Consider the following 90,648-nt stretch of genomic DNA (forward strand, 5'->3'; position numbering starts at 1 on the left):
GTTTAACCGGCAGTAAGGCCCGGACCATTGGTGAATGGCAGGGCGAAAAAGTCTGGCTGATTTGTGAGCCGCGTTCTTCCGATATGTTCTCCGTGCGACAGCTGATCGATCAGGATGTGGAGCTGTTTCAGCTGGTGGGTCGCGGTGTACAGCTGGCGGAATTCTACCGTTCTCATCGCTGGTGCGGCTATTGCGGCCATGAGATGCACCACAGCAAACATGAATTTGCCTGTCTCTGCAGCCATTGCCGTGAGCGTTACTATCCGCAGATCGCGCCCTGCATCATTGTGGCTATCCGTCGTGGCGATGAAATCCTGCTGGCGAATCATGCCCGCCATCGCAACAAGGTCTACACCGTGCTGGCCGGTTTTGTGGAGGTCGGCGAGACGCTGGAGCAGGCCGTTGCCCGGGAAGTGATGGAAGAGAGCAATATCCGCGTCAAAAACGTCCGTTACGTGACCTCCCAGCCGTGGCCCTTCCCGCAATCGCTAATGACCGCTTTTATGGCGGAGTATGACAGTGGCGATTTGCAACACGACGGTAAAGAGCTGCTGGATGCCGCCTGGTTCCGTTTTGATGCGCTGCCTTTGCTGCCACCGCCAGGCACCGTGGCACGCCGCCTGATTGAAGATACCGTCGCCCTGTGCCGCGCCGAAGCGTGAAAGTGCTACACTACACGCCTGTTATTGAGAGAGTGTTGAGATGAGTGAACTGAAGAACGATCGTTATTTGCGTGCCCTGTTACGTCAGCCGGTCGATGTCACGCCGGTATGGATGATGCGACAAGCCGGGCGCTATTTGCCGGAGTACAAAGCGACACGCGCCCAGGCGGGTGATTTTATGTCGCTGTGTAAAAACGCCGAGCTGGCCTGTGAAGTGACCCTGCAGCCGCTGCGCCGTTATCCGCTGGATGCCGCCATCCTCTTCAGTGACATCCTGACCATTCCGGATGCGATGGGACTGGGTCTCTACTTTGAAACCGGCGAAGGCCCGCGTTTCTCTAACCCTGTCACCTGTCGCGCCGACGTTGAGCGTTTGCCGGTGCCCGATCCTGAAATGGAGCTGGGCTATGTGATGAATGCGGTCCGCACCATCCGTAAAAACCTGAATGGCGATCTGCCGCTGATTGGCTTCTCCGGCAGTCCGTGGACGCTGGCCACCTACATGGTGGAAGGCGGCAGCAGCAAGGCGTTTACCAAAATTAAGAAGATGATGTATGCCGATCCGGCGACGCTGCACGCGATGCTGGATAAGCTGGCCGACAGCGTCATCCTCTATCTCAACGCTCAGATCCGCGCCGGTGCGCAGTCCGTCATGGTCTTTGATACCTGGGGCGGCGTGCTGACCGGTCGTGACTATCGCGAATTCTCCCTGCACTACATGCACAAGATTGTCGATGGCCTGCTGCGTGAAAACGACGGCCGCCGCGTGCCGGTGACGCTCTTTACCAAAGGCGGCGGACAGTGGCTGGAAGCGATGGCAGCCACCGGTTGTGATGCGCTGGGTCTCGACTGGACCACCGATATTGATGATGCGCGCCGTCGCGTAGGCGACAAAGTTGCGCTGCAGGGCAACATGGATCCCTCTATGCTCTATGCGGCACCTGAACGTATCGAACAGGAGGTGGCCGGTATTCTGGAGCGTTTTGGCTCAGGCACTGGTCACGTCTTTAATCTGGGGCATGGCATTCATCAGGATGTTCCGCCCGAAAATGCCGGTGTTTTTGTTGACGCTGTGCATCGTTTATCACGTCCCTGGCATCAGGAGTAATCATGGACATTGCCGCACTTCGCGCTGAGCAGTTACAACGCGCCGCTGACGTGGTGCGTGAAGATGACTTTGACGTGCTGCCTCCCCGCTTTATTGGCGGGGCAGACGTTGGATTTGAGCAGGACGGCACCATCACGCGGGCGGCGATGGTGATACTGGAATATCCTTCGTTAACGCTGGTGGAGCATCGCATCGCGCGCGTTGAGACCACCATGCCCTATATTCCGGGCTTTCTCTCCTTCCGTGAATATCCGGCTCTGATGGCTGCCTGGCAGATGCTGGAGCAAAAGCCTGATCTGCTGTTTGTGGATGGGCACGGTATTTCGCATCCAAGACGACTGGGCGTCGCATCGCATTTTGGCCTGCTGGTCGATGTCCCCACGATTGGCGTTGCGAAAAGTCGTCTCTGCGGACGTTTTGACGATCTGGATGCGCAGCCTGGCAGCCGTCAGCCGCTGATCGACAAAGGTGAGCAGATAGGTTGGGTATGGCGCAGCAAGCTGCGTTGTAATCCGCTGTTTGTCGCCACCGGTCATCGTGTCAGCCTGGATACGGCGCTGCAGTGGGTCGAAAACTGTACGCGCGGTTACCGGTTGCCGGAACCCACCCGCTGGGCCGATGCGGTTGCCTCTAACCGAACCGCTTTCCAGCGCTGGCAAAACGCGCTTTAACACTGTTTGTGCTGCGGTTTTGCAGTTACACTGCGGCCAGAGAAACGAATAAGAGCCACCTTTATGTTACAGAACCCCGTTCATCTGCGTCTGGCGAAGCTGGAAAGCTGGCAGCACCTGACTTTTATGGCCTGCCTGTGCGAACGCATGTATCCCAACTATCGCGCATTCTGCGAGCAGACTGAATTTGCCGATCCGGCACTCTATCGCCGGATTCTTGATCTGATCTGGGAAAACCTGACGGTTAAAGATGCGAAGATTAACTTCGACAGCCAGCTGGAAAAACTCGAAGCCGCCATTCCTGATGGCGATGCATTTGAGGTTTACGGCGTTTATCCGGCTATCGATGCCTGTGTGGCATTAAGCGAAGTCGTCCATGCGCAGCTGAGCGGCGAAACGCTTGAGCATGCTATTGAAGTCAGCGAGACCTCAATTACCACTGTCGCTATGCTGGAGATGACCCAGGCTGGACGCGAAATGACCGATGAAGAGCTGCGTGAAAATCCGGCTATCATCGATGAGTGGGACCTCCAGTGGGAGATTTTCCGTCTGCTGGCGGAGTGTGAAGAGCGCGACCTTGAATTGATTAAAGGTCTGCGATCTGACCTGCGTGAAGCGGGAATTAGCAACATCGGTATAAATTTCCAGCAGTAAGGCGATAAAACGTGACTTCAGGCCCGAATTAGCGCGCCTGAAGGCTTCACATTGGCCCCCTGTCTGGTCTACATTTGGGGGGCTGAAAATTGTGGCTATCGGTGCGTGCAGGCAGAAGAGTGCCAGAATATGGCTTTTCCCTCGCACTCGTTGCTTAGCAAGCGATAAATACACTTTAAGGATAACTTATGAACAAGACTCAACTGATTGATGTGATCGCAGAAAAAGCTGACCTGTCTAAAACCCAGGCAAAGGCAGCGCTGGAATCTACTCTGGCTGCGATCACTGAGTCTCTGAAAGATGGTGATGCTGTACAACTGGTTGGTTTTGGTACTTTTAAAGTGAACCACCGCGCTGAGCGTACCGGTCGTAACCCGCAGACTGGCAAAGAGATCAAAATCGCTGCAGCAAACGTACCGGCATTCGTGTCTGGTAAAGCGCTGAAAGACGCCGTTAAGTAAGACGTCGCACTGCGGTTAAGCTTTAAAACAGGGGGCGTTTCGCCCCTTTTGTTTTTAAGAGGCCAGCCATCATGACTTCGCTGTTACCGCGTTTATCTGTTCTGTTTCTCTCTCTGTTTCTTTTCGGCTGTAGCTCGACGCCGGATATTCCTCCCTTTTCTGCCAGTGGCTATCTTGCCGATCGTGGTGTTGTGCGAATCTGGCGCAAAAATAGCGATCATCAGTCGGTTCATATTCGCACCCTCTATACGCCGTTCAGTGGCGGGGAAGGTGAAGTGACCGACTATGTCTGGCTGGAAGAGTCATTGATCAGCATTCAGCGACAGGTGAAGGGCAAGCAACCTGACGATGTGACCCTGCGCTTCGACCAGGCCGGTGGTCTCAACTTTATGCAGCGCCAGCTTGCAGGCCGGCGTGAAGCGGTCAGCCCGGATTCGATTGAACTCTATAAGTTTGATGCTCAGCGCATGCGTAACCTCAGCGATGCGCTGTTAAGCGGTCAGGTGTTTCTGAAACAGGGGCACTGGCTGGGAAATAATGTGCTGGAGAGTTGTGAAGGCCAGCAGGTCAGACCCGCTTTTGATGCTGACGATCTGCAGATGCTGATACAGCAGCAGCGTAGCGCATCGGCACCGCTGATGGTGTCATGGCTTGAAGCGCCTGAAGGGATACAGTTGTTGCGGGTCAGCCAGCAGGATGACTGCTCACAGCAGCCGACAGAAGACGATATGTGAATTGAAGAGGGGGCACCCTGTGCCCCCTTTGCTTATTTGCGATTAATAGCGCGATAGCCGATATCGCGGCGACAGAAGCTGCCCTGCCAGGAGATCGGCTTTGTCAGCTCGTAAGCCCGCTTTTGTGCCGCAGCCACATCGTCACCCAGTGCGGTGACGCACAGCACGCGGCCACCGTTCGTCAACACCCGATCCTCTTCCAGACGTGTTCCGGCGTGGAAAACCTTGCCGTCAGCCACTTCTTCCAGTGGCAGCCCATGAATCTGATCGCCCTGAGCATAATCACCCGGATAACCGCCGGCCGCCAGTACCACACCCAGCGCAGGGCGGGGATCCCAGTGTGACGTTTTCTGATCCAGCTTGCCGTCGCAGGCAGCCAGGCAAAGATCGACCAGATCCGACTGCAGGCGCAGCATGATCGGCTGCGTTTCCGGATCGCCGAAGCGGCAGTTAAATTCGATCACTTTCGGCTGCCCGGTGTGATCGATCATCAGGCCGGCATAGAGAAAACCGGTGTAGATGTTGCCTTCAGCCGCCATGCCACGTACGGTCGGCCAGATGACCTGATCCATCACGCGCTGGTGGATCTCATCGGTGACCACCGGTGCCGGCGAGTAAGCGCCCATGCCACCGGTGTTCGGACCGGTATCGCCATCGCCGACACGTTTATGATCCTGGCTGGTGGCCATAGGCAGCACATTCTCGCCGTCCACCATCACGATGAAGCTGGCTTCTTCGCCATCCAGAAACTCTTCAATCACAATACGGTGTCCGGCATCGCCAAAGGCGTTACCGGCCAGCATATCCTGAACCGCATCTTCAGCTTCCTGCAGCGTCATCGCGACAATGACGCCTTTTCCTGCGGCCAGGCCGTCGGCTTTGATAACGATGGGCGCGCCTTTCTCACGCAGATACGCAAGAGCAGGCTCAACGTCGGTAAAGTTCTGGTACGCTGCGCTGGGGATCTGGTGACGCGCCAGGAAATCTTTGGTAAAGGCTTTAGAGCCTTCCAGCTGTGCCGCGGCCTGCGTCGGACCAAAGATAGCCAGCCCCGCTTCACGGAAGGCATCTACGACGCCGATCACCAGCGGCGCTTCCGGTCCGACAATCGTCAGATCGATCTTTTCACGCTGAGCAAACTCAAGCAGAGCAGGGATGTCGGTGGCTCCGATTGCGACATTCTGCAACGCAGGCTCTAATGCCGTGCCCGCATTACCCGGCGCGACAAATACGGTTTCCGCCAGTGGCGACTGGGCCGCTTTCCAGGCCAGAGCATGTTCACGTCCGCCGTTGCCGATTACTAAAATTTTCATCTGTTACTCTCCGAATCGATTAATGGCGGAAGTGACGCATGTCGGTGAAGATCATCGCAATGTCATGCTCATCTGCTGCCGCAATCACTTCTTCATCGCGGATGGAGCCGCCTGGCTGGATAACGCAGCTCACGCCTGCCGCGGCGGCAGCATCAATACCATCGCGGAACGGGAAGAAGGCATCTGACGCCATGGCTGAGCCTTTCACTTCCAGACCTTCATCGGCTGCTTTAATACCTGCAATTTTTGCGGAGTAGACGCGGCTCATCTGACCCGCACCAATGCCGATAGTCATGTTGTCGCGTGCATACACAATGGCATTGGACTTAACGAACTTCGCGACTTTCCAGCAGAACAGTGCATCGCGCAGTTCCTGCCCGGTTGGCTGGCGCTTGCTGACGACACGCAGCTGGCTGGCTTCCACCATGCCAAGATCGCGATCCTGGACCAGCAGGCCGCCGTTGACGCGTTTGAAATCCAGCGCGGCGGTACGGTTCTGCCACTGGCCGCAGATCAGGACACGGACATTCTGCTTCGCAGCGGTAATTTTCAGCGCGGCTTCGGAAACGGCGGGCGCGATGATCACCTCAACAAACTGGCGGCTGATAATGGCCTGCGCCGTTGCTTCATCCAGCTCGCGGTTAAAGGCAATGATGCCGCCAAACGCGGAAGTGGGGTCGGTCTGGTAAGCACGCTCATAGGCTGCCAGCAGATCGTCACCGGTTGCGACACCACAAGGGTTGGCATGCTTAACGATGACGCACGCGGGTTCACTGAACTCTTTAACACACTCCAGTGCCGCATCTGTGTCAGCAATATTGTTATAGGAGAGCGCTTTGCCCTGAACCTGCTGCGCGGTCGCTACTGAGGCTTCAGTGATATTCTCTTCTATATAGAAGGCAGCATCCTGATGGCTGTTCTCGCCGTAACGCATATCCTGCTTCTTGATGAAGTTCAGATTCAGGGTACGCGGGAAACGGCCGGCGGGCTGGTTGCGTTCACCGTGATAGGCAGGCACCAGGGTACCGAAGTAGTTAGCGACCATGCTGTCATAGGCGGCGGTGTGTTCGAACGCTTTGATTGCCAGATCGAAACGGGTCTCAAGCGTCAGCGCGTTCTCGTGAGTGTCCATTTCAGCAATGATGGCGTCGTAGTCGCCGCTGCTGACCACAATGGCGACATCTTTATGGTTCTTGGCAGCAGAGCGCACCATGGTCGGGCCACCGATATCGATGTTTTCCACCGCATCTTCCAGTGAACATCCTTCACGGGCGACCGTCTGTGCAAAGGGATAGAGGTTAACGACCACCATGTCGATTGGGCTGATGTCGTGCTGTGCCATGATGGCATCATCCTGGCCGCGACGACCTAAAATGCCGCCATGCACTTTCGGATGCAGGGTTTTGACGCGTCCATCCATCATTTCCGGAAAACCGGTGTAGTCAGAGACTTCAGTGACAGCCAGGCCCGCATCCGCCAGCAGGCGAGCGGTTCCACCTGTGGAGAGCAGTTCGACACCGCGATGGGAGAGCGCCTGAGCAAATTCGAGGATACCGGCTTTGTCAGAGACACTGAGCAATGCGCGGCGTACAGGACGAGGTTGTTGCATGGTGGTTTATCCCTTGGCTTTGTTTCGCGTATATAAGAGCGTTACATCAGGTTTTATCGCGGTTTTCTCTTCTATATAAGAAGAAAAGATCAAAAACCTCAGGTAACGCCCCGATAAGGGGGTCCGGAATATTGCCCGGCATTGTAGCGAAAACGTTTGCGTGATGCTCGCCTAAATTTGATTAGCCCGCTCTGTGTGGATAACATTGTGCGTAACTGCGTATAACAGCGGCTTTTGCTGTGGAATGCAGCGAACGCGCTTTTTTATGCATTTTATGGGTTGCGCCTCTGCGCGAACTCCCTATAATGCGCATCCATCAACACGGAACACCGGCAACGGGAAACGGGCTGAGAGGCACAGGAGACTGCGCCGCCGGAGAAAAACTTCTGAAAAAGAGGTTGACTCTGCAGGAGGAAAGCGTAATATACGCCACCTCGCGACAGGACGCTAACGCACTGTTCGCACTGCTCTTTAACAATTTATCAGACAATCTGTGTGGGCACTCGCAGGATTGATATCAGCGTCTCCGGACGCAACAAAATATCAAAGCCTCACGAGTGAACACATAATGAAATTCATTATGACGTTTTACAGATGAGCACCGCTTAACTTGTTTAAGCAAATCAAACTTAAATTGAAGAGTTTGATCATGGCTCAGATTGAACGCTGGCGGCAGGCCTAACACATGCAAGTCGGACGGTAGCACAGAGGAGCTTGCTCCTTGGGTGACGAGTGGCGGACGGGTGAGTAATGTCTGGGGATCTGCCCGATAGAGGGGGATAACCACTGGAAACGGTGGCTAATACCGCATAACGTCGCAAGACCAAAGAGGGGGACCTTTGGGCCTCTCACTATCGGATGAACCCAGATGGGATTAGCTAGTAGGCGGGGTAATGGCCCACCTAGGCGACGATCCCTAGCTGGTCTGAGAGGATGACCAGCCACACTGGAACTGAGACACGGTCCAGACTCCTACGGGAGGCAGCAGTGGGGAATATTGCACAATGGGCGCAAGCCTGATGCAGCCATGCCGCGTGTATGAAGAAGGCCTTCGGGTTGTAAAGTACTTTCAGCGGGGAGGAAGGCGATGCGGTTAATAACCGCGTCGATTGACGTTACCCGCAGAAGAAGCACCGGCTAACTCCGTGCCAGCAGCCGCGGTAATACGGAGGGTGCAAGCGTTAATCGGAATTACTGGGCGTAAAGCGCACGCAGGCGGTCTGTTAAGTCAGATGTGAAATCCCCGGGCTTAACCTGGGAACTGCATTTGAAACTGGCAGGCTTGAGTCTTGTAGAGGGGGGTAGAATTCCAGGTGTAGCGGTGAAATGCGTAGAGATCTGGAGGAATACCGGTGGCGAAGGCGGCCCCCTGGACAAAGACTGACGCTCAGGTGCGAAAGCGTGGGGAGCAAACAGGATTAGATACCCTGGTAGTCCACGCCGTAAACGATGTCGACTTGGAGGTTGTTCCCTTGAGGAGTGGCTTCCGGAGCTAACGCGTTAAGTCGACCGCCTGGGGAGTACGGCCGCAAGGTTAAAACTCAAATGAATTGACGGGGGCCCGCACAAGCGGTGGAGCATGTGGTTTAATTCGATGCAACGCGAAGAACCTTACCTACTCTTGACATCCACGGAATTCGGCAGAGATGCCTTAGTGCCTTCGGGAACCGTGAGACAGGTGCTGCATGGCTGTCGTCAGCTCGTGTTGTGAAATGTTGGGTTAAGTCCCGCAACGAGCGCAACCCTTATCCTTTGTTGCCAGCGATTCGGTCGGGAACTCAAAGGAGACTGCCGGTGATAAACCGGAGGAAGGTGGGGATGACGTCAAGTCATCATGGCCCTTACGAGTAGGGCTACACACGTGCTACAATGGCGCATACAAAGAGAAGCGACCTCGCGAGAGCAAGCGGACCTCACAAAGTGCGTCGTAGTCCGGATCGGAGTCTGCAACTCGACTCCGTGAAGTCGGAATCGCTAGTAATCGTGGATCAGAATGCCACGGTGAATACGTTCCCGGGCCTTGTACACACCGCCCGTCACACCATGGGAGTGGGTTGCAAAAGAAGTAGGTAGCTTAACCTTCGGGAGGGCGCTTACCACTTTGTGATTCATGACTGGGGTGAAGTCGTAACAAGGTAACCGTAGGGGAACCTGCGGTTGGATCACCTCCTTACCTGAAGATACCTTCCCGCGCAGTGCTCACACAGATTGTCTGATAGAAAATAACGAGCAAAGTGTCTTTCGAAGACAGACTTAATTGTCCCCTTCGTCTAGAGGCCCAGGACACCGCCCTTTCACGGCGGTAACAGGGGTTCGAATCCCCTAGGGGACGCCAAAGCTTGGTGACAGGTGAAAGATGTTACCCACATATCTTAAACATGACTTACGAGTCATGTTTAAGATATTGCTCTTTAACAATCCGGAACAAGCTGAAAATTGAAACGACGTGTCGTTTTCATTCTCCGTAATAAGAATGAAAAATACGATGCGTTCGAGTCTCTCAAATGCTTGCAGTCTGCAGCGTTGAAAAACGCCTGTGGGTTGTGAGGTTAAGCGACTAAGCGTACACGGTGGATGCCCAGGCAGTCAGAGGCGATGAAGGACGTGCTAATCTGCGTAAAGCGACGGTAAGGTGATATGAACCGCTACAGCCGTCGATGTCCGAATGGGGAAACCCGGTGCACTCTGTGCATCATTGCAGCATGAATACATAGTGCTGCAAGGCGAACCGGGGGAACTGAAACATCTAAGTACCCCGAGGAAAAGAAATCAACCGAGATTCCCCCAGTAGCGGCGAGCGAACGGGGAGCAGCCCAGAGCCTGAATCAGCATGTGTGTTAGTGGAAGCGTCTGGAAAGTCGCAGGGTACAGGGTGATACTCCCGTACACAAAAGCACACGTGCTGTGAGCTCGATGAGTAAGGCGGGACACGTGGTATCCTGTCTGAATATGGGGGGACCATCCTCCAAGGCTAAATACTCCTGACTGACCGATAGTGAACCAGTACCGTGAGGGAAAGGCGAAAAGAACCCCGGCGAGGGGAGTGAAACAGAACCTGAAACCGTGTACGTACAAGCAGTGGGAGCCTTCTTTATGGGGGTGACTGCGTACCTTTTGTATAATGGGTCAGCGACTTATATTCTGTAGCAAGGTTAACCGTATAGGGGAGCCGCAGGGAAACCGAGTCTTAACTGGGCGTTAAGTTGCAGGGTATAGACCCGAAACCCGGTGATCTAGCCATGGGCAGGTTGAAGGTTGGGTAACACTAACTGGAGGACCGAACCGACTAATGTTGAAAAATTAGCGGATGACCTGTGGCTGGGGGTGAAAGGCCAATCAAACCGGGAGATAGCTGGTTCTCCCCGAAAGCTATTTAGGTAGCGCCTCGTGAACTCATCCTCGGGGGTAGAGCACTGTTTCGGCTAGGGGGCCATCCCGGCTTACCAACCCGATGCAAACTGCGAATACCGAGGAATGTTATCACGGGAGACACACGGCGGGTGCTAACGTCCGTCGTGAAGAGGGAAACAACCCAGACCGCCAGCTAAGGTCCCAAAGTCATGGTTAAGTGGGAAACGATGTGGGAAGGCACAGACAGCCAGGATGTTGGCTTAGAAGCAGCCATCATTTAAAGAAAGCGTAATAGCTCACTGGTCGAGTCGGCCTGCGCGGAAGATGTAACGGGGCTAAACCATGCACCGAAGCTGCGGCAGCGACGCTTAGGCGTTGTTGGGTAGGGGAGCGTTCTGTAAGCCGTCGAAGGTGTGCTGTGAGGCATGCTGGAGGTATCAGAAGTGCGAATGCTGACATAAGTAACGATAAAGCGGGTGAAAAGCCCGCTCGCCGGAAGACCAAGGGTTCCTGTTCAACGTTAATCGGAGCAGGGTGAGTCGACCCCTAAGGCGAGGCCGAAAGGCGTAGTCGATGGGAAACAGGTTAATATTCCTGTACTCGGTGTTACTGCGAAGGGGGGACGGAGAAGGCTATATCAGCCGGGCGACGGTTGTCCCGGTTTAAGCGTGTAGGCGGAGGGTCCAGGTAAATCCGGTCCCTTATTAACGCTGAGGCGTGACGACGAGGCACTACGGTGCTGAAGTGATAAATGCCCTGCTTCCAGGAAAAGCCTCTAAGCATCAGGTAACACAGAATCGTACCCCAAACCGACACAGGTGGTCAGGTAGAGAATACCAAGGCGCTTGAGAGAACTCGGGTGAAGGAACTAGGCAAAATGGTGCCGTAACTTCGGGAGAAGGCACGCTGGCGCGTAGGTGGAGGGACTTGCTCCCCGAGCCGAAGCCAGTCGAAGATACCAGCTGGCTGCAACTGTTTATTAAAAACACAGCACTGTGCAAACACGAAAGTGGACGTATACGGTGTGACGCCTGCCCGGTGCCGGAAGGTTAATTGATGGGGTTATCCGCAAGGAGAAGCTCTTGATCGAAGCCCCGGTAAACGGCGGCCGTAACTATAACGGTCCTAAGGTAGCGAAATTCCTTGTCGGGTAAGTTCCGACCTGCACGAATGGCGTAATGATGGCCAGGCTGTCTCCACCCGAGACTCAGTGAAATTGAACTCGCTGTGAAGATGCAGTGTACCCGCGGCAAGACGGAAAGACCCCGTGAACCTTTACTACAGCTTGACACTGAACATTGAGCCTTGATGTGTAGGATAGGTGGGAGGCTTTGAAGCGCGGACGCCAGTCTGCGTGGAGCCAACCTTGAAATACCACCCTTTAATGTTTGATGTTCTAACGTAGGCCCGTTACCCGGGCTGCGGACAGTGTCTGGTGGGTAGTTTGACTGGGGCGGTCTCCTCCTAAAGAGTAACGGAGGAGCACGAAGGTCAGCTAATCACGGTCGGACATCGTGAGGTTAGTGCAATGGCATAAGCTGGCTTGACTGCGAGAGTGACGGCTCGAGCAGGTGCGAAAGCAGGTCATAGTGATCCGGTGGTTCTGAATGGAAGGGCCATCGCTCAACGGATAAAAGGTACTCCGGGGATAACAGGCTGATACCGCCCAAGAGTTCATATCGACGGCGGTGTTTGGCACCTCGATGTCGGCTCATCACATCCTGGGGCTGAAGTAGGTCCCAAGGGTACGGCTGTTCGCCGTTTAAAGTGGTACGCGAGCTGGGTTTAGAACGTCGTGAGACAGTTCGGTCCCTATCTGCCGTGGGCGCTGGAGAATTGAGGGGGGTTGCTCCTAGTACGAGAGGACCGGAGTGAACGCACCACTGGTGTTCGGGTTGTCATGCCAATGGCATTGCCCGGTAGCTAAGTGCGGAAAAGATAAGTGCTGAAAGCATCTAAGCACGAAACTTGCCCCGAGATGAGTTCTCCCTGACCCCTTGAGGGTCCTGAAGGGACGTTGAAGACTACGACGTTGATAGGCCGGGTGTGTAAGCGCAGCGATGCGTTGAGCTAACCGGTACTAATGACCCGTGAGGCTTAACCTTACAACGCCAGAGGCGTTTTTGAGAGACACGATTTTCAGCCTTGTACCGGATATTCTGCGCGGCCCCTGTGGCGGCGCGGAGACAGAATTTGCCTGGCGGCTTTAGCGCGGTGGTCCCACCTGACCCCATGCCGAACTCAGAAGTGAAACGCCGTAGCGCCGATGGTAGTGTGGGGCCTCCCCATGCGAGAGTAGGGAACTGCCAGGCATTAAATAAGTGAAGAAGCCCCGCACGCGAGTGCGGGGCTTTTTTACGTCTGTTGTTTGCCACTTTAAGCTGAAACATTTTCATTTTCTGCATGAAGCCTCGACATCTTACAACGATCACGCTAATGTTGGGCATCCAGATGTCTAAACGTTTATATGGTTGCGAGAGGTGAGCAGGCTATGCCAATCAGGGTTCCCGACGAATTACCGGCAGTGAATTTTTTGCGTGACGAAAATGTCTTTGTCATGACATCGTCGCGCGCCAGTGTTCAGGAGATCCGACCGCTTAAAGTGCTCATACTGAATCTGATGCCGAAAAAGATCGAAACGGAGAACCAGTTTCTGCGTCTGCTTTCCAACTCGCCCTTGCAGATCGATATTCAGCTGCTGCGCATCGACAGCCGTGAGTCACGCAATACGCCCACTGAGCACCTCAACAACTTCTACTGCAATTTTGAAGATATCCAGCATGACAACTACGATGGCTTAATCGTGACAGGTGCACCACTGGGACTGGTCGATTTTAATGATGTCGCCTACTGGCCCCAGATTCAGCGCGTACTGCACTGGGCAAATGAGCACGTCACCTCCACCCTGTTTGTCTGCTGGGCCGTGCAGGCTGCGCTTAATATTCTGTATGGCATTCCCAAGCAAACCCGGCATAACAAGCTGTCTGGCGTCTATGAGCACCAGATTCTGCATCCCCATGCGTTACTGACCCGAGGTTTTGATGATAATTTCCTTGCGCCACACTCACGCTATGCTGATTTTCCTACTCAGCTGATCACGGATTACACCGATCTTGAGCTGTTTGCTGAATCGGAACAAACCGGCGCCTATCTGATGGCGAGTAAAGATAAACGTCTGGTGTTTGTTACCGGTCACCCGGAGTATGATGCGCTGACGCTGTCGGGTGAGTATCATCGCGATTATGAAGCGGGAGTCAGCCCGGAAGTTCCGTATAACTACTTCCCGCACGATAATCCGGCTCTGCCACCGCGCGCCACCTGGCGAAGTCACGGCAATCTGCTGTTCTCGAACTGGCTCAACTACTATGTTTACCAGATCACTCCGTTCGATCTGCGCCGCATGAATCCAACGCTGGAATAGTCCCACCTGACGATCAACTGAACCGTGTTAGCCAAAGGCAACACGGTTTTTTTTCGTCTGTAAAACGCTAATGAAATCCGTTCCTTTAATAAAAATAACTTTAATTGCATGTAAAACATTGGGATAGAATAATTTATATACAAAAATGGAAATAGTTTTTGATTTAGAAAAATAAATGCTTATGCTCTGATCCTGTCGCTCACAAAACGAACACCGTGTGGATCCGCTGCATTCGATCCTTTGAATACAGGAGAAAACCAGCATGACAGACTCAGTGATCAGCCATACCCTCTGTTTCAGCCAGCCCTTTAACCATGCCGAACAGCAGTTATTAACCCTCGAGGCCGTCTCTTTTCTGGAGGCGCTGGTTGCGCGCTTTGCACCGCAACGCGACGTGCTGTTATCAGATCGCCAACAGCGTCAGCAGCAATATGACCAGGGCTATCTGCCAGACTTCGATATGGAAACCGCTTCCATAAGAGCCAGCGAATGGCGTATTCAATCCATTCCGGCAGACTTAGAAGATCGTCGGGTCGAGATCACGGGGCCACCCGAGCGAAAAATGGTGATTAATGCCCTGAACGCAAACGTAAAAGTTTTTATGGCCGACTTTGAGGATTCGCTGTCACCGGAGTGGTCAAAACTGATTGACGGGCAGCTGACACTGCGCGAAGCGGTGCAGGGCACCCTGAGTTACACCAGCGACACGGGCAAAATTTATCAGCTCGGCGCTAATCCAGCGGTGCTGATGTGCCGGGTTCGCGGCCTGCATCTGTCAGAAAAACATGTCAGCTGGCAGGGTGAGGCGATTCCGGGCGGGCTGTTTGATTTCGCACTCTATTTCTTCCACAACGTCCGGCCTTTGCTGGCTAAGGGCAGCGGACCTTACTTCTATCTGCCTAAGACCGAGAGCTGGCAGGAGATCGCATGGTGGCGTGAGATCTTCAGCTTCAGCGAGGATCAGTTCGATCTGCCGCGCGGCACGATCAAAGCAACAGTGCTGATTGAAACCTTACCCGCCGTGTTTCAGATGGATGAGATCCTGTGGAATCTGCGCGATCACATCGTTGGACTCAACTGTGGCCGCTGGGATTACATCTTCAGCTACATCAAAACCCTGAAACAGCATCCGGATCGCGTACTACCGGATCGCCAGTCCGTCACCATGTCTCAGCCGTTTCTGGATGCTTACTCGCGTCTGCTGATTAAAACCTGTCATCGCCGGGGAGCATTCGCGATGGGCGGTATGTCAGCGCTGATCCCCGCTAAAGATCCGACGCGCAATGCCTGGGTGCTGCAGCGCGTGACGGAAGATAAACAACGGGAGGCGGGCAACGGGCATGACGGCACATGGATTGCGCATCCGGGCCTGGCAGATACCGCTATGGCGGTCTTCGATGCTGCGCTGGACGACCGGCCGAATCAGCTGCATGTCATGCGTGAAGAAGATGCCCCGATCACGGCGGAGCAATTACTCGCACCCTGTCAGGGTGAGCGCACCGAAGCGGGGATGCGCGCCAACATCCGCGTCGCCCTGCAATACCTTGAAGCCTGGATCAGCGGTAACGGCTGTGTGCCGATTGACGGGCTGATGGAGGATGCCGCTACCGCTGAGATTGCACGCACCTCAATCTGGCAATGGATTCGTCACCAGCAAATGCTGAACAGTGGCCAGCGGGTCACGGCCGAACTGTTTCTGCGCTGGCTGAACGAAGAGCTGCATCTGCTGCAAAACGCGCTGGGTGAAGCCCGCTTTAGTGCCGGTCGCTATGATGACGCGGCGCAGCTGATGGCGCAGATCACCACCGAGCGCGAGCTGGTTTCCTTTCTTACCCTGCCAGGCTACCGCCTGATCCCCTGAACAGAGGAGCTATTGCCATGACACGTACTCAACAGATCGATCAACTGGAACAACTCTGGCAGACCGCACGCTGGGAGGGCATTACCCGTCCTTATAGCGCCGCAGAGGTCGTCAATCTGCGCGGCTCGGTCCTGCCCGCCTGTACGCTGGCAGAGCGCGGTGCGGAGAAGTTATGGGCGCTGCTGAACGGCGAAGCGAAGAAAGGGTATATCAACAGTCTGGGGGCGCTCAGCGGCGGGCAGGCACTGCAGCAGGCCAAAGCGGGCATTGAAGCAATTTACCTTTCTGGCTGGCAGGTGGCTGCGGATGCCAACGTAGCGGGGCAGATGTATCCCGATCAGTCGCTTTACCCGGTGAACTCGGTGCCGGAAGTGGTGACGCGCATCAATCAGACCTTTCAGCGCGCCGATCAGATTCAGTGGTCCAGCGGTATCGAAAAGGGTGATAGCCGGTATACCGATTTCTTTCTGCCGATTGTCGCTGATGCGGAAGCCGGTTTTGGCGGCGTACTCAATGCGTATGAGCTGATGAAGGCGATGATTCAGGCGGGCGCGGCTGCGGTTCACTTCGAAGATCAGCTGGCGGCGGTAAAAAAATGCGGTCACATGGGCGGCAAAGTGCTGGTACCGACTCAGGAAGCGATTCAGAAACTGGTGGCGGCGCGGCTGGCTGCGGATGTCATGGGCGTGCCAACGGTACTGCTGGCCCGCACCGATGCCGACGCCGCGGACCTGATTACCTCAGACTGCGATGAATACGATCGTCCCTTTGTCCGTGGCGACCGGACGGCAGAAGGCTTCTTCCGCACACACGCTGGCATTGAACAGGCGATCAGTCGCGGGCTGGCTTATGCCCCTTATGCTGACATCCTGTGGTGTGAAACCTCAACGCCGGATCTGGCGATGGCGCAGCGCTTTGCCGATGCCATCCATGCGCGCTTCCCCGGCAAACTGTTGGCCTACAACTGCTCGCCATCGTTCAACTGGAAGAAGAACCTCGATGACCGCACCATCGCGAAGTTCCAGCAGGCGCTCAGCGACATGGGCTATCGCTTCCAGTTCATCACGCTGGCGGGCATCCACAGCATGTGGTTCAACATGTTCGATCTGGCGCATGCCTATGCCCAGGGCGAAGGCATGCGTCACTACGTGGAAAAGGTGCAGCAGCCTGAGTTCGCCGCCCGCGATCGCGGTTACAGCTTCTCGTCACATCAGCAGGAAGTGGGCACCGGCTATTTCGATCAGGTGACCAACATCATTCAGGGCGGTAAGTCTTCGGTCACCGCGCTCACCGGTTCGACCGAAGAGCATCAGTTCTGACGCTTCTCCTATGACGGATTCCCCGCCCGCACCACGCGGGCGGGCATTGACCGGAGCTGACTATGCCGCCACGTGAATCCCTGATCGCCCACACTATCCTGCAGGGTTTTGATGCGCAGTATGGCCGTTTTCTGGATATTACCGCCGGGGCGCAGCAGCGGTTCGAGCAGGCAGAATGGCAGGCAGTACAGCATGCGATGAAGGCCCGCATTCATCTCTATGATCATCACGTCAGTCTTGTCGCCGATCAACTGCGGGTGCTGAATGGCGCGGCCAGCTGGGATGAGATTTTCTGGCTGCGGGTCAAGGAACACTATCAAAGCCTGCTGCCCGGCTATCCCCGGCATGAAATTGCTGAAAGCTTCTTTAACTCGGTTTACTGCCGGTTGCATGGACATACCGACCTGCAGCCGGACCGGCTGTTTATTTTCAGCTCTCAGGCCCAGACTGCGCCGGTGACACCTTTGCGACCGTGGTCGCGCCATTATCAGCCGGAGCGGGGCTGGCAGGCATTGGTGGATCAGGTGCTCGGAGATTTACCGCTGACGCTGCCCTGGCAGCACCGCGCGCGTGATGTCGGGTGGATTGTCCGCCATCTGGCGTCGCATTTCCCCCGGCTTGATCAGGGCTGGCTGGAGGTCAACAGTGAACTCTTCTATCGCAACAAAACCGCCTGGCTGGTGGCGCGCCTGCAGCTGCCGGAAGGCATTTTTCCCTGTCTGCTGCCGATCCAGCGCACGGAAGCTGGCGAACTGTGGATCGACACCTGCCTGACTGATGTGAATGACGCCAGCATTGTGTTTGGTTTTGCCCGTGCCTATTTCATGGTGTATGCCCCGGTGCCTGCAGCGCTGGTCGCCTGGCTGCAACCGATTCTGCCCGGTAAAACCCTGGCGGAGCGCTATATGGCGATTGGCTGTCAGAAGCACGGTAAAACTGAAAGCTATCGTGAATATCTTCAGGCGCTGGCAGAGAGTGACACCGCTTTTGAGATCGCGCCTGGCGTGCGCGGCATGGTGATGCTGGTCTTCACGCTGCCGGGCTTTGACTGGGTGTTCAAGGTAATAAAGGATCGCTTCGCACCGCAAAAAGAGGTGACGGAAGCGCAGGTCCGCGCCTGTTATCAGCAGGTCAAAGAGCACGATCGCGTGGGACGGATGGCGGATACGCAGGCGTTCGAGCAGTTTGCGCTGCCACTGTCGCGTATCTCACCGGCGCTGCTGGCGGAACTTCACGCCTGCGTGGCAGAGAAGCTGCATATCGAAGGCGATCGCCTGATCATCCATCATCTGTGGCTTGAGCGTCGTATGCAGCCGCTTAATCTCTATCTGGCTCAGGCCAGCGACGCTGAGCGACGACACGCCATTGAGGAGTATGGTAATGCCATTAAACAGCTGGCAGCCGCCAACATCTTTCCTGGCGACATGCTGTTTAAAAACTTCGGCATAACCCGCCATGGGCGCGTGATTTTCTACGACTACGATGAGATCCGCCCGATGCAGGAGCTGAATTTTCGCGAGGTGCCCGCGGCGCGCTATGAGGAGGATGAACTCAGCGCCGAACCGTGGTACAGCGTCGGGCCGGACGATGTCTTCCCGGAAACCTTCCGCTATGCGTTATGCAGTGAAGCCGCGACCGGTGCCTTGCTGCTGCAACTGCATCCCGAGATATTCGACGCCCGCTGGTGGCGCGCGCAGCAGCAACGCCTCGCCCTGGGTCATGTGGAGGAGGTGATCGCCTGGCGGCAGACCCAGCGTTTCAGCGTCTGCTATGCGGCGGAGACGGTCAACGGCCGCTATACGCCAGCGTAACCTGACGCGCTTCGCGGATGACCAGCGCACCTAATTCCGTAATCCGATCGTCTGTCATGCGCGCGATGGGGCCGGAAATCGAAAGAGCGGCAAACGCCTCGCCATGTTCATCATAAATGGGCGCGGCGACACAGCGCAGTCCGAGCGCATGCTCTTCATCATCCAGTGAAAAGCCGGCTTTGCGCACCTGGGCCAGATTCTCTTTCAGGCTCTGCGGCGACATCAGGGTCTTCGGCGTGTAGTAGTGCAATCCTTTCTGATGCAGCAGGGCGGTGACCTGCTCATCACCCAGATGGGCCAGAAAGGCTTTGCCTGCGCCTGACGCGTGCATCGGCAGTTTGCCGCCAATCGGCGCAGACATCCTCATCAGCTGGGTGCACTGTACCTGATCAATGATCACCGCCTGGTGGTCGCTGAGATCCAGCACCGCCAGATTCACCGTCTCACCGGACTGCTCCATCAGGCTGCGCAGCACCGGGTGGACCAGCGCCAGCAGATTCCGGCTTTGCAGGAAACTACTGCCGACCACAAAGGCGTGTGCGCCAATTGTCCACAGCCCGAGATCGCCCACCTGACGGACAAAGCCCTGCTGTTGCATGGTGCTGAGCAGGCGATGCGTGGTGGAGTTAGGCAGGCCCGCCTGCTGTGCCAGCTCGGTCAGCGCCACGCTGCCATGTGAATCCGCAATCAGCTCCAGCAGCGTCAGGCCGCGCGTCAGCGATTGAACCTGACCGCCCGCCGGTGCGGCGACAGGGGTGCCGCGGGGTTTCTTACCGCGCTTAACAGGAACGGGCGTTGCCATCGTTGTCTCTCCTTTTGCATTGTGGAAATCATTTTCGTTTTAATCACACCGTTTGCAAACGCTGGTTTTCTGGTCAGACCTGTATGGCCATGGATGGAACCTGTCGCAGAAGAGGTTACTTTGTCGCCAGACAGGCTTGTGCCAGAATGAAAAACAGGGTTTTCCGCCAGCAGACTGACGTGAATGGGGCAACAGTGAGCACTAAAATCGACGCGCTACATCAGCAGCTCGCACAACGCATTATGGTGTTGGATGGCGGCATGGGCACCATGATCCAGAGCTACCGACTGGAGGAAGAGGATTATCGCGGCAGCCGTTTTGCTGGCTGGCCCTGCGATCTCAAAGGCAACAACGATCTGCTGGTGTTGAGTAAACCGTCGGTGATCCGCGAGATCCACGACGCTTATCTGGCTGCCGGTGCAGATATCCTCGAAACCAACACCTTCAACGCCACGTCGATTGCGATGGCAGATTACCAGATGGAAAGCTTGTCGGCGGAGATCAATTTCGAAGCAGCCCGGCTGGCGCGCGCCTGCGCCGATGCGTGGACGGCGAAAACGCCGGATCGTCCGCGTTACGTTGCGGGTGTGCTCGGCCCGACTAACCGCACCTGCTCGATCTCACCCGACGTCAACGATCCTGCTTATCGCAACGTCACCTTTACACAGCTGGTGGAAGCCTACCGTGAATCGACCCGTGCGCTGGTGGAGGGCGGTGCTGACCTCATCATGATCGAAACGGTGTTCGATACGCTGAATGCCAAAGCGGCTGTCTATGCGGTGCAGACCGAGATGGACGCGCTGGGTGTGAAACTGCCGCTGATGATCTCCGGCACCATCACCGACGCCTCCGGCCGGACGCTCTCCGGCCAGACCACCGAAGCGTTTTACAACTCGTTGCGTCATGCCGAACCGCTCTCTTTTGGCCTGAACTGCGCGCTGGGGCCGGATGAGCTGCGTCAGTATGTGGCGGAGCTGTCGCGCATCGCCGAGGGCTACGTCACTGCCCATCCCAACGCCGGACTGCCGAACGCCTTTGGCGAATACGATCTCGATGCAGAACTGATGGCGGAGCAGATTGGTGAATGGGCCACCTCGGGCTTCCTGAACATTATTGGCGGCTGCTGTGGCACTACGCCGCAACATATTGCGGCCATGGTCGCGGCGGTTGACGGCATCGCGCCGCGCAGGTTGCCGGTGATTCCGGTGGCCTGTCGCCTCTCCGGTCTGGAGCCGCTGAACGTCACCGCAGAGTCGCTGTTTGTTAACGTCGGTGAGCGCACCAACGTCACCGGCTCAGCAAAATTTAAGCGGCTGATCAAAGAAGAGAAGTACAACGACGCGCTGGAAGTGGCACTGCAGCAGGTGCAGAGCGGCGCGCAGATCATCGACATCAACATGGATGAAGGAATGCTCGATGCCGAAGCGGCGATGGTGCGGTTTCTGAATCTGATTGCGGGCGAACCGGATATTGCCCGCGTGCCGATCATGATCGACTCCTCAAAATGGGAGGTGATTGAGAAGGGGCTGCAGTGCATTCAGGGCAAAGGGATTGTGAACTCGATTTCGATGAAAGAGGGTGAAGCGGCCTTTATCCACCATGCGCGCCAGGTGCGGCGTTACGGCGCGGCAATGGTGGTCATGGCGTTTGACGAAGTGGGCCAGGCGGATACCCGCGCCCGTAAAATAGAAATCTGTCGCCGCGCTTACCGGATTCTGACCAAACAGGTCGGCTTCCCGCCGGAAGATATCATTTTCGATCCCAACATCTTTGCGGTCGCTACGGGCATCGACGAGCACAACAACTACGCCATGGATTTCATCGGTGCCTGTGAAGACATCAAGCGTGAACTGCCCCATGCGCTGATCTCCGGCGGCGTCTCCAACGTGTCGTTTTCCTTCCGTGGCAACGACCCGGTGCGTGAAGCGATACATGCGGTGTTTCTCTACTACGCTATCCGTAACGGCATGGATATGGGCATCGTCAACGCAGGCCAGCTGGCCATCTATGACGATCTACCGGCAGAACTGCGCGAGGCGGTGGAGGATGTGATCCTCAACCGACGGGATGATGGCACTGAGCGGCTGCTGGCGCTGGCGGAAAAATACCGTGGCGGCAAAAGTGATGGTGCGCAGGACAAGCAACTCGCCGAGTGGCGCAGCTGGGACGTGGTGAAGCGGCTGGAATATTCGCTGGTCAAAGGCATCACGGAGTTCATCGAGCAGGATACCGAAGAGGCGCGTCAGCAGGTGCCACGCCCGATAGAGGTGATTGAAGGGCCGCTGATGTCCGGGATGAACGTGGTCGGCGACCTGTTCGGCGAAGGCAAAATGTTCCTGCCACAGGTGGTGAAATCGGCGCGCGTGATGAAGCAGGCGGTAGCGTATCTGGAGCCGTTTATCGAAGCCAGCAAAGAGGCGGGGCGCAGCAACGGTAAAATCGTGCTGGCCACGGTTAAAGGCGACGTGCATGACATCGGCAAGAATATCGTCGGCGTGGTGCTGCAGTGTAATAACTACGAAGTTATCGACCTTGGCGTGATGGTGCCGGGCGAGAAAATCCTCAAAACGGCGCGTGAAGTGAAGGCGGACATCATCGGCTTGTCTGGCCTGATTACGCCGTCGCTGGATGAGATGGTCAATATGGCGAAAGAGATGGAGCGGCAGGGCTTTACCTTACCGCTGCTGATTGGCGGCGCGACCACCTCGAAGGCGCATACTGCCGTCAAAATTGAACAGCACTACAGCGGCCCGACGGTCTATGTGCAGAACGCCTCTCGCACCGTTGGCGTGGTGTCGTCGCTGCTTTCCGCCACGCTGAAAGACGACTTCGTTGCCCGAACCCGCAAAGAGTATGAGACCGTGCGCATCCAGCATGCACGTAAAAAGCCACGCACGCCGCCGGTCTCGTTGCAGGCGGCGCGCGACAACGCCACGTCGATTGACTGGGAAAGCTACACGCCGCCGGTGCCGCATCGCGCTGGTGTCAGTCAGGTGGAGGCCAGCATTGCGACGCTACGGCACTACATCGACTGGACGCCGTTCTTTATGACCTGGTCGCTGGCGGGTAAATATCCCCGCATTCTTGAGGATGAGGTGGTGGGTGAAGAGGCGCAGCGTCTGTTTGCCGATGCCAGTGCGATGCTCGACAAATTGAGTGAGGAGTCGCTGCTGAAGCCGCGTGGCGTGGTCGGTATTTTCCCAGCTAACCGGGTTGGCGATGATATCCATGTTTACCGCGACGAGCGACGCGATGAAATTTTGTGTGTGAGTCATCACTTACGTCAGCAGACCGAGAAAACCGACTTCGCCAACTACTGTCTGGCGGATTTTGTTGCCCCGAAGTCAGCGGGAAAAGCGGATTACCTTGGCGCGTTCGCGGTGACCGGCGGACTGGAAGAGGATGCGCTGGCGGAGGCCTATGATCGTCAGCACGATGACTACAACAAGATCATGGTGAAAGCGCTGGCTGACCGTCTGGCGGAAGCCTTTGCTGAATACCTGCATGAGCGGGTGCGTAAGGTGATCTGGGGCTTTGCGCCCAACGAAAACCTCAGCAATGAAGAGCTGATTCGGGAGAATTATCAGGGGATACGTCCGGCGCCAGGCTATCCGGCCTGCCCGGATCACACTGAAAAAGCTGCCATCTGGCGTCTGCTGGCGGTTGAAGAGCAGACCGGCATGAAACTGACCGAATCCTTTGCCATGTGGCCGGGTGCGGCGGTGTCCGGCTGGTACTTCAGCCATCCTGACAGCCGCTATTTCGCCGTGGCGCAGATTCAGCGTGATCAGGTGGAGGATTATGCGGCACGCAAAGGAATGTCGGTCACAGAGGTGGAGCGCTGGCTGGCACCGAATCTCGGCTACGATGCAGACTAAATAAAAAAAGCGGCCTGAGGGCCGCCTGAAGGGAGATCAGCCGCACCGTACTGGTCAGCTGTAATATCGAGCTAGCACAGGAAACACGGTCAGATCGGAAAGGCGCTAAAGCCAGTCCCTGGCCGCTCGGCCCGCGCCGTCCCTGGCGCGGGACGCTTTCCTCTTCTGCCCGTGTTCCCTGCGCATCAGGCTTCTTCATTGCTGAGAGTCACCCTGACCGGGCCTGTCAGCCAACTCATGCATACAGGTGACTTCCTGAAACGCGTGCCAAAGTCAAAGCGATGGGAGCATACGCCAGGAGTAAAGCATCGCGGGCCACAGATGGCCCGCGCTGAGCATGCCACGGATGGCGTTTTTGCGTCTTTACGCAGGGCGTTTGCTCCCTGAGCCTGCTTCTGTAAACAGCGTTGAGCGGCCCGGAGGCCGCCTCTGCTTAGTTGAAGCGAGCGTCGCGATCCGACGTCAGATCATACAGCTGGTACTTACGTCCCAGCATCTGACCGCCATCACGCGTCAGCGGCACCCAGTTCACCTGCGCGCGACCGCGTGTTGGCGTCACGGTGAACAGATCCATCGGGATAGAGATATAGAAGCCTTTGGTGAAGTCGCCTTCGCCATACTCTTCAGACGACACGTTGGTTTTGGTGGCATAAACACCGACCATCACGCCGCTGTCGAAGCGCTTCGACACATCGACCGTCACGCCTTTATCTTTTGCCAGATACTGACCGACGCTGGTTTTCACCAGCACATCCTGCATGAACCACGGACGCCAGTAACCGGTCAGGTTGCCCGTTGACGCTTTGTAGCGGTTAAACTGCATCATATTGTCCCAGTCACGCTGACGGACGTAGTTGGCATCGACGCCCACCGCCCAGTTCGCATCGACCGGACGATAAAGCAACTCGCCGCCCACGCCGCCGTACATCGTCTCCAGATAGCCGCCGTAGACCTGACCATAGAAGCCGTTACCGAGGTGGCCCATATAGTTCGCCTGCAGATCGTTGACGTAGACGTTGTTCTCAACGTAGTCGCGGATATGGGTACGCACGCGCGGCAGCGAAGAGTCCGCCGGTGCGCCGTTGTAGTTGAACTTATCGTAGTTGTTGGCGAGGTTACCAAACAGACTGCCGCCCACCAGCAGGTGATCCGTCAGCCAGTAATCCGCGCTGGCCATCACGCCAACCTGATACATGTAGAAGCTTTCGGGGCCGCCCACCGACTGATTCAGCACCGGTGAGAGGCTATAGTTCAGGCGATCCTGGCGGATAAACATCCCCTGCTCGGTGTTACCCGGATCGACCGGTTCTTTGCGGGTTTGTTGCAGCGGCTGCTCATGGCCCAGTGGGTAGCCTTCCAGATCGTTACGCAGACTGGCAACTTTCGTCTCAGTAGTCACCTGCGGCATGTTAAAGCGCGACTCGGTCACATTGATGGTGTCGATGCCGTCCGGCAGGTGGTTCATGATGATGCGGTTAGCGCGATCCACCCCTTCACGGGTATCACGATACTTCGTCTGCTCGCCTGACACATACAACGTGTGGCCCTGAGTCTGAATCCGCGGACCATCAAGACCAGCGTTGTATTTCAGATCGGTCAGCTGAGTCCCGACTACCGTCGGTTCCAGCAACTGAGGCTGCGGCTGCGGATTGTAGGCCGGCTTCTCGCTGTCGATGTGCGCCTGACGCAGATCGTTGAAGTTGGTACGGATGGTGACACCAAACATAAAGGTGTTGCCGCGCTCGTAGCTGGCGTTGATGTCAGCCCAGTCGGTCACACGATAAATCGCGCCGACGTTGAGCTTGCTGCGCTGATCAAGGCGGCCAGCAAAGTCATTCTGGTAGTCGTTGCCCTCATACTCCATCTTGAGACGCAGCGGCTGCCAGGGCGTCTGATACTCCACGCCGCCGAAAAATGCTGTCGGACCGTGGAACATCTGCGAGCCATTGATGGAACCCGCTTCGCCCACCCGTGGACGCTGGCAATAGCTGTCGCTATAGGAGCAGAACGGGTTCTTCACGGTGCCGCTGTTGCCGAGATAGCCCCAGCCGAGGCCCAGGGTGAAGTCGAACGGTCCCCAGGCTTTGGTTCCCACCACATATTCACTGTCAAACAGGCCGGTACCGCCGAGATCGCGGGTTCCCACCGCCACTTCCGGCAGCCAGAAGCCTTCCTGCCACAGACGCAGTTTCAGGTCGAAGGCTTTATCTTTATAGCTCTGCGTGCCGCTGAATTCTGACACTGCACTGTACTGCCGGGTGCGCACGTCGGTATAACGCACGGTCGTCTCCAGCCAGGGAAAGAGCTGCAGTGACGCAGAGTAATAGCGGTACTGATCGTTGTCGCGCGCATTGAGGCTGAACTCGCCTTCTTTGGCCATGCGCGCCGTCGGCACCTGCATCAGGCCCACACCACCGAAATCAGATTGTGACGGGCCCACCGGCGCGGGGAAGGTGTCGGCCTGCGCCTGACAGGCTGCCGCCACGGAAACAGCCAACAGGCTGAAGAGATAACGTTTTTTCATCAGTCTGGTATCCGGTGAGTCAGTACGGAAAGAATGCGATCGTTCAGATCTTCATAGCTGCCTGGCAGGCTCCATGAGGAAAAGCCGAGCCAGATAACGCTGCCTGGCTCCACTTCCGCGTGGCGATGATTCCAGTAAGCAACCGGCACCTGCTGTGTGGCGCCGGAAGGCGAAATCACCGTGACAAAATTGCGTTCTGCGCCGGAGAGTGACGGGTGACCCTCCAGATAGTCGCGTACTGATTTACCCGGCTGCCAGCTCACTTTGCCTGCGCCGCTTAATGCGCCGAGCAGCAGCACTGAATCGGATGGCGTCTGCAGCCAGAGGTCATAGCTGCCTTCCAGCCGACGGTTGTCCGCCGGATGGAGACGGATCCAGTCCGGGTCAAGCGGGGTGAACTGACGACCTGTCACGTTGATGGCGCTCAGCTGGCGGATGACCTCATCAATAGCCGCCGCCCGATCGCCGCTGCTGTCAGCACGCCAGGCACGTAAAGCACCCAGCGTCTGTTGATATTGCTGCTGTGCGACGGCGCTGGCACCGCGCTCGGCAATAACGGTACGGCGCCAGTCCGTGTTGGCCTGCAGCGGAGGCAGTGTCACCAGCTGTGAGAGATCCGCGATCTGGCTCAGCTCAGCCTGACCGCCGTTGTGCGGTGCATGAACGATAACCTGCGCAGTCGCCTGCGCTTCTGCGGCGCTGAGCAGGCTCAGCCCGGCCAGCAAAATAGTGATTTTTTTCATGATTTCGCCGGCTTCAGAATAGTGATATCGACAGGGAAGGCATCGGCCGCCAGCATCTGATGGGCCTGCACCACATCACCGCTGCTGTTGTCGATCCAGAAGGTGTTTTCCCACTCGCGGTTACTGCTGTCGATGCTTACCTGCTCATGCCAGACACGGCACGGGATACGGTTGCCCGCCACGGTCAGCACTTCGTCGGTGCCGCGCTGGAAGGTGGAACGCACGGTCGCGCCGCGAACCTTGCCCTGCTCGGTCCACTGCACGATGCGGGTCCAGCCTGCGCCATTGCTGATATGCAGGCTGTCAGCAAGCGGATCCTGTTGCAGATTGCTGACGCTCAGCAGGTTATCCGGTAAGCCCAGGGTTTTAACCAGGCGGCCGTGCTGTGTCACCAGCATCGCCTGATCCTGCGTCACCCATTTCTGCTGCCCCTTCTCGCTGTAGCCCAGCACCACAAAAATGCGCGGACCGTCATTCAGACGAGCATAGAGACTGGCATAGGGAAGATTGTTGACCTGTTGATCGGTGACGGTCACGTCATCCGGACCGTTAACCGCGAGCAGCAGGGTCTGTTCAAGACCTTTTTGCGTTTGTGTACAGGCCTGCAGCAGCAGGCAAGCGAGCAGCAGAGGAAGTCGGCGCACTGTGTGTCCCTGATAAGTCATGCCAAAGTAAAAAATAACCACACAGGCGTGTGGTTATGTTTAAAGGTGCTCTGCCCGTCACGGCTGGCTGCAGAGATACAGGTTACAAGGCTCAGCGTCATCACTTAACGAAGTCAGTGATTCAGCCTCGGCCCGTTTGCTGCACATCAGCAATCAGACGGGAGTCGGGCATCCATCAACGAGTGGTGCTCGTCGTGGTCGTGGTTGTTGTACCGGTATTTGCACCGTCACCACCGCCAGAAGCAGCAATGCCGAGCCCGACCAGCGCGCCAAGTGCGCCGATACCCACAGCTGTGGACGTGCCAGCAGAGATTGCTCCCGCCTGCGCGCCAGCTGCAGTACCTGCTTCACCTGCTTCCTGCGGCGCAGCAAATGCGCTGGAAGAAGCGGCAACGAGGATCAGGGCTGCACCGGCAACCATAGTTTTTTTCATAACAACGTTTCCTGCATTGAGTGAATGAAGGATCTCTGACCGGCGACAATGGCAATACAGACAGGCTGCAACCAGAGCGACGGACAGTCCCATTGCGGGCGCGTTCATTATAGGGCAACAAAATATCAGAGTTCAGTGCCATAAAAACCAGGGCAAATAGCGGGGTGATTGCGTGATTTAATCAGCTGTATTGGGGATAACTACTTTTTATATCGGAGTTTTTCCGGTTGATACCCTATATTTCGCTACGGGTGAGGTAATTGCAAAGCGGAATGTTCTTTTTTAGTTATATCTGGTACGGAATAAGAATAATCAGAATTTACTCAGAAGGGCTTAAATTAAATATGACTATAAATCAACAGCTAACCCTGCGTACCGCCTGTTTTCAGATCCATTTTATACTGGACGCCACTCTGTTTTATCACCAGATGTTCAGAATTATCTTAGGGTATTTTAAGACTTTTCCCGCGCTGGCGTGAATGACAGAATCGATAATCAGGTCATCCGGATGGAAAAAGAGACAAAAAAAGGCGGCAACGTTGCCGCCCGATGAAATTAACGCCGATTAACGCCAGGATTTATAGCGGTTAATTAAGGCATTAGTGGAACTGTCATGAGAGGTAATTTCGTCCTCATTTTCCAGTTCCGGCAGAATACGGTTCGCCAGCTGCTTACCTAATTCCACACCCCACTGATCAAAGGTGAAGATATTCAGGATGGCACCCTGCGTGAAGATTTTGTGCTCGTACAGCGCAATCAGCGCGCCCAGGCTGTACGGCGTAATCTCACGCAGCAGGATGGAGTTAGTCGGGCGATTACCTTCAAACACCTTGAACGGCACAATGTGGGCCACAGATTCTGCAGATTTGCCGGCATCGGTAAACTCTTTCTCCACGACGTCGCGTGACTTACCAAACGCCAGCGCTTCGGTCTGGGCAAAGAAGTTAGAGAGCAGTTTTGGATGGTGGTCCGCCAGCGCGTTATGAGTAATAGCCGGCGCAATAAAGTCACACGGAACCAGTTTAGTACCCTGATGGATCAGCTGATAAAACGCATGCTGACCGTTAGTGCCGGGTTCGCCCCAGATAATAGGGCCCGTCTGGTAGTCCACCGGGTGACCGTCGCGATCCACATACTTGCCGTTTGACTCCATATTTCCCTGCTGGAAATAGGCGGCAAAGCGGTGCATGTACTGGTCGTAAGGCAGAATCGCTTCGGTTTCGGCACCAAAGAAATTGTTGTACCAGATACCAATCAGCGCCAGCAGCACCGGCAGGTTCTGTTCAGCCGGGGTGGAGGCGAAGTGCTGGTCCATGGCATGTGCGCCGCTCAGCAGCTGCTCGAAGTTATCGAAACCAATCGAGAGAATGATCGACAGGCCGATCGCTGACCACAGTGAATAGCGGCCGCCAACCCAGTCCCAGAATTCAAACATGTTATTGGTGTCGATACCGAATTCACCCACTGCTTTGGCATTGGTCGACAGTGCAGCAAAGTGTTTCGCTACATGCTGCTGATCGTCTGCGGTTTTCAGGAACCAGTCACGCGCGCTGTGGGCGTTGGTCATGGTTTCCTGAGTCGTGAAGGTCTTCGATGCAACCAGGAACAGGGTGGTTTCCGGGCTGAGATCTTTCAGCGTTTCGGCGATGTGGGTGCCGTCAACGTTGGAGACAAAATGCATATTCAGATGGTTTTTGTACGGGCGCAGCGCTTCCGTCACCATAAACGGGCCAAGGTCGGAGCCGCCGATACCGATGTTCACTACGTCGGTGATCGCTTTACCGGTATAGCCTTTCCATTCGCCGCTGATGATGCGCTCTGAGAAGCCTTTCATCTTGTCCAGCACGGCATTGACCTCTGGCATCACATCTTTGCCATCCACCAGAATCGGCGTGTTACTCCGGTTACGCAGTGCGACGTGCAGCACCGCACGATCTTCGGTGCGGTTAATCTTCTCACCCGAGAACATAGACTTAATGGCACCGCTGAGATCGGTCTCTTTGGCCAGCGCCTGTAACTTATCGAGGGTTTCCTGGGTGATGCGGTTTTTGGAGAAATCCACCAGCATCTGATCATCAAAGGTGGCAGAGAATTTGGCAAAACGATCGGCATCCTGAGCGAACAGATCGGCAATTTCTACCGATTTCATCTGCTCAAAATGCTGTTGCAGCGCTTTCCAGGCTGCGGTTTGTGTCGGATTGATATTTTTCATGGCAACACTCTTGTTGATATTAAGAACCGTCATTCCATCGGAGGCACATCATGCCCGTTTAGCGTTTCAGTATGACCACACTTGTAACTGAAAGGAAAAATTTTGTCAGCGCACGCCGCGCAGGCGAGGTGAACGCTGCGATCTGACGTCAGCATTCACTGGCGCGAACAGCCTGCGGATGGCAGCAGTATCACGCGCTAAAGTGTGACGCGAAAGTCTGCGCAAAACGTTGTGCCGTGTCAGGGATTGTTGCAGGGGCTGAACCCATTAAGCACTGTAGCCGCTGCGGCGCAGGGTCATTTGTTTTCTGATGCGGCTCTCCGGCCATCGCTGACATTGACAGCAGGTCCAGAAAAGGCTAGATCTATGCGCCTACTTGCGCACCTGTGTGCAAGCCAGAAGAGGCGCGTCGCCCAGGCAGTGTGTTGGAGGAACCGTATCCGGTGAAAACACATCATGGGGAGCGACGCCGAGGTGGGTCAGCACGCGGTGTGTTGCCTGTCGGCTACAGGGGCTGAATCCTCTGGGTTGTCACCAGAAACGTCTGCAGTCGACGTTTTGCAAGGTGGGGCGCTTCTGGGTGACTCGTCTATCCGATCTTGTCCGCCCGTTTCTGCTCTTTCCTTGTGCCTGGCTGAAAGCATGTTTCTCGACCCTTTCATCGGCGAGAACAAGATAACCTGACACGAGGTCCTACATGTTTCAAACTCTGATAGTGGCAAAATTTGGCGGCACCAGCGTAGCCGATTTTGAAGCGATGAACCGCAGCGCCGATGTGGTGTTGCAGGACGCCAGCACGCGTCTGGTGGTGCTCTCTGCCTCGGCAGGCATTACCAATCTTCTGGTTGCGCTGGCTGAAGGCCAGCAGGCACCCCAGCGCGCTGCTCTGCTTGATGATATCCGCCGTATCCAGTACGCCATCGTCGATCGCCTGCAGCGTCCGGACGTGATCCGCGATGAAATCGATCGGATGCTCGACAATATCAGCATGCTCTCAGAAGCGGCGTCACTCGCCACCTCAAATGCCCTGACCGATGAACTGGTCAGCCACGGCGAGCTGATGTCTTCACTGCTGTTTGTTGAAATTCTGCGTGAACGTCAGGTGAATGCAGAGTGGTTTGATGTTCGCAAAGTGATGCGCACCGACGATCATTTTGGCCGCGCAGTCCCGGATGTCCAGGTGCTGGCGGAGCAGGCGACGGCGCAGTTGCAGCCGCGCATTGAGCAGGCGCTGGTGATTACCCAGGGCTTCATCGGCAGTGAAAGCGAAGGGCGTACCACCACTTTAGGGCGTGGCGGCAGTGACTACACCGCCGCGCTGCTGGGCGAAGCGCTGAATGCGGCGCGAGTCGATATCTGGACGGATGTGCCGGGTATCTATACCACCGATCCACGCGTGGTGCCGACGGCGAAGCGTATTGATGAAATCACCTTCGAAGAAGCCGCTGAGATGGCGACGTTTGGTGCCAAGGTATTGCATCCGGCGACGTTGCTGCCCGCCGTGCGCCGGGGTATTCCGGTCTTCGTCGGTTCCAGCAAGGATCCGGCCGCAGGCGGTACCCGCGTCTGCAACGAAACCCGCAATCCGCCGCTGTTCCGGGCGCTGGCGTTACGTCGTAAGCAGACGCTGTTAACGCTGCACAGCCTAAACATGCTGCATACGTTTGGTTTCCTCGCCGAACTGTTTAACATTCTGGCGCGTCATAACGTCTCCGTTGACCTGATCACCACCTCCGAAGTGAGCGTGGCGCTGACGCTGGACACCACCGGATCGACCTCAACCAGCGCCAGTCTGCTGACGCAGGCGCTGCTGACTGAACTCTCGTCGCTGTGCCGGGTAGAAGTGGAGGAAGACCTGGCGCTGGTGGCGATTATCGGCAATGAGCTGTCAAAAGCCTGCGGTGTCGGCAAAGAGGTGTTTGGTGTGCTCGACCCGTTCAACCTGCGGATGATTTGCTATGGGGCCAGCAGCTACAATCTCTGCTTCCTGGTGCCGGGCAACGACGCGGAAAGCGTAGTCCGTACGCTGCACCGCAATCTGTTCGAGTAAATTTATCTGCTGTTCAGGCCGCGTCTGCGCGGCCTGAACAGCGGCAAAAAAACTTCACTTCGTTCTGATCCTCCGCTGGTTTCTTTTTCCCAGATAATTTAATTAATCCAAAGGCTTATTGCCCACTATTGCCAAATGGCAACCCCTTTCTTTGCGCATTTCGTGTACCGGCGTTGCGCTCTCTTTCCTCAGATTTATAATCCCGCCGCTGAATCAATTCACCCAAATTTAGGAAATATCATGAAAAGGTTAGTCGCAGAGGCGCTGGGGACTTTTGTACTGGTCGCAGGCGGTTGTGGTAGTGCCGTACTGTCAGCGGCGTTCCCGGAACTCGGCATTGGCTTCATGGGCGTCGCGCTGGCTTTCGGTCTGAGCGTACTGGTCATGGCGTATGCGGTCGGTCATATCTCGGGCGGTCATTTTAATCCGGCGGTCACTCTGGGATTAGTGGCAGGCGGACGTTTCTCCGCCTCGCAGGCCATTCCTTACATCATCGCGCAACTGGTAGGCGGCATTGCTGCTGGCGCGGTGCTTTATCTGATCGCCAGCGGTAAAGGCGACTTCAGCGCAGCGGCCAGCGGCTTTGCGGCGAACGGCTACGGCGAACACTCGCCGGGCGGCTTCAGTTTGCAGGCAGGCATGATCACTGAGGTCGTGATGACGGCTATCTTCCTGATTGTGATCATGGGCGCGACCAGCGAACGCGCGCCAAAAGGCTTTGCGCCGATCGCGATTGGGCTGGCGTTAACCCTAATCCACCTGATCAGCATTCCGGTGACTAACACTTCTGTTAACCCGGCACGCAGCACCGCAGCAGCCCTCTTCCAGGGCGACTGGGCGATCGCTCAGCTGTGGATGTTCTGGTTGATGCCGATTATCGGCGCTGTGATTGGTGGTTTGATCTACCGCGGTTTAGAGGATAAAGCAGCGTAATTTCGTCGATATTCAGCGGATCGGCAGCAGTCGATCCGCATTTTCCTGCCTCGCCCCATCTTCGCCTTACGCCATGATAATGAAGTGTTATGATCCCGGCCTCGTCACGGCAGTCGTTCCTGCATGATGACGCTCTATGGCAAATCTGCACTAAACATAACATTCTTATAAGGAAGTCTGGCTATGCTCGCCACGTTAACCCGCCTGTTCCCGCTCTGGGCCGTGCTGCTGTCTGTCGCCGCTTATTACTCTCCAGGTACCTTTCTCGGCATCGGACCCTGGGTCACTTATCTGCTGATGCTGATTATGTTCGGCATGGGCGTGACCCTGAATATCGACGATTTCAAACGGGTGCTGACCCGGCCTGCGCCGGTGATTGCCGGCACCTTTCTGCACTATCTGGTGATGCCGTTAGCCGCCTGGGGGCTGGCAAAACTGTTTCATATGCCGCCCGATCTGGCCGCCGGTATGATTCTGGTCGGCTCAGTTGCCAGCGGCACCGCCAGCAACGTGATGATCTATCTGGCGAAAGGCGATGTGGCGCTGTCGGTAACCATTTCTTCCGTCTCTGCGCTGGTGGGCGTGTTCGCTACGCCGCTGTTAACCCGCTTTTATGTGGATACCCACATTCAGGTTGATGTGGTGGGCATGCTGCTGAGCATCGTGAAGATCGTCGTGATCCCGATTAGTCTTGGACTGATCATTCATCACAGCATGAACAGCGTGGTTCGCCGGGTGGAGCCGTGGCTGCCTGCGTTTTCGATGGTCTGCATTCTGCTGATCATCAGCGCGGTAGTGGCGGGCAGTCAGGGCTTTATCGGGTCGGTGGGTCTGATGGTGATCGCGGCGGTGATCCTGCATAACGCGATTGGTCTGCTTGGCGGCTACTGGGGCGGCAAACTGTTTGGCTTTGATGAGTCAACCTGCCGTACGCTGGCGCTGGAGGTCGGCATGCAGAACTCCGGTCTGGCGGCGACGCTGGGCAAACTCTACTTCTCGCCGCTGGCGGCATTGCCGGGCGCACTCTTCTCGGTGTGGCACAACCTGTCAGGTTCGTTGCTGGCGGGTTACTGGTCCGGAAAGCCGATTAAGAAGAAGTAACCGTGGCGGCGCATTATTGCGATGCGCCGCTTCTCACTGCTGTTGCGCCGGACGAGTGCTCTGGCGTAACTGTCTGTTCACACCCCTTATTCATAATCCCGTTCATCGTCGGGCTGGTCCAGCACAGTATAGGCCACGCTGCAGAACAGGGAATTCAGGCGCTTCATGTCGCCGAGTAAACCGAGGTGCAGCGAGCTGGTTTCAATGCTCTGCACGTTCTGCTGATGCAGGCGATCAACGTGGGCGTGAGAGTAGCGACGAATCATCAGGCGGAAGCGATGTTTTGCGCGGCGCAGACGTCTGGCGCTGGTGACATCGTGCGAAAGAAAGACTGACAGGCTCATTCTGAGGTTGGCGATCAACAGTTCCTGCAGCTCCTGCAGCTCCTTTAATCCCTCGGCAGAAAACGCGCGGCCCGCTGCCAGCGACTTGTCAGCGACATCGCCGCTCATCCGCTCAATAATGTCACCGGCCTGCTCCAGATTCAGCGACATCTCAATAATTTCGCCCCAGCGGCGCGAATCCTCTTCGGGCAGATCCTCTTTGGGCATCCGCGCCAGATAGAGTTTGATGGCGGTATAAAGCACATCGACATCATCATCCAGCCGACGCACCGTGCGCTCCTCGCGGGACTCACCATGCACCACTTTATTAAACGCTTCCAGCATCTGCTCCAGCACGTCACCCATGCGCAGCGCTTCGCGGGCGGCATTCACCAGCGCCAGCGCCGGGGTGTCCAGCGCGCTGCGATCGAGATGCTTTGGCTTAAGCTGCAGCGCGTTGTCGACGTCGTCAGCAATGAGTCGACGGCAAAGGCGCGCCATCAGGTCCGCAAACGGCACCATCGCCACGCAGCGGATCAGGTTGTAAAACACATGGAAGAAAATCACTAACTCTTCATCGTTGACCGGCAGCTTATCGAGCCAGGTCGCCACAATATCGACAAACGGCAGGATCAGGACGCAGCCAATGAACTTGAACAGCAGGCTGCCGAGCGCAACGCGCTTACCGGCGGCATTCGAGCCGCTGGCGTTGATCATCGCCAGCAGACCGCTACCGAGATTGGCACCAATCACCAGACAGAGCGCGACCTTGAACGAAATCACGCCGGTGGCAGTCAGTGTCGCGGTGATCAGCACCGCGGCCAGACTGGAGTAACTGATAATGGCAAACACTGCGCCCAGCAGCGCATCAAGCATCACGTCGCCGGTCAGGCTGGAGAAGAGTACCTGCACGCCCGCGGCCTGAGTAATCGGACGCGCCGCTTCGACAATCAGCTGCAGCGCCAGCAATATCAGGCCCAGGCCGATACTGGCACGGCCTAACTGACCGGCGCGGGTCTGCTTGCGGCTGAGGAAGAACACCACACCAAAGAAGATAAACAGCGGTGAGAGCCAGGAGAGGTCAAAGGTCAGGATGCGCGCCATGATGGCGGTACCAACATCCGCGCCCAGGATCACCACCAGCGCAGGCGTCAGGCTGACCAGATTCTGTGCCACAAACGAGGTGACCAGCAACGTCGTGGCATTGCTGCTCTGTACCAGCGTAGTCACGCCGAGACCCGCCAGAAACGCCATCGGTTTTTTTTCTATACTGCGGCTCAGCACGCGGCGCAGATCGGCACCGTAAACCCGCATGATGCCGGTTCGCACGATATGTGTGCCCCAGACCAGCAGGGCCACTGCAGAAAGCAGATTAAGCAGAGTTAACACGGGGTATCGCTCCTCGTTTGTCAGGCTTCAAACAGCACAGACTGCCAGCCTGACAGCAAGAGCAATCTGTGAAGGGGATTGCCGTGCTATGCGTGATTTTTTCCTGTGTTTTAAGCCACCTGGCGCAAAGTCGACAGCTCTAATTGTAGACCAATCTGCCTGCCAGCGGGGTGCAAATCCGCCGCTGATCGGTTCAGCACATCGACCGAAAGCTCCACGTCATGCGCCCGGATACGGTAGCGGATGACGTTACCCAGCAGGCTGTGGCTGAGGATTTCTGCAGGAATCCCCTGGCCCGGCGCGATAAACAGCATCGACTCCGGGCGAATGGCGACCTGGCTGTGGAAAGGCTGGCCGGTCAGCCGCGTCGCCTGCTCGGCACTCAGCAGGTTGTAGTTGCCGATAAATCCGGCAGCAAAGAGATCGACCGGCTGGGTATAGAGCGCTTCGGCATCGCCGTTCTGCACAATTTTGCCCCGGTTCATCAGCACAATGCGGTCGGAGAGCGTCAGCGCCTCCTCCTGATCGTGGGTGACGAAGAGGGTGGTGAGATTCAGCTCGCGCTGAATGCGCCGGATTTGATCGCGCAGATGGCGACGGATGCGCGCATCCAGCGCCGACAGCGGCTCATCCAGCAGCAGCAGACGCGGACGCGTCACCAGTGAACGCGCCAGCGCCACGCGCTGACACTGGCCGCCTGACAGCTGATGCGGATAACGACGCGCATAGTCACTGAGTTCCACCAGTTCCAGCACCTCCAGCACCCGCTGGCGGATCTGTGCCTCGGGCAGCTTCTGCATCTTCAGGCCAAACGCGACGTTCTTCTCCACCGTCATGTTGGGAAACAGCGCATAGCTCTGGAACACCATGCCAATGGCGCGTTTCTGCGGGGCCAGCGGCACGATATCCTTGCCCTCCAGCCTGATTTCACCGCTGTCGACGCCGGTTAATCCCGCCAGACAGCGCAGCAGCGTCGATTTGCCGCAGCCGCTGGGGCCGAGCAGGGTGACAAACTCTCCTTCGACGGCGCTGAAATCGATCTGCTCAAAAATCGGCGTCGGTCCATAAGACTTGTTCAGCTCTCTGACCTCAAGGTAACTCATATTCAGCCTCGTTCAGGATTCAGGGCGTTGGCCAGCCAGGTGACCAGCAACACCACAAAGAAGTAGGAGATCACCAGCGCGCTGGTGAAGTGACCGCTGCCGTTGCGCATGTTGAAGAGGTAAACCTGCAGGGTTTCATAGCGGTTGCCGACCAGCAGGTTAGCGAAGACAAACTCACCAATCAGAAAGGAGAACGAGAGCAGCACGGCAATCAGCATCCCCTTGCGCAGGTTAGGCAGCACCACCCACAGCGCCGCCTGCCAGGTGCTGGCACCCAGCAGCTGTGCAGCATCAATCAGCTCTTTAAGGTTGATCGCCTGCATATTGTTCGCCAGCGCCCGGTAGATAAAGGGCAGTGCGATAGTGAAATAGCAACCGATTAAGATCCATGGCGTGCCGGTCAGCATCAGCGGTGACGAAGAGTAGAGCTGGAGTAATCCCACAGATGACACCACCGGCGGCACGGCAAAAGGCATCAGGATCAGGATGTTCATCACCGCATCCAGTCGGGGAAAGTAGTAAGCGATTACAAACATGGCAGGCAGCACCAGCACCAGCGAGAACAACAGCGCACCAAAGCAAATCAGCAGCGAATGGCCCAGCGCCGTCAGAAAACGTGAGTCGCTCCAGAGCTGAATGAACCACTTCAGGCTGTATCCCTGCGGCAGAATGGTATTGCTCCAGTCGGACGAAATCGCATAGAGCAGCGTCGCCAGCAACGGCAGCGCCAGCAGAGTAAAGAGTAACCCGACCATGATCCGGTGATAGAGATGCTCAGCACGTGACATGACGGCTCCTTTCATGGCTGTTTCGCATTGAGATAGCTGCGGCGCACCAGATACTGCTGTACCAGGGTGATCAGCGCCATGATTGCCACCAGCAGCATCGCCAGCGCGCTGCCGGTGTTGGGATCGAGCGAAATATCACCGGAGACCAGCGCGGCGATGCGCACCGGCACCACGTTGAAATTACCGGTGGTCAGCGCGTAAATCGTGGCATAAGCGCCCAGCGCATTCGCCAGCAGGATCACAAAGGTTCCGAGCAGCGCCGGGAACAGAATCGGCAGAGCGATGTGCCAGACGTAGCGCCAGCGGCTGGCACCCAGCAGCGCAGCAGACTCCTGCCACTCTTTTTTCAGCCCGTCGAACGCCGGGTAGAGCAGCAGCACACCCAGCGGGATCTGAAACCAGGTGTAAACCAGCACCATGCCGTTGCGCGAGAAGAGTCGGAAGCTCTCAATCACACCATAATGGCGCAGCAGCAGCGTCAGGCAGCCGTTCAGCCCCAGCAGAATCACAAAGGCAAACGCCAGCGGGACACCGGCAAAGTTGCTGGTCATGTTGGTAAAAGAGATAAGGAAGCGCTGCAGTCGTCCGCCGCCGAGCTGATGCAATGAATAGCCGGTGATCAGCGCAATCAGCAGTCCCCAGACGCTGGACCAGAGCGAGATATCCAGTGAGAAGCGAAATGCCTGCTGGTAGAACGGTGAGGTGATGATGTCGTGATAGTTATCCCAGCCCCACTGGCTGTTCATGTCACTCCAGAAGCTGTTGATGGCGATCCACAGCAGTGGGGCCAGCTGAAAGGCGACCCAGAATAGGGTGAAAGGCAACAGCATCAGCAACGCGAATCCTTTTCCCTTCATCTTTGCGGCTCCGCCAGCAGCCCGCGACAGACCGGTTTGTCATGCGCCACTTCCAGCAGTTCACACAGCGTGCCGCACAGATCCGTCTGCTGCGGCGCAAGGTCAGGCTGCAGCGAGAAAGCGTGGCCAAAGACAAACAGCGGCACCGTTGTCTCCTCCGGCAGAATTCCGCCGTGGGAGCGATCGTCATTCATGCCGTGATCGGCCGTCACCATCACCTGGTAGCCTTCGGCCAGCCACAGCGGCATCCACTGCGACAGCAGGCCGTCAGCGATGCGCGCCCGGTTGCGGTACTGCGGCGAGGAGAGCCCCGACTTATGACCGGCATCGTCGATATTCATCGGGTGGATCAGCAGGAAATCGGGATCGTGACGCAGCCGCAGGCTCTCTGCATCCTCAAACAGATGTGAGTCAGGATAGCTATCGTCAGAATAAAAATGACCATACTGAATCGGCAGGTCCGGCGCGTCGGTATGACGATCGCGCGCCGGAACGAACGGTGTGCGGTTATAAAGCTCACTTACCCAGTGGTAGGCCGCCGCCGCTGTCGTCAGCCCTGCCGCGCGCGCAAAGTGAAACACGCTGCGTTCGCGACTTAACCGGCTGACGCCATTATGAATAATGCCGCTTCTGACCGGCGGAACGCCGGTCAGAATGCACTCATAAAGTGGGCGCGACAGCGACGGTAATTCACAGGTCATACGGTAATAGAACCCGTTGCCCTGTGAACACTCGGCATGCAGGTAACCCATTGCATGTTGTGCGACCTGATTGCTCAGCCCGTCCAGTACCACCAGGATGGTCTTCATTCCGTTCTCCCTGCCGCGAATTACTGCTGCATGTTGATGATGACGTTTTCCTGCCACAGGCGCGGCAGCATTTTCGACGATTTATCCCAGGCAGCCTGATCCTTAACCGGACGGGCATTTTTATATTCGGACTGCGGCAGCAGGCGAGCCTGAACGTCCGCTGGCAGGGTCAGATGCTCGGCACGAATCGGGCGGGCATAGCCCTTCGCCAGATTGATCTGTCCCTGGTCTGAGAAGATATATTCGCGCGTCAGTTTTGCGGCGGCAGGGTGTTTCGCATATTTGTTGATGATAGTGGTGTAGCCGGAAGTGACGGAGCCGTCAGACGGGATCACTACTTCGTAGCGATTTTTGTCGATCTGGTCACGGTAGTTCAGGGCGTTAAAGTCCCATACCACTGCCATCTGCACTTCGCCTTTTTCGATGTTAGCAATGACCGGATCGGTCACGCCAAGACGACCCTGTTTGGCCAGATCGGCAAAGAACGCCAGCGCCGGTTTCAGGTTCTTTTCATCGCCGCCTAAGGCGTAGTTTGCAGCCAGTACGCCATTAGCCGCCTGAGCTGCCACACCGACGTCGCCGATAGTAACCACATACTTACCTTTCTTCAGATCGGCCCAGCTGTAGGGAATATCTTTCACCTGCTGCTTGTCGATCAGAAAGGCAATGGTGCCAGTGTAGGCCAGCGCCCAGTGACCGTCTTTATCTTTGGCCCAGGCAGGAATCTGATCCCAGTGCGTCGGTTTGTAAGGCTGGGTTACCCCTTTGGCGACGGCGATCGGGCCAAAGGCGGCGCCCACGTCACCGATATCAGCGCTGGCGTTCTCTTTCTCTGCATCGAATTTCGCCAACTCCTGCGCCGATGACATATCGGTATCGCTGTGCTTAAGGCCATATTTGCTGCTGATGTCGTTCCAGGTCTCTTTCCAGTTGGCCCAGCTATCCGGCATCCCGACGCTGTTAACCTGACCTTCACTGCGCGCGGCTTTTTCGAGTGCGGCGAGGTCGTTATCGGCGGCCTGCGCAACGGGCAGGGTGAGGACTACAGCACTGGCTACTACAGAGGCGATAAACGCTTTCATCTCAGTTGCTCCGGGTGTAAGTTGATGGGCCTGGCTGGTCTAGTCCAGCAAGAACCGAGCCAATGTAGCCCCTCTATATGAACGATTTATGACAAGGCGGCGCGGTGCGGGGAAGGGGCGACAAAAGACGCGGCCCGTTCGCCCACCTCAGGCGCGTTTACCTGAACAGTAAGAGTGCGAAGTCGCACCAAAATGAGGCTACTGTTGTGGAGTCGATAGCACTCAAAACGGCGGATGCGATTGCCAGCGCACTGCTGACGCGCATCCAGGCGGGAGAGTTCAGCGGCGGGCGACTGCCGGCAGAACGTGCCTTAAGCGAGGCGTTCAGCACCACGCGGATTACCCTGCGGGAAGCGCTGGGTAAGCTGGAGGCCCAGGGGATGATCTACCGGGAACTGCGTCGCGGCTGGTTTATCGCGCCACCACGTCTGATTTACAACCCGCTGCATCACAGCCACTTTCATGCCATGGCGAGGGAGCAGGGAAGGCAGGCGACCACGGAAGTGATCGCTGCTGAGCAGGTCGCAGCGCACGACAGCGTAGCGATCGCGCTGCGTCTGGCTCCAGGTTCGTCGGTTTACTGTATTCGCCGCCTGCGCCGCATTGATGGGCGCGCGGTGCTCTATGTAGAACACTACCTCAATCCGCGTTTTTTCCCTGGCCTGCTCGATGAAGATCTGACCCGCTCCCTGACCGATCTCTATGACCAGCGCTACGGTATTCGCTACGGCGGCGCGCGCTTCACGATTCTGCCCGGCCCGTTGCCGGAGATTGCTGCACCTACGCTGAATGTCGCGCCGGGCAGCCCCGGTTTGCTGATCACCCGTATCAACCGCAATCAGCAAAAAGAGGTGATTGATTGCGACTGTGAATACTGGCGGTACGACGCGCTCTGTGTGGATGTGGAAGCTTAGGGTTATTGTGATTTGTATCACACTCACGCATGATGTTGCGCGCTAATAACTCCTTTTTAAAGGCGCAACATGAGTGACAAAAATCCTTTGGCCCGCCACCTTGCAACGGTTCTGCAATGGGTGCTGAATCTGGGTCTGCTGAGTCTGGCGATCATCCTGATCGTCTTTTTAGGCAAAGAGACTATTCATCTGGCAAATGTCCTGTTTAACACCGGCGAGCAGGCCTCTTCTTACCTGCTGATTGAGGGAATTGTTATCTATTTCCTCTACTTCGAATTTATTGCCCTGATTGTTAAGTACTTTCAGTCGGGCTATCACTTTCCCCTGCGCTACTTTGTCTATATCGGTATCACGGCTATTATCCGCCTGATTATCGTCGACCATAAAAATCCCTTCGATACCCTCTGCTACTCAGCGGCGATTCTGATTCTGGTGGTCACGCTGTGGCTGGCCAACAGTAATCGACTGAAACGCGAGTAATCCCCCTGCCGTCTGACACGACGGTAGGTGTTCGCATTGGCGCTCTGCGCTAAACTAGCGTCCTGAAAATTATCGGGAGTGGTGCCATGTCGCAAGACGCACTCAGCTTATTACGTTCGCTCAACTGGCTTTCTCCGTCGCAGGCCACCCTTGCGCCGCCCTTGCTTGACTGGCTGATGGAGGAGGATTCGATGACGCGCCGCTTTGAGCAGCACTGTCAGCGGGTCACGGTTCAGCCGCTGCGTGAAGGTTTTATCGACGCCAGCGAGTTGGGTGAGGAAAGGGCGTTATTGCCAGACGATGAACGCTTCTGGCTACGCGAAGTGCTGCTGTCCGGCGACGATCAGCCCTGGCTGGCTGGCCGCACGCTGGTGCCGGAAAGCACCCTTAACGGGCCAGAGGCGATGCTGCAACAGCTCGGCACTCGTCCTCTGGGGCGCTATCTTTTTTCGTCGTCGACGCTGACCCGCGATTTTATTGAGCCGGGGCAGGTGGAGGGATTGTGGGGACGGCGTTCCCGTCTGCGTCTCTCCGGCAAACCGCTGCTGCTGACTGAACTGTTTTTACCGGCATCGCCGCTCTATCGCGATCTGGTCTGAGGATTTTGTGGTGCAAACGAGCTTAAGTATGAATAAATGGCGGGCCTACGCTCGCCTGATGCGTATCGACAAACCGATCGGGACGCTGCTGCTGATGTGGCCCACGCTCTGGGCATTATGGCTGGCTGACATGGCGATCCCGCCACTGCCGGTGCTGGTGGTATTCGTTGCCGGGGTGTTTGTGATGCGCGCGGCGGGTTGTGTGATCAATGACTACGCCGACCGCAAAGTTGATGGTCATGTGGAGCGTACGAAGCACCGGCCACTGGCCAGCGGCGCGGTGAGTGCAAAAGAGGCGAAGCTGCTGTTCGTGATCCTGGCGCTGGTGGCGTTTGCGCTGGTGCTGACCATGAACCTGATGACGATCATGCTCTCCGTCGTGGGGCTGGCGCTGGCCTGGGTTTATCCCTTTATGAAGCGCTACACCCACCTGCCGCAGGTGGTGCTGGGGGCCGCGTTTGGCTGGGCGATTCCGATGGCCTGGTCCGCAGTTAGTGAGTCCTTACCTCTAGTCTGCTGGCTGGTGTTTATTGCCAACATCTGCTGGACGGTCGCTTATGATACGCAGTATGCGATGGTCGATCGGGACGATGACCTGAAGATTGGCGTGAAGTCGACGGCGATTTTATTTGGCCGTTTCGACAAGCTGATTATTGGTCTGCTGCAACTGGCAACCCTGCTGCTGATGGCGCTGGTGGGCATGATGCTGCATCTGAACGGCGCCTTCTACTGGACGCTGCTGCTGGCGGCTGCGCTGTTTGTTTATCAGCAGAAGCTGATCGCCGGGCGCGAACGCCAGCCCTGTTTCCAGGCTTTCCTGAATAACAACTATGTCGGGATGGTGCTGTTCCTGGGCGTACTGATGAATACGCCGCCGTTCAGTCAGCTGTTCTGATAGAGAGTTTTGGGCGAAAAAAGGCTTATTGAGCGGCGAAATCGAGCGTGCGCAGGAAACACGGTCAGATCGGAAAGACGCAAAAGCCGCCATCCCTGGCGCGGGACGCTTTCCTCTTCTGACCGTGTTCCCAGCGTGTTGAGCTTATTCATTGCTTCCAGAATTCTTCTAATCCGAAGTTTTGGGCATAAAAAAGGCGACCTCATGAGGTCGCCTTTTTACTGTGCGCGGGGTCAGTCGTGCGCCACCGCGGTTTCAATCGTCATGCGGACATCGCTGGTGACCAGGTCAGCCAGGATATGCCAGGTCGCCAGGGTCTGCGCGACATCGGCATCACCGCTGTCGCTGATATACCCTTCGTCACGCAGCGTCAGTACCAGCGAGGTAAAGACCGCTTTGTCGAAGAACTCCGGCGCATTGATACCGTGCAGCACCGACAGACGCTGTGCCAGCGTCCGGCTCTCTTTCTCCAGCGTGCCACGGTTAATCGTCGGCTTGGCGCTGAGAATCGAGAAGGTAATGGCATAACGCTGCAGCGTTTCGCGCACACCGGCAGCCAGCAGTTGCAGCGTGCGGTAGCGCGCCGCAGTAAAGCGCAATTCACCGGCTTCGTAAGTAATCAGGCCCTGACGCGCCAGCTCCTGACTGATATCGTTCAGCAGTTGCGGCAGCTCATCGGTCTGCCAGCGCAGGAACAGTTCGCTCTTCAGCATCGGATAGATCAGGCTCACCTGACGCAGCAGTTCGGCTTCAGTCAGCGTCTGATGCTGCTGAACTATGGCGGCAATCAGCGACGGCATCACCAGCATGTGATGAATATTGTTGCGATAGTAGGTCATCAGCACCGCCTGCTCACGCGGCAGAATGATGATGTCGCCGATACTGTCCTTTTCATTCTCAAACTTATTCATACCCATGGCGTGATCCAGCAGCGCTTCCGCTGAAAGATCGGGTACGGTCGCGTTAGGTGAATAAGGCACATTGCGCAGCAGCTGGGTATAGCATTCCAGCTGTTCAATCAGCTGTTCACGGGTGAGTGAGCGCTGACGTGACGCCAGCAAAGCGGTAACACAGAGGTTCATGGCATTGGCCGCGCCCGCTTCATTGATACGTACCATCAGGCTGGCCGCGATATCATTGACCGTCGGTGTTAACCAGCTCGGACGCTGCGGCTCAATCGGATCGATGGCATCGCGCCATTCCGGTACCTGCTTGTTGAGATAGTTGACCAGCGGCAGCGGTTCGCCAAAGTTAACGTAACCCTGACCGAGATTGCGCAGCTTGCGCAAGCCACGCACCATCTGCATGAAGCCCTCTTTCTCTTTCGCCGCGCCGCGCAGTTCTTTGGCGTAAGTACCCACTTCCATCACGTGCTCATAGCCGATGTAGATCGGCACCAGCGTGATCGGGCGGTTACCGCCGCGCAGCATCGCCTGCAATGTCATGGCTAAGGTGCCGGTTTTCGGGTCCAGCAGGCGGCCGGTACGAGAACGTCCACCCTCGACAAAGTACTCAACCGAATAGCCGCGGGTAAACAGCTCGCCGAGATATTCACGGAACACCGTGGCGTAGAGCTTGTTGCCTTTAAAAGTACGACGAATAAAGAATGCGCCCAGACGACGGAAAATCGGGCCGGCTGGCCAGAAGTTGAGGTTGATACCGGCAGCAATGTGCGGCGGGACCAGGCCCTGATGATAGAGCACGTAGGAGAGCAGCAGATAATCCATGTGGCTGCGATGGCACGGCACATAGACAATCTCGTGGCCATCCTGCGCCAGCTGGCGCACTTTTTCGCCGCCATTAACGTTGATGCCCTGATAGAGACGACTCCATAGCCAGCCCATCACGCGGTCAGTAACGCGAATCGCTTCATAAGAGAAGTTGGCGGCAATTTCTTCCATCATCTCGACAGCATTCTGCTGCGCTTTCTCATGGGAAATTTTTTTGCTGCGTGCTTCATCTTCGACGGCTTTTTCAATCGCTTTGGATTGCAGCAGACGGTTAAAGAGATCCTGACGCGCCGGTAACCGCGGGCCAATCGCCGCCAGCCGCTGACGGGCAAAATGGATGCGCGCTACGCGAGCCAGCTTCTGGGCAATCGACTTATCCGTACCGTGTTCCGTGGCCATGCGGCGCAGCGAAACGGTCGGCGAGAAGCGAACAAAACTGTCGCGTCCGTGCCAGATCACCGCAAAGAATTTCTGTACGCCGTTCAGCACCCGCAGGTGTGGCGTGGCTTCGCCCTGAACTTCACGTCCTGGTGCGCGGCCAAACATCACCGTGACCGGCAGCATCTGGATATCCAGCGTAGGATTATTGCGATGCAGATCGAGGTAATCGTGAAAGATTTTCACCGATTCCACGCTGGGCACAAAATAGGGGAAAACGCGCGGGCCATCGTGGATAAATACGTGGCGCGGCAGCAGTGAACCATCAATCTCCAGCGGAGAGAGTGGGTCAGGCAGATGATGCCGCAGACACTGCGCGCGTAAAGTCAGTAAGTCGGCCTTCGAATCGTAAGGCAAAACATACATAATAGGTCGGGTCGGATCCAGACCATGTTCAGACACGGGATCGGCCGGAATGGCCTTACTTTTTACCAAAAACGACAGTGGTAAATTAAGCAATTTGTAATAGAGTTTACGCCAACCTGACATAGACAACATGAAGCCTCTTGTTAGCAAAGCGCCGCAAGCATACCAGAAAGTGCAGCGAAGATCTGTGGTGGTGCCAATTGCACGCAGCCCAGACATTGACGTCAATCCGATAAAAGGGTTCCCACATCATGGCAAATAATGCCACCGGACTTATCAGAATAGTTAAAGCCGCAGGTTACTCCTGGCAGGGACTGCGTGCCGCCTGGCAACATGAAGCGGCGTTTCGTCAGGAAGCCCTGGCTGCGCTGGTCGCCATTATTATCGCCTGCTGGCTGGATGTCGATGTGGTCTCACGCATCCTGATGATTGGGTCGGTGGTGCTGGTGGTCATTGTTGAAATCCTCAATAGCGCCATTGAAGCGGTCGTTGACCGCATCGGTCAGGAGCATCATCCGCTGGCGGGCCGGGCCAAAGATATGGGCTCTGCGGCGGTACTGATCAGCATCTTACTGGCACTGTTTGTCTGGATCGCGCTGCTCTGGACACATTTGCGATAAGCGTTCCATATCGCGCCGGAAGCCGCGTTTTGCCTGACAATCGGTTTCCATTTCGCCAATACCTGTATATACTCACAGCGACTGTATAAACAACCAGGGGGCGGGATGAAAGCATTAACCAGCAGGCAGCAGCAGGTCTATGACCTGATTCGCGACCATATTTCTTCAACAGGCATGCCGCCTACGCGCGCAGAGATTGCTGCACAACTGGGCTTCCGCTCACCGAATGCGGCAGAAGAGCACCTGAAAGCGCTGGCGCGTAAAGGCGTTATCGAGATCGTTTCCGGTGCATCGCGCGGCATTCGTCTGCTAATGGAAGAAGAAGCCTCAGAAGGCATACCGTTGATTGGCCGGGTTGCTGCCGGTGAGCCGATCATGGCGCAGGAACATATCGAAACCCACTACAAGGTCGATCCGGGCCTGTTTAAGCCGTCTGCCGACTTCCTGCTGCGCGTCAGCGGAATGTCGATGAAAGATATCGGGATTATGGATGGCGACCTGCTCGCGGTACATAAAACCCAGGATGTACGCAACGGCCAGGTTGTCGTTGCCCGCATTGATGATGAAGTCACCGTTAAGCGCTGGAAAAAGCAGGGTGCTATCGTGCATCTGCTGCCTGAAAACAGTGATTTTGACCCGATTGTTGTCGATACCCGTGCACAGTCCCTGACCATTGAAGGTCTGGCGGTTGGTGTGGTTCGCAACGGTGAGTGGCTCTGATTTGAGGCCTGCGTGCATTCGCCTTTTCTGATGCTATTCTGTCTGCCCTAATTTTGTCGCTGCCTGTTTTGCGCAGCGACACCGAGCACGGAACGGCGAATGCGCTTTATCACGGCAACCGATAAAAATCTCTGGCGGCTTGCGCTGCCAATGATCCTTTCAAATATCACCGTTCCCTTACTGGGGGTGGTCGATACGGCAGTAATTGGTCATCTCGACAGCCCTGTCTATCTTGGCGGGGTTGCGGTCGGGACCACGGTGACCAGCTTCCTCTTTATGCTGCTGCTTTTCCTTCGAATGAGCACGACTGGCCTTACGGCGCAGGCGTTTGGTGCGGGCGATAAAACTGCGCTGGCACGCGCACTGACGCAGCCGCTGATTATTGCGCTGCTGGCAGGTGGACTGTTCATCGCTTTACGTTATCCGATTATTCAGCTGGCGACCCATCTGGTTGGCGGCAATCCTGCGGTACTGGAACAGGCGGCACTGTTTATTCAGATTCGCTGGCTCAGTGCGCCTGCTACGCTGGCAAATCTGGTCATTCTGGGCTGGCTGCTGGGCGTGCAGTATGCGCGCGCGCCGGTGATCCTGCTGGTGGTGGGCAATGTGGTTAATATCGTGCTCGATCTCTGGCTGGTGATGGGTCTGCACTGGGGTGTCGCGGGTGCGGCAACCGCCACGGCGCTGGCGGAGTACATTACGCTGGGTGTCGGCAGCATCATGGTCTGGCGGGTCCTGAAGCTGCGCGGTATTCCCCTGAGCCTGCTGAAGCAGAGCTGGCGCGGTGACAGCGGCCGGCTGCTGCGGCTGAACCGGGATATCATGCTGCGCTCACTAATGCTGCAACTCTGTTTCGCCTCGCTGACCGTGCTGGGCGCGCGGCTGGGCCCGGATGTGGTGGCAGTTAACGCGGTATTGCTAATGTTCATTACGTTCACGGCCTATGCGCTGGATGGCTTCGCCTACGCGGTTGAAGCGTTTGCCGGCGAGGCGCATGGTGCAAAAGATGGCGGCAAACTGCGGCGTGTCTGGCACTCTGCCTGTCGGCAGGCGGTGGTGGTGGCGCTGTTCTTCTCGCTGATCTATGCCATTGCTGGCCCGCAGATTGTTACCCTGTTGACCTCCCTTCCTTCGCTGCAACAAAGTGCTGACCGCTATCTGGTCTGGCAGATCGTTATGCCGCTGATCGGCGTCTGGTGTTATCTGCTGGATGGAATGTTTATCGGCGCGACGCGCGGACGTGAGATGCGTAACAGTATGGTGGTGGCAGCAGCAGGCTACTTTCTGACGCTGCTGAGCGTACCGGCGCTGGGCAATCACGGACTGTGGCTGGCGGTAACGGTTTTCCTGGCGCTGCGCGGTCTGTCACTGTGGCTCATCTGGCGCAGGCACTGGCGTCAGAACAGCTGGTTTGATGCCTGACACTGTACAGGCTGATACAGATTATTCCGTATTATTCCGGGCTTATGAATGTGACTACTACAATTAACTTTATCCGGCGCAGTTAACCAGCGCTTTATATCGTTATTTTGTTAAGTAACAAGATAATTGTTAAACCCCGAGGATTGGAGGTCTGCCATGAATAAAGACGAAGCGAGCGGCAACTGGAAGCAGTTCAAAGGCAAAATGAAAGAGAAATGGGGCAAGCTGACCGACGATGACATGCAGGTTATCGAAGGCAAACGCGATCAGCTGGTCGGCAAAATCCAGGAACGTTATGGCTATGCGAAAGATGAAGCAGAGCGTGAAGTGACGGACTGGGAAGGCCAGAATAAAGACCACCGCTGGTAATGCAGCGCTGATCAGTTAACACGTTCCGGTGCACCCGCACCGGAACCACACAAGGATGCGCCAGTTACCCGCGTTTTCCCCGCTTTTTCCCCTCATCCTGATGATCGTGTTCGCAGCTTTCATGGTGCGTACAGGCTTCTACTGCAGCACAATTTTCACACAGGCCATGCGCTTCAATCACACTGTGGCGTAAAGCGAACTGCGCTTCACCCGCCAGCGTCGCGATAATCTTCTCCACGCCCTGCGCCTGTTTCTCCGTTACTGCTGCACAGCGGTCGCAGACCAGCATCACTGACGTATGCGCCGGTGCCTCAAAGTGGTGACACATAACGTAGCTATTGTTGGACTCCACCCGATGTATGAAACCCTGCTCCAGCAGGAAATCCAGCGCACGATAGACGGTGGGCGGCTTGGCCTGCGGTTCGCTGATGCGGAGTTGATCCAGCAGATCGTAGGCGCTGATCGAGCCAGGCTGTTCGGCCATCAGGCGCAATACCTCAGCACGCTGCGAAGTCAGACGTACACCGCGCTGCAGGCACATTTTTTCGGCCTGAATCAAAATTTGCTGCGACGTCATGTTTGTCATGAAAAATTCTCCGCTGGATAAGTGATGTTATTTTATCACACATGGTTTTGCGGCGCTGATGTTCGTTTTCGCCTGTTAAAACAGCATTATTTGCCTGATAAAGCAGCATTTTAAGAATTTCAGCCGCTATCTATCTCAAATCTGACGAGAAATCAGATCCATTCTCAATCGACATGAAGCGGAATTTGTTGGCATTTTGCTTTGCATCTCACTGAGTTAAGAAGTAATGTTCAGAAAGACTTAAGGAAAGTCTGGCAGTATTTGAAATAACCCGACACAGTCTGAACAATTACAACGGTTTTTTGATTGGAAAACGTCCAATCCTTTGAATTAAGACACTGTTTCCTTTGAATTCACAGCAATAACGCGTTAGCCAGGGTTCACAATAGGGCTAACAAACTATTCAGTCGTTGAATGTTTCAATGACAATTTCTCAGGTGATGGCAGGCAAATGGTGAAAAAATCCGCTCAACGTTCAGCGCTGAAGTATTCCGCTGCAGCGACCGCGCTTTTCCTTTCTTCTTCCGCCATGGCGGCAGGGACCTGGTATGATGCACGTAATGACGCCATGGGCGGCACCGGCGTAGCATCTTCTGTTTATGGCTCAGCAGTGCTGGCGAACCCGGCATTAATGACGCGTGCTAAATCTGACGATAACGTCAGCATTATTATTCCCTCGGCAGGAATTCAGGTTACTGATAAAGATAAGCTGATTGATAAAGTCGATGATATTACCGACACCGTGGATCGCTATCGCGACGTGATTGGTAACCTGACTTTTGCGGATTATCTGCGTGGCTACCCTGAACTGCGTGCTGCCTCCGGCGATGTTGCTGACAAGCTCAGCGATTTGCGCGGTAACAAAGCGGACGGCAGTGCAGGCGTGGCCGTGGCCGTCACGATCCCTAATGAGACCCTGCCTTTTGCGTTTATTACCAAAGCCTACGGTACGGCGCACGTCCGTGCCAACGTGGTCCAGGGTGATATCGACTACCTGCGCGGTGTTGCTAACGGAACGGTGCTGCCACGTCCAGGCGATCAAAATAACCTGCGTTCCAGTGCAAATGGCTTAGCGGCACTCACCATTGATTATGGTGTGGCAGTGGCACATGAGTTCACCATCGCCGGTCAGCCAGTCTCGGTGGGCGTAACGCCGAAAGTGCAGAAAACCTCGCTCTATAACTACACTGCCAGCATCTATAACTACGACAAGAACGACATCAATAATAGCCAGTATCGCAGCACCGACACCGGTTTTAACGTTGATGCCGGTCTGGCGACTACCTTTGCTGAAAACTGGACGCTGGGTGTGACCGGACAGAACCTGGTTTCGCGCGATCTGCAGACTAAAGAGGTCAACGGGTTCCGCGATACCTACCAGATTCGCCCACTGGTCACCACCGGTCTGTCCTGGGATAAAGGTCCGTTTACCGTGACCGGCGATGTGGATCTGACCGAGACCAAACGCTTCAAAACCCAGGATAACAGCCAGTATGCGGCAGTAGGGGCGGAGTACCGCGTGCTTGACTGGCTGCAACTGCGTGCCGGTTATCGTGCGGACATGCGGTCTAACGACGAAAATGTTGCCACCGCAGGTTTTGGTCTGTCACCGTTTAACAAAGCTGTCCATCTGGATCTGGCTGGCTCGGTGGGGGCTAACAACACCTGGGGCGCGATGATGCAGCTGGGCTTTAACTTCTAAGCACGATATTCAGGCTGTTCGGGGGCGGGCGATGCACTATCGCCCGCCCTTGTGTTATCCTTGCACAGAATTCCATCACCCTTAATTACCGGATTGTCTGCGCTTCATGCCTAATTTCTCTTCGCAACGTTTCTCTATCGCCCCCATGCTCGACTGGACCGATCGTCACTGTCGCTATTTTCATCGTCAGCTGACCGGTGACACGCTGCTCTACACCGAAATGGTGACCACAGGCGCGATCATTCATGGCAAAGGGGATTACCTGGCATACAGCGAGGCGGAACATCCGGTCGCGTTGCAGCTTGGCGGTAGCGATCCGGCGGCGCTGGCGCAGTGTGCGAAGCTGGCAGAGCAGCGCGGCTACGATGAAGTAAACCTGAATGTCGGCTGTCCTTCGGATCGGGTTCAGAATGGTCGTTTTGGTGCCTGCCTGATGGCCGAGGCGAATCTGGTCGCGGATGCGATTAAAGCGATGCGCGATGTGGTCTCCATTCCGGTGACGGTGAAAACCCGCATCGGGATTGATGAGCTGGACAGCTATGAATTCCTGACGGACTTTATCGGCACGGTGGCGGGTCGCGGTGAGTGTGAGACGTTTATCATCCATGCGCGCAAAGCCTGGCTTTCTGGCCTCAGCCCCAAAGAGAACCGCGAAATTCCACCGCTGGACTATCCACGCGTATATCAGCTGAAACGCGATTTCCCGCATCTGACGATCGCGCTTAATGGCGGCGTAAAAACGCTGGAAGAGGCACAGACCCACCTGCAGCACCTGGACGGTGTGATGATGGGACGCGAAGCCTATCAAAACCCCGGCATTCTGGCGCAGGTCGATAAGACGCTGTTTGGTCGTCAGCACCCGGCGGCAAACCCGGTGGAAGTGGTGCGCGCCATGTATCCCTATATCGAAGCGGAACTGGCGAAGGGCACATATCTGGGACACGTCACACGCCATATGCTGGGACTGTTCCAGGGTATTCCGGGCGCCCGCCAGTGGCGACGTCACCTGAGTGAAAACGCTCACAAGCCGGGGGCGGATGTTCGCGTACTGGAAGCCGCGCTGGCGCTGGTAGCGGATAAGATCCCACAGGAAGTCTGATCCGTGATCGTAACCCTGAAAAACCAGCTCTGAAGCGCTGGTTTTTTTTTACGCCAGAATGTGGTTTTTCTCACCAGGTCGCTACACCTTTTTTAATCCTTATCAGCTTTAAATCAATAAGTTATCAGTTGGCACGCTTTTTGTAATAGCTATAACAACTGATTTTAAAAGGAGCGCTGACGTGGAAATTTTATTTGTATTGGGGTTTTTCCTGATGCTGTTGCTGACCGGCGTTTCACTGCTGGGCGTGCTGGCGGCACTGGTGGTCGCAACCCTCGTGATGTTTGTCGGTGGACTGTTCGCAATTGTTATCAAGGTGTTGCCGTGGCTGGTGCTGGCGGTGATTGCTGTGTGGCTGCATCGTGCCTTTTTTGGCAACAGTGATGCGCGAGCGCGTCGTAAGCTGAGACTTAAGATCAACAGGTTAGACCGCAAAGGCTGGCGCTAAATGCGGTAGCGATCACAGTGTGAGAGATTGTTCGGCGCTGATCTGCAATTAAACATATTTTTTACTTATGTTTTCTGGCAGGATGCCTGTCGTCAAATCGATGTGCCATCGACTCGACATGAATTCATCGCCGCTGTCCCTACACCAGCGCGAACAAAAAATAAAAAAAAGAAGAGGGCTTCCCACGGGAAGCCCTTTTTGCTGCTTACGGGGTGCTGGCTGTTACGGGATTAACAGGCAGGATCCCTGCGTGGCACGGCTCTCCAGCATCTGGTGCGCCTGGCTGGCCTCTTTCAGCGCAAACTTCTGCTGCTCCGGCACATCAACCTTGATCGCGCCGCTCGCCAGCAGGGAGAACAGCTCGGCACTGGCGGTCTCCAGCTCCTGGCGATTGGTGATATAGCCAAACAGGGAAGGACGGGTCACAAACAGCGAGCCTTTCTTATTCAGAATGCCCAGATCGATGCCGGTCACCGGACCCGATGCATTACCAAAACTGACCATCAGACCGTGACGGCGCAGCGAATCCAGCGATGCTTCCCAGGTATCTTTACCCACGGAGTCATACACGACACCCACTTTTTTCCCTTCTGTCAGTTCGCTGATGCGCTGTGCAATATTCTCTTCGCGATAATTAATGGTCTCCCATGCGCCAGCATTTTTCGCCATCGTGGCTTTTTCCGCTGAACCCACGGTGCCGATCAAATGCGCACCCAGCGCTTTTGCCCACTGACAGGCGATTAACCCGACGCCGCCCGCCGCGGCATGAAACAGAAAGGTCTCACCGGCGCTGATTTTATAGGTCTGGCGCAGCAGATATTGCGTGGTCAGCCCTTTCAGATAGCTTGCCGCACCCTGTTCAAAGCTGATCGCCTCCGGAAGATGCATCAGGCGATCTTCCGCTACGTTGTGCACTTCACTATAGGCCCCCATCGATGCCAGACAGTAGACTACGCGATCGCCAGGTTTAAACAGAGTCACGCCACGGCCAACCCGCGACACCACACCTGCGGCTTCCGTTCCCAGGCCAGAGGGAAAAGCGGCAACCGGATAGAGCCCGCTGCGAACATAGGTATCGATGTAATTAATCCCGATAGCGCGATGCTCAACCTGCACTTCATGTTCAGCCGGGTCAGCAGGTTCAAAATCTGTCCACTCTAAGACGTCCGGGCCGCCATGCGCGCTGAACTGAATACGCTTTGCCATTCTGACTCCTGTGATTGTTTCATCATGAGGGTGAGGCGCGCACCCCAACTAAGGTATACTTGCGCGTCCCCACAGAAGATCGGTAATGCATTCACTATGGCAGGAAATAAACCCACCAACAAATCGAACGAAACGCAGGATCGCCAGCTCGCAGGCGTGAAAATGCCCCCGCATTCTCTGGAAGCGGAGCAGTCGGTGCTCGGTGGGTTAATGCTGGATAACGAGCGCTGGGATAACGTCTCTGAGCGCGTCGTCGCGAATGATTTTTTCAACCGCTCGCATCGGCTGATTTTTTCCGAGATGCAGCGGCTGCTGGAAAACAGCAAACCCATCGACCTGATTACGCTCTCTGAATCGCTGGAAACCCGCGGCGAACTGGAGATGGCCGGTGGCTTCGCCTATCTGGCTGAGCTGGCGAAAAATACCCCGAGTGCGGCGAACATCGGCGCTTATGCTGACATTGTGCGCGAACGCGCAGTGGTACGTGAGATGATCTCCGTCGCCAACCAGATTGCTGATGCCGGCTACGATCCGCAGGGACGTAACAGCGAAGAGCTGCTCGACTTCGCAGAGTCGAACGTCTTTAAAATTGCGGAAGCGCGTGCGGATAAAGATGCTGGCCCGAAAAACATCGAGCAGATTCTGGAATCAACCGTCTCCCGTATCGAATCGCTCTATCAGACACCGCATGACGGCGTCACCGGCGTGGATACTGGCTATCAGGACCTCAATAAAAAGACTGCCGGCCTGCAGGGCTCTGACCTGATTATTGTTGCCGCCCGTCCATCGATGGGTAAAACCACCTTTGCGATGAACCTGTGCGAAAACGCCGCCATGCTGCAGGAGAAGCCGGTGCTGATCTTCAGTCTGGAGATGCCCAGCGAGCAGATCATGATGCGTATGCTGGCGTCACTTTCCCGCGTCGATCAGACCCGCATCCGAACCGGACAGCTGGATGATGAGGACTGGGCGCGCATCTCCGGCACCATGGGCATCCTGCTGGAGAAGAAGAACATGTACATCGATGACTCTTCTGGCCTGACGCCCACCGAGGTGCGTTCGCGCGCCCGACGCATCTACCGTGAAAACGGTGGCTTAAGTATGATCATGATCGACTACCTGCAGCTGATGCGCGTGCCGTCACTGTCGGACAACCGTACGCTCGAGATTGCTGAGATCTCCCGCTCGCTGAAAGCGCTGGCCAAAGAACTGAATGTGCCGGTGGTGGCGCTGTCGCAGCTTAACCGCTCACTGGAGCAGCGTGCTGACAAACGGCCGGTCAACTCGGATCTGCGTGAATCGGGTTCGATCGAGCAGGATGCGGATTTGATCATGTTTATCTATCGCGATGAGGTTTACCACGAGAACAGCGATCTGAAAGGGATTGCCGAGATCATCCTGGGTAAACAGCGTAATGGCCCGATCGGTACGGTGCGCCTGACCTTTAATGGCCAGTGGTCACGCTTCGACAACTACGCGGGTCCGCAATACGACGACGAATAATCTCCGCTTTGTGCTGTCATGCACGATCTGTGCATGACAGCCCTCATCATCAGAAAATAGTGTTGGACAACCTCTCGGGTTATCGGGTTATCTGTAACAAAGCGACGCCCATTACGCTGTGGAAACGGAATGACTCACGTAGACGATTACGACCTTAAAATCCTGACTTTATTACAATCTAACGGCCGTCTGACCAATCAGGAACTCAGCGATCTGGTCGGCCTTTCTGCCTCTCAATGTTCCCGCCGCCGTATCAATCTGGAACAGGCTAACCTCATCCTGGGTTATCACGCCCGGCTGTCACCTGATGCCATCGGGCTTGGCATGGTGGGATTAATTGAGGTGCGCCTGATTAATCACACCGCCGAATATGTCGAGAGCTTTCACCGCATGGTGGAGCAGGAGCAGGCGATTGTGGATGCCTACAAAACCACGGGTGATGCAGACTATCTCCTCAAGGTGGCGGTGGCCGATCTTAACTCCCTCAGTGCGTTAATCAGCCAGTTAGTCGCCGGTCACCAGAGCGTTTCTCATGTGAAAACCTCGGTAGTGCTTGGGCGAATGAAAGAGAACGGGCTGATGATGATCCCCGGAGAGAAGACGCGCTAAAAGAGTGCGTGCTGTGCGATTTTGGTGCACACTGGCGGCAGTTAATGCAAATAACGCGCATTTAAGATGGCTTTGGCGCATAGGTTGACGGCATCAGTTGAAATTCATGCACAAAGTTCCGTTATAAAGCGCCTTAGATATCAACGGGATATCGCTGGCATCCGCTTTACAGCCGTTCAGTGCTGTGGCGATGGTGCGTTTTTTGCATCGGAACCGCATCATTTGCACTGAGAAAACCCCCATGGATAACATCGCAGAACCCACCCGCGTCCCGCATTCGCGCATTGAAGATGCGCTGGCGATGGTGCTCGGCACCCTGATGGTCTCGTTCGGCGTCATTATGCTGAAACAGGCCGGTGCGCTGACCGGCAGCACCGCAGGTATCGCCTTTCTGATCAGCTATCTCTCGCCGCTCTCGTTCGGCAGCGCGTTCTTCCTGATCAACATCCCGTTTTACTGGCTGGCGGTTAAACGCATGGGCTGGGAATTTACCCTGAAAACCTTCTGCGCCGTCGGGCTGGTGTCGCTCTTCACCCAGCTACACCCGCTGTTCGTCCACTTTTCTGACCTTAACCCCTTCTATGCGACACTGTTCGGTAACGTCATCATGGGAATCGGGTTTATAGTGTTATTTCGTCATAAGGCGAGCCTGGGCGGCATCAATATTCTGGCGCTGTGGCTACAGGATCGCTTTGGGATCCGCGCGGGTAAACTGCAGATGGCAGTCGATACCTGCGTCGTGCTGGCGTCACTGTTTGTGGTGAGTGGCCCCATCCTGCTCGCGTCGATTGCGGGTGCGGTGATCCTGAACCTGATTATTGCAATGAACCACCGTCCGGGACGCTATCGGGTTTAATCCGCCGCTTACGGACCAATCATGGAGACCTACACCGTGTTTCAAAACGTTGATGCCTATGCTGGCGATCCGATTCTGTCGTTGATGGAAGCTTTCAAACAAGACCCACGCGAACACAAAGTTAACCTGAGTATCGGGCTCTATTACGACGAACAGAACATTATCCCGCAGCTGAAGGCTGTAGCGGCTGCCGAAGAGCAGATCTATGCTGAGCCGCATCAGGCATCGCTCTATCTGCCAATGGAAGGGCTGAACAGCTACCGTAGTGCGATTGCACCGCTGCTGTTTGGTGCCGATCATCCGGTATTAAAAGCGGGCCGTATTGCGTCGATTCAGACCCTGGGTGGTTCTGGCGCGCTGAAAGTCGGCGCGGATTTCCTCAAGCGCTACTTCCCGCAGTCTGCCGTCTGGGTCAGCGATCCGACCTGGGAAAACCACATCGCGATTTTTAACGGTGCAGGTTTAGAGGTAAATACCTATCCCTGGTATGACGCCGAAACCCACGGTGTGCGGTTTGATGCCTTTATCAGCACCCTGAAAACCCTGCCCGCGCAGAGCATCGTGTTGCTGCATCCCTGCTGTCATAACCCGACCGGCGCTGACCTGACGGATGCGCAGTGGGATCAGACCGTTGAGGTGCTGAAAGCACAGCAGCTGATTCCTTTCCTGGATATCGCCTATCAGGGCTTTGGTGCGGGTATGGAACAGGATGCCTATGCCCTGCGCGCGGTCGCGGCGGCGGGTCTGCCTGCGCTGGTCAGTAACTCCTTCTCCAAAATCTTCTCGCTTTATGGTGAGCGCGTAGGCGGTCTCTCGATCGTCTGCGACAGTGCCGAAGAGTCAGCACGTGTGCTGGGCCAGTTAAAAGCTACCGTTCGCCGTAACTACTCCAGCCCGCCAAATTTTGGTGCGCAGGTTGTGGCACGCGTCCTCAACGATGAGGCGCTGAAGGCCAGCTGGCTGGCTGAAGTAGAGGCGATGCGTCTGCGCATTCTTGCGATGCGCCAGTCGCTGGTGGACGTACTGAGCACCGCGCTGCCAGGTAAAAACTTCGACTACCTGCTGAAGCAGCGTGGCATGTTCAGCTATACCGGCCTGAGTGCGCAGCAGGTTGATCGCCTGCGTAACGAATTTGGCATCTATCTGGTGGGCAGCGGCCGCATGTGTGTGGCCGGTCTGAACAGCAAAAATGTGCATCAGGTAGCGGAAGCGTTTGCCGCCGTGATGTAACAGCAGCCAGGCTGTAAACAAGACCGCCAGGGTTTTCTCTGGCGGTTTTTTTATGGGTCAGGGTTTACCTTTCGGCGACATGCTGCACACTTAAACGGGATAACCGTTTCAGGAATAAGCTATGTGGCATCAACAAACTATAACGCTGAGGGCGAAGTCGCGCGGGTTTCATCTGGTCACCGATGAGGTCGTTAATTCGCTTTCCGGACTGCGTGATATCAAAACCGGACTGCTGCATCTGCTGTTGCAGCACACTTCGGCGTCGTTAACCTTAAACGAGAATTGCGACCCGACGGTGCGCAGCGACATGGAGCAGCATTTCATGCGGCACGTGCCGGAGAATGCGCCTTATCAGCACGACTACGAAGGACGTGATGATATGCCAGCGCACATCAAATCATCGACCTTAGGGGTTTCGTTGTTATTACCGGTTCAGCGGGGACGTCTGGTACTGGGCACCTGGCAGGGTATCTGGCTGGGCGAGCATCGCATTGATGGCGGTGCCAGGCGGATTGTCGCCACTTTACAAGGGGAGTCGTAATGAATAACTCAGACTTACTGACCTATTGCATGAGCAAGCCGGGCGCGGAGCAGAGCGTCCACAATGACTGGAAGGCTACACAGATTAAAAGTAACGGCGTGCTGTTTGCAATGGTGCACGAGGTAAAAGGGCGGCCCGCCGTCTCGCTGAAATCGACGCCAGCGCTGGCCGAATTGCTGCGCGATGAGCACAGCGATATTATTCCCAGCGAGCATCTGAATAAGTCTCACTGGAGCACGCTGTTCCTCGACGGTTCGCTGAAAGATTCGCAGATCTACTATCTGGTCGATGCCTCATACCAGCAGGCGGCGGCTGCCCGTTAAACGGCAATAAAAAACCCTCTTACCTGAGCAGGAGGGTTTCAGATCAGACCGCTTACGCGGCAGACTGATCGCGCAGGGTGTTAATATCAATAACAAAGCGATACTTCACATCGCTTTTCAGCATGCGCTCATACGCTTCGTTGATCTGGTCCATCGCGATCAGCTCAATGTCTGACGTAATCCCGTGCTCGCCACAGAAATCGAGCATCTCCTGGGTTTCCGCGATGCCGCCAATTAGTGAACCGGCGATGCTGCGACGTTTAAAGATCAGGTTAAAGACCTGCGGTGCCGGATGATCGTGCTCCGGTGCGCCCACCAGCGTCATGTTGCCATCCAGCTTCAGCAGGGTGATGAACGGATTTAGATCGTGCTGAGCCGCCACGGTGTTCAGGATGAAGTCAAAGCTGTTCGCGTGCTGCGCCATCTGATCCGCATCTTTGGAGATCACCACTTCATCGGCACCCAGACGTTTGCCATCTTCAATTTTGGATGGTGAGGTGGTGAACAGCACCACATGTGCGCCCATGGCATGCGCAATCTTCACGCCCATATGGCCCAGGCCGCCTAAGCCTACGATACCCACTTTCTTGCCAGGACCGACATTCCAGTGACGCAGCGGCGAATAGGTGGTGATACCGGCACACAGCAGCGGTGCCACGCCCGCCAGCTCCAGGTTTTCCGGGATCCGCAGCACAAAGCTTTCATCAACCACCATCGACGTTGAGTAGCCGCCGTAGGTAATGGCGCCGGTTTCGCGATCTTCGCCGTTATAGGTGCCGACAAAGCCGTTTTCGCAGTACTGCTCCAGACCCTGCTGACAGCTCGGACAGCTGCGGCAGGAATCGACCATACAGCCGACGCCAACCAGATCGCCGACTTTGTATTTCTGCGTCTGTGGACCAACAGCAGTTACGCGACCCACAATTTCATGCCCCGGAACGACGGGAAAAATGGTGTTTTTCCACTCATTACGGGCCTGATGCAGGTCTGAGTGGCAAACGCCACAGAACAGCACCTCAAGCTGAACGTCATGGGCGCGCAGCTCACGCGGCTTAAAATCGAACGGTGCCAGTTTGGATTTTGCATCCTGAGCAGCATACGCATGCGTAATATTCATGGTGTCTCCAGTTTCGATGTGTCGTGAGTGTTTTTTGATGATGTGCAGCAGCGTGGATGTGCTGCGAAAACAGGGCGACGCCAGGGGCGTGCCAAAGAGGAACCGCTTAAGGATAGTCAGCGTGAGGAAAAGCGTATATGCCTATACATGTCTGAATCTTGCCTGATTCTGCATTTTTCTGGCTGAATCGGCAGGGGATAAAAAAGGCCCGCACGCGGCGGGCCTGAGAGAATTACTTCTGTAACAGGGGCTTCAGGAAGCGCGCGGTGTGGGATTTCTCACACTCCGCCACGGTTTCTGGCGTACCCGCCACCAGGATTTCACCGCCGCCGCTGCCGCCTTCCGGACCAAGATCGACAATCCAGTCTGCGGTTTTGACCACATCGAGGTTGTGCTCAATCACCACGATGGTATTGCCCTGATCGCGCAGCTTATGCAGCACTTCTAGCAGCTGCTGGATATCGGCAAAGTGCAGGCCGGTGGTCGGCTCATCCAGAATGTAGAGCGTCTGACCGGTGCCACGCTTCGACAGCTCACGCGCCAGCTTCACACGCTGGGCTTCACCGCCGGAAAGGGTGGTGGCGGACTGACCGAGGCGGATATAGGTGAGACCCACATCGATCAGCGTCTGCAGCTTACGCGCCAGCGCTGGCACGGCATCGAAGAACTCACGCGCCTCTTCGATCGTCATCTCCAGCACTTCGTGAATGCTCTTGCCTTTGTATTTCACTTCCAGCGTTTCACGGTTATAGCGTTTGCCTTTGCACTGGTCGCACGGCACATAAATGTCCGGCAGGAAGTGCATCTCGACTTTCAGCACGCCATCGCCCTGACAGGCTTCACAGCGTCCGCCCCGCACGTTGAAACTGAAGCGACCTGGATTGTAGCCGCGCGAACGCGCTTCCGGCACGCCCGCAAAGAGTTCACGCACCGGGGTGAAGATACCGGTGTAGGTGGCCGGGTTGGAGCGCGGTGTACGACCAATCGGGCTCTGGTCGATGTCGATCACTTTGTCGAAGTGCTCCAGGCCTGCCACGTCACGGTAAGGTGCCGGTTCGGCGATGGTCGCGCCGTTCAGCGCACGCTGAGCAATCGGGAACAGCGTATCGTTGATCAGGGTCGATTTACCCGAACCAGAAACACCGGTAATACAGGTGAACAGCCCGACCGGCAGCGTCAGCGTAACATCCTTAAGGTTGTTGCCGCGTGCGCCGGTAATCTTCAGCACTTTGGCCGGATCGCCTTTAACGCGCTCCTCTGGCACCACAATGCCACGCTTGCCACTCAGGTACTGACCGGTCAGCGATTCTTCCTGCGCCATAATCTGATCAACGGTGCCTTCTGCGACCACCTGACCGCCGTGTACGCCTGCACCCGGACCGATGTCGATCACGTGGTCTGCGGCACGAATCGCATCTTCATCATGCTCAACCACAATCACGGTGTTGCCGAGGTCGCGCAGATGAATCAGGGTGCCAAGCAGTCGTTCGTTGTCACGCTGGTGCAGGCCAATAGAAGGCTCATCCAGCACATACATCACCCCGACCAGACCGGCACCGATCTGGCTGGCCAGACGGATACGCTGTGCTTCACCCCCGGACAGGGTTTCCGCAGAGCGTGACATCGACAGATAGTTCAGGCCGACGTTGACGAGGAAGCTCAGGCGATCGCCAATCTCTTTCAGAATTTTCTCGGCGATCTGCGCACGCTGGCCGCTGAGTTTCATGTTTTCAAAGAAGGACATCGCATGGCCGATGCTCATCTCAGAGATGGTCGGCAGCGTGGTGTTCTCCACGAAGACGTGGCGCGCTTCACGACGCAGACGGGTGCCTTCACAGCTGGCACAGGCGCGGTTGCTGATAAACTTCGCCAGCTCTTCGCGAACCGCAGAGGATTCCGTCTCTTTATAGCGGCGCTCCATATTATTGAGCACGCCTTCAAACGGATGACGACGAACCGAGGTATCGCCGCGATCGTTGATGTACTTAAATTCGATGCTCTCTTTGCCTGAGCCATACAGAATCACTTTCTGCACATTGTCTGGCAGGCTGCCGAATGACGCTTCGATATCAAAATCGAGGTGTTCCGCCAGCGAACGCAGCATCTGGAAATAGTAAAAGTTACGACGATCCCAGCCGCGAATGGCGCCGCCCGCCAGCGAAAGCTCGGGATTCTGCACGACGCGGTCAGGATCAAAATATTGCTGTACGCCCAGGCCGTCACAGGTTGGGCAGGCGCCCGCCGGGTTGTTAAACGAGAACAGGCGCGGTTCCAGCTCGCTCATGCTGTAACCACAAATCGGACAGGCGAAGTTAGCCGAGAAGAGCAGCTCTTCTGCGTCGCTGTCATCCATGTCCGCCACGATAGCCGTGCCGCCGGAAAGCTCCAGCGTGGTTTCAAACGACTCCGCCAGACGGGTTGCCAGGTCTTCACGCACTTTGAAGCGGTCAATGACCACCTCAATGGTGTGCTTCTTCTGCAGCTCAAGCTTCGGCGGATCGGAGAGGTCACACACTTCGCCATCGATACGCGCACGGATGTAGCCCTGCGTCGCCAGATTCTCCAGCGTCTTGGTGTGCTCACCCTTACGATCTTTCACCACCGGGGCCAGCAGCATCAGGCGACGACCTTCCGGCTGGGAAAGCACCTGATCCACCATCTGGCTCACGGTCTGCGCCGCCAGCGGCACATCATGATCCGGGCAGCGCGGTTCGCCTACGCGGGCAAACAGCAGACGCAGGTAGTCATGGATCTCTGTGATGGTTCCCACCGTCGAGCGTGGGTTATGCGAGGTGGATTTCTGCTCAATGGAAATGGCGGGCGACAAACCTTCGATATGATCGACGTCCGGCTTCTCCATTAACGAAAGAAACTGGCGCGCATACGCAGAGAGCGACTCCACATAGCGGCGCTGACCTTCCGCATACAGCGTATCAAACGCCAGTGAGGATTTACCGGACCCTGACAGGCCGGTTACCACAATGAGTTTGTCGCGTGGGATGGTCAGGTTGATGTTTTTCAAATTATGGGTGCGGGCACCACGAACTTCGATCTTATCCATTCACCTTTCCCGGATTAGCTGCACTCACCGTGCCTTGCCGACACGGCCAGAATAAACGTGTCATTATGGCACAAAAAATAGACTGAATATATATCCAGTACTCTCGGGCCTGGAAGCGGAGAGGGATTAAAACTGGAACCCCGCTCGAAAGTGGGAAACAGTCCGCAGGACGTGTTAGAATTGATAGATTAGACTGTATGCATTAACTCATCGGGAGACAGCAACATGGCCAGTCGTGGCGTTAACAAAGTGATTCTTGTCGGGAATCTGGGTCAGGATCCGGAAGTACGTTACATGCCAAATGGTGGCGCGGTTGCCAACATTACGCTGGCTACGTCGGAAAGCTGGCGCGACAAGCAGACCGGTGAAAACAAAGAGATCACTGAATGGCACCGTGTGGTGCTGTTTGGCAAACTGGCTGAAGTCGCAGGCGAATACCTGAAAAAAGGATCGCAGGTTTACATCGAAGGTCAGCTGCGTACCCGTAAATGGCAGGATCAGGGCGGCCAGGAACGTTACACCACCGAAGTCGTGGTCAACGTTGGCGGCACCATGCAGATGCTGGGTGGCCGTCAGCAGGGCGGCAACGCGGGTGCACCAGCAGGTGGTGGCGCGCAGGGCGGTGGCAACAACAATGGCTGGGGTCAGCCGCAGCAGCCGCAGGGCAACAACAACCAGTTCAGTGGCGGCGCGCAGTCCCGTCCGCAGCAGCAGCCACAGAGCGCACCGGCCAGCAACAACAACGAACCTCCAATGGATTTCGACGACGACATTCCATTCTGATTCCGCTGGACAGACAGTGCAAAAAAGCCCGCTTATGCGGGCTTTTTTATGCGCGGCTTTTGCGGGCGGTTACGACCATTCCGCCACAATCTCATCGGTACTCAGCACGCGCGGCACGTGGCCGGGAATCGACAATGAGGACCAGACCTCATTGTGCTGGTTTATCAACGCTTCAGCGCTGACCCAGCGACGATCGGCGGTGGTATGCGCATCAGCAGCCACGGTAATGGCATAGCCCGCACTGGCACCCACTTTTATGGTGGTATCCAGACAGTAGTCAGTGGCACAACCGCACGCCACAAACCCTTCCACCGCCAGCTTCTTTAACAGTGCGGCCAGCTCTGTCTGCCAGAAGCTGTCGCAGGCGGTTTTTGTGACGTAATGCGCGCCAGCAGGCTGAACCAGTTCCGGCAGCAGATTAAAAGCCTCATTCCCCTCGCACATCGCGCCTTCGCGGTGCTGGATAAAAATGGTGATGTCGGCGCGTTCAGTCAGCCGGTTAATCTGCGCCACCCGACCCGCCTGGTCGAAGCGTGGCGAGCTGAAGACCCCATTCTGCATATCGATAACCACTGCCACACGCTGTGCCATGCTTGACCCCATCCGTCTGAAAAAAACAGTGTTACCTGTGGTATTGCAGATAGCAATCTTTTGCATTTCAGACCCGGTCACAGGCATGCTTAGCAGACTGGTTAAATAAGGAGAGAGAAGTGGACGGTGTTCCGGCAAGTTTCCCCTGTGAGAAAGATCGCGCCCGGTTCCGGCAACTCGCAGAGCTGCCCGGTGTGGAACTCTATCAGGCCCACATCTCCCGCTACGCCTTTGAACCCCATACCCACGAAGCCTTTGGGATCGGCACCATTGAAGCGGGCGCGCAGCGCTTTCGCTATCGCGGCACCGAATATACTGCGCCGGAGAACTCACTGGTCATGATGAACCCGGATGAGCTGCACACGGGTGAGTCAGCGTGCGAAGAGGGCTGGCGCTATCAGATGATCTACATTCAGCCGCAGCTGATGGATGAACTGACCGGCGACCGCGGCTGGTGGTTTAACGAGGCGCTGCTGACCGATCCGCGCGTGGCGCAGCCGCTCTCCCGCCTGCTTGCCGCACTCTGGCAGGCAGAGTCTGAACTGGCGCGCCAGAGCCTGATTGCTGAGCTGCTGCTGCAAATCCGTCCGCTGGCGCGTATGTCTTCACAGAGCAGACCCGATGCCCGGCATCGTTTTGATCAGGTCAGAGATTTTCTGCGCGCAAACCTCGCAGAACCGGTGCGGCTGGAGGAGCTGGCGGCGCTGGCTTCACTGTCGCCGTGGCACTTCTTACGTGCCTTTCGCCAGCACTATCACGTTACGCCGCATCAGATGCTGATGGCTTTCCGGCTCTATGACGCCAAGCAAAGGCTGGCACAGGGTGAAGCGGCCGCCAGCGTCGCGGCGGCGGTGGGATTGACCGATCAGGCTCATCTCACCCGCGCCTTTGCTCACCGTTATGGCATTACGCCGGGCCGCTATCAAAAGCAGGTCCGCCAGCCCTGATACCACCGCAATCTGCTACAAGCATTTCCCGCCCGAACCCGCCACACTCTGCCAAAAGTCTGTATAAGGAAGAAATCATGTTTGCGGGAATTATGTTTGCCGTCACTGCCGGACTGATGTGGGGGCTAATCTTTGTCGGGCCGCTGCTGGTGCCGGACTATCCTGGCGCGCTGCAATCGGCGGGACGTTATGTGGCGTTTGGGCTGATTGCGCTACCGCTGGCCTGGCACAGCCGTCGTCGTCTGCGTCAGCTGTCACGCGCTGACTGGCTTGAGGCCGTAAAGCTCTCGCTGGTGGGAAACCTCTTTTACTATGCGTTTCTGGCTAACGCCATTCAGCGAACCGGCGGGCCGGTCTCCACCATGATTATTGGCACGCTGCCGGTGGTGATCGCCGTCACGGCTAATCTCTGTTATGGCCATCTTGAAGGACGATTGCCGTGGCGGCGGTTGTTCCCGGCACTGGTCATGATGGCGGCTGGCTTGCTTTGCGTGAACGCGGCGGAGCTGCAGAGTCAGGGTGCTACGCTGGATCTCAGTCGTTATCTGACCGGTATCGTGCTGGCACTATTGGCGGTAGTCTGCTGGACCTGGTATCCGCTGCGTAATGCCCGCTGGCTGCGTACGCATCCCGAACTGCGCCCCTCAACCTGGGCTACCGCGCAGGGGCTGGTGACGCTGCCGATGGCACTGATCCTGTACGCGCTGGTCAGCGTTCAGCTCGCCTGGCAGCAGCCCGATTTTTCGCTGCCGTTCGGGCCGCGACCCATGGTATTCATCGCATTGATGCTGACGATTGGCCTGCTCTGTTCCTGGCTGGGTACCTTATGCTGGAATGCTGCCAGCCAGCGTCTGCCTACCGTACTGATGGGGCCGCTGATCGTTTTCGAGATACTCTTTGGCCTGTTATGGACTTTTCTCTGGTATCAACGCTGGCCGCCGCAGCTCACTCTGATGGGCATTGTTTGTCTGATGGCGGGTGTGATCTGGGCAATGCGCATCAAACCCCAACCCCAGGTCGTCGCGATTAAAGAGTAAACCGTAAAGCTCACCTGAATGCCTTTACCGCGCGGACAAGACGCCGCGCGGCTTTTTAAGATTAAACCCTATCCTGATTTGCTCGCTCTCCGGCAGATTTATACCGCGAAATCGATTTCATGGTTCCGCACTGTTGTCCGGTATCCCCCGATAACCCCCTTCATCCTCCCTTTGTCAGTAAAAAAACGGCCCTTTCTGGCGGCTGAAAGTGGCCTGTTCCAGCGCTGGCAACCGTTCACCGGTCAGATATCGGTCATTAATCAGGAAAAATAGCGCAGCATTATGGACGTTACGCTTTTATCCACTGCTGTTTATTGCGTTATGGACCTGAGAAAAGGGGACTAAAAACCACCATTAACTTCACTCAGTGATAAATGAGTAAGAGAATTCCGCCGCTGCGTTAATAATTAAAGATTAATCTCTGGCATCAATGATGCGCAATGAAGAGAGTCAAAAGATAGACCCATAACGTTAGTGATAAGGAGTAATAAACTATTTAACCCGGATTAATCCTGGAGCAAGTTAATGCAATAAACCCATCATCGGGAATTAAAGCGAAACCGCAAAATTTCAGGCAGGTCCACCATTAACTCAAATTTGCGGTGATTAATGTTTGTTCGATGTTTAAAGCGGCTTAATGATATTGAGACGATTTAGTTCCGACGATTAGCAGGACTAAACTAAAAAAGGGAAGGCCCAATCCCGCGTAAACGAGATTGGGAGGGGAAGATAAGGCGTGGAATGCGAGACTTTTGCTGTTGTGAATCAATTTTACCGCAAAAAAAGAAGCTTAGCCGTGAAGCCATTCATTAGTTATAAATGGAGCGGAAAAGGGTGCCGCAATTGTCCTGTTAAATGATCTTCATCTCTTCTGGTAAGAACAAATCTCAGCGTTAAGTCTAAAAAGCGCGGTAGCATTAGGTTTAGCGATTCTCCGTGCCTGACGGATAGTGGTATACGCTGCGGCTGATATCTAATAAGCGGCAGCTGCGGCGGGTGCCAATGTCGAAGGTGGTCTGCAGGAAATCCACAGCCTGTCGTTTTTCATTAGTAGTAAAGAAGTGCTTCAGAACGCTCTGCAGCATCTCTTTGTCCGAGTTGAGCGTCTGCAGTTCACGTGTGACATTCTGCAGTTTTTCTTCCAGCTCCTTGATTTTTCTGCCTTCTTCCGAAGACAACCCAGAAAACTTCTTTTTCCAGCTATAGAACGTGGCTTCAGAGATGCCTAACTCTTCACAAATCTCTCTGACTTTCACGCCCGATTCAGAAGCTTTAATGGCATTTGTGATTTGATCTTCGCTGTATCGTGACTTTCTCATAAATGCTCTTACCTTTCTTATCGATTAATGGATGAGAATGACTTTAATAATTTCTGGCACTGTAAGATTTTATTAAGGCAGTATTAAAGTGCGCGAATTGAATTGCGAAGCCTAAATTAAGATATTTAGAAGAAATATCATCATGGGATAAATCTTATTTTATTCTTATCCGGGGGGCGTGCCTTCCTGGAGGCGGGTTTTTGTTATAAATTCATCGCATCCAAAATACGAAAAAATTCTACGTACACTGGATATTTAGCTTCGCCGACTTGATTAATATGCCGGTATAGCTCTTTAAGGTTGTTTTATTTTCAGCCTGAAATCGTTTCCATCAGAAGTGATTCGCGCCATTTATAATAAGAATTATCCTGAATTCACTCTCCGGATCATGATTTACATCTCAATTTTCGGACCAGTTTGGTCTGAAGTCATACATTTTCGCCAGGCCCACTGAGCGCTTATTAATTCGTTACAGGGATGTTGTACCGAAGCGGTTGTAGTTGAGTAATACTAAGGAAGAGTCGATGAAATTGAGCGTAATGTCTAATGCCGCCTGGATGATGTCTGAGAAGATCATCTCCGTTTTTGGCGTCATTTTTGTGACGTCTTACGTGGCTAAATCCTTTGGTCCAACGGTGTTTGGCCAGATGGCGTTTTCTACTTCACTATTTGCCATGGTGCAAACCGTCGCAATCTTTGGCACCGAAACCATTCTGTTTAAGCGCGTCAGCAAAAATGCGTCGAAAGGCCTGCGCCTGATGACCATCGCCCGTACGCTGCGCATGGTGCTATTGCTGGTCACGTCGGTGCCAGTCTTAATTTGGGTCTGGTACAACATGCAGGAAAACTTCCTGGCGTTTGCACTGGCCTCATTTGTTGCCTCGGTTTTTGTCACCCAGGACACCTTCAGCGTTTATAACAACGCACGTCTTGCTTCGCGTCTTAACACCATCGCTAACGCTGTGGGCATGCTGCTGAGTTTCGGCATCAGCTTTACCGTCGCCTGGCTGCGTCTTAATCCGCTCTGGCTGACGCTGTCGATTGTTGCCGTGACGTTGGTGCCTTACCTGATCAAGCGTCACAACTTCTATCAGGACCATCAGGATCAGATGCCGCCGCGCGAAAAGCGCACCGCCTATCTGCGCTATCTGATGTATGCCGGTCTGCCGCTGGCGATCTCCAGCATCTTTATCTCGGTGCAGGTTAAAGCGGCGCAGATGTTTCTGGCAGGCACGGCGCCTGCGCGCGACCTCGGTCTGTTTGCGGCGGCAAATACCATTTCCGCCTCCTGGATTTTTATCCCGGTTGCGCTGATCACCTCCTGCTTCACTGAAATCTTCAGGGAGCGCGGCGAGGTGGCTATTAAGCTGGCTGCCCGGCTCAATGGCTACGTTATGGCAGTTTCATTGCTGATGCTGCTGGTCATTTCGCTTTACGGCGAGCAGATCATCATCGCGTTGTACGGACCGGAATACACACAGTCAGGAAGTCTCATTACGTTGCTGTCGATAGCGACCAGCTTTTCGGCAATGGGGACCGTAGCGTATCGCTACATGGTCAAAGAGGGAGGATTTAACTACTTGCTGAGGAAAATCATCTGCCTGATGGTCATCAGTCTGCCGCTCTCCTGGTGGTTGATCCAGGGTCACGGCATCATGGGGGCCGCGTGGAGCGTTTTCCTTTCAGAACTTTTGTCCCTGACCGTAATGAATTACTTCTTTAAAAACGGCGTCATTCAAAAGATTCAGGTTTCCTCACTCAACTACAAAACATACAAATGAGGTCAGATATGCTCAAGTTGAAAGAAGAACTCAGAAAAAGTGTGCAGTACTTTATCAAGAAGATGCCCTGGGCTTATCAGGACCGCATCTACTACTTCCATAAGTTCAGAAAGCTGCCCAATCTGCGTCAGCCAAAAGTGTTCAACGAGAAGGTGTTGTACCGTAAGTTTATCTTCGGCGATTACCAGAACTACGGTCGTCTGTCAGATAAGTACTCGGTGCGCGAATTCATTGCTGAAAAAATCGGTAATGAATACCTGATCCCGCTGGTACACGAAACCACTGACCCGACCACGCTGAACAGCCTGCCTTGCTGGAAGGGAACGGTGATCAAGCCGAACCACGCTTCCAACATGGTAGAAATTCTGCTGGAAGAGCCGGACGCGTTGCGCAAGCAGCAGATCATTCATGACTGCTATCGCTGGCTGAAGACCGACTTCGCCAACGAAGCGCGTGAGATTCACTATCGCTACATCAAGCCACGCATCCTGGTTGAGAAGTACATTGGTGATGGCAAAAGCGCGCCGATCGATTACAAGTTTCATATGTTCAACAAGCGTGATGGCCGGTTCGAATATGTGCTGCAGGTGATCTACAACCGCTGTCAGCCGCTGCTGTCGATGAATTTCTACGTGAATAACCTCAATGAGGCCTATCACAAGATTCGCGATACCGGTCTGGATGTTTCACCGATTATGCCGTCACTGGAACATGCGCTCGAACTGAGCAAAAAGCTGGCCAGTGATTTCGACTACGTGCGTGTGGACTGGTATATCCATGACGAGCACATCTACTTTGGCGAACTGACCTTCACCCCAGGTGCAGGGCTGGTTACCGGATTGGATCGTGGTTTAAACCAGATGATGGGAGATATGTGGATTCAGGACCGCCGCGGAACGCAGAGCCCGGGCGTTACAGTGCAGGATGTTAATATCCCTGCCATGTTGAAGAAAATTTAAGTTCACACAGCAATATAAAAAACCCCGCTAAGCGGGGTTTTTTATGCGTAAAAATCAGGGCATCGGCCAGTCAGCAGGCGCCTGGCTCATCGCATCAATAAAGGCGTGCTTTGAGATTTCCACGAAGTTGTGCACGTTTTCCATGCTCAGGGTAATGCCCATCAGACCGGTAACAAACCAGCAGGTCATGCCTAAACCAATCCCGCCACACATAAAGGCCATCACGTGACGGCTGTCCTGACGAAGTTTGGTTTTCAGGGTGCTGGCAAAAAACATCATGATTGCGCTCAGCAGTTCCCAACGCATAACAAGAAAACTGGCGGTTAACGTAGCCATCGGCCGGACCTCAATATCAGTAAGTATTCCTGACAATCTGCGGACATCACCGGCGACAAAAAAGTGTGTCAGGTAGGACTTTTTTGCCGTCAACCCAGGTTCAAAGTGTGACTTGGGTCACATTATATCACCCGATTTTAAATTTTGAACAAAATTTGACTCTTGTATGGTAGTGACGTGTGGAAAAAGTGAGCAGCAGAAGAAGAACGGCGGGGGAAATCAGGCAGATGCGCCCGGAGCGGGCGCAGCAAAGAATTAACGGACCGGGCAGCACTCGCCGGTGGTGCGCTGGGTAAAGCTGGTAATGCCGTCATTACAGCCAAAACTCAGCAGGCGAGGGCGCTGAATCGCCTGGCGGCGCATGGTGTGGCGGTAAGCGGTCGGGGTCTGTGAAAACTGACGACGAAACACCCTGGAGAAGGTCTGCTGCGAGTCATAGCCATATTGCATCGCGATATCAAACACCGGACGCTGTGTCTGCGATAGCGCTTCTGCGGCCAGCGTCAGGCGGCGCTCACGAATATAGCCACCCAGCGTCTGTTTCGTCACGGAACGGAACATACGCTGCAGGTGCCATTTCGAATAGCCTGATTTTGCCGCAACCTCATCAATCGACAGGCTCTTATCGAGGTTCTGGTCAATCCAGTCCGTCAGGGAATGAATGATCTCTTCTTGCATCATGGCCTCATCCTTCTGGTGCTTAATAAGGGGTAATGGGAGTTTAGGGGTTTCAATGGAGAAGGAGTATAATTCCTCAAGTTAACTTGAGGTAAAGGGTCTGATGAAAAAAGAACGCAACTATCCAAAACCGGTTTTAACACCCGGTGAAGTGGCGCGCCGCAGCGGTGTGGCGGTCTCGGCGCTGCACTTTTATGAAACCAAAGGCCTCATTTTCAGCACCCGTAACAGCGGTAATCAGCGCCGTTACAGCCGCGACGTGCTGCGACGCGTGGCGATCATCAAGATTGCGCAGCGCATTGGCATCCCGCTGGCGACGGTCAGCGACAGTCTTGACCACATTCCGCCCGATAAGCGCATGTCGACGACGGAATGGGATGCGCTGACCCGGCACTGGCGCGAAGAGCTGGATAAGCGCATTGAAACCCTGACTCGCCTGCGCAATGACCTGGATGGCTGTATCGGCTGCGGCTGCCTGTCGATGCGCGACTGTCCGCTGCGCAATCCTGGCGACCGGCTGGGTCAGCAGGGCTCGGGTGCAGTGCTGCTTGACCCGGAACAGGATGATAAACATCCGCCTGTGGAGTGATGTCTATACTTGGTGAAGGTCAACACACAGGGAATCATGATGATCACCGTTCACCATCTTGAAAAATCGCGCTCGCATCGGGTGCTGTGGCTGCTGGAAGAGCTGGAAGTGCCGTACCAGATTAAACACTATCAACGCGAACCCACCATGCTGGCCCCGGAGGCACTAAAAAAAGTGCATTCACTGGGAAAATCGCCGATCATTACTGACGGAAACCAGGTGGTAGCTGAATCGGGTGCTATTCTCGAATACCTTGAAGAGAAATATGATCGCGAATTCCGGCTGAAAGTGAGTGATGAGGCGTCACGGTTACAGTGCCGCTACTGGCTGCACTATGCTGAAGGCTCACTGATGCCGCTGCTGGTAATGAAGCTGATCTTCGGGCAGATGGGCAAAGCGCCGGTGCCGTGGCTGCTGCGTCCGGTCGGCGCGGCATTTGGCAAAGGGGTGCAGAAGGCTTTCCTGGATAAACAGCTTAAGCCGCACAGGCAGATGATCGAACAGCATCTGGCGACGCATCCCTGGTTTGCCGGTGAGCGTTTCACCATTGCGGATATCCAGATGAGCTTTCCGCTGCTGGCACTGGCGCGCCGTGCCGGACTCGATCAGATGCCCGCCACCGGGAAATGGTTGCAGACGGTGCAGCAGCGCGCCGCCTGGCAACGCGCGATTGCGCAGGGCGGCGAGCTTTCGCTGCCAGGTTAATCGTCTCTCTCCACCGGCGCGTGCTGTACGATCACCGCTGCGCCGGTGTAAATCCTCTCTTTATATGACATTAAGTTTATGGCCTCAGCGTTTCAGACTGGCTTCCGCCGGGTGTCGGCCAGCCTGTTACGCCCAATCTTTATGCCAAAGAATCTCCCTCTTAGAGTTGAAAACGTGGCGCTAAACGCCGGATAATCGCATGCCTTTTTATCTGGCCGCTTTTGACGGCTAATTATCTGCGGCAAGGTAAACGTTTGCCTGGCGGGTTAATCCCGACAGTGACGTCGTTTACCCGCTTATTCCAGGGACAGCGATGGTCGCAGAGCGATCCACACAACAAAAATTTTTGAGGCTCAACTATGTCAACTGAATCACGCCCGGCCAGTGGAAAACTGGACGCCTGGTTCTCGATCTCGGCGCGCGGCAGCAGCGTTCGTCAGGAAATTCTGGCCGGACTCACCACCTTCCTGGCGATGGTTTACTCCGTCATCGTGGTACCGGGGATGCTGGGCAAAGCCGGTTTCTCCCCCTCCGCCGTGTTTGTCGCCACCTGTCTGGTCGCCAGCTTTGGTTCCATCCTTATGGGACTGTGGGCCAACCTGCCGATGGCGATTGGCTGTGCCATCTCCTTAACCGCCTTTACCGCTTTCAGTCTGGTGCTGGGTCAGCATATCAGCGTGCCGGTGGCGCTGGGCGCAGTGTTCCTGATGGGCCTGCTGTTTACGCTGATCTCCGTGACCGGCATTCGTGCCTGGATTTTGCGTAACCTGCCGATGGGCGTGGCGCACGGCACCGGCGTCGGGATTGGCCTGTTTTTGCTGCTCATCGCCGCTGATGGCGTGGGTCTGGTGGTAAAAAACCCGGCTCCGGGCCTGCCGGTAGCGCTGGGTCACTTCACCACTTTCCCGGTGATGATGACGCTGCTGGGACTGGCCGCGATTATCGGACTGGAGAAGCGCCGGGTACCGGGCGGCATCCTGCTGACCATTATCGCTATTTCGCTGCTCGGCCTGATCTTTGACCCGTCGGTGACCTGGCAGGGACTGTTTGCCCTGCCGAGCCTGCGTGACGCCAGCGGTCAGTCGCTGCTGTTCAGCCTCGACATCATGGGCGCGATGCAGCCTGTGGTGCTGCCCAGCGTGCTGGCACTGGTAATGACGGCTGTTTTTGACGCCACCGGCACCATCCGCGCGGTCGCAGGGCAGGCTAACCTGCTGGATAAACAGGGCCAGATTATCAATGGCGGTCGTGCGCTGACCAGCGACTCCGTCAGCAGCCTGTTCGCAGGTCTGGTAGGCGCGTCACCGGCTGCGGTTTACATCGAATCGGCGGCAGGAACGGCGGCGGGCGGTAAGACCGGCCTCACCGCGATTGTGGTGGGCCTGCTGTTCCTCGCCATCCTGTTTATGTCGCCGCTGGCTTATCTGGTTCCCGCTTACGCGACTGCGCCTGCACTCATGTATGTCGGTCTGTTGATGCTCAGTAACGTGGCGAAAGTCGACTTCGGTGATTTTGTCGATGCGATGTCGGGCCTGCTAACGGCGGTGATCATCGTGCTTACCTGCAACATAGTGACCGGCATCATGATCGGTTTCGCCAGCCTGGTAGTGGGGCGTCTGTTCGCCGGTGAATGGCGTAAGCTCAACGTCGGCACCGTGATCATTGCCGTCGTGCTGGTGGCGTTTTACGCCGGTGGCTGGGCGATCTGACTGTATAACCGGGCGTGCGACTGCGCGCCCGGAATTTTTCACTTTTTTCCCGCCCGGCGCACGCGTAGCTGACAACCTTCACCGCCGTTTGTTTTACACTTTAGCGCTTAACCAATGATTGAAAGAAACGACGCCTAAGGAAAGCATGGAAATCTTTTTTACTATTCTCATCATGACGCTGGTCGTGTCGCTCTCTGGCGTCGCGGCCCGCATTCTCCCTTTTCAGATCCCGTTGCCGCTGGTGCAGATCGCCGTAGGTGCGATGCTGGCCTGGCCCACGTTTGGTCTGCATGTCGACTTTGATCCGGAGCTGTTTCTGGTGCTGTTCATCCCGCCGCTGCTGTTCGCAGATGGCTGGAAAACGCCGATCAGTGAGTTCCTGCATCATGGTCGCGAGATCATCGGCTTAGCACTGGCGCTGGTGCTGATTACCGTGATCGGTATCGGCTATCTGATCTACTGGATGGTGCCAGGTATCCCGCTGATCCCCGCGTTTGCGCTGGCGGCGGTGCTGTCGCCGACCGATGCCGTGGCGCTCTCCGGCATTGTCGGTGAAGGCCGCATTCCCAAGAAGATTATGTCGATCGTGCAGGGTGAAGCCCTGATGAACGATGCATCGGGCCTGGTATCACTGAAGTTTGCCGTGGCCGTGGCCATGGGCACCATGGTATTTACCTGGGGCGGTGCCAGCGTTGAGTTTATGAAAGTCGCCATTGGCGGCCTTATTGCCGGTGTGGCCATCTGCTGGCTGTACGGGAAATCACTGCGCCTGTTCAGCCGCTGGAGCGGGGATGACCCGGCGACCCAGACCGTGCTGCTGCTGCTGCTGCCGTTCGCTTCTTACCTGATTGCCGAACATCTGGGTGTCTCAGGCATCCTGGCGGCCGTGGCTGCCGGTATGACTATTACCCGTTCCGGTATTATTCGTCAGGCACCGCTGGCGATGCGCCTGCGTGCTAACAGCGTCTGGCAGATGCTGGAATTCATCTTCAACGGCATGGTCTTCCTGATGCTGGGCCTGCAGCTGCCGGACATTCTGCAGACCTCTATCGACCAGGCGCAGGCCGACACCAACGTCGAGCTGTGGATGTTGTTCGCCGATATCGGGCTGGTCTATGCCGCGCTGATGCTGGTGCGTTTTGGCTGGCTGTGGATCATGCAGCGTCTGAGCAAACGCCTGTTGAAGAAGAAGCCGCTGGAGTTCGCGAACTACTCGCTGCGTGAGCTGCTGATCGCCACGTTTGCCGGGGTGCGCGGGGCGATTACCCTGGCGGGTGTGCTGTCGATTCCACTGTATCTCACCACGGGTGATCCCTTCCCGGCGCGCTATGAGCTGGTGTTTATCGCCACCGGCGTGATTCTGGTCTCATTGCTGGTAGGGGTCGTGATCCTGCCGATTCTGCTGCGCGGCATTGATAGCATCGATAAAGGTGCCCATCGCCGTGAGCTGCAGAATGCCCGTGCGGTGATGGCGGGTGCCGCCATTGAAAGCCTGCATAAGATGGAAGATCGGCTGGAGAATGAGTCGGAAGAGAACATCGATCCGGAACTGCTGAAAGAGGTCAGTCTGCGCGTGATTGGCAACTTACGCCGTCGCGCTGAAGGGAAGAATGATCTTGAGCATGCGCTTTACGCTGAGAACCTTGAGCGTCGCTTCCGCCTGACCGGGCTGCGTGCCGAACGCGCAGAGGTCTATCATCTGCGCGCCACCCAGCAGATCTCCAATGAGACGATGCAGACGTTACTGCACGACCTGGATCTGCTGGAAGCACTGCTGATCGAAAAAGAAGAGTAAGCCCTGACCTGCACGCCTGCACATTCATGCAGGCGTGCCAGCTTTTCATACCGACAGGCGCGGCGGTTCATCCGGCCAGTGCTCGCGACAACAGTTGATCCACGCCTGCGCACTGCGCGACAGATAACTCCCTTCCCGCCAGATCAATCCCAGACTCCACTTCAGTTCCGACTCCAGCGGCAGCCACAATAATGACTGCTTATCCAGACGCTGACAGATCGGCTCCGGCAGAATCGCCAGCCCCATCTCCGCCTGCACCATTGCCGCCAGAAAATCCCACTGACCGCTGCGCACCGCCACCGTTGGCGTCAGGTTAAGCCGCTGAAACGCCTGCATCAGCTGGCGATTCAGCGAGAATTCCTCATTGAAAATAAGTAAGGGATGCTCTGCCAGCTCTGCCAGTCCTATCTGCTGGCGGCTGAGCCACTCCGGGCGGCGCGGCAACAGCACGCAGAGCGGATGATGCATCAGGGGCAGCGTGTTCAGCGGCAGCTCAGGGTCAACCGGCAACGCAGTCAGGGCAATATCCAGACTGCCCGCCAGCACCGCCTGCTGTACGGTCAGGCCGCCGAACTCTGAAATTTTCAGCTTCACACCGGGATAGCGACGGCGAAAGGCGGAAATCGATCCCGCTATCTGCATACCCACCATCGGCGGAATACCGAGCCGCAGCTCGCCGGTTTTGAGCTGGTTGATGTCACCAATCTCCGCCTCCAGCTGATGAAACTCCTGCAGGATCGCCAGGCCGCGCTGATAAACTGCCTGGCCGCTGTCGGTAAGGTGCAGACGACGGCCATCTCGCAGGATCAGCGTGCAGCCCAGCTCCTCCTCCAGCTGACGCAGCATTTTGCTGATGGTCGGCTGGGTGACAAACAGCTTTTGCGCCGCACGGGTAAAGCTCTGCTGGCGGACCACTTCAGTAAAGTAACGCAGGGCGCGGACATCCATAACTATTCCTTTAAGGCATGATTGCGATAATTTTAATTCATTTTTTTCACCTTGTGCTGGCGTTTTATACTGGTGACATCAATTTAATCGGGGAGACAAGGTGATGGCGTCAGCACTCACTTTACGCAGCAACCGCGCCATGCAGTGGATCAGCCTGCCGCTGCAGCTGGGTTTCTATATCGGCCTGTTTGTCGCCTGTGACCGGCTGGTGAGCTGGCTACATCTGCCGCTGCCCGCCAACATTGTCGGGATGCTATTGCTGCTGGCGTTAATCGTGACGCGGGTTGTGCCGCTGAACTGGGTAAAAGCCGGATCGCGCTGGCTACTGGCCGAGATGCTGCTGTTCTTTATTCCGGCGGTGGTGGCGGTGGTAAATTATGGCGATCTGCTGCGGGTCGATGGCTGGCGCATCTGCGTGGTGATCGGCGTCAGCACGCTGCTGGTGCTGGCCTCCACCGCCTGGGTGGTGGATCGGCTTTATCACTATGAAGTCGCGCGCGCCGCGCGTAAGCAGGATCCTCATGCGTGATTTTCTGCTCAGCCTGCTGTGTGTGGCGGTTACGCTGCTGGTGTATGCGCTGAATAAACGGCTTTACCGCCGCTGGCGGACGCTGCTGTTAATGCCGCTGGTGATGACGCCGCTGGTGCTGGTGGCACTGCTGCTGCTGACCCACATCAGCTGGCAGGATTACATTGCAGAAAACCACTGGCTGCTCTGGCTGCTGGGCCCGGCGACGCTGGCGTTTGCGGTGCCGGTCTATGAGAACGTGGAGATTATAAAACGCCACTGGCTGTCACTGAGCGCGGGTGTTCTGACCGCCACGCTGGTCGCCGTCTGCAGTTCGGTCTGGCTGGCGCGGCTGCTGACGCTGCCGGAGTCGATCCAGCGCAGTCTGGCGGTGCGATCCATTACTACGCCGTTTGCGCTGGCCGCAGCCGGACCGATTGGCGGTCAGCCCGATCTAGTGGCGCTGTTTGTGGTCATTACCGGCGTGTTTGGCATGGCGGTGGGTGACGTGCTGTTTCTGCGCATCGCGATTAAGCAGGGGGTGGCGAAAGGGGCCGGGTTTGGGGCTGCGTCACACGGTGCCGGCACAGCTCGCGCTTATCAGCTTGGGCAGCAGGAGGGCGTCGTCGCCAGCCTGGTCATGATGCTCTCGGGCGTCGTGACCGTGATACTGGCTCCGGTGATTGGACACCTGATGTGGACAATATAGTCTACACTGCGTTGCGCAGGGACAGCTGTAATTCTGAACGCGACACGTATTTTTACGTAAAGTTTCCCGGATTTTGTTGTCTCCCCGTTTCAGGCTGTTAACCTTGCGGCCCAATTAATTGTCCTTCACGGAGTGGAATCATGTTTAAGCAACTTGTTACCGGGAGCGCCCTCGGGCTGGTTTTACTGAGTGGTGCCGCTCAGGCGATTGAAGGGAGTGTTGATGTCAGCGAACACAACACCAACCTGAATCTGGGTCTGGGCACCACTACCCCCGGTCTGTTTCTGAAAGGTAACTGGCTGCGTAGCGACCATGACGGCAGCACCTACGGTGCTGGTCTGGGCTACAACGTTGACTTCGGGCCGCTGCGTCTGGCGCCGACCGCAAAAGCGATCTTCACCCATCCTGAAGATGGAAAAGATGGGTTTGCGGTGGCGGTGGGTGGTGCAGCGCACTACAGCCTGAACAGCATGTGGGGCCTGTATGGCGAATATTATTATGCGCCAGAGTCGTTCACCGATCAGCTCGACAGCTATCAGGAAGCCGCTGGCGGCCTGAGCTTCACGCCGGTTTCACTGCTTAACCTGCGTGTGGGTTATCAGTACATCGAACTGAACAACAAAGATGGACGCAAAGATAACGTGCTGGTCGATGGCCCGTACGTGGGTGCATCACTGCGCTTCTGATTCTGCTGCGTGAAAGAAAAGGGCGACTACCCAGGTAGCCGCCCTTTTTTATTGTCCGATCGTCAGGAATGAAAATGGCGATCAGTGCGCTTTGCCCTGTTCAATGCCGGTACCGGTCTGCGAACGAATAAATTGTGCGCGGAAGCGTGAACGCTCCTCTGCGCCCTGCTGCGAATGGTCGGTAATCGAGAAGAGCCAGATACTGACAAAGGCCACCACCATCGAGAACAACGCCGGATACTCATACGGGAAAATCGGCGTGGCGTTGCCCAGCACCTGTACCCACACGGTCGGGCCGAGGATCATCAGGATAACCGCGGTCAGCAGACCGAGCCAGCCGCCCACCATCGCGCCACGCGTAGTGAGTTTTGACCAGTACATCGAGAGCAGGATGATCGGGAAGTTACAGCTGGCCGCAATCGAGAAGGCCAGCCCGACCATAAAAGCGATATTCTGCTTCTCAAACAGTATTCCCAGCGCAATCGCCACCACGCCCAGCGCCAGCACGGTAATTTTGGAAACCCGCAGCTCATCTTTCTCGCTCGCCTTGCCTTTACGATAGACGCTGGCGTAGAGGTCATGCGACACCGCTGACGCACCCGCCAGGGTTAAGCCTGCGACTACCGCCAGAATCGTGGCGAAGGCCACCGCAGAGATAAAGCCCAGGAAGGTGCTGCCGCCGACCGCGTTAGCCAGATGCACTGCCGCCATATTGGTGCCACCAATCAGCGCGCCGCTTGCATCTTTGAAGGCCGGGTTCGCACCCACCAGCAGAATCGCTCCGAAGCCGATAATAAAGGTCAGGAAGTAGAAGTAGCCCATAAAGCCGGTGGCCCAGAAGACGCTTTTGCGCGCCTCTTTGGCATCCGCGACGGTGAAGAAGCGCATCAGAATATGCGGCAATCCGGCCGTACCAAACATCAACCCCAGCCCCAGCGACAGCGCCGAGATAGGATCTTTGACCAGCCCGCCAGGCTGCATGATCGCGATGCCTTTGGGATGGACCGCCATCGCCTCGGTGAACAGTGTGTTAAAGCTGAAGTTGGCCGCTTTCATCACCATTATGGCCATAAAGGAGGCACCAAACAGCAGCAGCACCGCTTTGATGATCTGCACCCAGGTGGTCGCCAGCATGCCGCCAAACAGCACATACATCACCATCAGAATGCCGACCAGAACCACCGCCACATGATAGTTAAGACCAAACAGCAGCTGGATCAGTTTACCGGCTCCCACCATCTGGGCGATCAGGTAGAGCGCCACCACCACCAGCGAACCGCAGGCTGACAGCGTACGGATCGGCATCTGCTTCAGACGATAGGAGGCGACATCGGCAAAGGTATAGCGACCCAGGTTGCGCAGCCGCTCGGCAATTAAAAACAGAATCATCGGCCAGCCGACCAGGAAGCCGAGCGAGTAGATCAGCCCGTCATAGCCGGAGGTGTAAACCAGCGCCGAAATGCCCAGGAACGAGGCCGCTGACATGAAGTCACCCGCCATCGCCAGGCCATTCTGGAAGCCGGTGATATTGCCGCCTGCGGTGTAGTAGTCGTTACGCGAACGGGTTCGCTTTGACGCCCAGTAAGTAATCCCCAGGGTGGCACCGACGAAAATCGTAAACATGATAATCGCCTGATAGTTAGTCGCCTGGCGCTGCACCGCACCGGTGATCGCATCGGCGGCCAGCGCTGAAAACGGCAACATTAAGGCCAGCAGCCATAAGGTGAGACGGGTCATGATTTCACCTCGCTGAGAATCGCTTTGGTTAAACGGTCAAACTCACCGTTGGCGCGCCAGACATAGACGCCGGTCAGCACAAACGACATCACAATCAGCCCGACACCAATCGGGATACCGCGCGTGACGTTGGTACCGGCATGCAGCGGCGTGCCGAGCCAGCCGGGGGCAAATGCAATCAGCAGGATAAAGCCGACATAGAGCACCAGCATGATCAGCGACAGCAGCGTCGCGAACGCCTGGCGCTTACGGACTAACTCATGAAAACGGGGATTACGTTCAATCTGCTGATTGATTGCATCCTGATTCGAAAGGGCGTCATTCATCACATTTTCTCCAGAGGGCTTGCAGGCGAGAACCTCACGACAGGGCGCGGATTCAGCTGGTTATAATTTTTGTGACTAGCGAAACAGACTGCGTAGGGCGGGTGTGGCGGGAAGCGATCTTCCCGCCGGACAGCGTGCGCTTAAGGCATTTTGATCGACTGTTTCTCCTCAAGCAGTTTTTCGACAACGCCAGGATCGGCGAGGGTAGAAGTGTCACCCAGGTTACTGGTATCGCCGGTGGCAATTTTGCGCAGAATACGGCGCATGATTTTGCCGGAGCGGGTTTTCGGCAGTGAGTCGGTCCAGTGCAGTACATCCGGCGTGGCGAGCGGGCCAATCTCTTTGCGGACCCACTGACGCACTTCGGTGTACAGCTCTGGCGACGGCTCTTCGCCGTGATTCAGCGTGATATAGGCGTAAATCGCCTGACCTTTAATGCTGTGCGGAATCCGACCACGGCCGCTTCGGCAATTTTAGGATGCGACACCAGCGCCGATTCAATCTCGGCAGTGCCAAGACGGTGACCGGAGACGTTGAGCACGTCGTCGACACGTCCGGTGATCCAATAGTAGCCATCTTCATCGCGACGGGCACCGTCACCACTGAAGTAGACGTTTTTAAAGGTGGAGAAGTAGGTCTGCTCGAAACGGTCATGATCGCCAAAGAGGGTGCGCGCCTGTCCTGGCCAGGACTCGGTGATCACCAGATTGCCTTCACAGGCACCTTCCTGGGGCTGACCTTCGTTATCCACCAGCGCCGGTTGTACGCCAAAGAAGGGTCGGGTGGCGGAACCTGCTTTCAGTTCGGTCGCACCCGGCAATGGCGTGATCATGAAGCCCCCGGTTTCGGTCTGCCACCAGGTATCCACTATCGGACAGCGGCTGTTGCCGATTTTTTTGTAGTACCACTCCCAGGCTTCCGGGTTAATGGGCTCACCGACCGATCCCATAATGCGCAGGCTGCTGCGATCGGTACCTTCAATGGCCTTGTCTCCTTCGGCCATCAGTGCACGGATGGCGGTGGGTGCGGTGTAGAGCAGGGTGACTTTATGTTTATCGACCACTTCCGCCATACGGCTCGGCGTTGGCCAGTTCGGCACCCCTTCAAACATCAGCGTGGTGGCACCGCACGCCAGCGGGCCATAAATCAGATAGCTGTGTCCTGTTACCCAGCCGACATCGGCGGTACACCAGTAAATGTCATCCTGATGATAATCAAAGACGAACTTAAAGGTGGTGGCGGCATAAACCAGATAACCGCCGGTGGTATGCAGCACGCCTTTGGGTTTGCCGGTAGAGCCAGAGGTATAAAGGATAAACAGCGGATCTTCCGCGCCAACTTCGGCTGCAGAGTGGTTGGTGCTGGCGTCCCGCATCAGGTCATGCCACCACCGATCTCGGCCTTCAACCCAGCCTACATCTTTGCCGGTGCGCTGGAACACCACCACGTTTTTCACGCTGGTGACATTCGGATTTTTTAACGCGTCATCGACATTTTTCTTCAGCGGAATACTGCGACCGGCGCGGATCCTTCATCGGCGGTAATCACCAGCGAGGCGCTGGAGTCGACGATGCGGCCAGCGACCGCTTCCGGTGAAAAGCCGCCAAAGATCACGGAGTGAACGGCACCGATACGCGCACAGGCCAGCATCGCCACCGCCGCTTCCGGCACCATCGGCATGTAGATCGCCACCACGTCGCCTTTTTTCACTTCCAGTAACTCCAGCACATTGGCGAAGCGACAGACTTCAGCATGCAGCTGGCGGAAGGTCAGGGTTTTGCTTTCGCTGGCGTCGTCGCCTTCCCAGATAATCGCCGGGTGATCGCCGCGCGTCGCTAAATGACGGTCAAGGCAGTTTGCCGCCAGGTTGAGCGTGCCATCTTCGTACCAGCGAATGTTAATGTTACCTGGCGCAAACGAGCAATTTTTCACCTTGCTGTAAGGTTTAATCCAGTCAAGGATTTTGCCCTGTTCGCCCCAGAAACTGTCTGGATCGTCGACAGATTGCTGATACATCGCCTGGTACTGTTCAGCCGTAATCAGGGTGTTTGCTGCAATGTTCTCTGGAACGGGATGTTTATGTATTTGGCTCATGGCGGATCTCCTTGAAGATGTTAATGATATGTCAATCAATGGTTAATTGAAGCCTGCGCCATAGCTTTGTTTCTTTTTTGCGCCACAGATCACGAGATAAACCTCTTCGGGAGAAGCGTGAAGCCGTTCTGATATTTCTGGTTAACTCTCTGGCGGCGAGGGGAATTAAGAAGCGGTGTCATCCGGGATTAGACTGGATAAAAAGCAAGCAAACGCGCCGGACGCGTTTTTAACCACTCTGCATAGCTATGCGGAAATTCATCTAAGTATTACTTTTCATAACAGCAGGTTAGGGATTTTTACTTCCGGCAGCACTTTATGCTACTCAGGTGGCTAACTTTTAATCGGATTCGCCAGGGGTTGCATTTACCACAGTGAAAATGGTACTTATCTCGCCCCTGTTCTGCAGGTATCAACTCAGACCGCGTCTGAAAATGGGTATGGGAATCATCAGATTTTCATACGAGGCGCTGTTTCTAAACACCCTCTAATTTACCGGGCTTTTTGCTCACTCCCTGTGTGTATTGTCTTCTGCACCTTCGCAGTAGAGAGAAACGGGTTTTGACTGAGGAAATTACGCGTTATGAAAGGTTTTAAAATCAGCCTGGCCTGGCAGATTCTGACAGCCCTGGTGCTCGGCATCGTTGTGGGTGCTGTGTTGCATAATCAGCCAGACAATCGTGAATGGTTAGTCACCAACATTCTCAGTCCTGCAGGCGATATCTTTATTCATCTTATCAAGATGATTGTGGTACCGATTGTGATTTCATCCCTGATTGTCGGCATCGCTGGTGTGGGTGATGCAAAGAAGCTGGGACGCATCGGCGTCAAACGATTCTCTACTTTGAAGTGATCACCACCATTGCCATTGTGGTCGGTATTACGCTGGCCAACGTATTTCAACCCGGCACCGGCATTGATATGTCAACGCTGGCAACGGTGGACATCTCTAAATATGAAGCCACAACGGCAGAGGTACAGGGCGGTCCGCACAGCCTGGTGACCACCATTCTGTCGCTGATCCCGCAGAATATTTTCGCTCTATGGCGAAGGGCGACATGCTGCCGATTATCTTCTTCTCGGTGCTGTTTGGCTTAGGCCTGTCGTCACTGCCGTCAGAACAGCGCGATCCGCTGGTGAACCTGTTCCGTGGTATCTCTGAAGCGATGTTTAAAGTGACGCACATGATCATGCGTTATGCGCCGGTCGGTGTGTTTGCGCTGATCGCGGTGACGATTGCTAACTTCGGTTTTGCCTCGCTGTGGCCGCTGGCTAAGCTGGTGCTGCTGGTTTATGCGGCGATTCTGTTCTTCGCCTTTGTGGTGCTGGGCGGGGTAGCGCGCTTCTGTAAGCTGCGCATTACCACGCTGATGCGTATCCTGAAAGATGAGCTGATTCTCTCTTACTCCACGTCCAGCTCGGAAACCGTGTTACCCGCATCATGGAGAAGATGGAAGCTTACGGCGCGCCGAAAGCGATCACCAGCTTCGTGGTGCCGACCGGTTATTCATTTAATCTGGATGGTTCAACGCTGTATCAGAGCATCGCGGCGATCTTTATTGCGCAGCTGTACGGCATTGACCTGTCGCTGACTGATGAGATTGTGCTGGTTCTGACGCTGATGGTGACCTCGAAAGGGATCGCTGGCGTGCCAGGCGTATCCTTCGTGGTGCTGCTGGCTACGCTGGGCAGCGTCGGCATTCCGCTGGAAGGTCTGGCGTTTATCGCCGGTGTTGACCGCATCATGGACATGGCGCGTACCGCGCTGAATGTGGTCGGTAACGCGCTGGCAGTGCTGGTGATTGCCCGCTGGGAAAACCAGTTCGACGCCGAACAGGCGAAAGCGTATGAGCTGCAGCTGCGGACGCAGACGGCAAGCTGAGAACAGCGCTAACGTAAAAAAGGGCTCAACGAAAGTTGGGCCCTTTTTGTTTGTGCGGCTTAGTTCTTACCTGCTCAATAGAGCAGAAATGAAAGATCAGCCTTTGTGCCGTTCAGTCGGGCACAAAGGCAGGCTGTGTAAAGTCGGCATAAACCCGTCCTGGGCCTCGGCGCCGGTTACTCGCCTCATCCATGAGGCTCGCCCGCAAGCGGGCCAGCGCTTTACGTTGTTCAAAACGCTCCAGGCGTTTTTGTCCATGCGGCGGATGCTTTACTCCGCTACTCATGTTTATTCGCCACACTTGTTCGAACAGCAGTAAAACAGCTGAGGGAAGAAAAGGTTCACCTGAAGAGTAAAGCGTCCCACGCCAGGGACGGCGTGGGACGAGCGTCATGGATGACGAATGCGTCTTTACGATCAGGTGAACCTTTTCTGACCGGCTCCGATTTCCCAGCAACACTACTCACACACCCTGCGCCCAGGCCGGAATGCACAGCATTTAAACTCCGTATACCAGTCACCCTGCTTAAACTCAACGCTGTCCCGCCCACTCCCCGCAACATGATTCACCCCACATCCATTGAAAAAAGATCTCACTCAATGAATTAATCATTCGTTATGATGTTTTGTAATTTGAATAATTTATTCCTTAACGGAGCCCGCCATGAAACTCGACCTCAGCCAGATGATCACCGAAGGCCGCAACCCGGCCAGCCAGAACATCGATGAACTCTCAACCGAAGCGATGCTGCGCGTCATTAATGATGAAGATAAAAAGGTGGCGCTGGCGGTAGAGGCCATCGTGCCGCAGATCGCCGACGCCGTTGACGCCATCTGCGCTGCGTTCCAGGCGGGTGGGCGATTAATCTATTGCGGTGCGGGCACCTCCGGGCGACTCGGCATCCTGGATGCCAGCGAGTGTCCGCCTACTTTTGGTACGCCACGCGAGCAGGTCATCGGCCTGATTGCCGGCGGTCATACCGCCATACTCCAGGCGGTCGAAAATGCCGAAGATAACCGGGAACAGGGCGCGCAGGATCTGAAAGATATCCACTTCAGCCGCCACGATGTGCTGGTCGGTATCGCCGCCAGCGGCCGCACACCTTACGTGCTCGGTGCGCTGGCTTACGCCAACGAGCTTGGCGCAACCACCGTGTCGCTCACCTGTAATCCCGGCAGCGCATGTCGCAGGTCGCTGCGATTGCGCTCACGCCGGTGGTCGGCCCGGAAGTGGTCACCGGCTCCTCACGGATGAAAGCGGGCACGGCACAAAAACTGGTGCTCAACATGCTCACCACAGGCTCGATGATCCGCAGCGGAAAGTCTACGGCAACCTGATGGTTGATGTGGAAGCGACCAACCAGAAACTGGTGCAGCGCCAGGTCAACATCGTCATGCAGGCCACGGACTGTGATGACGCGACCGCCAGCGCTGCGCTTACCGCCTGCGGCGGACACTGCAAAACCGCGATCCTGATGGTGCTGGCTGACCTGGCCGCCGATGAGGCGAAAGCGCTGCTCAGTCAGCATCAGGGCTTTATCCGTCAGGCTCTGCAGGCAGCGGGAGCACGCTAATGGCGAAAATCACCGAAGCACTGTTGCGTGACATCCTGCAGGCGGTCGGTGGCGCGCAAAATATCGCGGCCTGTGGTCACTGCATGACGCGGCTCGCCTGACGCTAAATCAGCCGGAACAGGCTGATCTGGCAGGATTAAAAAGCCTGCCGGGCGTGCTGGGCGTTATCGACAGCGAGGCGCAGTTACAGATTGTGCTTGGGCCAGGCAAAGCGCAAACCGCCGCCGAGGGGATACAGAGCCTGCTGGCGCAGGGCGATACGCGCTGGCACCGCGGGGTGAAACAGCCGATCTTAGCCAGCGGGCGGCGCAGCAAAAGCAGCAGCTAAAGGCAAAACAGACCAGCGGCGTGCATCAGTTTCTGTCGCGCTTCGCGACTATTTTCACCCGCTGATTCCGGGTTTTATCGGCGCGGGGCTGCTGCTGGGCTTTGCCACGCTGATTGAACAGAGCCTCCACCTTAATGCGCCCGGCGACCATGCGCCCTGGCTGCTGCACACCGTGGCGTATATGAAAGTGTTTGGCAAAGGGCTGTTTACCTTTCTCAGCATCCTGATTGGTTACAACGCGCAAAAAGCCTTTGGCGCAGCGGCGTCAATGGTGCCATCATCGCCTCACTGTTTGTGCTCGGCTATGTGCCCACCGCCACCACCGGCTACTACAGCGGCATGGAGAGCTTCTTTGGCCTGACGATCGACCCGCGCGGCAACATTATTGGTGTGCTGATGGCGGCGATTATCGGGGCGTGGATTGAGAAACGGCTGCGCAAAATCATTCCCGACAACCTCGATATGATCCTGACTTCACTGTTTACGCTGGTGATTACCGGGGCCATCACCTATCTGCTCATCATGCCGCTGGGTGGTGAACTGTTTAAGGGGATGTCGTGGCTGTTTATCCATCTCAATAACAATCCCTTTGGCTGTGCGCTGCTGGCCGGGCTATTCCTGATCGCGGTGATGTTCGGCATCCATCAGGGCTTTATTCCGGTCTACTTTGCGCTGATGGAAACGCAGGGTTTTAACTCGCTGTTTCCGATTCTGGCGATGGCGGGCGCAGGGCAGGTCGGTGCATCCCTGGCGCTGTGGTGCAAAGCAGAAAAAGGCGCGCTGTTACGGGCGCAGATCAAAGGAGCTATCGTGCCCGGCCTGCTGGGTGTTGGAGAACCGCTGATCTACGGCGTCACGCTGCCGCGCCTCAAGCCGTTTATCACCGCCTGTGGCGGCGGGGCACTGGGCGGTTCTTTATCGGTCTGGTGGCGTGGCTGGGTTTGCCGGTCGGGATGAATACGGTATTCGGACCCTCCGGGCTGGTCACGCTGCCGCTGATGACCTCCAGCCAGGGGATCTTCGCCGGTATGGCGGTTTATCTGGCCGGGCTGATGGTGGCCTGGAGCGGCGGATTTCTGCTGACCTGGTGGTTCGGCACCCGAAATGTCGACCTCAGCTAGCCGACTGCCGGAATTCTGAAATCCGGCTAACGGATAAATAATCACCTGAAAATGTGAAAGCCGCTGCAAAGCGGCTTTTTTATTGCCAGTAATTTAACTTAATCGCTAAAGAGTAGGCGGACGGATGCCGAAAACATAAAAAAAGGTAATCGTTATTTCTCAGCCCACCGTTTTTCACGCTGACACGCAGACTGTCACGTGCAGGACGTCGGGTCTTCAAGGACTTTTGATGCGTAACAACCAGCCTGTCTCTCAGCGTGAATATCAGTTTGACGATCATGCGACACTCATGTCGACCACCGATCTCAGCAGCCACATCACTTATGCCAACGATGCCTTCATTGAAGCGAGTGGATTCTCTGCCGACGAGATTAACGGCCAGCCGCATAACATGGTGCGTCATCCCGATATGCCTCCAGAAGCGTTTGCTGACATGTGGGCGACGCTGAAACAGGGTGAACCCTGGACTGCACTGGTTAAGAACCGCCGTAAAAATGGCGATCACTACTGGGTGCGGGCTAATGCCATTCCGGTGGTGCGCGACGGTAAAGTGCAGGGCTATATGTCAGTACGCACCAAAACCACGGCAGAGGAAGTCCGTCAGACCGAAGCGCTCTATCAGGGATTTTCGTGAAGGTCGGGCCAGAGGGCGACGTTTTCACAAAGGCCTGCTGGTTCGCAGCGGCTGGCGTCGTCCCGCCTCTATCCTGAAAACGCTGCCCTGCGCTGGCGGATCCGCAGTACGCTGCTGGCGTTACTGCCCCTCTCGGTGCAGGCGTCTGGCGCTGGGCATGACGCACGCAGCACTGGCCGGCTTTGCCGCAGGCATGGCGGCGCTACTCACACTGAGCAGTCTGTGGCTGGAGCAGCAGATTTCACGGCCTATCGAGCGGATGTGCAAACAGGCGCTGAGCGTGGCGACCGGTGCGAGTCACAAGGTCGAGCAGATGGATCGCGTTGATGAGGTCGGCGTCACGCTGCGCGCTATCGGTCAGCTCGGATTGATGTTCCGCTGGCTGGTGGATGATGTCAGCGGTCAGGCGATCAACGTGCTGAGCGCCAGCGACGCCATCGCCCGCAGCAATAACGAACTGAGCCGACGTACGGAGCAGGCCGCCGCTAATGTACAGCAGACTGCAGCCACCATGAACGAAATGACCGCCACGGTGAAGAGCAATACTGAAACGGCGAACGAGGTGAATACCCTGTCAGCTGACACCAGCCAGGCAGCCAGCAAAGGCGGTGAAGTAATGACCGAGATGATGGGCATGATGGGCGAAATTGCTGACAGTTCAAAGCGGATTGCCAATATTACCAGCGTTATTGACGGCATTGCATTCCAGACCAATATTCTGGCGCTGAACGCCGCAGTAGAAGCGGCACGGGCCGGTGAGCAGGGCAAAGGCTTTGCGGTGGTGGCAGGCGAAGTTCGTAGCCTCGCACAGCGCAGCGCCAAAGCCGCCAGCGAAATCAAAATGCTGGTCGAAACCAGTGCCAGCCGCGTTCAGTCGGGCAATGAGCACGCCAGCGCGGCGGGCCGGACGATGCAGGATATCGTTTCGCAGGTACAGAATGTGACTGCCCTGATCGCTCAGATTAGCGCCGCCACGGCCGAACAGGCAACCGCGCTCAGCGAAGTCAGTTCAGCGGTGGAAGATCTCGATGACATCACCCACCAGAACGCCGCCCGCGTAACAGAAAGCGCCGAGGCTTCAGGTCGCATGACCCACCAGGCTAACCGGCTAGTGGAAGCGATTAGCGTGTTTCGTTAAGAGATTAGATTACGAGGCCAGCGCCTGCGTGCCGTCGCGTCCGGCACGCAGCGCGCCTGGCGACTGCCCGACAATCCGCTTGAAGGCGCGACTGAACGCCGCAATCGAGCCGTAGCCGAGATGATAAGCGACGGCTTCCACCGCTTCGCCATTGTTTACAATCCGTTGCACCGCCAGCCGCATCCGCAATTCGGTCAGATATCGCAGCGGCGTCATGCCGGTAGCCGTGAGAA

Annotated in this window: 70 protein-coding genes, 1 tRNA gene, 3 rRNA genes, 5 pseudogenes and 1 riboswitch (1 of these 80 running past the window's edge); of the genes and pseudogenes, 51 read left to right on the top strand and 28 right to left on the bottom strand. The window is 55.9% G+C overall.

Annotated features, from left to right (window positions below; all coding sequences use genetic code 11):
• The 6 genes from nudC to FA92_RS18915 all read left to right on the top strand — a co-directional run.
• A protein-coding gene (gene nudC, locus FA92_RS18890; RefSeq protein WP_013359741.1) for an NAD(+) diphosphatase crosses the window boundary here: on the top strand, positions 1-662 show its 3' portion. 109 nt of this gene lie to the left of the window's left edge; the window shows 662 of its 771 coding nt (coding positions 110-771); its start codon lies off the left edge, out of view; its stop codon occupies positions 660-662.
• A gap of 40 nt (positions 663-702) precedes the next feature.
• Complete coding sequence (gene hemE, locus FA92_RS18895) at positions 703-1,770, top strand: uroporphyrinogen decarboxylase (protein WP_013359742.1); 1,068 nt, start codon at positions 703-705, stop codon at positions 1,768-1,770.
• A 2-nt stretch (positions 1,771-1,772) separates the two neighbouring features.
• Positions 1,773-2,441: a deoxyribonuclease V gene (nfi, locus tag FA92_RS18900; RefSeq protein WP_013359743.1), complete on the top strand. Its 669-nt coding sequence runs from the start codon at positions 1,773-1,775 to the stop codon at positions 2,439-2,441.
• 63 nt (positions 2,442-2,504) lie between these two features.
• Entirely contained in the window at positions 2,505-3,095 is a 591-nt protein-coding gene (locus FA92_RS18905) for a YjaG family protein (protein WP_013359744.1), read from the top strand.
• Between the two features lie 188 nt (positions 3,096-3,283).
• The gene (gene hupA / locus FA92_RS18910; RefSeq protein ID WP_003850136.1) at positions 3,284-3,556 is read left to right on the top strand and encodes a nucleoid-associated protein HU-alpha; all 273 of its coding nucleotides are present in this window, start codon (positions 3,284-3,286) and stop codon (positions 3,554-3,556) included.
• Positions 3,557-3,627: 71 nt separating this feature from the next.
• Complete coding sequence (locus FA92_RS18915) at positions 3,628-4,290, top strand: DUF1481 domain-containing protein (protein ID WP_033784449.1); 663 nt, start codon at positions 3,628-3,630, stop codon at positions 4,288-4,290.
• Between the two features lie 32 nt (positions 4,291-4,322).
• On the opposite strand, the gene purD is transcribed toward FA92_RS18915, so the two are convergent.
• Together purD and purH are read right to left on the bottom strand one after the other, a co-directional pair.
• Positions 4,323-5,603: a phosphoribosylamine--glycine ligase gene (gene purD, locus FA92_RS18920; protein WP_033784450.1), complete on the bottom strand. Its 1,281-nt coding sequence runs from the start codon at positions 5,601-5,603 to the stop codon at positions 4,323-4,325.
• Positions 5,604-5,622: 19 nt separating this feature from the next.
• The gene (purH, locus tag FA92_RS18925) at positions 5,623-7,212 is read right to left on the bottom strand and encodes a bifunctional phosphoribosylaminoimidazolecarboxamide formyltransferase/IMP cyclohydrolase (RefSeq protein ID WP_033784451.1); all 1,590 of its coding nucleotides are present in this window, start codon (positions 7,210-7,212) and stop codon (positions 5,623-5,625) included.
• 631 nt (positions 7,213-7,843) lie between these two features.
• Between purH and FA92_RS18930 the strand changes: the two genes are divergently transcribed.
• From FA92_RS18930 to aceK, 8 genes are all read left to right on the top strand, one after another.
• Positions 7,844-9,385 (top strand): 16S ribosomal RNA (locus tag FA92_RS18930).
• 86 nt (positions 9,386-9,471) lie between these two features.
• Positions 9,472-9,547 (top strand) — tRNA-Glu (locus tag FA92_RS18935).
• A 212-nt stretch (positions 9,548-9,759) separates the two neighbouring features.
• Positions 9,760-12,668 (top strand): 23S ribosomal RNA (locus FA92_RS18940).
• A 91-nt stretch (positions 12,669-12,759) separates the two neighbouring features.
• Positions 12,760-12,875, top strand: a 5S ribosomal RNA gene (gene rrf / locus FA92_RS18945).
• The 16S, 23S and 5S rRNA genes sit together here with 1 tRNA gene alongside, the layout of an rRNA operon.
• Positions 12,876-13,054: 179 nt before the next feature.
• Positions 13,055-13,984 carry a homoserine O-succinyltransferase gene (metA, locus tag FA92_RS18950; protein WP_033784452.1) on the top strand — a complete coding sequence of 310 codons (930 nt, stop codon included), beginning with the start codon at positions 13,055-13,057 and terminating at the stop codon, positions 13,982-13,984.
• Positions 13,985-14,246: 262 nt separating this feature from the next.
• Entirely contained in the window at positions 14,247-15,845 is a 1,599-nt protein-coding gene (gene aceB, locus FA92_RS18955; protein ID WP_033784453.1) for a malate synthase A, read from the top strand.
• A gap of 17 nt (positions 15,846-15,862) precedes the next feature.
• A complete protein-coding gene (gene aceA, locus FA92_RS18960) occupies positions 15,863-17,164 on the top strand; it encodes an isocitrate lyase (protein WP_033784454.1) in 1,302 nt (433 codons plus the stop codon).
• A gap of 62 nt (positions 17,165-17,226) precedes the next feature.
• A complete protein-coding gene (gene aceK / locus FA92_RS18965; RefSeq protein ID WP_033784455.1) occupies positions 17,227-18,975 on the top strand; it encodes a bifunctional isocitrate dehydrogenase kinase/phosphatase in 1,749 nt (582 codons plus the stop codon).
• Here the strand turns inward: aceK and iclR are convergent.
• Entirely contained in the window at positions 18,950-19,777 is an 828-nt protein-coding gene (gene iclR, locus FA92_RS18970) for a glyoxylate bypass operon transcriptional repressor IclR (RefSeq protein ID WP_033784456.1), read from the bottom strand. The genes aceK and iclR overlap by 26 nt on opposite strands.
• Positions 19,778-19,971: 194 nt before the next feature.
• Between iclR and metH the strand changes: the two genes are divergently transcribed.
• On the top strand, positions 19,972-23,655 hold the full coding sequence (metH, locus tag FA92_RS18975; RefSeq protein ID WP_033784701.1) for a methionine synthase: 3,684 nt from the start codon (positions 19,972-19,974) through the stop codon (positions 23,653-23,655).
• 433 nt (positions 23,656-24,088) lie between these two features.
• Here metH and FA92_RS18980 read toward each other — a convergent pair whose 3' ends face one another.
• The 5 genes from FA92_RS18980 to pgi form a co-directional block, all read right to left on the bottom strand.
• A complete protein-coding gene (locus FA92_RS18980; protein ID WP_013359754.1) occupies positions 24,089-26,179 on the bottom strand; it encodes a YjbH domain-containing protein in 2,091 nt (696 codons plus the stop codon).
• On the bottom strand, positions 26,179-26,922 hold the full coding sequence (locus FA92_RS18985; RefSeq protein ID WP_033784457.1) for a capsule biosynthesis GfcC family protein: 744 nt from the start codon (positions 26,920-26,922) through the stop codon (positions 26,179-26,181). The genes FA92_RS18980 and FA92_RS18985 overlap by 1 nt, the downstream gene beginning before the upstream one ends.
• A complete protein-coding gene (locus FA92_RS18990; RefSeq protein ID WP_013359756.1) occupies positions 26,919-27,566 on the bottom strand; it encodes a YjbF family lipoprotein in 648 nt (215 codons plus the stop codon). Before FA92_RS18990 ends, FA92_RS18985 begins: the two co-directional genes overlap by 4 nt.
• Positions 27,567-27,762: 196 nt before the next feature.
• Positions 27,763-28,020 carry an exopolysaccharide production protein YjbE gene (yjbE, locus tag FA92_RS18995; protein WP_013359757.1) on the bottom strand — a complete coding sequence of 86 codons (258 nt, stop codon included), beginning with the start codon at positions 28,018-28,020 and terminating at the stop codon, positions 27,763-27,765.
• 565 nt (positions 28,021-28,585) lie between these two features.
• Positions 28,586-30,232 (bottom strand): glucose-6-phosphate isomerase, encoded by a 1,647-nt coding sequence (pgi, locus tag FA92_RS19005; protein ID WP_033784459.1) that lies wholly within the window; start codon positions 30,230-30,232, stop codon positions 28,586-28,588.
• Positions 30,233-30,623: 391 nt separating this feature from the next.
• Positions 30,624-30,816: riboswitch (Lysine riboswitch) on the top strand.
• Between the two features lie 113 nt (positions 30,817-30,929).
• Between pgi and lysC the strand changes: the two genes are divergently transcribed.
• The 3 genes from lysC (at position 30,930) to panS (ending at position 34,316) form a co-directional block, all read left to right on the top strand.
• The gene (gene lysC, locus FA92_RS19010) at positions 30,930-32,282 is read left to right on the top strand and encodes a lysine-sensitive aspartokinase 3 (RefSeq protein ID WP_033784460.1); all 1,353 of its coding nucleotides are present in this window, start codon (positions 30,930-30,932) and stop codon (positions 32,280-32,282) included.
• 237 nt (positions 32,283-32,519) lie between these two features.
• Positions 32,520-33,215: an aquaporin Z gene (aqpZ, locus tag FA92_RS19015; protein WP_304622266.1), complete on the top strand. Its 696-nt coding sequence runs from the start codon at positions 32,520-32,522 to the stop codon at positions 33,213-33,215.
• Between the two features lie 183 nt (positions 33,216-33,398).
• Positions 33,399-34,316 carry a ketopantoate/pantoate/pantothenate transporter PanS gene (gene panS / locus FA92_RS19020; RefSeq protein ID WP_003855809.1) on the top strand — a complete coding sequence of 306 codons (918 nt, stop codon included), beginning with the start codon at positions 33,399-33,401 and terminating at the stop codon, positions 34,314-34,316.
• An 86-nt stretch (positions 34,317-34,402) separates the two neighbouring features.
• Here panS and FA92_RS19025 read toward each other — a convergent pair whose 3' ends face one another.
• The 6 genes from FA92_RS19025 to FA92_RS19050 all read right to left on the bottom strand — a co-directional run bounded on the left by FA92_RS19025 (position 34,403) and on the right by FA92_RS19050 (position 40,667).
• On the bottom strand, positions 34,403-36,028 hold the full coding sequence (locus FA92_RS19025; protein WP_013359762.1) for a Na/Pi cotransporter family protein: 1,626 nt from the start codon (positions 36,026-36,028) through the stop codon (positions 34,403-34,405).
• 110 nt (positions 36,029-36,138) lie between these two features.
• Complete coding sequence (locus FA92_RS19030) at positions 36,139-37,131, bottom strand: ABC transporter ATP-binding protein (RefSeq protein WP_033784461.1); 993 nt, start codon at positions 37,129-37,131, stop codon at positions 36,139-36,141.
• A gap of 2 nt (positions 37,132-37,133) precedes the next feature.
• Complete coding sequence (locus FA92_RS19035) at positions 37,134-37,919, bottom strand: ABC transporter permease (RefSeq protein WP_013359764.1); 786 nt, start codon at positions 37,917-37,919, stop codon at positions 37,134-37,136.
• Positions 37,920-37,930: 11 nt separating this feature from the next.
• The gene (locus FA92_RS19040; protein WP_033784462.1) at positions 37,931-38,776 is read right to left on the bottom strand and encodes an ABC transporter permease subunit; all 846 of its coding nucleotides are present in this window, start codon (positions 38,774-38,776) and stop codon (positions 37,931-37,933) included.
• On the bottom strand, positions 38,773-39,585 hold the full coding sequence (locus FA92_RS19045) for an alkaline phosphatase family protein (RefSeq protein ID WP_033784463.1): 813 nt from the start codon (positions 39,583-39,585) through the stop codon (positions 38,773-38,775). The genes FA92_RS19040 and FA92_RS19045 overlap by 4 nt, the downstream gene beginning before the upstream one ends.
• Positions 39,586-39,605: 20 nt before the next feature.
• Complete coding sequence (locus tag FA92_RS19050) at positions 39,606-40,667, bottom strand: extracellular solute-binding protein (RefSeq protein WP_033784464.1); 1,062 nt, start codon at positions 40,665-40,667, stop codon at positions 39,606-39,608.
• A 206-nt stretch (positions 40,668-40,873) separates the two neighbouring features.
• On the opposite strand from FA92_RS19050, the gene FA92_RS19055 reads away from it, so the two are divergent.
• The 4 genes from FA92_RS19055 (at position 40,874) to ubiA (ending at position 43,555) form a co-directional block, all read left to right on the top strand.
• On the top strand, positions 40,874-41,581 hold the full coding sequence (locus FA92_RS19055; RefSeq protein ID WP_051926545.1) for a UTRA domain-containing protein: 708 nt from the start codon (positions 40,874-40,876) through the stop codon (positions 41,579-41,581).
• Positions 41,582-41,650: 69 nt separating this feature from the next.
• Positions 41,651-42,061 carry a phosphate-starvation-inducible protein PsiE gene (psiE, locus tag FA92_RS19060; RefSeq protein ID WP_013359769.1) on the top strand — a complete coding sequence of 137 codons (411 nt, stop codon included), beginning with the start codon at positions 41,651-41,653 and terminating at the stop codon, positions 42,059-42,061.
• Positions 42,062-42,147: 86 nt separating this feature from the next.
• Positions 42,148-42,660 carry a chorismate lyase gene (gene ubiC / locus FA92_RS19065; RefSeq protein WP_013359770.1) on the top strand — a complete coding sequence of 171 codons (513 nt, stop codon included), beginning with the start codon at positions 42,148-42,150 and terminating at the stop codon, positions 42,658-42,660.
• 10 nt (positions 42,661-42,670) lie between these two features.
• The gene (ubiA, locus tag FA92_RS19070; protein ID WP_033784465.1) at positions 42,671-43,555 is read left to right on the top strand and encodes a 4-hydroxybenzoate octaprenyltransferase; all 885 of its coding nucleotides are present in this window, start codon (positions 42,671-42,673) and stop codon (positions 43,553-43,555) included.
• A gap of 233 nt (positions 43,556-43,788) precedes the next feature.
• On the opposite strand, the gene plsB is transcribed toward ubiA, so the two are convergent.
• The gene (gene plsB, locus FA92_RS19075; protein ID WP_033784466.1) at positions 43,789-46,212 is read right to left on the bottom strand and encodes a glycerol-3-phosphate 1-O-acyltransferase PlsB; all 2,424 of its coding nucleotides are present in this window, start codon (positions 46,210-46,212) and stop codon (positions 43,789-43,791) included.
• A 128-nt stretch (positions 46,213-46,340) separates the two neighbouring features.
• Between plsB and FA92_RS19080 the strand changes: the two genes are divergently transcribed.
• The 4 genes from FA92_RS19080 (at position 46,341) to FA92_RS19095 (ending at position 49,220) form a co-directional block, all read left to right on the top strand.
• Positions 46,341-46,709 (top strand): diacylglycerol kinase, encoded by a 369-nt coding sequence (locus FA92_RS19080; RefSeq protein WP_013359773.1) that lies wholly within the window; start codon positions 46,341-46,343, stop codon positions 46,707-46,709.
• A 105-nt stretch (positions 46,710-46,814) separates the two neighbouring features.
• The gene (lexA, locus tag FA92_RS19085) at positions 46,815-47,429 is read left to right on the top strand and encodes a transcriptional repressor LexA (protein WP_013359774.1); all 615 of its coding nucleotides are present in this window, start codon (positions 46,815-46,817) and stop codon (positions 47,427-47,429) included.
• Positions 47,430-47,528: 99 nt separating this feature from the next.
• Entirely contained in the window at positions 47,529-48,851 is a 1,323-nt protein-coding gene (dinF, locus tag FA92_RS19090) for an MATE family efflux transporter DinF (RefSeq protein WP_033784467.1), read from the top strand.
• 156 nt (positions 48,852-49,007) lie between these two features.
• A complete protein-coding gene (locus tag FA92_RS19095) occupies positions 49,008-49,220 on the top strand; it encodes a CsbD family protein (RefSeq protein ID WP_013359776.1) in 213 nt (70 codons plus the stop codon).
• Between the two features lie 64 nt (positions 49,221-49,284).
• On the opposite strand, the gene zur is transcribed toward FA92_RS19095, so the two are convergent.
• Entirely contained in the window at positions 49,285-49,806 is a 522-nt protein-coding gene (gene zur, locus FA92_RS19100) for a zinc uptake transcriptional repressor Zur (protein WP_033734886.1), read from the bottom strand.
• Between the two features lie 451 nt (positions 49,807-50,257).
• Between zur and traF the strand changes: the two genes are divergently transcribed.
• The 3 genes from traF (at position 50,258) to pspG (ending at position 53,055) form a co-directional block, all read left to right on the top strand.
• On the top strand, positions 50,258-51,508 hold the full coding sequence (traF, locus tag FA92_RS19105) for a conjugal transfer protein TraF (RefSeq protein ID WP_013359778.1): 1,251 nt from the start codon (positions 50,258-50,260) through the stop codon (positions 51,506-51,508).
• Between the two features lie 106 nt (positions 51,509-51,614).
• Positions 51,615-52,607: a tRNA dihydrouridine(20/20a) synthase DusA gene (gene dusA / locus FA92_RS19110; RefSeq protein WP_033784468.1), complete on the top strand. Its 993-nt coding sequence runs from the start codon at positions 51,615-51,617 to the stop codon at positions 52,605-52,607.
• 181 nt (positions 52,608-52,788) lie between these two features.
• The gene (pspG, locus tag FA92_RS19115) at positions 52,789-53,055 is read left to right on the top strand and encodes an envelope stress response protein PspG (protein WP_033784469.1); all 267 of its coding nucleotides are present in this window, start codon (positions 52,789-52,791) and stop codon (positions 53,053-53,055) included.
• A gap of 222 nt (positions 53,056-53,277) precedes the next feature.
• Here pspG and FA92_RS19120 read toward each other — a convergent pair whose 3' ends face one another.
• Positions 53,278-54,261: a quinone oxidoreductase gene (locus tag FA92_RS19120; protein ID WP_033784470.1), complete on the bottom strand. Its 984-nt coding sequence runs from the start codon at positions 54,259-54,261 to the stop codon at positions 53,278-53,280.
• A 96-nt stretch (positions 54,262-54,357) separates the two neighbouring features.
• On the opposite strand from FA92_RS19120, the gene dnaB reads away from it, so the two are divergent.
• From dnaB to FA92_RS19150, 6 genes are all read left to right on the top strand, one after another.
• Positions 54,358-55,764 (top strand): replicative DNA helicase, encoded by a 1,407-nt coding sequence (gene dnaB, locus FA92_RS19125; RefSeq protein ID WP_033734894.1) that lies wholly within the window; start codon positions 54,358-54,360, stop codon positions 55,762-55,764.
• Between the two features lie 129 nt (positions 55,765-55,893).
• Positions 55,894-56,373 carry an Lrp/AsnC family transcriptional regulator gene (locus FA92_RS19130; RefSeq protein ID WP_003855753.1) on the top strand — a complete coding sequence of 160 codons (480 nt, stop codon included), beginning with the start codon at positions 55,894-55,896 and terminating at the stop codon, positions 56,371-56,373.
• 241 nt (positions 56,374-56,614) lie between these two features.
• The gene (locus FA92_RS19135) at positions 56,615-57,229 is read left to right on the top strand and encodes a YitT family protein (RefSeq protein WP_033734896.1); all 615 of its coding nucleotides are present in this window, start codon (positions 56,615-56,617) and stop codon (positions 57,227-57,229) included.
• Between the two features lie 36 nt (positions 57,230-57,265).
• Positions 57,266-58,459: an amino acid aminotransferase gene (locus FA92_RS19140; RefSeq protein WP_095707672.1), complete on the top strand. Its 1,194-nt coding sequence runs from the start codon at positions 57,266-57,268 to the stop codon at positions 58,457-58,459.
• Positions 58,460-58,580: 121 nt separating this feature from the next.
• Complete coding sequence (locus tag FA92_RS19145) at positions 58,581-59,000, top strand: secondary thiamine-phosphate synthase enzyme YjbQ (protein ID WP_033784471.1); 420 nt, start codon at positions 58,581-58,583, stop codon at positions 58,998-59,000.
• The gene (locus tag FA92_RS19150) at positions 59,000-59,323 is read left to right on the top strand and encodes an MmcQ/YjbR family DNA-binding protein (protein ID WP_013359786.1); all 324 of its coding nucleotides are present in this window, start codon (positions 59,000-59,002) and stop codon (positions 59,321-59,323) included. The genes FA92_RS19145 and FA92_RS19150 overlap by 1 nt, the downstream gene beginning before the upstream one ends.
• Positions 59,324-59,375: 52 nt before the next feature.
• Here the strand turns inward: FA92_RS19150 and FA92_RS19155 are convergent, their stop codons facing one another.
• A complete protein-coding gene (locus FA92_RS19155; RefSeq protein WP_013359787.1) occupies positions 59,376-60,440 on the bottom strand; it encodes an NAD(P)-dependent alcohol dehydrogenase in 1,065 nt (354 codons plus the stop codon).
• A gap of 232 nt (positions 60,441-60,672) precedes the next feature.
• The gene (uvrA, locus tag FA92_RS19160; RefSeq protein WP_033784472.1) at positions 60,673-63,501 is read right to left on the bottom strand and encodes an excinuclease ABC subunit UvrA; all 2,829 of its coding nucleotides are present in this window, start codon (positions 63,499-63,501) and stop codon (positions 60,673-60,675) included.
• Between the two features lie 225 nt (positions 63,502-63,726).
• Between uvrA and ssb1 the strand changes: the two genes are divergently transcribed.
• Positions 63,727-64,284 carry a single-stranded DNA-binding protein SSB1 gene (gene ssb1, locus FA92_RS19165; protein ID WP_033734905.1) on the top strand — a complete coding sequence of 186 codons (558 nt, stop codon included), beginning with the start codon at positions 63,727-63,729 and terminating at the stop codon, positions 64,282-64,284.
• A gap of 69 nt (positions 64,285-64,353) precedes the next feature.
• Here ssb1 and FA92_RS19170 read toward each other — a convergent pair whose 3' ends face one another.
• On the bottom strand, positions 64,354-64,875 hold the full coding sequence (locus tag FA92_RS19170) for an isochorismatase family protein (protein WP_033784473.1): 522 nt from the start codon (positions 64,873-64,875) through the stop codon (positions 64,354-64,356).
• A 119-nt stretch (positions 64,876-64,994) separates the two neighbouring features.
• Between FA92_RS19170 and FA92_RS19175 the strand changes: the two genes are divergently transcribed.
• Entirely contained in the window at positions 64,995-65,822 is an 828-nt protein-coding gene (locus tag FA92_RS19175) for an AraC family transcriptional regulator (RefSeq protein ID WP_033734909.1), read from the top strand.
• 77 nt (positions 65,823-65,899) lie between these two features.
• Complete coding sequence (locus FA92_RS19180) at positions 65,900-66,859, top strand: DMT family transporter (protein WP_013359792.1); 960 nt, start codon at positions 65,900-65,902, stop codon at positions 66,857-66,859.
• Positions 66,860-67,782: 923 nt separating this feature from the next.
• Here FA92_RS19180 and FA92_RS19185 read toward each other — a convergent pair.
• Positions 67,783-68,178: a transposase gene (locus FA92_RS19185; protein WP_013359793.1), complete on the bottom strand. Its 396-nt coding sequence runs from the start codon at positions 68,176-68,178 to the stop codon at positions 67,783-67,785.
• Positions 68,179-68,702: 524 nt separating this feature from the next.
• Between FA92_RS19185 and FA92_RS19190 the strand changes: the two genes are divergently transcribed.
• Both FA92_RS19190 and FA92_RS19195 read left to right on the top strand, forming a co-directional pair.
• Positions 68,703-69,959 (top strand): oligosaccharide flippase family protein, encoded by a 1,257-nt coding sequence (locus tag FA92_RS19190; RefSeq protein WP_013359794.1) that lies wholly within the window; start codon positions 68,703-68,705, stop codon positions 69,957-69,959.
• A gap of 8 nt (positions 69,960-69,967) precedes the next feature.
• Positions 69,968-70,918 carry an ATP-grasp fold amidoligase family protein gene (locus tag FA92_RS19195; protein WP_013359795.1) on the top strand — a complete coding sequence of 317 codons (951 nt, stop codon included), beginning with the start codon at positions 69,968-69,970 and terminating at the stop codon, positions 70,916-70,918.
• Positions 70,919-70,972: 54 nt separating this feature from the next.
• On the opposite strand, the gene FA92_RS19200 is transcribed toward FA92_RS19195, so the two are convergent.
• Positions 70,973-71,254, bottom strand: coding sequence for a YjcB family protein (locus FA92_RS19200; RefSeq protein ID WP_013359796.1), 282 nt, complete (start codon positions 71,252-71,254; stop codon positions 70,973-70,975).
• A 255-nt stretch (positions 71,255-71,509) separates the two neighbouring features.
• On the bottom strand, positions 71,510-71,935 hold the full coding sequence (gene soxS / locus FA92_RS19205; protein WP_013359797.1) for a superoxide response transcriptional regulator SoxS: 426 nt from the start codon (positions 71,933-71,935) through the stop codon (positions 71,510-71,512).
• 100 nt (positions 71,936-72,035) lie between these two features.
• Here soxS and soxR point away from each other — a divergent pair, with 100 nt between their 5' ends.
• From soxR to FA92_RS19225, 4 genes are all read left to right on the top strand, one after another.
• Complete coding sequence (gene soxR, locus FA92_RS19210; RefSeq protein ID WP_013359798.1) at positions 72,036-72,521, top strand: redox-sensitive transcriptional activator SoxR; 486 nt, start codon at positions 72,036-72,038, stop codon at positions 72,519-72,521.
• Positions 72,522-72,560: 39 nt separating this feature from the next.
• Positions 72,561-73,226 carry a glutathione S-transferase gene (locus FA92_RS19215; protein ID WP_033784474.1) on the top strand — a complete coding sequence of 222 codons (666 nt, stop codon included), beginning with the start codon at positions 72,561-72,563 and terminating at the stop codon, positions 73,224-73,226.
• A gap of 359 nt (positions 73,227-73,585) precedes the next feature.
• Positions 73,586-74,935, top strand: a complete 1,350-nt coding sequence (locus FA92_RS19220) for an NCS2 family permease (protein WP_033784475.1) — start codon at positions 73,586-73,588, stop codon at positions 74,933-74,935.
• Positions 74,936-75,080: 145 nt separating this feature from the next.
• Positions 75,081-76,730: a Na+/H+ antiporter gene (locus tag FA92_RS19225; RefSeq protein ID WP_013359801.1), complete on the top strand. Its 1,650-nt coding sequence runs from the start codon at positions 75,081-75,083 to the stop codon at positions 76,728-76,730.
• 45 nt (positions 76,731-76,775) lie between these two features.
• Here the strand turns inward: FA92_RS19225 and FA92_RS19230 are convergent, their stop codons facing one another.
• The gene (locus tag FA92_RS19230; RefSeq protein WP_033784476.1) at positions 76,776-77,678 is read right to left on the bottom strand and encodes a LysR family transcriptional regulator; all 903 of its coding nucleotides are present in this window, start codon (positions 77,676-77,678) and stop codon (positions 76,776-76,778) included.
• A 103-nt stretch (positions 77,679-77,781) separates the two neighbouring features.
• On the opposite strand from FA92_RS19230, the gene FA92_RS19235 reads away from it, so the two are divergent.
• The 3 genes from FA92_RS19235 (at position 77,782) to FA92_RS19245 (ending at position 79,581) form a co-directional block, all read left to right on the top strand.
• The gene (locus FA92_RS19235) at positions 77,782-78,207 is read left to right on the top strand and encodes a CidA/LrgA family protein (protein ID WP_013359803.1); all 426 of its coding nucleotides are present in this window, start codon (positions 77,782-77,784) and stop codon (positions 78,205-78,207) included.
• Entirely contained in the window at positions 78,200-78,895 is a 696-nt protein-coding gene (locus tag FA92_RS19240) for an LrgB family protein (RefSeq protein ID WP_013359804.1), read from the top strand. The genes FA92_RS19235 and FA92_RS19240 overlap by 8 nt, the downstream gene beginning before the upstream one ends.
• Positions 78,896-79,035: 140 nt before the next feature.
• The gene (locus FA92_RS19245; protein ID WP_013359805.1) at positions 79,036-79,581 is read left to right on the top strand and encodes a YfaZ family outer membrane protein; all 546 of its coding nucleotides are present in this window, start codon (positions 79,036-79,038) and stop codon (positions 79,579-79,581) included.
• 81 nt (positions 79,582-79,662) lie between these two features.
• Here FA92_RS19245 and FA92_RS19250 read toward each other — a convergent pair whose 3' ends face one another.
• From FA92_RS19250 to acs, 3 genes and pseudogenes are all read right to left on the bottom strand, one after another.
• Positions 79,663-81,318 (bottom strand): cation acetate symporter, encoded by a 1,656-nt coding sequence (locus FA92_RS19250; RefSeq protein ID WP_013359806.1) that lies wholly within the window; start codon positions 81,316-81,318, stop codon positions 79,663-79,665.
• Positions 81,315-81,644, bottom strand: coding sequence for a DUF485 domain-containing protein (locus tag FA92_RS19255; protein WP_013359807.1), 330 nt, complete (start codon positions 81,642-81,644; stop codon positions 81,315-81,317). Before FA92_RS19255 ends, FA92_RS19250 begins: the two co-directional genes overlap by 4 nt.
• Before the next feature lie 140 nt (positions 81,645-81,784).
• Positions 81,785-83,738, bottom strand: a pseudogene (gene acs, locus FA92_RS23505) (acetate--CoA ligase).
• A gap of 583 nt (positions 83,739-84,321) precedes the next feature.
• On the opposite strand from acs, the pseudogene gltP reads away from it, so the two are divergent.
• The 4 pseudogenes from gltP to FA92_RS19280 all read left to right on the top strand — a co-directional run bounded on the left by gltP (position 84,322) and on the right by FA92_RS19280 (position 90,415).
• Positions 84,322-85,620: pseudogene (gene gltP / locus FA92_RS19265) on the top strand (glutamate/aspartate:proton symporter GltP).
• Positions 85,621-86,284: 664 nt separating this feature from the next.
• Positions 86,285-87,194 (top strand): annotated as a pseudogene (murQ, locus tag FA92_RS19270) (N-acetylmuramic acid 6-phosphate etherase).
• Positions 87,194-88,643 (top strand): annotated as a pseudogene (gene murP / locus FA92_RS19275) (PTS N-acetylmuramic acid transporter subunit IIBC). The pseudogenes murQ and murP overlap by 1 nt, the downstream one beginning before the upstream one ends.
• Positions 88,644-88,872: 229 nt before the next feature.
• Positions 88,873-90,415 (top strand): annotated as a pseudogene (locus FA92_RS19280) (methyl-accepting chemotaxis protein).
• 9 nt (positions 90,416-90,424) lie between these two features.
• On the opposite strand, the gene FA92_RS19285 reads toward FA92_RS19280, so the two are convergent.
• Positions 90,425-90,648, bottom strand: a 224-nt coding sequence (locus tag FA92_RS19285) for a helix-turn-helix transcriptional regulator (protein ID WP_156105720.1), incomplete at its 5' end; no start/stop codon positions are given.

It is taken from the genome of Pantoea sp. 9140 (genome assembly GCF_000745295.1).
Classification (GTDB): Bacteria; Pseudomonadota; Gammaproteobacteria; order Enterobacterales; family Enterobacteriaceae; genus Pantoea; species Pantoea vagans.

Bases quoted from the DNA above. Each gene is read 5' to 3' on its own strand.
- FA92_RS19250 (WP_013359806.1), bottom strand. From the start codon at position 81,318: ATGACCCGTCTCACCTTATGGCTGCTGGCCTTAATGTTGCCGTTTTCA.
- dnaB (WP_033734894.1), top strand. From the start codon at position 54,358: ATGGCAGGAAATAAACCCACCAACAAATCGAACGAAACGCAGGATCGC.
- FA92_RS18905 (WP_013359744.1), top strand. From the start codon at position 2,505: ATGTTACAGAACCCCGTTCATCTGCGTCTGGCGAAGCTGGAAAGCTGG.
- FA92_RS19200 (WP_013359796.1), bottom strand. From the start codon at position 71,254: ATGGCTACGTTAACCGCCAGTTTTCTTGTTATGCGTTGGGAACTGCTG.
- FA92_RS19045 (WP_033784463.1), bottom strand. From the start codon at position 39,585: ATGAAGACCATCCTGGTGGTACTGGACGGGCTGAGCAATCAGGTCGCA.
- lysC (WP_033784460.1), top strand. From the start codon at position 30,930: ATGTTTCAAACTCTGATAGTGGCAAAATTTGGCGGCACCAGCGTAGCC.
- FA92_RS18980 (WP_013359754.1), bottom strand. From the start codon at position 26,179: ATGAAAAAACGTTATCTCTTCAGCCTGTTGGCTGTTTCCGTGGCGGCA.
- FA92_RS19170 (WP_033784473.1), bottom strand. From the start codon at position 64,875: ATGGCACAGCGTGTGGCAGTGGTTATCGATATGCAGAATGGGGTCTTC.
- purD (WP_033784450.1), bottom strand. From the start codon at position 5,603: ATGAAAATTTTAGTAATCGGCAACGGCGGACGTGAACATGCTCTGGCC.
- dusA (WP_033784468.1), top strand. From the start codon at position 51,615: ATGCCTAATTTCTCTTCGCAACGTTTCTCTATCGCCCCCATGCTCGAC.
- plsB (WP_033784466.1), bottom strand. From the start codon at position 46,212: ATGTCAGGTTGGCGTAAACTCTATTACAAATTGCTTAATTTACCACTG.
- dinF (WP_033784467.1), top strand. From the start codon at position 47,529: ATGCGCTTTATCACGGCAACCGATAAAAATCTCTGGCGGCTTGCGCTG.
- soxS (WP_013359797.1), bottom strand. From the start codon at position 71,935: ATGATGCAAGAAGAGATCATTCATTCCCTGACGGACTGGATTGACCAG.
- metA (WP_033784452.1), top strand. From the start codon at position 13,055: ATGCCAATCAGGGTTCCCGACGAATTACCGGCAGTGAATTTTTTGCGT.
- FA92_RS19120 (WP_033784470.1), bottom strand. From the start codon at position 54,261: ATGGCAAAGCGTATTCAGTTCAGCGCGCATGGCGGCCCGGACGTCTTA.
- zur (WP_033734886.1), bottom strand. From the start codon at position 49,806: ATGACAAACATGACGTCGCAGCAAATTTTGATTCAGGCCGAAAAAATG.
- pgi (WP_033784459.1), bottom strand. From the start codon at position 30,232: ATGAAAAATATCAATCCGACACAAACCGCAGCCTGGAAAGCGCTGCAA.
- aceB (WP_033784453.1), top strand. From the start codon at position 14,247: ATGACAGACTCAGTGATCAGCCATACCCTCTGTTTCAGCCAGCCCTTT.
- FA92_RS19240 (WP_013359804.1), top strand. From the start codon at position 78,200: ATGCGTGATTTTCTGCTCAGCCTGCTGTGTGTGGCGGTTACGCTGCTG.
- FA92_RS19185 (WP_013359793.1), bottom strand. From the start codon at position 68,178: ATGAGAAAGTCACGATACAGCGAAGATCAAATCACAAATGCCATTAAA.
- FA92_RS18915 (WP_033784449.1), top strand. From the start codon at position 3,628: ATGACTTCGCTGTTACCGCGTTTATCTGTTCTGTTTCTCTCTCTGTTT.
- uvrA (WP_033784472.1), bottom strand. From the start codon at position 63,501: ATGGATAAGATCGAAGTTCGTGGTGCCCGCACCCATAATTTGAAAAAC.
- FA92_RS19195 (WP_013359795.1), top strand. From the start codon at position 69,968: ATGCTCAAGTTGAAAGAAGAACTCAGAAAAAGTGTGCAGTACTTTATC.
- FA92_RS19050 (WP_033784464.1), bottom strand. From the start codon at position 40,667: ATGAAAGCGTTTATCGCCTCTGTAGTAGCCAGTGCTGTAGTCCTCACC.
- FA92_RS19225 (WP_013359801.1), top strand. From the start codon at position 75,081: ATGGAAATCTTTTTTACTATTCTCATCATGACGCTGGTCGTGTCGCTC.
- FA92_RS18985 (WP_033784457.1), bottom strand. From the start codon at position 26,922: ATGAAAAAAATCACTATTTTGCTGGCCGGGCTGAGCCTGCTCAGCGCC.
- FA92_RS19145 (WP_033784471.1), top strand. From the start codon at position 58,581: ATGTGGCATCAACAAACTATAACGCTGAGGGCGAAGTCGCGCGGGTTT.
- ubiC (WP_013359770.1), top strand. From the start codon at position 42,148: ATGTCGCAAGACGCACTCAGCTTATTACGTTCGCTCAACTGGCTTTCT.
- yjbE (WP_013359757.1), bottom strand. From the start codon at position 28,020: ATGAAAAAAACTATGGTTGCCGGTGCAGCCCTGATCCTCGTTGCCGCT.
- FA92_RS19190 (WP_013359794.1), top strand. From the start codon at position 68,703: ATGAAATTGAGCGTAATGTCTAATGCCGCCTGGATGATGTCTGAGAAG.
- aceK (WP_033784455.1), top strand. From the start codon at position 17,227: ATGCCGCCACGTGAATCCCTGATCGCCCACACTATCCTGCAGGGTTTT.
- FA92_RS19150 (WP_013359786.1), top strand. From the start codon at position 59,000: ATGAATAACTCAGACTTACTGACCTATTGCATGAGCAAGCCGGGCGCG.
- traF (WP_013359778.1), top strand. From the start codon at position 50,258: ATGGTGAAAAAATCCGCTCAACGTTCAGCGCTGAAGTATTCCGCTGCA.
- FA92_RS19235 (WP_013359803.1), top strand. From the start codon at position 77,782: ATGGCGTCAGCACTCACTTTACGCAGCAACCGCGCCATGCAGTGGATC.
- FA92_RS19035 (WP_013359764.1), bottom strand. From the start codon at position 37,919: ATGTCACGTGCTGAGCATCTCTATCACCGGATCATGGTCGGGTTACTC.
- FA92_RS19180 (WP_013359792.1), top strand. From the start codon at position 65,900: ATGTTTGCGGGAATTATGTTTGCCGTCACTGCCGGACTGATGTGGGGG.
- FA92_RS19135 (WP_033734896.1), top strand. From the start codon at position 56,615: ATGGATAACATCGCAGAACCCACCCGCGTCCCGCATTCGCGCATTGAA.
- nfi (WP_013359743.1), top strand. From the start codon at position 1,773: ATGGACATTGCCGCACTTCGCGCTGAGCAGTTACAACGCGCCGCTGAC.
- lexA (WP_013359774.1), top strand. From the start codon at position 46,815: ATGAAAGCATTAACCAGCAGGCAGCAGCAGGTCTATGACCTGATTCGC.
- FA92_RS19255 (WP_013359807.1), bottom strand. From the start codon at position 81,644: ATGAATGACGCCCTTTCGAATCAGGATGCAATCAATCAGCAGATTGAA.
- purH (WP_033784451.1), bottom strand. From the start codon at position 7,212: ATGCAACAACCTCGTCCTGTACGCCGCGCATTGCTCAGTGTCTCTGAC.
- FA92_RS19095 (WP_013359776.1), top strand. From the start codon at position 49,008: ATGAATAAAGACGAAGCGAGCGGCAACTGGAAGCAGTTCAAAGGCAAA.
- psiE (WP_013359769.1), top strand. From the start codon at position 41,651: ATGAGTGACAAAAATCCTTTGGCCCGCCACCTTGCAACGGTTCTGCAA.
- FA92_RS19130 (WP_003855753.1), top strand. From the start codon at position 55,894: ATGACTCACGTAGACGATTACGACCTTAAAATCCTGACTTTATTACAA.
- aceA (WP_033784454.1), top strand. From the start codon at position 15,863: ATGACACGTACTCAACAGATCGATCAACTGGAACAACTCTGGCAGACC.
- FA92_RS19245 (WP_013359805.1), top strand. From the start codon at position 79,036: ATGTTTAAGCAACTTGTTACCGGGAGCGCCCTCGGGCTGGTTTTACTG.
- ssb1 (WP_033734905.1), top strand. From the start codon at position 63,727: ATGGCCAGTCGTGGCGTTAACAAAGTGATTCTTGTCGGGAATCTGGGT.
- hupA (WP_003850136.1), top strand. From the start codon at position 3,284: ATGAACAAGACTCAACTGATTGATGTGATCGCAGAAAAAGCTGACCTG.
- FA92_RS19080 (WP_013359773.1), top strand. From the start codon at position 46,341: ATGGCAAATAATGCCACCGGACTTATCAGAATAGTTAAAGCCGCAGGT.
- FA92_RS19215 (WP_033784474.1), top strand. From the start codon at position 72,561: ATGATCACCGTTCACCATCTTGAAAAATCGCGCTCGCATCGGGTGCTG.
- FA92_RS19030 (WP_033784461.1), bottom strand. From the start codon at position 37,131: ATGAGTTACCTTGAGGTCAGAGAGCTGAACAAGTCTTATGGACCGACG.
- soxR (WP_013359798.1), top strand. From the start codon at position 72,036: ATGAAAAAAGAACGCAACTATCCAAAACCGGTTTTAACACCCGGTGAA.
- panS (WP_003855809.1), top strand. From the start codon at position 33,399: ATGCTCGCCACGTTAACCCGCCTGTTCCCGCTCTGGGCCGTGCTGCTG.
- FA92_RS19040 (WP_033784462.1), bottom strand. From the start codon at position 38,776: ATGAAGGGAAAAGGATTCGCGTTGCTGATGCTGTTGCCTTTCACCCTA.
- FA92_RS19220 (WP_033784475.1), top strand. From the start codon at position 73,586: ATGTCAACTGAATCACGCCCGGCCAGTGGAAAACTGGACGCCTGGTTC.
- hemE (WP_013359742.1), top strand. From the start codon at position 703: ATGAGTGAACTGAAGAACGATCGTTATTTGCGTGCCCTGTTACGTCAG.
- FA92_RS19230 (WP_033784476.1), bottom strand. From the start codon at position 77,678: ATGGATGTCCGCGCCCTGCGTTACTTTACTGAAGTGGTCCGCCAGCAG.
- iclR (WP_033784456.1), bottom strand. From the start codon at position 19,777: ATGGCAACGCCCGTTCCTGTTAAGCGCGGTAAGAAACCCCGCGGCACC.
- FA92_RS19155 (WP_013359787.1), bottom strand. From the start codon at position 60,440: ATGAATATTACGCATGCGTATGCTGCTCAGGATGCAAAATCCAAACTG.